Raw genomic sequence first — 115,343 nt, 5'->3', positions numbered from 1 at the left:
TGGTTCTCTTCCAATATATCAAGTAGACGATGAGGTTCCCCATTGGCAATCGGGATAATAATATCAGCCTCTACGTCAATCAAATCAATAAACTGTTCTGCACTCAATCGTTTTTCCACGTCGTTTTTTCACTCCTATAAAAGTCCGCCTATTCAATTAGTATACAGCAGACTGAGCGCTTGCTCAACTTGATGATTGACTAGTAAGAACGCTATAATCGATCTATGACAAACTTAACCACGGACCAGCTCAGACAACTGAATATGTACAGCATTTATGTAGATTCGCCCGAACGGAATTTATTCACATTGAAAATGCTACTCGATAGTCAAAAAACGGAAGATATACTAAATGTCGTCCAAGCAGTGAGCGGAAGCCCCAACCGAACTGTAGCAGCATCGTATTTCATGCGCCGTTTCGGTATGTTTACCGCGATGCAATTTTATAACCTGGCGGCATACGATGAAGTATGGGATGGAAACAATGAACAACTTCATTTTGGTGCAAAAGAAGAATACGGAAAACTGGCTGTTAGTACGTTTGCATCCGCGAAGGATTGGCGATATGTAGAAGACGCGGAACGGCGAGATGTCATTAAGCGGATTCTGCAGGATGAATGCGGAGCTGTCATCCGACAAATCCGCACCGTCACATCTATTTCTCCATTGACGTTATGGGAAAATATCTTTGGTTTTCTCCTTTGGCAGTACCATGTTCTTTTGGAAAATCCAGGTACCTCCGTAGAAGCACGCGCGGACCTCAACATATTGAAAGACGACACGCTGTGGGAAGGAATCGCACCTCGTTCTTTATTTGCCACCTACTTAAAAGGATGCGAGCCGTCCGCACTTTTGAATACAGAAGTCCGTACCACATGTTGTTTCTCAAAAGATGTACCCGGTCTCATGCAGTGTGGATTTTGTCCATTGAAATAACATGATTCAGTTACTTTTTGCGATAGCTATTGTACCAGACCTTCATCGAATATATAGTTCCACTGACCGCTCCACCATAGAAAAAACCCATGAAGATACCCGCGGGTAAGTTACCTGGATGACTGATGAAAATAGACAAGATAAGTCCAATAATTGTTGCCGCGGTTGAAAACCAACTTTCAGGGAGTTTAAATAAAAGTTTCAACAGGAATATTCCTAGAAGAATAGCGGGTATTGCCCAAAAAGCATCCCAGACGTTTGTATGGATAATCGGGAACTCATTCCACATAAAATCAATCCTTTTTCACATTAGCCTTCCCACAACACTTATAATTCAATACACTTTTTGAAGATGAAGGGCAGGAATTGAACATGCAAATCAAAGGCCATACAGTTCGAGGAAAAGTTCTTGATGAAGAAACTCGGTGTGCACATTATCATTCCGAAATCGACCGGATTGCGATAAAGTTTTATTGTTGTGGCACCTACTATCCCTGCTATGAATGTCATGAAGAAGACGGTTGTGGCAATCCTGACGTTTGGCCCACTGAGATGTTTGGTGAAAAAGCAGTTCTTTGTGGAGCATGTGGTTATGAACTAACTGTTTCGGAGTATTTGACCTGTGGATCGAAGTGCCTTACTTGTTCAGCACTGTTTAATCCCGGATGTAGTTTACATAAAAATCTTTATTTCCAAACTTAAAACAGGAAAAAAGCAGCATTTGCAACATGCTGCTTTTGTTATATTTGATAACCTATTTAGGCTTTTTCATTCTATTAACGCCAAAATAAATCCCTATACCTACGAGTAGTAGAAGTAGAAGTACTGGTAAGTTTCCGATGAAAAAGACAATCAGGCCCGAACCCGTCGCAAAGATAAAATTTGTACTTGTAGCAAGTTGTTTTTTAGTTTTATCCCACGTGTCTAAATTTTTACCGTCTAGTCCTGGAACAATAACACTATTTTCATACATTGTTATTTCAATAGTAGAAAATGACGTCTGATTTTCTAGATACTTCATCTTTCCTACAATTAATTCGATATCCTCTTGGACTTTGGATAAATCAGACGATATTTTCAATAAATCCTCTGTTTTTTCTGCCTTCCCCATAAACTCGAGTAGCCTTTCCTCTACTGTTCGTTTTGATTTCACCCTGGACTCTAGATCAATATATTGTTCGGTTACATCTTCCCCCGTCACATTACGATTCAAAACTTCAGCCGCTTCCCCTTCGGCATCCGTTAAAAACTTTTGAAAGTGCTGCTCTGGGATTCGAACAGTGAGCCGAGCACTTATACTTTCCTCGCTTTCCCGATGCACATTCGATTCAACGATATAACCTCCATAGTCACTCACCTTTTTCTCTATTATAAGCTGAGTATTTTCAAGTTTTTTCACATTGAGCTGTAATTCCGCCCTGTGGATGATTTTCCTATTCGTTGGGATCACTTTAGATTGTTCGTTGGCTAACTCTTCTGTTTCAGCTCTATTCTCTTGCTCTGTAGTTGCCATATCTTGCGATGTTGATGAGCTCTCCATCTGAATGTCTTTCTTTGATTCGCTTGAACTGCAGGACGCCATAAATACAAGTAAGCCTGATAATAGTAGAGCCAAAACCACATTTCGCTTCATAGAATCCCCCTATCTATTTAATCAATCAGACGGAGTAATCCAAAAAAAGGTTACATCTTCCAATTAAACGGTATGAAAAAACGCTAGATTTTATCTAGCGTTTTTTTAGTCTTCTATTTCTTTTTTAAACAGTCTTCGTCGCAGCGCTTTTGATTTCCTTCCGCCTTGCATAAATATTCTTAACGATCGCTTTACCAACTGCATACGCCGGAACAGCAACGATGATACCGAGAAAACCTGCAATATTACCTGCTGCCAATATAACAGTAATGACTGTAAGTGGATGAATATCCAGTGATTTCCCCATTACATTTGGTGTAATAAGATTACTTTCAACTTGCTGGGCGATCACCATTACGACTGCAGCTAAAATACCAATCTTCGGATCCTGTATAAAACCGATAATGATTGCAGGAACAGCTGAAATCCATGGGCCAATGAAAGGAATGAGGTTCATGAACAATCCAAAAATGGCTAATAACAGTGCATACTCCAGTCCAATAATCATATAACCTGCAAACAACAGAATTGCTAATAGAAAACTGATTAACAACTGCCCTTGGATATAAGAACGGAGTACAGTATCGATATCATGTAAGGTCTTTTTGATCCATTCCCGACGTTTTCCCGAAAAGAAATTGTATATGAACGGAGCAAACTTTTCATGATCTTTCAGGATGAAAATGAAGAAAAACGGGACTAATATAAGCAGGAACATTGCTTGAAAGAAGGATTGTAAAAATTGAACAACCCATTTCCCAAAATTAACCGCTATGGATTGAAGTGATTCAACCGCACTATCAATTGAATCTTCAAGTTTTGGTGGTAAATCACTTTTTTGTTGAAGTAATGTGTATGTCAAATCATTTATTTCTTGGGCGATAGTAGGCGTATTTTCGACTAATTTATTAATTTGATTCGTTACTGGAGGAGCAATAATTGCTACGAATATCCAAACGACTGCTACGAGAATCGCTATAACCGAAAGAATGCTTCCCCACCTTGGTACTTTACGTTTTTCCAGAAAACGTTGAACCGGTTCCGTAATATAATATAGAACTCCGCCAAGTAATAATGGTATGAATATTGCCTTTGCTATGATTACTAAAGGCGAAAAAATCCCTTGAATCTCTATAAAGTATTTAATAATTAGCATAGCAAGCAGTATTCCGACACCTACTTGAAACCATAACTTTTTCGTCACATATCCCACTTCCTTTTCAATTATGTATTGTTATTTTAAGTATACGTTGTTATACGCTTGGCGTCGAAGAAAGTTTCAACTTTTCCTTACGAAATGATAAACATATGGTCCTTCAAAAAAAGTCCAAGCTTTTAAACCAGTACCGCCACTTATACTTCCATACTACAATTTGGATACTATCTGTTTCACCTATACCCAAAGACCCAGAAGTGAAAAAAGACTGCCCAATTCGGACAGCCCATTTACACACTGCTGATAGAAAAAATCACCCAACTCTAAGATTAATTTGAATACCGGAAGGATCTACCGTTACAAATCCACTACCATTCAATTCCACTTTTCCATCTAATGCTTCCACTTTCGTAATCGCTTCTTTCAATGTAGCCTCATTCGGATAAATAAGCGTGTACGATTGAAGTCCAACATTTCCCACAGTTGGACGTGATACACCTTCGCCATTCCATGTATTCAAGCCAATATGATGATGATACTTCCCGTTAGACATGAATAATGCTTGCGGATAGTCCGTAACGACTTCGAAGCCGAGTGCATTGTAGAATATTTCCGATTCAGGCAAATTGGCTACATGTAAATGTACATGGCCCATAACCGTTCCGACAGGAAGACCATCCCACGTCTGCTCCCCACTTTCTGCAATAATACTTTCTCCGTCAAGCGCATCTGTACTCATTGCAACTTTTCCATTGTCCCAACTCCAAACAGCAGGATCACGATCTATATAAATTTCAATTCCGTTGCCATCCGGATCTGACAAATAGAGCGCCTCGCTCACAAGGTGATCCGCAGCCCCAATTCGTACATTCTGTTGGATGAAATGTTTAATAATTGCCCCTAAATCGGCTCTCCTCGGCAACAATAATGCAAAATGATACAATCCAGATTTATGCGCCTCTTTCGGCATAACATTTTCCGGTTGTTCAATAATCAGTAAAGGCGTCTTGCCATCTGCTGTCAGGACAACTTTAGCCGCGGCTTCTTCAAGTACTTTAAATCCAATTACCTCTTTATAAAATTGGACAGCTCTATTTATGTCCAAAACGTTGAGATGTACTTCCCCTGTATACGTATGCGGTGCTGTATGAAAATTCATTTTTATTCCCCCTTATCGATAACAGTAAGTTAATTACTTTATGTAACTAACTTTATATGTTATAATGACAGTTGTCAACACATTATGTTCGGCGAAAGGAGCTTCAATGATATGAATGAATTTGAACTTTGCCCGCGTTTCGAGAAGGCCGTATCTATTCTAAGCCAACGCTGGACCGCCCTTATTTTGTATCAATTAATGGCAGGACCACAGCGCTTTTGCACAATGACTGACAAACTTGGTGTCAGTGGAAAAACACTTTCAGAACGTTTAAAAGATCTTGATCAGCAAGGCTTTGTCATCCGCCACGTTTACCCTGAAACACCAGTGCGAATTGAGTATTCATTAACTGAAAAAGGAATGTCTCTTACGCCTATTATGAAAGAAATTGAGAATTGGTCACAGAAGTGGATTGAGCGTGAAGCAGTTTCTCCTAATGAAAAAGCATAAGAATTCACATGTTTTTCACACTCATCCGACTATCGTATTCCTAAACCCCTCGATTATAGAAAGAGTAGTTTCAACTAATTGAAAATGTATACTCTATAAATAGATGTTCTATTGTACTAGAAGGAGTGGGAGTTATGAGGACGCTGCTAATCGACAACTACGATTCATATACATTCAATCTTTATCAACTCATTGCCTCTATAAACGAAGAACTACCCATAGTAGTTCGGAATGATCAATATTCATGGAACGAATTACAATCCATTTCGTTTGATAATGTGATTATTTCTCCAGGACCAGGAACACCAACGAAAGAAAAAGATTTTGGTGTTTGTCGAGATGTTTTACGCCTATCAGAAGTGCCAATTTTAGGGGTCTGCTTAGGTCATCAGGGATTCGCCCATACTTTTGGCGCAAAAGTTGTGAAAGCACCTATGCCAATGCATGGAAGAATAAGTAAAGTCTTTCATAACGATTCTGAGTTATTTAAGGGAGTACCCCAAGAATTCAAAGTAGTTCGCTATCATTCACTTATTGTCGAGGATGATTTACCTACTTGTTTACAAAAAACAGCATGGACTGCTGATGGAATTATAATGGGCTTGCAGCATACTGAAAAACCAATATGCGGTGTGCAGTTCCACCCTGAATCCATTTGCACTGAGTTCGGACATCAAATACTAGAAAATTTTTCGTTAATGAATAAAAAAACTACTATTTATGGATAAATCAGTATTTCCAAGGAGATGTTCTTGTTGACAAATATCCCAGAGATTTCGATAGTCCCACGGGGCATGTCTCGTGAAATGTCTACTGCATTACCCACTGTAAAGGTTTTGAGTAGAAAACTATTAAATTTTGTAGAACCAGAAGAAGTTTTTCAGCATTTTTTTGCTGAAGAAGCATATGCTTTTTGGCTTGATAGTAGTCGTGTCGAATCTGACCTATCTCGTTTTTCTTTTATGGGAGCAACTAATGGGCCATTAAGTAAAGTGATTAAGTACGACTCAAAAACACAGCTTGTTCAAATTAGTGACGCACAGGGACAAACTGAGCTTACAGAAGATATTTTCAACTATATTGATTCTGAGATCCATAAAATGCAACAACATTCTAATGAATTACCGTTTGATTTTAATGGCGGATTTGTAGGTTATTTTGGATATGAATTGAAAGCTGAATGCGGCGCCAATGAACACCATGTATCCTCAAATCCTGATGCCTTGTTTATTCTAGCCGACCGATTAATTGCCTTTGACCACAATGAGCGCTGCATATATTTAGTTAGTATTGTTCCATATAATGCCCCTACATCCGCTTCTGAATGGTTTGACGCTACGGAACAGCAACTACAAAACGTTCCATCTATAGCACCCGTGGAAGTAACAATCAATGATACCCGCACACCACTTAACTTTGAATTAAGTCAATCGTACGCTCAGTATGTAAAAAAGATAGAAGAATGTAAAAAGTATATTACTGAAGGTGAAACTTATGAGGTTTGCTTAACGAATAGAATTAATATTAATGAACATTTCAATCCATTAGTTACATATCGTATTCTTAGAAATATTAATCCAGCTCCATACTCGTCCTTTCTTAAGTTCGGGGAATTGAGTGTTCTATGTTCTTCTCCTGAACGTTTCCTAAAAATTGATCAAGATCGAGTGGTCGAAGCTAAACCAATTAAAGGGACGATTGCTCGTGGGAAAAATATCGAGGACGATCTCAGATTGGCTGAAATATTGCGTACTAGTGAAAAGGATAGAGCAGAAAACTTGATGATTGTTGATCTTCTTCGAAATGACTTGGGTTTAGTTTGTGATATTGGAAGTGTTCACGTACCGAAATTGATGGCTATTGAATCTTATCAAACAGTGCATCAACTCGTTTCAACAATTAAAGGGACGTTAAGAGCGGAATTAACAGCAATTGATTGTATACGATCAGCATTTCCTGGAGGATCGATGACCGGAGCTCCCAAAATACGAACCATGGATTATATTGATAAATTAGAGACGAATGCTCGTGGCATTTACTCGGGAGCAATTGGATTTTTGAGCTTAAATGGTACTACAGATTTAAATATTGTCATTCGAACGATTATAATGACTCCCGAACAGGCTACTGTAGGTGTGGGTGGAGCAATCACAATTTTATCTGATCCTGAACGAGAATTTGAAGAAACTCTTTTGAAAGGTCGCGCTTTAGTCAAAGCACTTACGATTTCTCAGTTTGGAAAATTCGATAAAAAATTATATACATTTAATGATCCCCATATGGATAGTTTGTTTAATAAGCTATTATAGTGAAACAGTTCGTATACAAATTCCCAAAGTTTCTAACCTTAATCAATTTCATAACTCTGAGCTGTTTATAACACGAGGGTTTTTGAACGTTAAGAAAAGCGCAGGCGCCCTCTAAGATGCGACAGACATAAGACGGGACAGTGGAGCGACGTTCCTTTGCCCCAGAAGGATACAGTTCATTCTTTCCTAGCTAGATCGACTTTTGACTCCGAGCACCTGACGCCCGGAGCTAGACATTGTTCCGGGTCGAAAACTTATACTTTCTTATTTGTTGTTTCACTTTTTTATATACGTTTTTAAAAACCCTTCAATCTGCGCAGGTGTTTTCAAATAATGTACGTTCTTCCCTTCACCTGCATAGCGTTGTATTCGCTCTAGCATTTTCCTTTTTCGTGCCCCATATGTTGTGAGGATGAATTTCAGAAACGCCTTATCAATCTTCTCTTTACAACCTTCACCAATATCATTCCTCGTTTTCCCATGGAATTGTACTCTTCGCTTTAATACACGGTACAAACAGACACGGAGAGGGAGCTCCAAATAAATAACGGTATCTGCATATGGCTCTCGTATATCGAATGTCCCTGAATAATTCCCCTCAACTATCCATTGCTCATTTTGGACAACTTGTTGTTGAGCTAATGAAAACTCTTCAGGCGGGGCTTCCACCCAATTTGGTTTCCAATACAAACAATCTAAATGTGTTACTTCGATTCCGGTCAATTCGCCTAATCGACGTGCAAATGTTGATTTTCCAGCACCCGCTGACACCCCGATGACCATAATTTTATTCATTCCGTAACTCCTCCTCATTGTCTGGGACTTGGTGAATTCCCTCCTACATATAAACTACCATCTCCATGACCAAATAACCCAAAATATGTATTTAAACCTCTCGAAATCATTATACAGTATATATAGCTGAACTATTCCAAATTTATACCGATCCGAAAAAGACGAACGATTGGTATTGAATTTTACCTAATGATAGGATATATTCTAACTAACGCAATAAAATCATATAAAATATAATGAAATATTTATTTTTATTCGCAAAAACCGAACAATGAACTTGATTCACTTTGGTTATCATAACGATTTAATAATACTATTATTAAATTGTGTCCATATTTCGAATCATTATATCCATTCCCATATTTCAAGATTTTCGACATCATTAGGGATTATCTTTGTTTTACTTATGGTAAACGACTACTCAAGTGGTTGAAATATTGATACTACCTACTAGTCACGCAATTGGCAATCATTTTAAAATAGAAAAATCACGGTTTTCTTCTTCACCCCATCGCTCTACTATGCTAAAGTAGTAAAACACTAAATTTTGATAGACGAGATAAAACTCTCACGAAAGCTGCTTTCTATTTTGAGGAGGAAGATCATGACCACAAGCTATCAAGGTACGAATAAAATGATTACAGGAATCGTGTTTGGTGTCATAACGTTTTGGCTTTTCGCGCAATCCATGGTCAATGTTGTTCCCGCAATCCAATCGGATCTAGGAATTTCACTGGGTGTACTTAATATTGCAATCAGTTTGACCGCTTTATTCTCAGGTATTTTCGTCGTGGCAGCAGGCGGGCTTGCTGATAAATTTGGTCGCAAGAAAATGACCTATTTTGGGCTCATATTAAGTATCATTGGCTCACTTTGCCTCGTATTTACGAATGGTGCCGCGCTGTTAATTATCGGACGGATCATCCAAGGATTATCGGCTGCTTGTATTATGCCAGCAACGATTGCCTTGATGAGAACGTACTATGAAGGTGCTGAAAGGCAACGTGCACTTAGTTATTGGTCCATCGGGTCTTGGGGTGGTTCGGGTGTTTGTTCATTTGCAGGAGGAGCTATCGCAACTTCTATGGGTTGGAGATGGATCTTTGTTTTCTCAATTATTTTTGCCATCTTGGCTATGATTTTGATCAAAGATACCCCCGAAAGCAAAGTTGAACAGCAAGGCTCTTCCCGTTTCGACTTTACCGGCTTAGTTGCATTTGTTTTAACGATGATTGCATTAAACGTGGTTATTACGCGCGGTGCAGATTTCGGATGGACAAGCCCGCTCACATTAAGTTTAATTGTCGCTACGCTAGTTGGAATGCTATTCTTCATCAAAATAGAAATAGGTAAATTACATGCTTTGATTGATTTTAAATTATTTAAAAACAAACCGTATACGGGTGCTACCATCTCCAACTTCTTATTAAACGCGGTTGCTGGTACGCTCGTTGTAGCAAATACATATGTGCAAGTCGGAAGAGGCTTCACGGCGTTTCAATCAGGTATGCTATCAATTGGCTATTTAGTGGCAGTCCTTGTCATGATCCGTGTCGGTGAAAAAGTACTGCAACGAACCGGTGCTAGATTACCAATGATGGCAGGCTCTATCCTGGCGGCAATTGGCATCGGGTTAATGGCTTTGACATTTTTACCGGACACAGCTTATATCATCGTTGTCTTTTTCGGATTTATCCTGTTCGGTGTAGGACTTGGGCTGTATGCAACACCGTCCACTGACACAGCTGTATCAAGTGCCCCTGAAGATAAAGTCGGTTCAGCGTCAGGTATTTACAAAATGGCGAGTTCTCTCGGCAGCTCCTTTGGCGTTGCCATATCTGCCACCGTGTACGGTACAATGACGATGACGGGCAATATTGAAAAGGCAGCCTCTGCCGGAATTATTACCAACGTTATATTCGCAGTACTTGCGTTAATAGCGATCATGTTTTTGGTTCCTAAAGCGAGACAAGATGCTACAAAACAAGTAGTCAGCAGACAAAATGAAAAATTTACAAATCCCGTTAATAATAGCGGTAGAATAGGATAGTATTTATATTAATACGCATAAAACAACCTTAAATCATAATCGATTTAAGGTTGTTTTATAAATTACTGTGTTTATTTCATAATTGTCTTGGTGACCGTCATCCACTAAAATTCAAACCTCCTGCTTTGCAGGTTTGTGCTGAATTGCCACTTGAAAGGTAGTCAGTTGTGAACTTATGATTGGATTATCCGCTGATTTTTGTTCATTTTTCTTATCATGCGTTTTTTGAGATGCTCTGCTACCCAACCATTCATCAAAAAACTTTCTTTCTTCCCATGTAGTGCAGATTTTCAACTCATCATATTCCGGACTATTTTCTTTTTTCAATACTTCCATTAAAACAAATCCCTCAAATGTATGAACAGATTTTGGTGTTTGAAAACGTGCAAGAACCTCTTCTACGTTTCCTTTTTTGATACGGATTGTATTTACTGCTTTCATCATAATTCAACTTCCTCCCTCAGTGTTAAAGACTCTAGATACTGGTATACAGTCCGTGCAGGTTCTCCACCCATTTGCGCATGTCGAAGCAATGCAATACCATGCGGACCTGGAGCCGCAATGACATTAGGCTGTATAGCAACTATTGCTTTTACGATACTTAGTTCGCCAAGCATCGCTGCCGCGAAGATATCCATTCGTGCACCACGTTCGAGTAGCCATTCTGCAATTGCACGATTACCTGTATGGGCTGCTGCCCCAAGCCCACTTTCCCAATCGTCACCTCCCCAGTTCGTAATGGAATGAAGAAGCGCCGGCTCTTGCTTTACTAACCTCTTTACCTCTTCAAAATCTCCATGTGCAGCAATAATAAACGCCCTTACCAACTCATTGCTAAGTGGCCCTTTTCTCATGTAATTTCTTCCTTTCGTAACCTTATTGGTGTGAAAAATGGTTTTCCGTTGTCCTTATAGATATCTGCATCTATTTCAAAAATAGATTGAAACATCTCCCTACATAACACGCATTGCGGAATACCATCGTACTGAACCTTCCCATCCTTTAAAACGACAAGGCGGTCACTATAACGTGCTGCTTGGTTGATGTCATGCAAGACCATTACAACAGTCATGCCAAACTTTGTATTTAACTCTTCGACAAGCTCCATCACTTCTAATTGGTGTGATATATCAAGAAATGTTGTTGGTTCATCTAACAGTAAAATCTTTGGCCGCTGGGCAACAGCCAGTGCAATCCATGCCCGTTGCCTTTCTCCACCAGAAAGTGATTGTAACGTCCGGTTTTTAAATCGAGTTAACCTCGTAACCTCCATCGCCCATTGAACGATTTCATCATCTTCTTTAGTCAACTTGCCGTAAGCCCCCCGATGTGGATACCTTCCAAATTCGATGAGTTCGCCTACCGTCAAATCGAGTTGATGATCTTGCATTTGTGGTAGCATGGCAAGTTTTTTTGCGACATCTAGACTTTTCATTGAACCAATCATTTGTCCATCTAGGATTACTTCACCACTTTTCGGAGTTATAAGACGTGAAACAAGTCGGAGCAATGTCGATTTACCAGACCCATTTGGACCTATTAAGCTGACGATTTCACCTTCCTTTACGTGTAAGTCAATCGCTTGTAACTGAAAGGAAGGTGAATGTTCGAATGCGACATCTTTAGTTAGAAGCAAATGAGTCCCTCCTTCTCTGAATCATATATAAGAAAAATGGGCCGCCTAAGAATGCCAACAAAATCCCAACTGGCAACTCGATTGGATTAAAAGCACTCCGTGCAACTGTATCAGCCAATACAACGAGCAACCCTCCGCCAAGTGCGGATGCAGGCAGTAAATAGCGATAATCTCCACCAATCATAATTCTTAATATATGTGGCACAACAAGCCCAACAAAACCTATTAAACCGGCAACACTTACAGCTATTCCCGCAAGAAGTGTACTAAGAACAATCAGGAAAAAACGACTTTTTTCAACATTGTGGCCAAGCAGTTTTGCAACTTCATCACCAAGTCTTAAAATGCGAATATGCCTGATTGCAAACAAAGATAATACAAGCGCTCCAACCGCGTAATAAATAATCATTTCAAATTGAATCCACCCCACGCCCCCAATGCCACCGGCTAGCCATGGAAGAACTGATTGCACACGGTCGCTATATAACAGCATGAGTGCACTCATGAACGCACCAATTACGGCATTAATGGCTACACCGACTAATATAATACGTACGGGTGAAGTGCCGCCTTTCCAAGAGAACGCATAAATAATGAGCGCAGTGATGAGAGCCCCTATAAAAGCTGCTAAAGGCAAGAATAGGATATACGCCGGGAAGATAATCATAATAGTCGTTGCGGCGAGACCAGCTCCAGACGACACCCCTATAATTCCCGGATCTGCTAGTGGATTTTTCATTACGCCTTGTAAAATAGCACCAGATACCGCGAGACACATTCCGACAATCATTCCGATTAAAACCCGTGGGAAACGTAACTCCCATATAATTCGTCTAGCCAATGAATCATCTGAGTGAAAAAGACCACTCCAAACTTCACTGAATGTAAATGAAACAGGCCCAATCATTAAACTTACCGTACACGCAACTACAAGAAGGATACTAAAAGAGATAACTACAATTGTTCGTTTTTTTGCGAGTGGATGAACATTTTTAGATACTTGAACTTCTACCGCTTCCATTTTATTTAACCGCCGCTAGATTTTCCTTCATCACCTCAAGTGCTTCTACTACTTTTGTACCTGGGTTTGAACCAAATAAATGTGAAGGTAAAATAAATACATTGCCATTTTTTACTGCATCAAGATTTTTCCAAGCTGCATTCTTTTCCATTTCACTTTCAAAAGCCGCTTTTACCCCTTCTGGATCGCCATGTGTAATCAGCATCACAACTTTTGGATTTCTTTCGATAATCTTTTCAACACTTAAACTCGCATACTGCGGATAATTCTCTTCTTGTGGAAAATCGGATGCAATATTTTCTCCACCCGCTTTTTCCAATAAATCACCTGTAAGAGAGTTTGGAAGAGCCGCTAGATACGTACCTGGTGCACCATATACCAATAGTGTTTTCACTGGATCAGAATTGGTTTTTCCGCTATTTTCTACTTCTTCCGTAATCGTTTTATTCATACTTTCAGCTTCTGTTTCTTTTTGAAATAGTTGTCCATATAGACGAATCGTTTCTTGAATATCAGCGATTGAATTTGCTTTAGTGTAAATAACCTTCGTTCCTTGTCGTTCTATATTCTCAGCATGTTGCTTGAAACTCATTGCTGCGGCTAAAACAGTTGGATGAACTTCCGCTAATTTCTCAAAGTTTGGCTGATGTGGATTACCGATTTCCGTAATACTTTCTACTTCTTTTGAAACAGGTCCACTTGCCGTTGGACGGCCAGTCACATTAGCACCTAATGCTAGTAAAATATCTAAGTCTCCTGAATTTAAAACTGCAATAGATTCTGGAGCACTTTCAAACGTTATATTTTCACCCGATGCATCTGTCACTTCAATAGCTGACGTGACCTCTTCTTTTTTCTCCTTATCTTTTGGATCCTCTTCTTTCACTGCTGCTTTACCATTCTCCGTACCACATGCTGCTAAAACGAGTAACAACAGTACAGATAATAAAAGTAATGATACCTTCTTCATTTTCCACACTCCCAATTAATAATGATAATCATTCTCAGTGGTTTCCATTCTACTGATAACAATTCTCACTGTCAATGAATTATTTGAAAATGAAAAAACCAATCTAAGAGTTTCCCCCTAAATTGGCTCATTCATCATATTGAGTTTGATGGTTCTTTTAATTTAACTTTAATATTAAATTTCCCATATTTATTTAGGTGAATTTCACGGCTTTGATTAAAGTGAATAAAAACAGCCTTAAATCGATAACCGATTTAAGGCTTCTTTATTAATTTTCGAACCAATAATAATCATCGTACTTGTTACAAACAGTTATCTTGATAACTGTCACCTATACAAGTGATCCGCCTTGTTTTAGGAACTTTTGAATTCCTTCTGCCGCTCTATATGATAGAGCGCCAAGTGTACCAGTTGGATTGAAAGAACTGTTATGAGGGAATGCAGAAGCACCCGCCACAAAAACGTTCTCGGCATCCCACATTTGCAAGTACGAGTTAACGGCTGAAGTTTCACGGTCAGCACCCATAATTACGCCGCCTGTATTATGCGTATTTGTATCTTTGTTTACATTGAATTCACCTTGTTCATCAGCGGTATCAATGATGTCAGCCCCCATTGCTTCTGCTACTGAACGTGTCACTTTCGACATATATTTCACCAATTCGCGATCTTGTTCTGTGTAATCATATGTCATGCGAAGTAACGGCATACCGTATGCATCTTTATAATCAGGGTCAAGATCAAGGTAGTTATTTTGATGAGGCATACTCGCACCTTGTGAAGCAACCTTCAAGTAACTGTTCGCATATTTGATCGATTGTTTCTTGAATTCAGGCCCCCAAGTAGGCGTGCCGCTCGGTACAACATTGTTTGCAATTGGACGTGCACCATATTGGAACATACGGATTCCAGCACCATGAATAAAGTTCTCGTTCGAATGGTCAAAGTTATCGCCAACGAATTCAGGAATCTCCATGCCTAATGCCCCTGCACCTGCATACAGATTGAATTCTTTATCTTCAAAGAATGCCATTGAAGAACCAGTACTTACTTGATAGCAATAGTTTTTCCCGATTGAACCTTTTCCAGTTTTCGGATTATAAGGTTGTCCGAGACCAGAATTGAGCAAAAGTCGTGCATTGTTAAATACATAACTTGCAACAACTACAACATCTGCCGGTTGTTCAAACTCTTCCCCAGTAATCGTATCCACGTAAACAACGCCTGTTGCTTTTTTTCCATCTTTTAAAATACGTACTACATTTGAGTGTGTGCGTAGGTCAAGTTTTCCTGTCTCTCTTGCAACTGGAATAACCGTTACGGCTGGATCCGCTTTCGCACCATACTCACAACCGAAGTTCTCACAATAAGCACAATATTGACAGGCCGCACGTGAAATACCATCTGGATTTTCGTAGAACTCCGACAAATTCCCAGAAGGAACCATATAAGGTGTATAGCCTAACTTTTTCGTTGCCTCCTCGAAGACTTTTAAAACAGGAGTTTTCAACATTGGACCTGTCGGATATGGATTCGAACGTTTTCCGTAAGCTTCCACTGTTTCGCCGGAAATACCCGCCATTTTTTCAAATGTATCGTAATAAGGCTCTATTTCGTCATATGTTATACCCCAGTCTTGGATGGGCATATCCGATTTAATTTTCCCTTTACCGTACCTTTTCTCTGTTAAAGTTTTGATTTCAAAGTCATATGGAAGGAAACGATACGTTTGACCATTCCAGTGACTTCCCGCTCCACCAACTCCATCACCAACGATGAATGATCCATAATAACGCATTGGAAGTGCACGCATCTCAAGATTATTACGATGTGTAATCGTTTCTTTCGATAAGTCTTGCATTAGCTCCGTCCGATGTTGATAACGCAGTTCATCATGCCCCATTAAGTAATCGGCAGTTGATCGATCTTTTCCACGTTCTAGTCCCACGACTTGAATTCCTGCTTTTGTTAGTTCGGCTGCAATAATACCGCCAGCCCAGCCCATACCTACGATAACGACAGGTACTTTAGGTAATTTTGTACTCATTGTTGTCATTCATTCCTTCCTATAATCAATGTCCCATGTGGCTGTTTAAGCCTTGCGGTTCTAGTACGACGAAGTTTTCACTTTGAATTTCTTGGAGGTAAGTCATCCGTGAGCCAGGATATTTCCTCATTTTCCAACCAAGCATCTCTTTGTTACCGCCATATAATGGATCGGCATACACACCTTCCATCGTTAATGAACGTAATAAGTTAAAGAACTCAGTGGAAGAAACACCTTTATAAACAGTCGTTTTCCCTTCACTAAAATCGGTTAATACAGCATCTTGTTCCGCTATTTCCAATTCAGTAAATTTCTTTTCAAATTGTTTAACACTGTAGGTATTCAATGCTAGTAAACCTGCCGGGAACAAGTCTTTACGAAGCATTTTTGTTTGTCCGCCTTGTGTTGGTTCCGGTGTATGGAATGCCCCTAAGCGATAATCCTTCACGTTTAATCCCCATGGGCTCGCAAGTTGATGGTCAATATAGATGGCAGCATTTAATTCTTTTGCTCCTGGACCATTTTCATCTTCTGGGAAAATTCGTTCGCTTGCTGCTTGTGTTAATTGATATTGTTCGGTTGTAAAGAATATTAATGCAATGTTCGGATTTGCAGTAGGAGTATGTGCTTGTTTTACCGGTGCAGGTGTTTTAGGATCGTTCCCTAACAAACTCCCCAGTGCGCCACCCAGTACTACACCGCCTACCGTCAATCCTGAATTTTTTAAAAACGTACGCCTTGAAGAACGTTTATCTACAAATGAATTCTTCTCTTGCTTCGACATGATAAAACCTCCAAATTCTAACTGTATTAATATACTCTAATTATTTATCTAGCTAAGTATCAGACAATAACAAAAACATTCTAGTTGTAAAGGCTAGAAAGAGCAGAATAGATAATTGCGCACATCAACAGGGATGTTATGAAAATTGCATACTTTTTTTCTGTCCATGAAACTATAATAATAGATAAGCCAATTGCGGCACCGATGAATGTATACCAAGGATAACCATCATTAAAAACGATAAGAAACGTAGCCAATCCACCGATTAACAAGATTGGTAAAAATACCTGGCTGATGATTTTAAACTCTTCAATGTAATACTGAGACACCTTCATTCTCCTTTCTTTCGATTCCGTGAATAAACGTCCTATTATTTAGTAAATCGATTTAGTAACGGATTGTATGTTGTGGTCCAAATCAACGCGTTCTTAATTCTACTACTTTTTTTTCCTTATTGATATGGATTAGAAATATCTTTCCCTTCATCCGAGAAAGTTATTATTTTCCGAATTTACTCTTCTTAATTATTGAGCGTCCTATTATTTACAATTCATTTTTGATGTGTATAATGTGTAGGGTAGTTAGATTACCTTTCTTAATTCTACTACATTTTTTCAATTTAGTATGAATTAAAGCTATTATTTTTGGTAAACAAGAAAGTTTATATTTTCTGAATTTACTTTTTAGCATTATAAGATGGTGGGTGGTAAGAAGCATGAAACTAGAACAAGAATATACTTTTGTCGAACATCTAACGGAGCTCAGAAAACGGCTAATTATTGTAGCCGTGACTTTTATAATATCGCTGGCAATAGGTTTCGGTATTGCACCTAAAATATTAACGTTCATCAAAATGCAACCTACAGCCCGTCATGTCGAATGGAACGTATTCGGCTATACGGATGGGCTTATGATTTATGTAAAATGTGCTTTACTGTTGGCTATTCTGATTACATTACCCATTGCATTGTACCAGACGTGGTTATTTGTAAAACCGGGAATGTCCAGAGACGAATCAAAAGGAACAGTCATGTTTATTCCGGCCTCTTTTTTATTGTTTTTGGCGGGGGTCAGTTTTAGTTATTTTCTCCTCTTCCCTTTAATGTTGAACTTTATGTCAAATATCAATGAATCGATTGGTGCAGTTGAAACATATGGGATGAAGCAATACTTTACGTTCATGTTTAACTTAATCATTCCAATAGGTATTGTGTTCGAATTGCCGGTCGTCATCCTGTTTTTAACGAAGTTAGGTATTGTAACACCAGAAAAGTTGAGAAAAATGAGAAAGATCGCTTACTTCATGCTTGTAGTAGTCGGAGTTTCAATAACACCACCTGATTTCATTTCCGACTTTCTGATCATTATTCCTTTATTACTACTATTTGAGATCAGCATTCTGGTATCAAGCTGGTCACTGAAAAAAAAGCGTGCAAATGAAGTAAGACGAGAGAAGATGTTGAAGGATTAAGATCGAAGCATTCTTGTAATCAGGAATGTTATACTGATTCAAGTAGCTGTAAGCATGTACAATTCCCAAATAAATGTACATGAATTCAAAGGAGGAACAAATCATGCCATCAAGTATCGGTGTACCCGGTTTAATTATAATTCTAGTGATTGCTTTAATCATATTCGGACCATCCAAGTTGCCTCAATTAGGCAAAGCTGTTGGACAAACACTGAAAGAATTTAAGAATTCAACGAAAGACATCATGGACGATGTCACAGATGAGTTTAAATCAGACGATAAAGAATCAACAGAGAAAAAGAAAATTTAATAGGTAACTCAAAAAAGCCTGCATTAAATACAACTCTCAATTTAGAATTGTATTTGATGCTGGCTTTTTTTATTAAAATATAATACGATTCAATGTAATCTCGATACTCCGATATTAATCTGGCCAGTAATATTAGCAGTCTACTCACTTTCCCACCAATCATATGAAACATACAAATTACAAGGTAGTAAGTGTTTCATTTATGAATAGTAACAGTGGTTCCAATCGAGACCATAGACGCTAATTCTAGAACATCTTCATTATGCATTCGGATACATCCATGTGACACGCTTTTCCCAATAGATGAAGGATTATTTGTGCCATGTATCCCATAATGAGGTTTTGATAACCCCATCCAAAAAGCCCCGAAAGGTCCACCAGGATTGCTTTGTTTGTTTATAATTCTGTATGTCCCCATTGGCGTCGCTGTGACCATTTTCCCTACCGCAATCGGATATATTTTCATTAAGTGATGACCATCGTAAAGTTTTAATCGGTGTTTCCTTGTGGATATATCGATCCATAGGTTGATAAGATCACCTCCATACAAAAGTGAGCGTTCATTTATTGTATGAGGATGGTTCCTAGTTAACTGGGTCCAAAATTATCTATATATGTTGAACAAATGGATACAGCGTATGCGCTTTACAATGACTTTTGGGAGGCCGACGAAAAGTCCTAATACTTGGAACGAATTGGAGTTCCCGCTAATACCGCTTCGACGCTTTGTGGATGCCTCCCGCGATAAGCCAGAAAGGAGTCCGCTTTCAGTCTTATCGCTCCGGCTACCACGAAGTCGCGCCTTCGCTGGATGGCCTATGTGAGAAAGAGCATTTCATTATTAGTGGTGAAATCTGCAACCTGGATTGCGTCTTTCTTGACTATAATTATATATGTTGAATCCGGTATATATACTGAGCGAAGGCGCCTTAACAGGGGTAGCCAACCGAACAACGAAGAGTTCGGTTTGTATAATTTCTGCGTTCTTCGCAGAAATTATACAGTTAATGCCAAGAGGTTATTCCAGATAGGTTAAAGAATACCTCATCTGGCTTATGGTGAGAGGCATACCCTAGCGCCGTAGCGGTTCAATGGAATTCTTTATTTCAATTTATATAGTGTCAAATAGGAATCACCTTACAATCTCGCCATATACATCTCAAAATCACATTTCTCTCGATAATGTATACCCTAGCGCAGGCGCGGCAAAGGGGTCGCCGAAGCCGTAAGACTGGGTGCGAAGTGCTAATCCAGGCTTACGGTGAGAGGCATCCTCAAAGCGCCAAGCGTTCTACAATCCACACCCTGAAATAAAACTCTCTCCTTATTTGAGCGCCACAGTAAATTCAATGAGATTCTTTAATTCAACATATATAGCCCGTATTATCAGTCCTAAATAACAAAATTTCTCCTTATTTTATTAGCAGACAAGATGGAATGTTCTATTTACAATTCATCCTAAGAGTGCTATTATCTATAAAAATCAAATGCGTTGAAGAGAAGAGTAGCTAACGTTCATTCTTTGCAGAAAGCTCCGGTTGCTGAAAAGGAGTAAGAATACGTTATCGAAACAAGTCTCTGAGCATCACTCCGGAACCAGCAATGGGGATAGAGTGACAGGAGCTCCTGTTATAGAGCCAGGGTATACGCATCTATTTGCCGTACCTGATAAGGTTACGATGGCAACATCGTAATAAACTGGGGTGGCACCACGATTGATACAATCTCGTCCTCAAGACTTAAGGTCTTGGGGGTGGGATTTTTTTATTGTCAAAAAATGAATGATAGAGGAGGAAAACCAAATGAGGCTTGGGAACGTAGTTGAATCTTGGAAATATCCTTTGATGTTGTTAGCTGGAATTGGCATTTCTAATGTGGGCGCCTGGATTTATTTAATTGCGCTTAATTTGATTATCCTTGAGAAAACAGGTTCTCCGCTTGCAGTGGCTGTCCTTTATATTCTTAAACCTCTGGCTACGTTATGCACAAATTTTTGGTCAGGTAGCGTCATAGACCGGTTAAATAAACGTAATTTAATGGTCACTCTTAACTTGGTTAGTGCGGTATTTATCGCTACCTTATCTTTTCTTTCTTCTCTTTGGTCGATCTATCTAGTCGTTTTTTTGATCAATATAGCACGCTCTATGTTTGACCCGACATCTATGACTTATATTACAAAACTAATTCCCCCTAAGGATAGAAAACGGTTTAATTCATTACGCAGTTTAATCGATTCTGGAGGCTTTCTAATTGGGCCAGCTATAGCGGGATTGTTATTTATCATTGGCACACCCATTTTTGCCATTTACATGAACGCCATTGCTTTATTATTATCAGGATTAGTCACTATGATGATGCCCAATCTCGAAAAACACATACAGTTTAATAGTACAAATGAAAAAATATCTTTTGAAGTAGTGAAGCAAGATTGGACTGTTGTGTTGAATTTTAGTCGTCGCTACGCCTATATCATGTTCATTTACTTTCTTTTTGGCTGTGTAATGGTCATGGCTACAGCCATTGACTCACTTGAAGTGGCATTTGCTAAAGAGGTCCTTTCTTTATCGGATAGTGAATATAGTTTTTTAGTCAGCATAGCGGGAGCGGGGATCGTAATAGGTGCGATGATTAATGCGATGATTACCACTAAATCATCGACTTCTTTGTTAATTGGTTTAGGCTCCCTATTCGTTTCTGTCGGCTATATTGTTTACGCTTTTTCCACTATCTTTTTCATGGCAGCTATTGGGTTTTTTATTCTTTCCTTTTCTCTCGCCTTTGCGAATACGGGCTTCCATACCTTTTACCAAAACAATATCCCCGTCGATGTGATGGGGAGAGTTGGAAGTATTTACGGATTAATTGAAGCTGTTTTAATCATACTTGCAACGACCATAGCTGGCGTGGCAGCTCAACTCATTTCTATTCAGTATGTTGTCATTGTAGGGACATTTGTGATGTTGGTGATTTCCATTACACTGTTTCTTTTTAACATCCGTCCTTCAAAGGCAAAACTATACTCGACTGCATCTGTAGATTAAATATTAGATCCTTTGGTTACAACGCCACTGGACGTTCCTATCTCATCGTTTAAGATCGATTGCATAACCTTTCATTTCTTTACAAATTATTAACACAAATTTACATGTCCTTCATGCTAGATTAACAACTTCACTTTATAGTTAAATGTGATAGTAGACTAAATAGGAGGTTTTACATTGATGAAAAAGCAATTCTTTAAAAAGGTTATCCCCATCGCAGTTCTTTCTACTGTTTTGGTCGCAAGTTGGAGCGGTGCAATCACTAATCCAAGCGTCCAAGCAAATGAAGCAGAACTAAACAACAATGCAGAAATCAAAAATGTGATTTTCCTCATTGGTGATGGAATGGGCGTATCCTATACTTCCGCTTATCGTTACTTGAAAGATGATCCTACTACACCTATTGTTGAGAAGACAGCATTTGACAACTACCTCGTTGGTCAGCAAATGACTTACCCAGAAGATCCTGAACAAACAATAACAGATTCTGCTTCCGCTGCAACTGCAATGTCTGCAGGTGTAAAAACATATAACGCCGCAATTGCTGTGGATAACGACAAATCTAACGTAAAAACTGTTTTAGAGGCTGCAAAAGAAACAGGCAAATCGACTGGACTTATTGCTACCTCAGAAATTACTCATGCAACGCCTGCTGCATTCGGTGCTCACAATGAAAACCGTAAAAATATGGATGCAATTGCCGATGATTATTACAATGAATTAATCAATGGTGAGCATAAAATTGATGTCCTCCTAGGCGGTGGGAAATCAAATTTTGAGCGCTCAGATGTGAATCTGACAGAATCCTTTAAAAAAGATGGATTTAGTTATGTAACCACTAAAGATGAACTGTTAAAAGATACTAATGATCAAATACTTGGGTTATTTGCTACTGGCGGTCTTCCCAAAATGATTGATCGTCCAGATGATATCCCTTCACTTGAAGAAATGACTACTACAGCAATCGATCGCTTAAGTAAAAATGACAATGGTTTCTTCCTTATGATTGAAGGTAGCCAAATTGACTGGGCTGGCCACGATAATGACATTGTTGGTGCAATGAGCGAAATGGAAGACTTTGAAAAAGCATTTAATGCAGCTATTGAATTTGCAAAAAAAGATAAGCATACGCTAGTCGTAGCAACTGCTGACCATTCTACAGGTGGATTTTCTATAGGTGCAGACGGTAATTATAACTGGCTCACTGATACAATCAAAGCCGCAAAACGGACACCGTCCTTCATGGCAGATGAAATTGCTAATGGTGCTGATGTCGAGAAAACCTTAAAAAGCTATATTGATCAAGAGTTATTACCACTGACAGAAGTTGAAATCGAATCTGTTAAAACTGCTGGTGAAAAAGCGAGTGATATCAATAACGCAATCAAATCAATTTTTGACAAGCGTTCTTATACAGGTTGGACAACAGGTGGACATACTGGTGAAGACGTACCTGTGTATGCTTTCGGTCCATCTAAAGATCGTTTTGCCGGGTTACTCGATAATACAGACCATGCACAAATCATATTCAACATTTTAGATACGGATAAAAGTAAGTAATACTAGTTAGAACCCGTTGCTTCAATAGAAGCAACGGGTTTATTTTTTCATACAAAAAAAGCCCGAGTGATCTATTCTCGAACCCTTCTTTAGTAAAATGAAATTACACCGTCCCCCCCTTTTTATCCTCTCCTAAATTCCGCTCCAAAAAGTCTTACCGAATACGGATGTGTAAAATCGAATCTACCTTCCACTTTCACACTTTCATCGACAATCTCCCCGTTATTCATCACATATAGCCGGTCACACATATACGCAACAGCTTGCAAATCATGCGCTATGAAAAGTAAGGCCATGCCGGTTTCACGGTTAAGTTCTATTAGTAAATCAATAATTTCTTTTTGAATCAATCGATCCAGACTGGAAATGATTTCATCACATACGAGTAGTTTAGGTTCCACGAGAATTGATCTGAGCAAGTTAACACGTTGCCTTTCTCCACCACTCAGTTCGGAAGGACGTCTATGTAAATGAGCTTCCGTTAACTTTACCTTGCCGAGCATGCGTCGAATATGAGCATCCCGGTCCCCTTTCTTATTACGAAGCGGTTCCATCAAGATTTCACGTACAGTCCATAATGGATTGAGGGCAGCCGATGCGTTTTGAAAGATGAGTTGGCACCCTTTGTAAAATGCTTTTCGGGACTGCCTCGTGACGAGCGAACCATTGAATAAAATTGTTCCGTCATCAGGCGCTTCAAGTTGCATAATTACACGTGTCAGCGTACTTTTCCCGCTTCCACTTTCCCCGACAAGCCCAACGATTTCACCTTCTCCAACTGTGAGATTGATTGCACGAAGGACTTCTTTCGCTTTAGTTCCACTACCATACCTTTTTGATACACTTTCCATCACTAACACCGTCACACCTCCATTCCTTTAAAACCTACTATCCAACAAAAGCTTCGTGTAAGGATGCTTAGGACAATCAAATACCTCCACCACACTGCCAGTTTCAATAACTTCACCATGACGCATAACAACCATGTCATGTGCCGCCTCTGCAACGATATCCAAGTCGTGCGTTATAAGAAGAATTGTTGTTCCATGCCGCTCGTTCAATCGCTTTAGCAGCCCAATGAATTCCTTTTGTAGCACCATATCGAGTGCGGAAGTGGGTTCATCTGCAATTAAAAGGGCCGGTTCCATATACAGTGCACACGCAATCATACATCGTTGCAACATACCGCCCGATAATTCGAATGGATACTGTTCCATGATTTCCGATGCAAGGCCAAGATCATCCAAAATGCCCTCCATCTTCACTCGAAATTCTTCAATCGTATCGCCCGTTTTCCTTCCCGAAAACTCAAAAAGTTGATGCCTCATCTTTACAGAGGGATTAAAGCTGTTCGCCGCATCTTGGAAAATCGTAAATAGGTGTTTTTTTCTAATTTCCATCATTTCTCTATCCGAAATCGTAATCAAGTTTTTATCGTTAAATATAGCCTGTCCAGTTACCTTCGCTCCCGTTGGCACTATTCCGAGCAGTGCGGAAACCGTCATACTTTTCCCACTGCCGCTTTCACCAATAATGGAAGTAATCTTTCCGAGTGGAACAGAAAACGAACTATTACGCACAATCGATTTACCATCGATATCAATCGACAATTGATGTACCCTAAGCATTTAAACGCCTCCGTTCCGGATCTTTCAACGCTTCACCGATAAAGTTAATCGCAAGTATTGTAATGAAAATCATTATGCCTGGGAACAATCCAATCCACCAAGCCCCAATTAGGATATCATTTTGCGCATAGTACAACATATTACCCCATGATGGAATCGCTGGTGGTACACCAATCCCCAGAAAACTAAGCGACACTTCAATGAATATAGCTCCTGCAAAGTTAAACAATGTAACAACGAATATAGCCGGAATACTATTGCGAAGCATATGACTAAAGATAATTTTCCACATCGGTGTTCCGAACATTATCGCCATTTTCACAAATTCCGCATCCTTCAATCGAATAAATTCAGAGCGGACGATACGTGCAGTAACTAACCAACCTGTAACGCCAATAATGAGAGCCATACTCCACATTCCGCCTTGCATGAATGCTTGAAACGCTAAGATGATAATAAGCGAAGGAATCGTTATGAGCGCTTCTAAAAATCGCATCATAACAGTATCGACGAATCCACCAATATAACCGCTAATCCCGCCGTATAGAACGCCAATAACAAGCGATACTAGTACAGAAATACTTGCAACAGTTAACGTTACTTTTCCGCCCTCCAAAAGACGTGAAAAGACATCGCGCCCGAGATGATCCGTCCCTAACAGATGGCCTTCACCGGGAGAGACATATACTTCATCGAGATTCATATCATTTGGTTCATACGACGATAGGAAGCCTGCAAAAGTAGTTAGGATAATAATAAAACCGAGGACAGCGCACCAAAAAATCAATGCTTTTCGTGACTTCATTTATCGCACATCCCCTTTCCGTAGCCTCGGATTCAATAAATACGTAATGAGGTCAATAACGAAAAGGCTTATGACAACGATTAAACCCGTTAGTAAAATACCACCCATCAACAATGGGAAATCTTTCGTAACCACCGCTTTTACGGTTAGTTGACCAAGTCCCGACCATGAAAAGAGCGATTCTACGATAATCGACCCGCCAACAAATGAAGGAATGGTCATCCCGATATAATTTAAATAAGGAATAGATGCATTGCGCAAAATCCCTTTTCGAATGACTTGCTCCGCTACACCATTGGCACGTGCTACCGTTACATAATAGTTACGGCTTTCTACTTTGATGCTTTCTTGGAGAAAGCGTGCATAAATCCCAACGTGAGTCAAAATGATAACAGTTGCAGGCATGAGTAGATAACGCAATTTATCCCAAAATCCACCTTCACCGCCGATATCTCCTGTTCCAGATGACGGAAGGATGCCGAGTTTGACTGCAAAAAATGAAATAAATAAAATACCAAGCCAAAACGCTGGAATCGAAGAAGTCACAATACTGACTGTCGATAATCCTTTATCCCACACCGATCCCGCCTTCATGCCCGCTGTCGTTCCAAGCCAGATTGAACCTATACTAATAAAAAATAGCGTCACGCCGAAAAGAAGTAATGTATTTGGCAGCCGTTCCATAAGAATTGTCGATACGGGCCGCCCTTCTTTATACGAAACACCTAAATTCCCTTTCACTGTTTCCGCTAACCACGTACCATACTGCGCAATGACAGGTCGGTCAAGCGAAAAAACACGGCTGATTCGTTCTTTTTCAGCCGCGTTCAATGTTTGTGCATTCCCTCCGTAAAAAGCCGCTGCCGGATCACCGGGAGCTGCATGCATGATGAAAAAAGAGAGGAAGCTCACGATGAGGAGGACAATTATCCCCATCATCATTCGCTTCCCAATCCATTTAACGGTCATTCCACGTCCACTCCTCAACATTCCAGAGGAAACCAGATCCATGATGGCCAAGTATTCGTTCTTTCACACCACTTAGATTTTTATTAATCCCGTAAACCGCGTCTTCGTACGCGATATAAGCAAATGCAGGGTCCTTCGCAAGCTCAGCTTGGAACTCCATATAAATTGCTTTGCGTTCTTCAGCATCTGTCGAAAAACGGCCTTTTTCAAGTAGCTCATCTACTTTTGCATTCGAATAGCTACCGTAGTTATAACCAGAGCTCGTCAAAACCGACTGATCCGTATGGAACAAAATATGTGTATGATGATCCGCATCGTACGGACTACCCCAACCGACCATGAATGCTTCTGCATCTTCGATTGTAATGGCACTCCAGTCAAGCGCATCTACTTTCACATCAGCGCCAATTTTCTTAAATCCTTCGGCAGCATAGTTCGCCATATTTACACGTACTGTATCCGATACAGGTGCCGTAATCGTAAACGCCAATTTTTCATCATTTTTATAACGGAAACCATCTTTTTCTTCTTTCCAGCCTGCTCCGTCTAGAAGCTCTTTTGCTTTTTCAATGTCGTATGCATACTTCTCTACATTTTCATTGTTAAATGCATGTTTTTGAAGTGGTGAATACGCTTCTGTCCCGTACCCTTTCAGAATACCTTTAACAATTTGAGCGCGATCGATTGCATAGCTAAATGCGCGCCTCACGTCGACATCTTTCCACAAGTCAATGGTCGTATTGAAAAGGATACCGCGGTAATCCGCAGATTCGATATCGTAAATTTTAATATTCTTTTCTTTTTCCAACTCTTCAACCTGTACCGGGTCAAGTAGTGCAATATCGACTTCTCCAGACTTGAGTTGCAATGCACGGACATTACTATCCGGAATGAATTTAAAAATCACTTTTTCAATAGAAGGCTTTGTTCCATGAAAATTATTATAGGCTTTTAACGTTAAACTGTTGCCACGGTCCCACTTATCAAACATATATGGACCCGCGCCGATTGGATGACTATTGAATTCAGCTGTCCTCATCTCAACGCCTTCAAAAGCATGCTTGGGCAAAATTGGAGCCGTTAACTTATCAAGCATCGGCGTGAATGGGCGTTTTAGTTTCAACTCAAGTTTGTAGTCGTCAATTTTTGTCACCGAATCCACTTCCGTGAAATCCGACTTCAAAAACGAAGCATTATTATCGTCTAGTATGCTCTCAATTGTGAAAATCACATCGTCAGCAGTAAGTGGTTCGCCGTCGTGAAACGTAATGCCTTCTTTCAATTTAAACGTATACGTTAGCTTATCAGGTGATAGTTCATATGATTCAGCGATATCCATTGTTGGCTCATTGTTCTCATCGAACCGTATCAGACCGCGGAATAATAGCGCATCCAGGTTCGTTTCTTCCAGTAGCGGATTAAGCCCTTCAAATTCAGTTTCCGACGCATAGACAAGTCGGTTTTCTTTTGTTTTCGAAGTTTCTTTCTCCTTGTTTCCACAACCCGCAATAACGAGTAAAATAGCAATAAAAATAATATATGCATTTGTTTTCCTTCTAAACATAGTAACCTCCAAAAAAATGTAATTCTATACTTCCTAATTATAAAGAGCAGGATGTTCAATGTCTAACCTAACGCAGTTTGGAACAATCTTCTTGCAGACTTTCCGACTAAAATCCTGTAACTCGGGCATATTATCATGAACAAAAAAATAAGGAGGGTGATTATATGATGAACAAGATGGCCGTGACAGCACTTGGACTTGGCGCAGCATATTTAATGAGAAATAAAGATGCTAGGAACAAGCTGATGAAACAGGTTGAATCGTTCACAGGTACACTTTCCAAGAAAAGCGAATCGCAAAGTAATTCGTAAAATTGTTTTATAAACGATTATGCGAAAAAACTTTTGCACAAAAACGGCAACCCTTAAATAGGTTGCCGTTTTTGTTGTGAAAATGTCGAATATAGCATTAGTTTACAACAGCATTTCGACGCTCCGTATATAAGACAATAAAGATACTCGCTTCGTAAAGCAACGCCATTGGAATCAGTACAATGAGTTGGCTCACAAAATCCGGCGGTGTAATCAAAGCCGAAATAATTGCGATGGCAAGATACGACCACTTACGCACTTTTTTCATTGATTCCGCTGTAAGTAACCCGATTGCCGCCAAAAACATCGCAACAATTGGTAACTCGAATAATATCCCGATTGGCATAGTCGTCATTAGCAAGAAACTGATGTATTCTTGCGCCGACACCATTACATTAAAATTCACGGCTCCCAATGAGACAAGAAACTTATAGCTAAGCGGATTGACGATAAAATAACCAAATGATACACCTATAAGGAAAAGCAGTAACATTACAGGCGAATACATGCTTAGAAACCGGCTTTCCCGTTCGTTAAGTCCCGGTTTAACAAATTGCCAGAGAAAATGACAGAGAAAAGGGATTGATAAACCCAATGCAAGTGCTGTGGAAATCGACATGTAAAACTTCACAACTTCGAGTGGTCCAAGAATGATTAGCTCATGGCCGCGGGTAATATACGGGAACCATAAATTAATACTCGAAAACACTGTGATTAGAAAAAAAAGGAAAACGGCTGCACTTTTGACGAGCTGTTTTCTTAGGTCTGTGAGATGGTCAACAAGAGACGGAGCAGCTTCAAAATTGCTTTCCACGACCTTGTTATCCCGAGTAATGTCAGATTCTATTTCCGCTTTAACGGGTATAACAATCTTCGTCTTTTCAACTTGGACTTTATCAAGCGGACTTAAAATTTTACGACCGTGATCTCCGTATGGATCCATACTTTCACCTGCTTATAGTTGGTCCGTTTTCTTTATTTCCTTTGGGGCTACTGGTTCTTCATCCTCCATAATATCTTTCGCTGACCTTTTAAATTCAGCAAGTGTTTTCCCTACCGCGGCTCCCACTTCGGGTAACTTTTTCGGCCCGAACAAGATGAGAACAATAACAAGAATGATGATTAAACCCGGTACGCCAATACTCGCTAAACTCATTGCCTAAGTCTCCCTTCATTTTCAAACAAGTGACCCACCAGCTTTACTGTATTTAACAATTCCTTCTGCTGCGCGATAAGCGAGCGCGCCAACTGTTCCCGTTGGATTGTAGCCGCCGTTATGCGGGAAGTTTCCAGCTCCAAGAACAAATAGATTTTCTGCATCCCAGTGTTGTAATTGTGTATTGACGACACTATCATCCGGGCTTGCTCCCATAATTGTTCCGCCGGTATTATGCGTCGTCTGGTATGGCACAATATCATAGTTGGTAATTGGATTTCCAGCCATCACTGTCTTCGCACCCATCTCTTTCATTATGACGGCCGTCTTTTCAGTTAAGTACTTGTGCAAGTTCTTATCTTGTTCAGTAAAATTGTATGTCAATTGAAGCAATGGGACTCCATATGCATCCTTATAATTTGGGTCAAGTGACAAGAAATTCTCCTTATGCGGAAGTGAGGCACCCTGCCCGCCAATATTTAGCGTGCGCGTGTAATTATAAATCGATGATTTTTTGAAATCTTCACCCCACACAGGTGTATCTGGCGGAAGAGGATTGGTCGCAATCGGCCTCACACCCGTCTGTGTTATGGATAGGCTTGCCCCGTGAATGAAATCTAGATCCCCATGATCAAAATTGTCACCATTGAAATCATCAATTGACATCCCAAGCGACCCCGCCCCCATGAAGACATTCATTTGTTCATCAAAAAAGCCTGTTGCCCCCGGCAAAACCTGGTACGCATAGTTTTTACCAAGCGTTCCTTTTCCAGTATCCGGATCGTACATTTCTCCAATTCCCGATACCATAAGAAGCTTCGCATTATTCATCATATAGCTTGTAAGTACAACGACTTCGGCTGGTTGGATGAATTCTTCACCGGTTTGTGTATCGATATATCTAACTCCGGTCACTTTATTGCCTTTCTTCAACACTTCGACGACATTTGCATAGAAACGGACATCGTAGTTCCCCGTTTTTCTTGCAGTCGGAATGACAGTAATCTCCGGAGATGTTTTCGCACCGTATTCACAGCCAAACCGCTCGCAAAAACCGCAATATTGACACGCCATGATTGATTCTCCATCTGGATTTTCATACGACTCGGACAAATTTGCAGATGGTAACATGAAAGGACTATACCCAAGTTTGCTTGCTGCCTTTTCAAACTTTTTTAGAATCGGTGTCCGCTTCATAGGAGGCGTCGGAAACTCTGAGGAGCGTTTCCCCGCAAATGGATTTTTATTCTCTCCAGAGATGCCGGCTGTCTTTTCAAATTTATCGAAATAAGGCTCTAGCTCGTCATATGTAACGCCCCAATCTTGAATCAGATAGTCGCTTGAGAGTTTATCTTTTCCATATTTCTTATCCGTCATCGATTTAATCTCAAAATCATACGGAAGAAATCGCCAAGTATGCCCGTTCCAATGCGTCCCCGAACCGCCGAGACCTTCCGCAAGAAGAAACGATCCCATCTGCCTCATAGGAAGTGCCCGCATCTTCCGGGAATTCCTAAACGTAATCGTTTCCTTTGAGAGATCCTGCATTAAATCGTAACGAATCGCGTAGCGAAACTCATCATGTACTAATGAGTAGTCTTTTGTACTTCTTTCCTTACCACGCTCTAGTCCAAGTACTTTCAAACCAGCTTTTGCACACTCTGCGCCAATGATACCACCAGCCCATCCAACACCAACTGTAATAACATCTACTTTCTCCAACGTTGTTGCCATACGCTATTTCCCCCCTTAATGTTCCATACTCGTAAGTGATACTGGTTCGTACTTCACAAATTTTTCATTTTCAATTTCGGCGATATAGGTCATTTGATTGCCCGGAAATTCCTTCATACGCCAAGCATCCATGTTCACGTTGCCGTTATAAATTGGATCCGCGTAGACACCTTCTAATGTTGCCTGTCGAAGAAGCTTGAAGAAAAATTCTGACGATACGCCCTTCATATCAATTTCATTTTTTTGGAATGCAGTAATGATTTCATCCATTTGGGCACCCTCGAGGTCGACAAACCCTTGTTTGAACCGCTTGTTTGCTTGCTCATCCATTATTGCGATACCTTGTCTAAAGATTTCTGCACGTGTCAACTTACTTTGGTAGCCTTGAGTCGCTTCACCCGCAAAAAACGGTCCTTGCATATATTCCTTCACATTGCTTCCATAATTGCCTGCAAGCTGATTATCGATGAAATACGGAGCACCAAGTGCAATTGCTCCAGGTCCTAGGTCATCTTCAGGGAATATCCGTTCAACTGCTTGAGACAATACATTGAATTCAGCCATATTTGTAAAGTACATTAAGCCCCGATTGCTAACAGCTGTCGGTTCGCCGCCAGCTCCTTTATGGTCACCCGTGCCGGCAACTTGACCTTCCTTGTTGACGTTGTAACCGACAAGTCCCCCAATGAGCCCCCCTCCCACGAGAGCCCCTGTTGCAATTCCCGTTGTCTTCAGAAAGTCTCGTCTCGATAAGCCTTTTTTTTCCACTGCCATCCTTTATCCTCCTCAGTATGACTGTCGTCTATATAATGATTCCTAGCACAAAGCATGGCAGTCCTATCCATTTTTTATACAATACATGGATTTTTTTGATCAACTTAATTTTTACTCACACGCATAACGGGATATACTGAAAAAAACGAAATACGAAAGGAGTTTTCCAATGAAACGCCTTTTCCTCTTCTGTTTTCTATTAATATTAGCTGGTTGCACCGATCAAGCACGTCCTTCACCCCATGCGAATCCTAATCTCGCAGAAAAAGTTACGGTAAATCTCATCGCACCATGGTCCATTGATTTCGATGGAGAACATTTTTTCATCTCTGAGAAAGAAGGGTCAGTTGTTAAGGTATGGGGAAACGGTCAAACTTTACGCGAGGATGTCTTTCTTTCGGAGTCCTTAGCAAATGTAGCTGAATCTGGTCTGCTTGGTTTCGTGTTGAAAAAGGATTTTCTGAAATCGCATGAAGCATATGCCTACTACACATATGATTTAGAAGGTACTCCTGTAAATCGAATCGTAACATTACACTACGACGGAACTTCGTGGCATGAAAAAGACATACTCTTGGACGGAATCGTATCAGGTCCAGTCCATCATGGCGGGCGTCTTGCACTCTCTCCGAATGGTGTTTTATATGCAACAATTGGCGATGGGGCAAATCCTGATTCAGCACAAGACACTGATTTATTCAACGGGAAAATAATCCGGTTAACTGATGGCAACACATTTGAATTGGTGAGCATCGGACATCGAAATTCACAAGGGCTTGCGTGGGATGAAAGCGGAGTATTATATGCATCAGAACACGGTCAATCTGCAAATGATGAAATTAATAAAATTGAAGCCGGGAACAATTATGGATGGCCAATCATCGAGGGAACGGAATTAGCAGAAGGCATGGAAACACCACTTCTCACCTCTGGTACTGGAGAAACATGGGCGCCATCAGGCATTACTTTTCACAAGGGATTGTTGTACGTTGCTGCACTCCGCGGTGAGGCGATTCTTGTCATTGACCCATTGGCTGGCAAACTCCTTGAGAAAATAGAAGGCTATGGCCGCATCCGAGACGTGTTTTCGGATGGCGAGTCATTATTTTTCATAACAAATAATACCGATGGTAGAGGGAACCCTGCCGAAGATGATGATGTGCTATATCGCTTGAAATAGGTGTTAGAAAAACCGACCAAAAGTGCCAGCGCCTGGTCAGAGGCGCTGGAGTCTAGAAGTGAAATAGCTTCTTTTGAAGGTTATTCAAAGTACGAGATTTTATAGTTTCCTATGAAATGAAAAAGAGGCTCCCCGATACAGGCAGCCTCATTCTATTTACTTCATAATCGCTTTCACCAATGCCTTACATCTTTCAAATCGCTCTTCATAATCCCCACTTACAATGTCATAGTCAACGCCAGCATCATCAAACATTTTCTTTAACTTACGGTTATTTTCTTCTCGAATGGACTGATCTCCGTGAACACGTATACCATCGTTCACCCACGCCACATCGGGCTCCAAATAAATATGTAAATCATACTCTTGTAACTTTGCCACTTCAGTTAGGATATCTAGCCTTTTCCCGACATATAACTCCGAATAATACTGGGTAACAATCGCTTCAGTGTCGATAAAAAGCACTTTATTTGCCGTCCTTGTTTGCATACGTTCATGATATTTATGCTCAAACGCAATTTCATGGTAATCACTTTCTAGCGTAATCGACATAGAATCTTTGAATTTGTCATAATATGTACGACCGTATTCCTCAACATATGACGTATTATACACGCGTGCTAGATTTCGAACGAGCGTTGACTTCCCACTACTCTCCGTCCCAATGACAGCAACCTTTTTCACAAAATAGGGACGGACTTCTTGGGGAATCATATGCCAATGAACGTAAGGCCCTTCATCCCTAATCTTTGTTGCCGAAATGTCAAATAGCTCACGATCATTATCAAGCACGATATGTTCAGCGTCTGGATATAACTCATTAAAGTATTCATTATAACTACTCTCAGAACTGAAGACCGTATCGATTGTTTTCCCTATACACGCTTTAATCGCTTTCGCACCTGCCGTCCAGTCTTCAAATTTCCCTGTTTGCTTTTCTTCAACACTATGTACAAATACATGATCCAAATCAGCCGTAATTTCGCTCCACCAACGAAGTCGTTGAACCGCTGAAATTGGTTTCATTCCTGTCCCTTCGAAAACTTCTTCCTCATATTCTTCATCATATGAAACAACGACATGTAATTCGTCGACGATTGTTGAAGCCATTACCATCGCATTCACATGGCCTAAATGTACCGGTAAAAATTTCCCGCCGTACATCCCAATTCTACCTTTCGCTGTCATCTTTCCTGCCCCCCAGAATACTTTCTTATGAGTCCAATACTACAAGGTTTTGCACTAATAAGAAAAGCGCAAGCCCCTTGGTAGCCCCGACACTTGCTGGCCGACTTCCTGTCGCAACGAAGAGTGATCTAGTTTAGCCCCTCTCCACTGCATGGCCTACTTCATGTGGGACCAGGGGCTATGCGCTCGAGTCTAGACACTGCTCCAGATGAAAAACTTATAGTTTTGTATCTTTAAAGAAAACCACCTAGTGGTAGGCGGTATCTGAACAACTTCCGGTTCATTGTTCTTCCCATTCTCTTAAACGTTCTTTCACTTCAGCTTCCAGATCTTCAAGCTTCATTAAATGATTTTCCTGGTCAGGCTGCATTTGAAACCAGTTCACTTCCTCGTCTTTATAATGTCCTTGGTATTCTTTTCCGTCCAACGTCAACTCGAAATGTAACGTTTCGTATTGTGTATCTTCAAATATTTCTTTCCGCACATTAAAATTTCCGATCATAACATCGCCTCCATTTAGTTAATTCTTTTTACAGTTTGCCATTCCTATCATGCACATTTATCAGCGATTTCTTACTTGAATCATGAAATTCATTTCACATCGTAGCATTTGTCAGCTTTGCGATTGTCTTCGAAGATAACTTGACCCCTATCGAAACCTGTAGTCCGAAAATCGATAGCTAATAAAATGATGCTTCTTACCAAACTTGCTATAACGTTTACTATATTCGTTGTCAGGTATATAGTTGTATAATTAACCAAATGGGGGTTTTATTATGAGCAACAGTTTTTCCGACAAATTCAAAGGCGCTGTAAACAAAGTAAAAGGCGAAGTGAAAGACAAATTCGATACGGCAATGGATAACGACAAGGTCGATAAGTTTAAAGGGCAAGCACAGGATAAATTTGGCGAAGTGAAAAACAAAATCGGAACCGCAATGGACAATGACAAGGTTGACAAATTTAAAGGGCAAGCGCAGGACAAATTTGGCGAAGTGAAAAACAAAATCGGAACCGCAATGGACAGCGATAAGGTCGACAAGTTTAAAGGGCAAGCACAAGATAAGTTCGGTGAACTGAAAGACAAGTTTACTAATAAAAAGTAACATTGGAAGATCCACACTAAAAGTACGTTATCTAACTCAAAAAACTGATTCGTAAAAAGCAGTGCCTTTGTTCCCGTTACATGAAGTAAGGTACTTCTTTTTCGATCAATTTTTATCAGATAAGAAAAGCCCTAGAGTCTAGACACTACTTCAAGTGAAAAACGTATAATTTCTTATCTTTTCCCCAAAATCATTAATCCTTCAGCCGTTAAAACCATAATAGGTAATCATGTGCACTGTCATTTCAGCGTACACGATTACCTTTTTATGTGTGCAAACCTTCAAAGCCACGTATCGGAATTCGATCTTCCTCTAATCGGATCTCGTCTAACGAAACTTCAATTATATATTCAAACTTCCCGTAAGCTTGCACGTCGACCTTCTCTTTGACAAAAGAATTATTTGTCACAAGCGCAACTTTACCAGTCTTTTCATTGTATCCTTCTAAAGAAAATCGATAGCCTGCGATCATCGCATACGGAACGATTTCATACGCATCCTCCAATTCCCTAATGGAAACTGGTTTAATGAAAATCTGTTTTTCCCCATTTTTCCTTACGAACCCATTCTCCATGTCTAAAGGATTTTCCGATTGTAAGTAGTATTGTCGTTGATAGGAAATTAGTTCAAACTCTTTGTTTCCCCATACAGCAAAACGTCCTTTTCTTATCACTTCATCTCCCCCACTAGTTATATTATATATCCATTATACATAATAGATTGAAAATTGTGTATACATTTTTCGTCATATTTCCACAAAAAAAACTGGTAGAATTACACATAAAAAAGCTGTTTTTTTACTATATATGTTGAATTAAAGAATTCCATTGGATTTACTGTGGCGCTTAATAAGGGGAGTGTTTTAATTCGTGGTGTGAATTGTAGAACGTTTGGTGCTTTGGGGATGCCTTTGCCGCGCCTGCGCTAGGGTGTTCATTATCGAGAGAAATGTCATTTTGAGATGTATATGCTGAGATTATAAGGTGATTACTAGTTGATACTAATTATATTCAAGAAAGATGCACTCCAGCTTGCAGATTTCATCACAGCTAATGAAATGCGCTTTCTCACATAGACCATCCAGCGAAGGCGCGTCTTCATGGTAGCCGGAGCGATAAGACTAAAAGGGGTCTTCTTTTGGGGTAGATGATTTGAATTCTACGCTACTTGCAATTGTTTCAGTCTTTCCACCAATTAATGAGAAATTTAAGTTTGTATTTTAAAGATGGAAAATTGAGAAGGGGTGTTGTGTATGTTGAATACATTACGAAGAACAAAGATGAAAGGCTGGTAATCGGACTCTCCTTGAGCTCTGAACATTGATCTTCATTGTATTTAGGATAAAATTTAAAATCGTCTTCAAGAGAAATGAATCCCTTGAAGACGATTTTTTTGCGCCTTTTTGTTTCTTAACAATAAAAACTAGTTACTCAAACCTATTATACTTTTAAGTAGTTGTGTGCACACTTATTGGTAAGGCCTCATTCTCAACTGATGTTAAATTTGACCATTGAAATCATGTATAAATCGCTAGTATGCCACGATAAGAATCCAAAGGAACTTTTATCTAGATATTAATCGATCACAATTTTCCCATCTTTATCTAGTAACGGTGTCATTCCACTCAATCCCAAACCACTTGTCATGAGATAATTTACACCTGTTTCGGTATCTACTACAATTTTAATAATGCCTCCACTTAAGTGTTCTTTTAATTTAGCTTTAAACCTTTTTTTCATTTTTGAATTCCCCTTAAATTATTATCATCAATTATATATAACTTTTATAATTGACATTTTACCTGAAGTTATAAATAGGTACCATTTGAGAGGGAGTCCTTTTTGTGTTCGATTCGTGGCGAGTTCAATGATTGCAAGACGGAGTATCATACAATAATCATGAAAACGGTGTCTAAATATGAGTACTAAACTCGAAAAAGAGAGAGGAAATATGTTAACTAAACTATCGGGAACTTTTATCCGACCCCTTTGTATCATTAAAGTTTCCAAGCAAAAAATATCCCCACAGAAAAACAATAAATAGAATCAAAATCTGCATCCATTTCGACTCAATTCCTAAAATCACATGAAATACTACGACAAAAATCATCAAAGCTATTATGATTCCTAACAATACTTTCTTCTTTGCATTCATTTTAAGCACCTCCGACAATTTTCAATTATATAATTTCTCTTTCTAGAATAGAACATAATAATTAAAAGGGAGTTATGAGGGAGTTTGCTTGAGCAAATAACCCGAATGTTTTTAGACTGTACTTTTGTGAAGATAAAATAGAGTTCTTGTTGTGTTTATAGATTTAAAGACTTACTTTTAAAAAAGAGAGCTACTTTTTTAATTGGGAGCTCTCTACATATTCGACTATATTATAAGAAAACCAATACGAACCCCCTAGCTATAATTTCGGCAAAAGTCGAGTTAAAACCTGCACTAGTAACTAGAAAGTCTGTTAATGCATCACCAATTGTTGTACTTGAATTTGATAGTAAGTAAATCAGCTTATTCATTGATGTCCAATGCAACATTACCAATTTAACACCATGGTCCTTTTCAATACTCTTGAGCATACTATCCCATGATTTTTGTCCGATTTTGTTCATTGATCGCGGGAGGCATCCACAAAGCGTCGAAGCGGTATTGGTGGGTTTCTATTTCGTTCCAAGTATTAGAATTTTTCAGCGGACTCCCAAAATCCCTTGTAAAGTGCATACGCCGTATTCACTTGTTCAACATATATAGTTTTTCATCGCACTGATTATTCCACTTTCATTCTAACGCTGTGAATTGGATTCGGAGTATCTATGAATAGCGCAATCCCTCAAACTTTTATCCCATCATAATAAACCCGTGATTACTGTTCTGAGAATGCCATACGAGTACAAGCAGCAAGAATCAGTTCTTCACCATTCAAAAATAACTTAAAATGAAAACATCAACAAAGAAACAACTGCCTATTACAGAAAACGCTATATCGAGCAAAGTAAATTCCCTCAATCCCTAAAAAAAGCAGTGTCCATTCACTTATTGTGAATGGGCACTGCTTTTTAATCTATTTTCATCAGATCCAGCGGTGTAATAATTCCAAGTAGTTTCTCTTCCGGTCTTCCACTTTCCGTAATGAGAAGTGCCTCAAGACGTTTTCCTTCAGCAACAGACTTTTTAAAATATTCCTCCGCTTCATAAACAGAAAGATCCATTCTTATAAATCGATACGTGTTTTTTTGTTTTTCATGGGAATAAATGTCGAGAAGTGTCGGCATTTCCCGGGAAATTATTTCATCTGTCATATTATCTGCAAGCCAATACGTAATGCCTGTCGCAGTAACAAGCCCAATGAATTTATTGCTCTGATAAATTGGTATCTGATTGAACTTTTTTTCCCGGATTAGTCTCAATCCGTAGGCAAGTGTATCAGTAGCTTGTAATATATGGACTTTTCGTAAAAACATATCACCGACTGTAACAGGTTTCGAAAGTTCTCGGTCAATATATTCAATTAGTTCCACAATATCATCATGTGGTTCTGCAATTGCATATTCAATATCAGTCCGATTATGGACAATTGCATTGCGTAAATCACCACATTCCCGCAAATCCCGCTCAAATTTCCGAATAACCGCATTCAAATGCTTGGATTTATCAATCAATCGCTGGAAAGACATATAGTTGCTTAAGCCACTTATTTTTTCCAAAGATTTTTCAATACGGTTAAATGCGAATATGAAGCGATCTGAATTGCGTGTAGTCATCTAGAACCCCTCCCTTTCAGAATAATTCGTCTTTATACGAATTATACCACAAAGGGTTATTTACACTGTTGTTTTTGCCGCATTCCGTTTCGACATAAATACTCCGAATACGATTAAGATGACGATTAGTATCACTGTCAGACCCGAACTCATCCATAAATCCGACAGTTCAGAGTTCGAATCGAACCAATAGGATGCATACATCGACAATTTCCATGGTGATACTGTCCAATAGGTACCGATAAGCGAATCTATAATTTGGTAGACAAGTGTAATTAGAATCGCTAGGCCCGCCGCCCCACCTGTCGGAAGCCATGCGCTTAGCGCTAAAATAACAGTGACAACGAAGACGAGCCATAAACTATACGTCGCAACAAAAGCAAATATTGCCCCTGCATCTACATGGTTAAAAAGGATTTCAATATAATACCAGGCAGCCATAAAGCCGAGCCAGACGCTTCCAAGTACAATCCCATTAACGACCAGCCACTTACTTAAAAAGTAATTTCGAAATGACATTGGGCGAACATATAGTAATGTGGCCGTTCCATTTTTCCGCTCTCCTGAAATCGTCCCCATGAAAGCAAGAATTATAACGAGAATACCGATCATTTGATATTGCCCCAGCAATGACTGGAAGATATCCTCTCCTTTGAACTCTGGCCATAAGAATTCAGCTTCTTCTGGCATATTACCTACACTTCTCATAATTTCAGGCAAAAAATGATTCGTTACGGGCTCCAAAATACCGAATATAATAAAGACGAGAGGAATCCATAACATTTTGAAATTCCGTGTATGTTCACGCCATTCTTTCTGCAATAACACACTAAATCCATTCATTAGACCACCGCCACTTTCATGAAGATATCTTCAAGGCTCGCCGTCTGCAGTTCCACTTTTCTCACTAAGAACTTGCCTGCGGTTAACATGGATAGGACCGATGACATTTCAGCTTCTTCCAACCGAACGTCAATCGAAACAACCAACCCTTTTGATGTCACTTGCCATGCAGTTGCTTCCATAAAGCGCTGCAACTCTTGCATCCCTTCGAATTCAATGACGATTCTCGGTTCCGCATAGCGCGCACGTACTTCATCAAGTGAACCGTGTTCGACAAGTTTCCCATGCCGTAAGAACAGCAACTGGTCTGTCATTTCTTCAGCGTCATTTAAAATATGAGTTGAATATAAAATCGTCGTTTTTCTTTGCAAGTCTTTCAACAAATCCATCACTTGACGGCGCCCAACTGGATCAAGTGCAGATACCGGCTCATCGAGTAAAAGTAGTTTTGGTTTATGGACAATTGCCTGCGCAAGCCCCAGACGCTGTTTCATTCCTCCGGAAAAAGTGCCCGTCTTTTTGTTCATCGCTTCGCCTAGGCCTACAAATTCCAAGGTCTTTTTCGCTTCTATTCTTGCTTGTTTTGTTTCCACCCCACTTAGTCGTGCAGCCATTTCAGTAAATTCAAGTGCAGATAGCCAAGGAAAGAACTTTGGATATTGTGGAAGAAATCCGATAATCGAACGGATATCCTGCTTTGCAGCACCCTGGAACTGTATTGATCCGCTTGTTGGCGAGACTAACCCTGCAAGCATAGACAGTGTCGTAGTTTTTCCAGCTCCATTTGGCCCTATCAAAGCCGTTGCTGTATGTTCTTCAAGTTCGAACGAGACAGCATCCACTACATGATTATTGATATATTTCTTCGTCAAATTATCTACTTGAAGTAAATTTGTCATACTTGCCGCCTCCCAAAGATAAAGTACAGTATTGATCCAATCAAACTGCCAAGAACAATGATGAAAATCCACATGATAAATGGACCGTTCGTCCGTCTATGGCGAATAACATCAACGAGTGCAACAATCATCAAAATGAATTGAAGTACAATCAATGGCATAAGTAGATTCCAAGGAATACTCGCGAGCTCAGACATAAACTTCACACCCTTTCTAACTATTAATGGTAAATTCAGTATACCACGACTGTTATACGTTGTATATAACAGGAGTACCGAAATAGTTATGATGCTAAAGAAGCTTATCAGTGCCACTCGAAACAACTCACTTGACGGTATATAAAAAAACTACCCAGTCACTAGGTAGTTTTCAATCAAATCTTGATTTAATTTAATCTTCTTTCCACTCTTTAATACGTTTTTTCACTTCAACTTCTAAATCTTCAAGCTTCATCTCATGATTTTCTTGATCAGGCTGCATTTGAAACCAGCTCACTTCATTCTCTTTATAATGACCTTGATATTCCTTACTGTCCAACGTCAACTCGAAGTGTAATGTTTCATTTGGCGTATCTTCAAATATTTCTTTCCTCACATTAAATTTCTCAATCATCTCTTCATCTCCTCCATTTCGCTCATGTAGAACTTCTTCCTCCCCGCCCTAAGCACTTTCAGGCTTATATTCCCTCAAAGAAAAGGGGGGAATTTCATGCCACTGTATTTGGAGATGTTGATTGTTTTGCTACAGCTTTTCTGTTTGCTGGAGATAAAACACGTTCCAGCCATCCCATAAAGAGGTCTGCGATGACCGCCATTAATGCGGTTGGAATTGCTCCGGCCAAAATAATGGATGCTCCATCTGTCACATTCGTCCCTCGAATGATAATGGAGCCGAGTCCTCCACCACCTATGAAAGCTCCAATTGTTGCCACACCAATTGCAATAACAAGAGCGGTCCGCAAACCTGCCATGATAACTGATAACGATAGCGGAAGTTCTACCATGAAGAGCATCTGCGTCCGTGTCATCCCCATTGCACGACCAGCTTCTAAAATAGGTTTTTCTACACTTTTTATACCTGTATACGTATTTTTTATAATAGGTAGCAAAGAGTACAAAAATAAACTCATAACAACTGTGTTCGGCCCAAGACCCATCGCAAGCATTAGAACAGCAAGCATTGCAAGGGCTGGAATAGTTTGAATAATATTCGTTACCGATAACACCCATCCACTCAATTTACCGTATCGGGCAATAAGAATACCCACTGGAATCCCAACAAGCGCCGCGAACAGGACTCCGTATGCAGACATAAGGAAATGCCTGACAAACTGATCCCACACATACGTGCCATTCACTGTGTAGTATGACCAAAGTTCTTGTAACGTTTCCATTCATTCACCCCCCGTGATTCAGTTGAAGTAATTGTTTTCTTCCAAAAATTCTTGTGCCACGATTGCAGGTTCTTTTTTATTAACATCTGCCTCGTAATTTAAACGTGTCATTGTTTCTCCGTCGATTTTACCTGCAAGTTTCTTCAGGATTATATCAATTTCTGGGTGCTGTTCGATTACATCTTTTCGCGTCACAGGTGAACATTCATAAGGCGGAAAAAACTTCTTGTCGTCTTCAAGCGTCTTCAAATTAAATGCTTTCAAACGTCCGTCAGTACTATAGGCCAAAACGACATCCATCTTACCACTATTCACCGCTTGGTAGACGAGCCCCAGAGACATGGGCAATGCTTCTCCGAATGTAAATCCATATGTATCAACGAATCCTTCATAGCCATCTCCTGCCCTGTTCAACCATGAGTTGTCTACACCCAGCGTTAAATCATCAGCTATCTTTTCTATATCCGAGACAGTTTCAAGTCCTTCTTTTTCAGCAAGGGCGGCTGTTACCGTGAGCGCATACGTATTTTGGAACCCGTATGAATCGTACCAAACCTGGTCAAATCGTTTATCAAACTCTTCCTGGACCAGCGTCATTGCCTCTTCTGGATCTGCTAGGGGCTCTACTTCTAAAATACTCGACATATCAGTACCCGTGTAGCGTGCAGCTGTAATATCTACTTGCCCGCTCGTCAACGCCTGGTGCTGAATGATTGAAGTTCCTAAATTTTCCACCATTTCAACATTCAAATCTGTTTCTTTTTCAATCATAAGTCGAATCATATGACCCAGTGTCGATGTTTCCGTACTTGTAAGTGTTGCAATTCGAATTGTGTCATTACCTCCTCCGAGGCCTGGAAGTGAACAACCCCCAATCAGCAGGCTGGCGGCCAATAATGGAAGTACTATTCTTTTCATACTTTTTCTGAACACTCTTTTTCCCTCCTTAAGAAACCACTTTTCTGCTTTCTTTAAGTCCTTTTGGCGTAGCGAAGGATTCAAAACGACCGAGCAGGAAATCGACTAGTAGCGCAAGCAACGTAACTGGTATCGCACCACCAATAATCAAGTCTGTCCTAAATAGATTCAGACCATCAAAGATAAAGTCCCCAAGCCCACCTCCACCAATGAATGATGCAAGTGTTGCCCATCCAATAAGGTAGACTGCAGACAGCCTTACACCAGCCATAATAACAGGAATTGCCAGAGGAAGTTCAACGTTCATCGTACGTTCAAACGCCGTCATTCCCATTCCCCTACCTGCCTCCACGAGATCCTGATTGACCTCTTTCACACCGATAAACGTATTTCTAAGGATTGGCAACATCGAATAAAGGAATAAAGCAACAATTGCGGGTGTTTTCCCGATTCCCAGAAGTGGTATGAAGAACGCAAGAATCGCAAGACTAGGAAATGTCTGGATAACTCCAACTACCCCCAATACAAAACCAGCTATCTTCGGCACTTTTGTAAGCATTATTCCAATTGGTACTGCAACAAGGATTCCAAGAAAAAGTGCAATAAATGATATGTACAAATGTTCCCAAGTCTTCGTTGCCAACTGGCTTCCATACTCCGAGAAAAAATCAATAAATCCGTTCATTCAAAAACCTCCTTTACACCTGACCAAGTGTCTGCTCTTCGCTTTCTCCCCAAATGGAGTCATAGACGATATCCACAAGGTTCGTTCTTGTAATCAAGCCGACCAAACGCCGATCTTCATCGACAACAGCTACGTATTTTAATCCACGTATAAGAATATTTCGCGTTGCTTCACGAAGAAGCGTATCTTCCTGAACGACGGTCAATTCCGTAGACATGACTTCCTTGACCTGCGTTTCCATATTGCGGCCTCTGTCTATCATCTCGACATTGAGCAAACCTTTCAGTACATTGTTTTCATCAACGACAAGAAGCGAATCCACACGGCGCTCTCGCATAAGCTGAACTGCTTGAGACAGTGTCCCTTCCGTTTTGAAGGAGACAGGGTTCGGGTTCATAATTTGTCCCACCGTCTGTATACGTTGTTGAGCTTGCAAAAGACGGTCTTTACCGATGAAATCCTCTACGAATTCATTGGCCGGATCTCTTAAAATTTCGTCTGGAGTTCCCATTTGCACAATTTTGCCATCTTTCATAATTACAATGCGATCTGCGAGCTTAATTGCTTCATCCATATCGTGCGTGACAAAAATAATTGTTTTACCAAGTGTCCTTTGAAGATGTTTGAATTCTGCCTGTAACGAATCGCGGGTAATCGGATCTAGCGCACCAAAAGGCTCGTCCATAAGGATAAGGGGAGGATCAGCTGCTAATGCACGAAGTACACCGATACGCTGTTGCTGACCTCCACTTAGTTCATGGGGGTAGCGATCAAGGAATTCTTTCGGCATATTGACAAGTTCGATTAACTCATCAGCCTTATTGTTTCGCTCCTCAACCGACTTCTTCATAAGCCGCGGGACAAGTGCAATATTTTCTCGAATGGTCATGTGGGGGAAAAGACCAATTTGTTGAATGACATAGCCAATTGAACGTCGCAATTGCACGATGTTCTTTTCCATAATATTTTCTCCATTGATCAATATTTTACCCTCTGTGGGTTTAACTAATCGATTGATCATCTTCATAGTTGTCGTCTTTCCACAACCACTCGGACCGATAAAGACGATAAATTCACCTGCATTGATATGTAAATCTAAGTTATCTACAGCTTTTTTACCTCCAGCATAAATCTTTGACACATTTTTAAATTCAAGCACACATTTCGCCCCCTATGATTAAACTGTTCAACCATCTTTATACGTATTCTGAGCAGATACCTATTTCTATGGGCTACCCTTTTTCATCACTTTTCAAACATGATTATGACGGTTTGTTAATATCTCTCAATTATCACCGATATAACATGTAAAGAGGAGGTTGTGCCATGCTTGGAATATGGCAGGCGACAGGAATGAATGTCATCCGCAATATGACTATGCAAAACAATCAAGTAATGCGGTCGATGGAGCGATTGTCTTCAGGTATGCGCATAAACAGAGCTGCAGATGATCCAGCAGGCCTTGCAATTTCAGAGAAAATGCGTGCGCAAATCCGAGGTCTATCGATGGCGGGACGCAACATCCAAGACGGTATTTCCCTATTCCAAACAGCTGAAGGTGCTTTAAATGAAACACACGCCATACTGCAACGGATGCGTGAACTAAGCGTACAGGCTGCCAATGGAACAGTGACAGATTCCGATCGTGAAGCCCTCTCTCTAGAATTTGTAGAACTAAAAAAGGAAATCACTCGTATTTCAAAAGATACAGAGTTCAATACATTGCCACTGTTAGACGGTTCACGCTCTTCCTTGAAGATTCAAGCCGGGGCGAATGCCGGCCAATCAATTGAATTTTTCATTGGTGATATGAGTGCAGAGACAATCGGTTTGTCTGACGCATCGATTTCAACCCAATCCAAGGCCAATGATGCAATTGGATTACTCGACAATGCAATTAAAAACGTATCCTCAGAACGCTCTAGAATAGGTGCCTATACAAACCGGCTTGAACATGCTTACAACAATACACTCGTCATGGAAGAAAACTTAATCGCAGCCGAATCCCGCATAAGAGATGTCGACATCGCCAAGGAAATGATGGCACTCACGAAAGCAAACATTCTACTTCAGGCCGGTCAATACGTACTCGCTATGCACATGCAACAAGCCCAGTCCGTACTACAGCTATTAAAACAATAAAAAGGCAATCGTGTTGTCTTATCGACATGCACAATTGCCTTTTTATGTGTATAAACCATCAAATCCAAGTATAGGAACCCGATCTTCCTCAATTACAATATCTTCAAGAAGTATTTCTATTATGTATTGAAATTCCCCATAAGGACGCACTTCGATCCGTTCTTTGACAAATGGATTGTTTGTTACCAATGCAACTTTCCCAGTCTTATCATCATATCCTTCTACTGCAAAACGGTAGCCTTCAATCATCCCATATGGAATGACTTCATACGCATCCTCTAATTCCTCGACGGAAATAGTCTTAATATAAACATGGTTAGATCCATTCTTCTTCACGAACCCATTCCTTAAGTCTAAAGGATCCGCCGATTGCAAATAGTATTGTCGTTGATAAGAAGCCAATTCAAACTCCCTTTTATCCCATAAAGCAAATCGACCTTTTCTAATCATCCCATCTCCTCCCACTATTTTGTATCTACCTATATTATATGTAATATATCGAAGGTTGGGTACATAAGTTTAGTCACCTTTTTATACAATAAATTAGACCTTTTGAACCTATTCTGAACAAATACCATTGAGTATTATTTTTTTCTCCCATGTTTAATGTTTTTTCATGCAGGGTATCTATTATCTAACAAGAATAAAAAGGAGGCTTTACAATGACAAACGGTAGTTTCTCAGACAAAGTCAAAGGGACAGTAAACAAAGTGAAAGGTGAAACAAAGGATCAGATAGGCAATGCCACAAATGATCCTTCACTACAAGCTGAAGGTAAGTTTGATAAGTTAAAAGGCGAAGCGCAAAAGAAAATCGGAGAACTAAAAGATAAAATTTCCGATAATAACAATCGATAATCTTTAAAAAGTAAGTCATCTATCAAACAGTGATAGCTATAAGTCCATACCTGTTAAGAAATAGGAATAAGTGTATCAATATGCATCATTCTTTTGATTATATGACTGTATGTCCCCCTTTTTTAGACGGAGGGGGCTTTTTAATTTGTTGAGGTAGTGTGAAATTATTAAGGCGTGAATGTAAATTTTGCGAAACTAATAGGGTAACCGTAATAACAACTATTTTAGTTGAAATAAAGATCCCCTTGTAGGGCGCCTCCGCTTAGTTTATTTAGGTATTCATTTGTTCAACATATATATAAAATAGTACGGCTGTTTGCAATGGGTAAACAGCCGTCTTCTGCCACTCATAAGTTTCTTGTATTGAGGCGTGGGACCGTACCGTCATTATCAATCATTTGTTGGTTTCCATCCTGACCATCCAATAGTTCTCCGCTCAGGCCACGTTCTGTACTACTATCCATCTCATCCAGTGCCTTACTTTTAACGAATAGAGCAACGCCACCATTTTTAACCTCATTGTAATAGCCCCTTGATTGCTGTTCTGAAAACCCCATGCGTGAAAAAGCATTCAGAATGGGTTCTTCACCGCCCAAAAATAGTTTAAAACGATCTAACCAATTATCATCTGCTGTACCGAGGAGTTCGGCACCGGTCTGTCCCCGAAGCATTGAAATATTATCTTCTTCATTGGTAACAACATACATATCACTTTCATCATAGCCTTGCGCTTTCAATTCTGTAATTTTATATAAAACTGTATCAATGGAATGAAATGTACCGATATACTTCTTGTTTTCCATTTTACAAATATCCTCCTTTTCGATGATATTGCCTTTGTTTCTTATTGTACCCGTCCAAACCATTAAGAAACGCACTGCTCCATCAAATCGGATGTTTAGTTTCTGTAAAAGAGTGAATAACATAAGGACAAGAGAATATTCCACGGCAAACTCGAAGATGAAAGGAGTCTGTTTTTGATGACTAACAAAAAAGTATTTACTGAACGTGACCGAAAGGATGCTGAAGGACCATACATGGATAATCCCGAAAACCTCCGAACTGATAAGGAAAGCATTTACGATATGCATGAAGATATGAAAACTGTCGACTCTATTCCTCTGGAAGATTTAAAATTGGAAGAACGGGAAGAGAAACATCATCACGATTCCAAAAGTAATTCATCCAGCGAAGAGAAATTCCGCGGCTCTAGACTTAAAAAACAGTAAAAAACTGTACCCCATTCATATAATGTGATTGGGGTACAGTTTTGGTTTATGGACAATCGCCTACGTAATAATAGTTGTTTCATTCCCCCGGAAAAGTATCCGTCTTTTCGTTCATCGCTTCTCCTAGACCGACAAATTCCTATGTCTTTTTTGCTTGCCTTATGACACCTGCTTAGCCACGCAAGTATTTCTGTATATTCAAATGCAGATAGCCGAGGAATACTTGAGAGTTCAACCATTAATTTCACAATTTTTCTATTTGTTAATGGTAAATATAGTATAGGAATTTCACACGTGTGTTGATTAACCAGTAAAGTACTGCTTATTTTTGTGATGAAACACTAAGCACTTTATGTACAGGTGCTTTTGAATTACTTTGGATTGAAAGTTCAACGCAAAAAAACGGCAACAAAAATCGTTACCGTCGATGTACTTCAAAGTTATTAATGTCCTAGATAAGCCTTTTTTATCGTATCATCTTGCAGCAGCTCTTTCGCGTTACCACTCGCGACCACTTTACCTGTCTCAAGCACATAGCCATAGTCCGCAACTTTTAAAGCCTGACGTGCATTTTGTTCAACCAGCAAAACAGTCGTTCCTGCTTCATTAATCTCTTTAATTATTTTAAAGATATCTGCAACGATTAATGGGGCCAGTCCCATCGATGGTTCATCAAGTAAAAGTAACTTGGGCTTAGACATTATTACTCGCGCAATCGCCAGCATTTGTTGTTGGCCGCCTGAAAGTGTACCTCCTAGCTGAGATTTTCTTTCCCTCAGTATTGGAAATCGATCCATCGCCTTTTCAAGATCAGCATTCACTTCAGCGTCATTTCGATGATACGCTCCCATTTCCAAGTTTTCTAAAACAGTCATAGAAGCCAAAATACCTCGTCCTTCTGGAACTAAAGCTAACCCTTTTCTTAAAAGCTGATCAGGTCGTTGTCCAGTTACATCCTTACCCAAATAATGAATACTACCTTCTTTCGGTTTCAATAAACCTGCAATCGTATTCATCATCGTTGTTTTCCCCGCTCCGTTTGCACCGAGGATGGTTACTATCGTCCCCTCCTCAACCGTTACATCAACGCTTTTCAATGCCTGAATCTTATCGTAAAAAGTACTGACATTCTGTAGTTTAAGCAAGCTCATCTTCCTCCTCAACCCCGAGGTAGGCTTCAATTACTTCTTTATTGTTTTGAATACTGCTCGGTGTACCTTCTGCAATTTTCTTTCCAAAGTTCAATACCACAATACGGCTACAAATCCGCATAACAAGTGGCATATCATGTTCAATTAATAAAATAGTTATATTTAGCGCTTGAATTTTCTTGATCAAATCAAACAAATCATTTGTCTCTTTTTCATTCATTCCCGCAGCTGGCTCGTCAAGAAGCAATAATTTAGGTCGACTTGCCAAAGCTCTTGCAATTTCTAATCTACGTTGTTGACCGTAAGCAAGGTTTTTCGCAATCGTTTGACTGTATTCTGACAATCCAACAATTTCTAGAATCTCATCCGAGCTTTTCAGAACATTTTCCTCTTCTTGCTTTTGATATTTCGTCCGAAACACACTTTGCAAAACACCAGTAGTGAGACGACAGTGATTTCCTACCATTACATTTTCGCGAACAGTTAACTCTGAAAAGAGTCTGATGTTTTGGAATGTACGACAAATGCCCTGTTTCGTAATTTCATGCGGTTTCAAACCTGCAAGCGACTGTCCTGTAAATTCTATCTCACCAGAACTAGGAGGAAACATGGCGGTAATCATATTAAACATTGTTGTTTTCCCAGCACCATTTGGCCCTATCAAGCCAAGCACTTCTCCTTGTTCTATTGAAAAAGAAACATCTGTCAATGCTTGAATCCCACCAAAGTTTTTACTTATCTTTTTTATTTCCAGTACCATGTTTTCCCTCCTTCTTCTTTAATCTTGGACGTTTAATCCAATTGACGACATTCATATCAATGAGCCCCTGTGGCCGGAACGCCATCATCAATACAAGGAGTGCACCGTAAATCATGAAACGATACTCGCTGATAACACGTAAAAACTCTGGCATTGTTGAAAGGAAAATAGCACCGAATATCGGTCCCCAAATGACTTCACTTCCTCCAAATATAGCAAAGATCAGAATTTCAACAGCACGATGATAATCGAAATCTGATGGACTAATATAAGCCGTTAAATGTGCATATAATGCACCTGCAAATCCAGCAAGTAGCGCTCCTTGACCGAATGCTAGAATCTTATAGTATGTAATGTTAATACCCATTGCTTCCGATGCCTCTTCATCCATTTTAATAGAAGCAAATGCACGCCCAATTCTAGAATTACTTTGTCTAATAAAGAACCAAATAACGCCAATGCTAATCATCAGTAATACAAGAAAAACTGCTAAACTTATAAATTGGTTATTTTTCAATCCAATCATTTCCGGACTAAAACCTAAACTGTTACTAAAACTCAAAATCTCTCGCCCAAGATGAGGGATACCCCGAATCCCAATAGCACCATTTGTTAAACCTTCCCAATTGATAAACAGTACTCGAATGACCTCCCCAAACCCAAGCGTCGCAATCGCAAGATATACGCCTTGTAACCTTAGGGCAGGAAAACCAATTAACACGCCAATAAAACCTGTAAATACAGCTGCAATAATAATACCGAGTATTAGAGGTACATTATAATTAAGCGTTAAAATAGCCGACGTGTATGCACCTATACTCATGAATCCTGCATGCCCCAGTGACAATTGCCCTGTTCCAAGTGTTATGTAAATACTAACACCAAGGATAATATTCAATAAAATAAAAGTTGCAACTTGCAAATAATATGGGTTTATTAATTCGCTTAACATATAATCACCCCCTTGATTTCGATGTTGCCGTACCGAAAAGTCCTTGTGGTCTCACAATTAAAATAATGATAATAGCTAAAAACGCTATCGCATCACGATAGCCTGAATTTCCATAAGCTACTAAAAACGTTTCAGAAAGCCCTAATATTAACCCGCCCGCCATCGCACCACGAACGTTTCCTAAACCACCAAGAATGATAATAGCTAAACCTTTTAATCCGAATGATAAACCCATTTGTGGATTAACTGAGTTGAATGCAATCCCAACTAGAATTCCAGCAATTCCACCCATTGCAGATGCAATAATAACTGTTTGTGTAATCATCCTTTTCGTATTAACACCTAGTAGGCTTGCAACAGCTAAATTTTCCGCACTTGCACGTAATGCCTTGCCCGCCTTTGTTTTCGATAGCCAAAATGTGAGTCCAAACATTAATAGAATCGCAATAATGAAGATAAGAATTTGGACATAATAGACGGTTGTTGAACCAATCGTAATGTTCAACTCTGAAAAACTTGTCCGAAATGGATGATTTCCAGCTCCAAAAAAGTGATGAGCAGCATTTTCAAGAAAAATAGATACCCCAATCGTACTGATAAGCGGAGCAAGATGGGACACGCCCTCTTTACCTCTCAGTGGTCTTAATGCAAAACGCTCAAGGAAATAACCTAATATACCTGTAACAATAATTGCGACCAAAAAGGCCACATATAATGGTAAACCTAAACTATTCGTTACAATAACGCCCATAAATGCACCAAACATAAAAATTTCCCCATGCCCCATATTGACAATGTTAAGGACACCAAACACCAACGTATAACCGAGGGCAACAACAACATAAATACTACCCAATGTAAGACCATTTATTAATTGTTCGATTAGCAATGTGCACCCTCCTTATCCATTCTCAGCTTTTTTAAATAGTTAAAATAGAAATGTAATCAGGCTGCAAACATCTCAACCTGATTGCCAATCATTTATTCGAACACTACATACTCATTACCTTCAATAATTAATACAGTTGGTTCCATGACAATATCTCCGTCTTCATCAAATGACATTGTGCCCAATACACCTTTAAAATCCTTGAGTGTTGCTAACGCATCGCGAATTTCATCGCGGTCAGCTACACCTGCATTTTTAACCGCTTCAGCCATTAGATACAATCCATCATAAGCTTGTGCAGCAAACTGATCTGGTTCAACTCCATATGCTTCTGTATAGTTTTTAACAAAGTTCTTTACTTTTTCGTCATCCTTTTGAGCAAACCACGGTGTCGCAACGATTAAACCATTGGATGCATCTCCAGCAATTTTGATAACTTCCGGTGAGTTGAATCCATTCCCACCCACAAATGGAACATCAAGCCCCATTTTTCTAGCTTGGTCTAAAATTACCGCACCTTCATTATACAAAGCAGATGCAAGAATCAAATCCGGGTTCAAGTTCTTTATTTTCGTCAATTGTGCTTTATAATCGGATTGACCTAACTGGAATGTTTCTGTCGTAACGACCTCCAGATTTAAGTCTTCTGCTACTTTTTTCATTACATCGTAACCCGCTTTTGTAAATACATCGTCATTTCCATATAAAATCGCTACTTTTTTAACATCATATTTTTCAATTGCTTTTTGTACTGACGCTGGAATCGCTAGTGTCTCAGGAATTGAGTTTCTAAATACATAATCCCCAAGTTGAGGAATCCCCTCAGCCGTATTTGAAGTCCCCATGATTGGAACACCATTTAAATCTGCTTCAGGTCCAACAACAAACATTTCTGTACTAAGCGTAGGCCCAATAATTGCATCGACATTATCTGAGTTCATCAATTTCTGTGCAGCTGATAATGCTTCTTCTTGTTTACCAGCTGAGTCTTCAATCTTTAATTCCAGGTCAACTTCCCCTGCTTCTTTAAGTTCTTTATTGGCCAGTTTCAAGCCATTCGTAATTGCTTCTCCATAGCCAGCTCCTGGTCCAGTTAAATAAGAAATGACACCTATTTTAGCCTTTACCGGGCCATCTGCTCCTGTTTCTTTGTCGCCCGCATCCTTCGTATCGGTTCCACAAGCTGTCAGCACAACTAGCGTGAACATCATCAAGACTGAAAATAGCAGTTTTATTCTCTTATTCATTTAATCCCATCCCCTTTAATAGTTAAAAATAGTGATAATTCTAAATATACACCACTATTTAGTTAATTGGAATATCAAATAAAAAATCCTCCCTATAAAAAAGGGAGGATTCCATTATTCATCTATTTCTTCAAGCCGAGGCATTGCCGACAATGCGCCCGATTTTGTTGCACAGAGTGCACCGAGTTTATTGCCAAAGGAAATATAGTCAATCCACTCATCGCGGGTTTTTGGTTTCCCTTTCAATTGGATTTGGCGAAGAATTCCTGCAATGAATGCATCGCCTGCTCCCGTCGTATCGACAGCTATGATGGGTTCAACGCCTACATGTGTCATGCTGCCGTCAATGACAGCAAACGTACCGAGCTCACCCGCGGTGACGAGTATTACAGGAATCCGATAAGGTGCTAACTTGAGGATTCCATCTTTCAACGTATCTGTCTCCGTTAGGAAAAAAAGCTCCTCTTCGGTCAGTTTCAGCAGATTGGTGTTCTCAACAAATGACATGATTGTCTCACGGCAATGCGCTTCACTCTTCCACCTTAGCGGGCGGATATTTGCGTCTAATGACAAAGGCACTCCAAACTTATTAGCTAGACGTACCGCTTCCCGCGTCGTTTGTAGAGCTGTTAAATGAAACATTGTGCCCGAACAAATATGCAATACGGAAGCATCTTGAAATGCCTCTATAGACAAATCAGTAGTTTCTACCTGGATATCAGGCGTCTCATCTATATATGTATGAAAAATACGGTCGTTGTCATCCGTCAAATGGACATACACGCCACTCACCCGTTTGTCATTCTCCAGTTTAGCAAACGTCAAGTCGACGCCTTCTTTCCTCAATTCATTCCGAACAAATTCGGAAGTTTCGTCATCTCCTGTCACGGTGATGAATGCGGACGAAGCGCCAAGCCTAGAAATACCCGCTGCCACATTGACCGTTGCTCCGCCAAGAAACGTCGTGAATGTTGAATTGGACTGGTCTTCCGCTATATAATCGACGAATGCATCGCCGTAAATTAAAACATGTTTTTTATTCGCATCAATCATGAATGTACACCCTATCACTTTATTTTTCCCAATCGTATCATGGAACACGATTTACAGGAAGAGTACGGAAATATATCGCTTTAAAAGTTGAAATAAAGAATTTCTTCCAATCCCCTTCGGCGCTTTCGGAACACGCCTGTTGATTAACCAAAAGTAACTAGTGAATAACATGATCACCTACTGGGCGCTACGTATATAATTTACTTTGGATTGAATGACTTCTATACGATTACCGAGATGTCTGGATATGTAGGGATGCGACAGGCAACTATTCGCAATAGGATTACTGAAAAGAGTGTCGTGATAATTTCGCCGAAAGCGAACCGGAAATGATCCAGTGAAAACGGATTTTTCCAAGCCCTACTCACCAGTATTTTATACAAACAAATAGTTATTCAACAGACGTGACTTTATAATCGAATCATTACACCCCACAATTTAAATTCATGTTAGTTGTCTGACCTCTGACCTGTAATTCTTTCCCTAATCGTGGTATACTGTTTGGATGGAACGGGAGGATTTTCTTATGAAACAATGGATTTATCCACTACTTATCGTCTTTGCAGCAAGCTGTTATGGTATTCTTTCAACAATTATTAAACTCGCGATTCAAGATGGTTACACTGCTGCTGAAGCAGTAACGAGCCAATACTTTGTCGGTTTTTTCATAGCTCTACTTATCTTCGTCTTTGTACGACGTAAAGTCCCAAAGTTTGGCGGTGGTGTGACACTCCTTCTTGCAGGGTTATTTACTGCAACGACTGGTACGGTATACGGCCAAGCCATTGAATACATGCCTGCTTCTCTTGCGGTTGTTATGCTATTCCAATTCACTTGGGTAGGAATGCTGTTCGACTGTATCGCGAAACGACGCCTTCCAAAACGGATTGAAGTCATTTCACTTCTTTTCCTTTTCGGCGGTACAATTCTTGCAGCCGGTATTATCGATGCAGATCTTAGCGGAATTCCTTGGCAAGGTTGGGCATGGGGAATGGCTTCAGCTGTCAGCTTTGCATCATTCGTTATGATTAATTCACGACAAGTTGAAGGAATGGATACGGAAACGCGTCTACTGTTCACATCGTTTTTCGCAGCAATTGCAATCTTCTTTTTCCAATCGCCCGAAATCGTCTGGAACGGTACGTTGTTTAACGAAAATTTATGGGTATACGGTTTGATCCTAGGATTGTTCGGGATTGTCATTCCGATTTACCTCTTCTCAATTGCAGTACCGAAAGTTGGGACTGCGATGACATCGATTTTAAGCGCAGCAGAACTTCCCGTTGCTGTCACCGCGTCCGTTATTTTATTGAGCGAAGCGCTGACAATTTTCCAAGTAATTGGTATTATTATTATCGTAATTGGTATGACGTTACCGACCATTGCGCAGAGAAGATTGAAATACAACTGATAGTTTCAACAGCCCACTGCACTTGCAGGTGGGTTGTTTTCTTTACAACAGTTAGTATTTGATATAATAGAGGATGTAGAAGGAGGTTTTTAATAATGGACATAACAATTCGACAAGCACAACCGACTGATGCCGAACAGGCTGCACCGCTTATTATCGACGCAATCGGTGATATCGCTAAAAGAATGACAGGCGAAACAGAATGGGACAAGGTAGAGCAGGAACTATGCGTACTTTTCAAGCGTGAGGATAACCGACACTCCCATCTCTATACATATATTGCCGAGCTGGATGGAAAAGTAGCAGGTATTATGGTGTTGTATGCAGGCGCAGATGCCCCTGAACTCGATCGGAATTTAAGTGAGTGGCTTGCTAAAAAAGGTGCTACTAACTCTGAAGTCGAAGCGGAATCGTTAGCTGACGAACTTTACATCGATACAGTTTGTATTGATCCTGCATTTCGCGGTAAAGGAATCGGTACGGAGTTGTTTGAGTACGCAGAAGAAGTCGCGAAACAAAAATACAGTGCAAAGCTTTCTTTAAACGTCGAAACACAAAAAGAACCAGCTATTCGTCTATACAAACGGCTGGGTTATGAAATCGTCTCACCCTGGACAATCATTGGTGAACCTTTTCATCATATGGTGAAAATTGTTTAACTAAGAACAGCGCTGGAGTCTAGACACCACTCCAGATAAAAACTTATATTTTCTTTTACATGTGTTGATTAACCAAAAACAACCAGTAAATAACTAAATCCAACACTAGGCGCTTCGTGTACAATTACTTTGGATCGCTTTGGATTGAACGACCTCTATACGATTAACGAGATATCTTGATGTGTAGGAATACGACTTCGTCGCATCCCTACACATTTTTTTCGGTAATCGTATGGTGCTTATTCATCCGTCGCTCTCCAAATGTATACGTACACGAAGTGCTAAAACTTTTTGGGACGAAAGAATAGCGGGGCTTCTTAGCTGGATAATAGCCACCAAAGATTCAATTTTGGCGGCTGAAGCCTTCTCCATAGTCTTGTCTTTTTTAGTTAAGAAAGAGTCACTTTCTTATAGTCCATCGCATGATAAGGTGCATACTCTTTACTAATAGTAAGCAAGGAACACCTTGTACAAAGTACTAAAGTGCCCGAAATTGTATCTTCGGGCACTTACAACCTTTCTAAAGAGTCATCTAATCTTTTTTTCAAAAGTAGCTGTATTTTTCACTTAAACGTTGTAGGAACGCGACAGGCAACTAATCGTAACAGAATTACTGAAAAGAGTGTGGCTAGGAATGACGAAGTCATTTCTAGCCACACTCTCCCCTCGGTAAAGTTGTCATGACTATTTCGCTGAAAGCGGACCGGAAATGATCAAGTGAAAATGGTGTTTTTCAAGCCTTTCTTACCTGCTCTTAATGCAAGAAAGTGGTTAATCAACAGACGTGACTTTCTTTCACTATACAAACCGCCCTTTCGTTTTCTATCCATTAGAAATCAAAAAGGCGGTTTTCTTTATTTACTTTCTTGCTCTTTTACGAAAGTAACAAACTTATCAACGACTAAATCCAAAAACTTGAGTGTGCCTTCGTCTGTCAGATAACCATCTTGGAACTTTTGTCCGGCTGAGCCAATGAATATTTCATTTCCCGCAGGAGGCAGTGTAGTTGCTTGGATACTCCCTAATACTTGTCGCAAGTGCAATTGTGCTCTAACCGTCCCTAACACTCCTTGAGAAACTCCCATCGGCAATACCGGTTTACCTGCTATCGGCTTGTCCACTCTGGATAGCCATTCCAATGCATTTTTCAAAACGCCCGACATGGACCAGTTGAATTCAGGTGTGCTAATGAGTACAGCATCCGCATCAGCAACCATTTTCTTGTAGTTTTGTACTTTCTCAGAAGGTGACTTTTCCTCATCCTCATTGTAGAACGGCAAATTTCCGATATCCGCAATTTCTATTTCGAAAAGGTGACTGTATCTCTTTTCAACCGTTTTTACTAACTGCATGTTGAATGAATCTTTTCGTAAACTCCCGACAATCGCTACAATTTTCATCAAGTTCTCTCCTCTTTTTTACATATTCCATTCTTTAACATGTATTCTACACGATACCCACGATTCACATCTATCATTCGACTCAACTTTGCAAATTAAATTTCTTCCCTGAAAACTTTTTAGTGTTTCTAAGGGTAAGTATAGTAAGAGCAACAAAATACCGTTGTTTTGGAAGGAGTGAAACCCGAGTGGAGATAGAAAAATTGATACGAAACATACAGACCGGTGACAAAGACTCGTTTCGCGAATTTTACGAAGCATATGCAGACTACGCAATTCGAACGGCTTCTGCTATTACGCGCAACCGTGAAATGGCCAAAGATGCGGTACAAGAAACGTTCATCCGCGTCTATCGGCAAATCGGTAGCTACAACCCTGAATTGCCCTTTGACCCGTGGTTTTACCGGATTTTAATGAATGAATGTCTTCGTTACCTAAAGAAAGAGTCCCCTCTTTCAAAATTTGAACATCCCGACTTGGAAAATGACCCATCTCTTGCCGAAGAATCTTTCAATCAGCTATCCGATTTATACGATACGATTCAATCGCTTGATGACATACACCGAATTCCAATCATATTAAAGTATGTGAAGGGCTTTACCGAAAAAGAAATTGCGGACATTCTAGGGTTAAATCACAATACAGTAAAGTCACGGTTGTTTAAAGGTAGAAAACGACTAAAAGAACAGTTAGACCCGACGAATAAGGAGGAGGGATCACAATGAGTAACTTCGACGAACGAGCAAAAGAGGCTCTCGATAAACGGACTGAACAAGAAACGCTTGGTCTAAAAGATGAAATATGGAACGGTCTAGAAAAAGAACTATTCAGCGAAGAGAACGTTAACAGAGGAGATGTGAAGAAAATGAAAAAGAAAAATCGTGTAATTCCAATTATCATTACAACTGCCGCCGCCCTTGTCATCGCATTCAGTTTACAAACGGATACAGGAATGGCATTCATGAAAGGTATTAAAGACATGTTCGTCCCAGAAAAGGAAATTACTCAAAGCATTGAAGGACAGGACGAAAAAACCGACGTTAATTTAAATGAAGGTGGAAACTCCGAGTACATCATCTATGTCGATGAAACACGCTATAAAATGATCAACGGCAATAAAGCAGACGTCATTACAACAATTGAACCCCTTCCAGAAAAGTACCCGGAAGTGACAATGGAAATTAAACAAGTAGCTGATCAGAAACCCGAAGATCTCGTTAAAAAGTTTGAAGCCGAGTTAAAGAAAGACTTCCCGGAGCTAAGAGCAGTCGAAACAGTGACAGAACCAGTTGAAGGTTATTTATTACACGGATTGAACGGTAGCGATTGGGATGCTAAAGTTGTTCATGCCTATGTCATCAGCAACGGCAAAGACGGTAGCTACGTCATTACAGAAAACTATTTCCTCGAAGCTGCGGAAGGCCACGGAGCAAGGTTCCACCATATGTTGGAGAGCTTTGAAATCGTAGAATAATACCTTTTTTTGAGCGGGCCGTCAAGAGACGGTCTTTTTTTTTTGAGCGCTTGCATATATTTCACCATACCGTTTTGTCGGTAGGCCCCCTCTGAATTCCGAAATAGATATTGCATCAATATATTTTTCATGCTAAGCTAACTATCAAATCGTAATGATTACGATTTGATAAGAGGATCTGCAACACAAAAACTAAAGGGAGACTATGCTTTGAAAAACAAAAAAAGTTATTCTATATTCCTAATCATACTTACTGTAATTTTACTCTCGGCTTGCTTCGATAAAAAGGACGGAAATGTCCCGACCTCCAAAGCTAAGTCTACTAATGACCTTGTCTTTGCAAGTACAAAAGATATTCGAGACATTAACCCGCATCTCTATGCGGGTGAAATGCCAGCCCAAAACATTGTATTTGAATCTCTGGTAGTTAATACGGATGAAGGGATAAAACCTGCCTTAGCTGAAAACTGGGATATTTCGGAGGATGGTTTAACATATACTTTCTATCTAAGGCAAGGAGTTGTCTTTACAGATGGTGAGCCCTTTAATGCGGAAGTTGTAAAGATGAATGTAGATGCTGTAGTAGAAAACATTGAAAAAAATGCATGGCTGAATCTTGTGGCTGAAATCCAAGAAACAAAAGCTTTGGATAGGTATACATTCCAGTTAACACTGAAGAATCCCTATTATCCTACACTAGAAGAACTCGGCCTGACTCGCCCCTTTCGGTTTATTTCACCCAAAAGTTTTATCGCCGGAACAACAGCTAATGGAGTTAGTAGCTATGCAGGAACAGGTCCTTATGCGTTGACAGAGCATAAAAAAAATCAATATGCCGTATTTATGGAGAATGACAACTACTGGGGCGATAAGCCAAAAATCAAATCTATTAAATGGAAAGTGATGCCCGATCATCAAACCATACTTCTAGCTCTGGAAAAGGTGAAATCGATCTACTATTCGGTTCCGATGGAGATATGGTAGATAACGATTCTTTCAAGGCTCTTTCTGAGCAAGACAAATACAGCACCGCTGTTAGCCGTCCAGTCGGTTCTCGAGCAATTGTCTTAAATTCACAAAAACCGATTACAAAAGATCCAATAGTTCGCGAAGCATTCCAATCTGCGATTAACAAACAAATGATTGCAGAGGGAATTCTAAATGGGGCGGAGCAAGTAGCTGATACCCTCCTTGCACCATCTGTCCCCTATGCAGATGTGAACTTAATAAAACAAGAATATAGTGAAGACAGAGCAAATGAATTGCTAACAAAAGCCGGCTGGAAAATAGGTAAAGATGGGTATCGATATAAAGATGGAAATAAACTTGAGATTACAATTTACTATAACTCCGATAACGCTCAGGAACGGACAATCAGTGAATCAATGCAGAATGATTTAAAACAAGTTGGTGCCAGTCTTAAAATCATTGGAGAAGAGAAACAAGCCTATTTTGACCGACAAAAAACAGGAGATTTCGATTTAATGTATTCTCTATCATGGGGACTGCCTTATGATCCACAAACTTATGTATCGTCTTGGCGAGTGCCTTCTCATGCCGATTATCAAGCACAAGTAGGGCTTGAGAAAAAGGAATGGCTGGATCAAGTCATCACTGATCTTATGAGTGAACAAAGCGAAGATAATCGTAAGCAAATGTATAAGGATATCTTAACGTATATTCACTCCGAAAATATTTATATACCATTAACCTATTCCGTAACAAAGGCCGTTCATAGTAAGGCGCTAAAAGGAGTTGATTTTAATGTCTCACAGTACGAAATTCCTTTTGAAAAAATGTACTTCGAAGAATAAAATCAAACGATCCTTTGATAGATAAATGTATTGAAATAAAGTATCCCATTTAATCCGCCTTCGCTCAGTTTATATAGATATAGAATTCTCACCGTTTATGCTTTTATAGTTAGAGGATTGGTCGGGGATTTTACTTGATAAAATATCTTGTTAGGAGAAATATCCTTGAAAATATATCTATTAAAACGTGTGCTAGCTATCATTCCAATTATCCTTGGCATTTCGTTTTTAGCATTTGTACTGATTAACTTACGGACTAGTGATCCGGCAGAAATTGCAATGCGAGTAAACCAAGTTACACCGACAGATGAAATGATAGAGGCAATGAGAATTGAACTGGGTCTTGATAAACCCTATTTAGTCCGGTATTTTTCATGGCTCGGAAATAACCTTCAAGGGGACTTTGGTAACAGTTATGTAACGCATGAGCCAGTTGCTGATCAACTGGCAACTGCACTGCCGGCAACTCTCCAGCTCGCGTTCATTGCGTTAGTTATTATTCTTTCCTTCAGTATTATAATCGGCATGCTGTGCGCGATTTACGAAGGAAGCATCGGTGATAAAGTGATGCGCGCATTGATTTTCATCTCCACAGCCATGCCAAGTTTTTGGATAGGAATTCTTCTTATCTGGCTCTTTTCTGTCAAGCTGAATTGGTTCGACACTAGCGGTATGGAAAGGCCAAGTTCTGTTATTCTCCCGGCTGTCACGCTGTCTTTAGGATTTATTTCAACTTATGTCCGCCTGATTCGAAACAATATGATTAAAAACAAAAGTGAAAACTTTGTACTTTATGCTAGGGTTCGTGGCTTAAAGGAAAGTACAATCACCAGAAATGTCTTTAAAAACTCTCTTCAAATTTCCATGACCGCCATAGGAATGTCGATTCCTAAGCTGATTGCTGGAACGGTTATTGTCGAAAATGTTTTTGCTTGGCCAGGTATTGGACGATTATGCGTTACTGCAATCTTTAATTCGGATTTCCCAATTATCCAAGCTTACATATTAATTATGGGCATGCTGTTCGTTATATGTAATCTTCTAGTTGATATTCTTAATACAATGCTTGATCCACGCATGAGAAAGGAATTATAGTATGAATGTTTGGAGACGTTTAAAGACTGATAAATTGGCCATTCTTTGTTTATCATTGTTACTTTTGGTTATTACTGCCGGTATTTTCGCTCCCATTCTTGCACCTCATAATCCGTTAGAAATGAATATCCTTCAGAAATATGCAGGAGTCAGCCAAACCTACCCATTAGGAACAGACCAATTAGGACGATGCATTTTATCCAGACTTTTATTTGGAATTCGTACAACCGTCTTTTTCGCTTTGGTTACAATGTGTATTACGATTACGATCGGAACATTGCTTGGAATTATTTCAGGGTTCTTCCGTGGGAAAGTAGACGAAATTATTATGAGGTTTTGTGATATTATGCTATCTTTCCCATCAGAAGTCATGATTTTAGCGATTGTAGGGGTCCTTGGGCCAGGCTTGTTAAATGTGGTAATTGCCAACATCCTTGCCAAATGGGCTTGGTATACACGTATGATCCGATCAGTGGTTATTCAATATATAGACAAAGATTATATTCGCTTCGCTAAAGTATCCGGTTGTAGCACAGGACATATTATGAGAAAACATTTACTTCCTGGTGTATCAGGCGAAGTAGCGGTATTTGCGACCCTTGATACGGGATGGGTTGTTTTAAATATCTCAGCACTCTCCTTCCTAGGTTTAGGAGTACAGGCACCGACACCAGAATGGGGCATGATGTTAAATGAAGCGAGAAACGTAATGATTACCCACCCAGCACACATGCTTGCTCCAGGACTTGCAATTGTAATCGTCGTTGCTGCGTTCAACTTCCTTGGCGACAGCTTACATTCAGCCATAAATCCTAAACACTTTCAGATGAAAAAGAAAAGGAGTCGCTTGAATGTCTTTACTAGAAGTAAAAAAGCTATCCGTTATTGACACGAGAAGTGGGCAGCAGATTGTACAAGATTTAAATTTCACTCTTAACGAGAACAGCTGCCTCGGAATTGTAGGTGAAAGCGGAAGTGGAAAATCAATAACCGCAAGAGCAATCCTCGGTTTAACTTCCCCATGGTTAGATGTTACGGGTGAAGCCATTTTTAATGGAATGAACTTAATCGGACAATCAAACGGGGTGATGAGAAAAATCCGGGGACAACAAGTCTGTATGATTCTTCAAGATGCAATGACAGCTTTTAATCCACTCAATACTATCGGCAGACAAATGAGTGACACATTTCGCGAAAACTTAGGGGTTAAAAAGAAGCTCGCTATAGACATGGCAAAAGTTGCGTTGCATCGTGTACATATCCATCATCCTGAGCAAGTTTTGAAGATGTATCCACATCAGCTCTCGGGAGGGATGCTACAGAGAGTAATGATTTCTATTGTGATTATGATGGAGCCGGACATCATAATCGCTGATGAGCCCACAACAGCAATCGACTCCATAAATCAACGTGATATTGTAGAGCAATTCAAGTTGCTACGCGAACTCACAGGCACTTCGATTATCTTCATTTCCCACGATTTAGGGGTTGTTCAATATTTGTCCGATGAATTGCTAGTCATGCAAAATGGAAATTGTCTAGAATACGGAAAGACTAAGGAAGTCTTTTCCTCCCCGAAGCATGATTTCACGAAGTACTTAATCAATACCCGATTGAGCCTAACAGAGCCGTTTCAGCAATCTATGACGCCGGGATTATTATCATGTTTGTAAACGTTGAGAACGTATCAAAAAGCTATAATAAAGACGGCGGTCTTTTTATAAAGTCTAAAATCAAGGTTTTGAGCGATATTAGCCTTCAGATTAAAAAAGGCGAATGTCTAGGGTTAATTGGTGAAAGTGGAAGCGGTAAGAGTACGCTGAGCAAAATCATTCTTGGTCTAGAGAAACCAGGTCGGGGCAGAGTAATGTTTGAGGGAGAACCTTTTTCTAGATGGATTAAGAAGAATAAAGGGAAAATGAGTGTAGTATTTCAAGATTACACCTCGTCTGTAAATCCACAATACACAACCCGAAGTATAATTGCAGAACCACTAATTGCTCTAGGAGATAATAAAAATCTAGATGAACGGATCGCTGAGCTCCTATCTAGAGTCGGGCTCCCACATACAATGATCCATAAATATCCGCATGAGTTGAGCGGAGGACAACTTCAGCGTGTTTGTATTGCACGTGCCATTGCAACTAAGCCTAAATTTATTGTTCTTGATGAGGCCATCAGTTCCCTGGATGTTTCGAGTCAGGCGGAAATTCTTCAGCTACTACGTGATATTAAGGATGACATGAATATGACTTACCTCTTTATAACTCATGATCTTCAGGTCGTCGCTAATATTTGCGATAGAATTCTTTTTCTATATCAAGGAGAAATTGTTGAGGAATTAGAAAGCTCCAATCTACTACTTGCAAAAAATGATTATGCGAAGAGGTTACTAAATTCAGTAATGCTATTTAATGTTCCGTGATTGCATCGCTTAAAAAGCCTGGGGTAATAGAATAACGACAGCGTAACGGGGATGGGTGATACACCATCCTCTTTTTTATGTTCATTGCAAAGAAATAGCGTGTTTCGATGCATAATCGCAGGGTTCAAAGGGTATAGTTTAACTATATAGCCTTTTCTAAGAGGGTCATTCTATAGGTGGTTTTGATAAGGGGGTTGAAACGAGATGGACTTATTCTTAGTCGTAATAGACGTACTCGTCGTTATGTCCTATATCTTACTGATTGCTTTAATTTCCCCGACTATGATGCGATTTATCAAGAAACGAAACTACGACATATTTTTTCAATTGTTACCTGTTGTATCAATAGTTTTTGCGAGTAGCATTATCATTTGCATTGGTTATGGTGGTTTTAAAGAAACTCTTTTTTTCCAGTTAACAAGCATCATCTCTCTTCTATCTTTGTTATCCCTGCTGTTCTTGACGTTGATAATGAAAAAACTATGGAAAGAGAACTATGAAAGATTAATAACTTGGTTAGTCTCTATTCGTATAAAAGAGATACGTTTTCTGAAAGCCAAGTAAGGCAAAGGAGTAAGTAGTCTATTATCGCTTTCGAATTGTAATCAGATAAAATAAGTATACGTTTGTCTACAACCTTAGATACGACTATTAATTAGTCGTATCTTTTTTTATATTTTTGTCTCTTACTATACTCATTCTCAAGTGTATGAATCACAAAATCTTTTCTGCAAAAAGTATTGCTTAAACCCTTTTGGATGATCTTCAATTACACCGAAAACTTCATAGCCATTTTTTTGATAAAATTCAGGAGCTTGAAAACTAAATGTATCTAAGTGAATAAGCCTACATCCTTTTGCCTTTGCGAGACTTTCAATTTTTTCCAATAAGATACTCCCATAACCTTCTTTCCTAACACTTTCATCAACCCACAAAAAGTCAATATGCATATGATGCCAAAATATATCTCCAGTAATTCCACCCATTACTTCTCCTTTGTCATCCTTTATAACGAAGCTAATACTTTCCCTTGAGGTTTTAAGTTCGTTTGGGAGCTGTTCCATATTATATTCTATGACCTTACTTCTTATATAGTCGCTATCGTCTTGATTCCATTGTTCAATTATCTTCATACTTTTTATTCCCCCTTTTTTTAGTAACTCTTGCTCAGGTTAATTCAATAATTTTTGGATTTCGGAACTTGTTTCTACTGTTTTCGTACCTCATTCCGTAAAAAGTGTTGCCAATCAAGTTAACTTAATCATTGTTGATGAAAGAAATGAATTATTTATCCACCTAAATGTTTCGTACAATTATAAATAGTGCAATCCCACTTGTTCTCAACGTTTTTAAGAATAGTTATTGACGCATTTTCGATGTATGTACTTGGAAATTTTTCTGGCAGCAAGCATTGTAACGTCAGACCTATTAAAGCCCCGTGGCTCACTACCAACACTCGCTTATCTGTATATGTAGTCAATGTTTCTTCTAAAAATTCGCATCCCCTATTCGATACATCTTCAAATTTCTCCATACCGAGGTCCAATTCTCTCCAATTATTCCCCCATTTATTAATTTAATCCACTATATACCCTACTTTTTGCAAGATTTTTAACGTTGTATAGTTCAAACTTGGTAAAGAATTTAAAGGGAAATACGATAGCTCTATGCTTTCCTCGTCTTTTGTTAGTGTTCCAGTAACTTCTGTTGCTTTGTAAACAGCAGTTGCATTATATATCTCGTCACCATGTGGAAATTTAAAATATAATTCTTTGCCAGAAACCACTCCCAAAAGTTCTAGTTGATTTGCTACAAGACCAGTTTCTTCAAATAACTCCCTTTTAGCGGTCTCTTCAAATGTATCCCCCATCTCCATACCACCACCAGGAATACCCCAATCTTTTGTATCTGAACGTAATTGTAGTAATAATTCATTTTCCATATTCATTATGATTATTGCTGATCCCGGGGCAATAATAGGTTTTGTTCCTATGAATCCCCTTAAATACTTTATGTAGTTCATGACATTCTCCCTTTTACATAAACTCCGGATCTATATATGTGAAATAAAGAACCCCATTTAATTCGCTAGGGCGCCTTCACACAGTTTAAATAGTCTTTCATTTGTTTAACATATCTAAGTCAATTTCATGTTTATTTATTTTTAATTAGAATGATCAATCTTCAAAATGATCCCCCTATATTATTTACTTTTTCATTCAAAAGTCGGCAAAAATGTTTCGCTTAATTCTCTCCGAACACGCGTAATATGCTCTTCCATTAGTTTCTTCGCTTCCTGAGCATTGCCCGATGCGATTGCTATATAAATCTCCTTATGTTCCTCGAATGTATCCTCATAGCGATCCTCATCTAAAAACCGGTGTTTCCGTGTCGCACGAATTGTATCCTCCATTCGTTCAGTCAGCGTTTGGACCAAATTAATAAGTAGTTTATTCTGCGTAGCATAGACAATTTGCAAATGAAAATGCAGATCAGCCTGTACCCCCGCTTCTGCATCTTGCCCGGATACAGCCATTTGTTCTAGTGACTGACGAATCTTTTCCAAGTCTGCTGAAGTTGCTCGTTGTGCGGCAAGAGATACCGATTCAACTTCCAACGCACGACGCAGCTCCAACATTTCATAGACCAAATTGTTTTCGGCTTGAATAATTGTAGTTGAAAGTGCATCACTTACTAACTGAACTTCAGACGTTTTGATGAAACTCCCCCCGCCTTGTCTGATTTCAATAGCACCGCTAATCTCTAATGCCTGAAGTGCCTCTCTCACAGACGTCCTACTCACACCAAACCGACTTGCCAATTCTCTTTCCGGCGGCAATTTATCACCCGATTTTAGTTTTCCATTTAAAAAGAACTTTTCTATCTTTTCAACAATAACTTCGTAGGTCTTTTTCTTCTGCAGATTCAACGATTTCCCCCCTTACATCGAACCTCTTTCGTGACTTTAACGATATCAATTAAATTTGGAATAATCAATATCCCGAAATAATCGTTGCACTGTTCAGATTATTAGGTATAATGAAAAGTGGTTGGACCAAAATTCAAAATTTCTAATTACATAAAATATTGGTATGACAAATTAGTTGATTAAGGAGAGAAAATATAATGAAAACTTCTACAGTAAATATAGTTGAAGCGTTAACAAAAGTACTTAAGGACGAGCAGGTAACCATCAATGAAACCGTAAGAGAGCTTCATGGCAGGGATGAATCGTATCACGCGGCAGGACTTCCTGACATTGTTGTTTTCCCAGAATCGACTGAAGATGTTAGTAAAGTAATGATAGTATCGAAAGAATACCAGGTTCCGGTCATTCCATTCGGTCTCGGTTCAAGCCTGGAAGGACATGTAATCCCTTCAAAAGGAGGAATCACGATTGACTTCTCGCTGATGAACAAGATCATCGAAGTTCGAGAGAATGACTTTCTCGTTAAAGTACAGCCTGGTGTAACCCGTACACAGTTAAATAAAGAACTGAAAAAGCACGGGCTGTTTTTCACTGTCGATCCGGGAGCGGATGCAACACTAGGTGGTATGGCGGCAACAAATGCAAGTGGAACAACGACCGTCAAATACGGCGTCATGCGTGATCAAGTCCGTGATTTGGAAGTTGTGATGGCCGATGGAACCATCATTCATACTGGAAATATGGCCGCGAAGTCTGCATCTGGCCTTCATCTTAACGGTCTGTTCGTAGGATCTGAGGGCACGCTTGGTTGCTTTACGGAATTAACACTACGCGTATACGGAATTCCAGAACACGTCACAGCGGCCCGAGCTTCCTTCGCTACTGTCAATGACGCGGTCGAAGCTGTTGTGTCCATTCTACAGGCTGGTATTCCGATTGCACGGGTTGAATTAGTCGATGAACCATCTATAAAACAGGCGAATCTTTACAGTGAAACCAACTATAAAGAAAAACCAACACTATTCTTAGAATTTCATGGGAATGAAGCAGGATTAAAACAAGACGTTGACTTCACAAAAGAAATTGTTAAAGACCATCATTGTGAAGACATCGAATTTGAAACGGACAACGCGGGACGCAACAGACTATGGGAGGCGCGGCATAATTTAGCCTATGCCTTCATCCACGGCTATCCGGGGAAAAAGATGATGGTAACGGATGTTTGTCTCCCGATTTCAGAGTTAGCAGGTGCCGTTGAACATGCACGCGAAACGGTCGAGTCGCTAGAATTGACCGGAGGAATTGTCGGTCACGTAGGCGATGGTAACTTCCATGTACTGCTGATGATGAACATGAACGATGCAGAAGAAGTTGCGAAAGCCGATGAGTTGAATGAACGAATCGTCATGTATGCGCTTGAGCGTGGTGGCACTTGTACTGGAGAACACGGGGTTGGGATTGGTAAACAGAAATACCAGGAACGGGAGCACGGTGCTGCACTTCTCGTTATGGAAAAAATAAAAAAAGCACTTGACCCAGACAATTTATTGAATCCAAATAAAATCGTGAAGATGGACTAGGGAGGATATCTACTATGAAAATACTTGAAACACTTAGCACAATTGCAGGGAAATATTTTGCCTTTTGGGTTATCGCAATTGCCGTCATTGCCTTTATGGTTCCAACACCTTTTTTAGGCTTAGGTGGCTATATTACGATTTTACTAGGTGTCGTCATGTTCGGAATGGGACTGACGTTAAAGCCCGTTGATTTCAAAATTGTCCTGACAAAACCGCTACCCGTGATTGTCGGTGTTTGCGCTCAGTTCATCATCATGCCCCTAGTTGCATTCGCATTAGCTCACTTGCTCAAATTGCCCCCTGAATTGGCGGCGGGCTTAGTGCTTCTCGGGTGTGTTCCAGGCGGTACGGCTTCCAATGTTATGGTCTATCTTGCGAAAGGAAATCTTGCGTTGTCAGTTGCAATGACTTCCCTTTCCACTTTATTGGCTCCAGTCGTCACACCACTTTTATTGCTTTTACTTGCGGGACAATGGCTACCCGTTGATCCAGTTTCGATGTTCAAGTCAATCGTCCAAGTGATCATCATCCCAATTATATTAGGGTTTGCCGTCCAAAAGCTTTTCCCGAAAGCTGTCGAAAAAAGCATTTCGATTGTACCACTCATTTCAGTAGCGGCGATTTTAATCATCGTATCAGCCGTCACTGCCGCCAATGCGGATAATGTTGCAAGTTCAGGATTCGTTGTTTTCATCGCCGTTTTCCTTCATAACGGATTCGGTCTACTACTTGGCTATTTGACAGCAGTAATGCTCGGCCTGAACGAAAATGATCGACGGGCCATTTCCATTGAAGTAGGCATGCAAAACTCTGGATTAGGCGTGGCTTTGGCGACTGCTCACTTTAGCCCGCTTGCAGCACTGCCGAGCGTTTGGGGCGCGATCTGGCATAACATTTCAGGTCCAATCCTCGCCACGATCTGGTCAAAGAAACCGATTGTTGAAGAGAAAGATGAACCCGATGATACACCGGAAGTTACGGTTTTAACTCCTTCCGAGAAATTGTAAGAATGAACATAGGACTTGTTTTGACTTAGTATCTTTATTATAAGGGTGCAATGACTTGTTATCACCGGCTCCATGGTTGTTATCACCGCTATAGGATAAGTTATCACCGTCTTGGAGCAGTTTATCACCGCTACGAACGGGGTTATCACCGCCATAGTCAAAAAACACCGCAAGAAAAGGGGTTTTCTCAAAAGTCGAGTTTTCGACCAACGAGAAACCCCCTTCTTTTCTGTATAATGTTAATATATACAAAACAAAGAGTGGGAGTCGATTGTCTATGTTAAAAGAACGTGTGTATTATGCAGATCCATATTGTAAATCGTTTACGGCTCAGATTATAAAAGCGGCACAAGATGCAGAAGGAAATCACTATGTCGTGTTGGATAATACAGCGTTTTATCCGACAGGCGGCGGTCAAACGCATGATACGGGGACATTAAATGGTATTCAAGTACTTAATGTAGAGGAAGTAGAAGATGAAATTCGCCATACTTTGGCTGAAAGTCTCGGTTCTGCAACCGAAGTAGAGGGCGCTATCGATTGGCAGCGGCGCTTTGATCATATGCAACAACATGCAGGACAGCATATTTTATCAGCCGCGTTTGTTGAACTGTTCGAGTTTCCAACAGTAAGTTTCCATTTAGGTAAAGAAATTGTGTCGATTGATTTGGAGATGGAGGATGTATCTCCAGAGCAATTGGAGGCGGTGGAAAAATTAGCGAATGACATTATTTCAGAAAATAGACTGATTGAAATAAAATGGATAACTGAAGATGAGCTTCATCACTATCCCCTTCGTAAGCAACTAGCAGTGACAGACGAAATTCGACTTGTCATTATCCCTGATTTTGACTATAACGGTTGTGGTGGTACACATCCAAGTACAACGGGACAAGTAAGCGCACTGAAGATTTTATCGACAGAGAAGCATCGAGGTAAAGTACGCGTGTATTTCGTTTGCGGCGGACGTGTATTACAACAATTGCAACGAAAAAATCAGGTGTTAGCGGAAACGTCCAGATTATTAAGTGCGCCGGAAGATGGTATTGCGGATGCAGTACAAAAGTTATTAGAAACGAATCATTCACTTGAAAAATCGTTGTCAGATACGCAAGAAGCACTTTTAGCATTTGAAGCGCAAGCATTATTGAAGCAACAGGAAAATGGCGTTGTGAAAGCACTCTTTACAGATAGAACTGTCCAGCAATTACAGAAACTTGCCCGACTTCTTGTGACTAAAGCAGATGAAGTAATTGTACTTCTCGTTGCTGAAAGTGATAATCGATTACAGTTTGTCGCGGCTCGAGGAGCTTCTGTAGAAACAAGCATGAAACAAATCGCATCTGCTACACTTCCCCTGATTAACGGAAAAGGCGGCGGGAATGATGCGTTTGTCCAAGGTGGCGGTGAACGATTGGTATCCGCAGAGGAGTTACTGACTGTAATGGAAGACTCATGTGACGAAAACTAAGGTATATGAAACTTTGGTGAAATCGAAACGTAAATAGAGAAAGGGGTGATTATTTTGAAAAAGTATCTGATCTTTATCATTAGTTTTGCAGCGTTGTATACGCTATTCCAACTTTCATCAGGAGCAATTCTTACAGCTTTCTATAAGCCGGATATATCTTTAATGCAATCTACATTGAATCAAGAGGTCGTATTTGGAGGGACTTCTACTATTCCCTTATTATTCATCCTCCTATCCTCCACAATTGCCTACTTCCTTTCGCAGAAACTAGGTAGAACTTCAAAAGCTTCTGATGAACTTGTAAATCCTTGAGTTGGTGCCAATCTACAATGAATCATTCTTGATTCTTTTTAGTACAAGCACTAAACTATGAAAGCATCACTATTAATAAAGTTAATCTTCAATCAGAGGGATGTCTTGATCCCCCACTTATTCTTCTTGTGTCCTTGAAGACTTGAAGTGGGGTCTTACTGCCCGTTAATGCGGGATAAACAATTCCATAGAAATAACAGGAGGTACTATTAATGCATAAAACAGAAGAAATTTTAGAAGCTAAAAATTACATTCTTAGTAAAACAAAAGAAGTTCCCGAAATCGGAATTATCCTAGGTTCTGGATTGGGCGGCCTTGCCGATGAGATAGAAAACGGAGTTGTCATTCCATACGAGGATATTCCTTTTTTCTCGAAATCAGCTGCAGTTGGTCACGCAAATGAATTAGTTATCGGGCGTTTAGAAGGTAAAACAGTCGTGGCTATGAAAGGACGTTATCACTTCTACGAAGGCTATTCTTTAGACGAAGTTACCTTCCCTGTCAGAGTGATGAAAGCATTAGGTATAGAAAAACTAATTATCACGAATGCGTGTGGAGCGGTAAATACTGACTTTAATCCGGGCGAGTTAATGCTAATTACAGATCATCTTAATTTAGTTGGCATTAATCCATTGATTGGTAAAAACAACGATGATTTAGGAACGCGCTTCCCAGACGTTTCTGAGGTTTATAATCGCGAAATGAGAGAAATAGCGTTAAAAGTAGCGCGTGAGAATGACATTACATTAAGAGAAGGCGTCTATGGTTGGTGGAGTGGTCCTATTTACGAAACACCTGCTGAAATCCGTATGATTCGCATTTTAGGTGGAGATGCAATTGGCATGTCAACAGTGCCTGAAGCAGTTGTTGCGATTCATTCAGGGCTGAAGGTATTAGGAATATCTTGCTTAACGAATATGGCATGTGGGATTCTAGATGAACCATTAAGTCATGAGGATGTCATAAAAGTTGCTGCTCAATCTCGAAGTGCATTTGTACATTTAATTAAAAACGTCTTGCAAGAGATTTAAAGAAATTAATAAATACGAAAAGCCTTCTGAGAAACACTCCCAGAAGGCTTTTCACATACTTATTAATAGACTTCAAAGTTCTGACCAGTTTGTAGGCCAAAGACACTTTTTTCAAAAGCAAGAACTACACGCCTTACAGGTACTGCATCAAACCCTTGGAAGAGGGTGCCGAATTTGTGTATCGACTCTTGTAACACATTTGGACTTACGCTATTAATGCGAATTCCTCTTGGCATTTCAATAGCCGCAGCTTTAACGAATGCCCTGACGCCGCCGTTTGCCAGAGCCGCTGATGCTCCTTTCGTGATTGGATCATCCATCATAATCCCCGTCGTTAACGTGTAACTCCCACCATCGTTCATATTATCAAAACCTAAAAGCACTAGATTGACTTGCCCTTTCAGTTTGCTATCAATCCCGACGTCATTCAACTCGGGTGTCATATCCGTAACTGCGTCGAAATGAGCACGACCTGCTGCATTAATCACCGCATCAACTTTGCCAACCTGTTCATACATCTTTTTAATGCTCTCTACTGACGTAATATCAACAGATACATCGGCACCATTTCGTCCCGCACGAATGACCTCGTGATTTTTCTCCAGTTCTTTAGTAATCGCATTACCAATCGTTCCACTTGCACCTACGACAAGTATTTTAATATGTAGCCCCCCTTTTTAAAGTATCTAGCTTCAATTAGTTATTGTTCCATCATACTTATCAAATGCTCTACTTATGAAAAATACCCCAAATGAATTTTCTTTGTTCTTAAAAGTGCCTCACCCAAAATACTTCACACCAATCTGTATTATTAGGAGTACGGTTACGATACGTAGTAGTGGTTTAACATGCTCTGTTTTCAATTTACGTGCGAGTCGAACACCAAGTTGTGCACCACTTATCGAACCAAGCATTAATGCAATTGTGAGTGGCCATATTATTTTCCCTGTCGAAATATAACTGATTGAGGCACCGAAACAGCTTGAAAAAATCATGATACGAGACAAGCCGACTGCCCTCAAGTAAGAAACTTTCAATCGAGCATATAAATACAATGCTAACGTTCCGCTACCCGGACCAAAAACGCCGTCGTAAATGCCAATTCCATACAATGAAATGGCACTTTTTTTAGTGGCACGAAAGGATTCATTACCGTCAAAATCCGCTTTTCCAAGAAATGATGAGATGAATGCGAACGTTAATAGTATAATCGCGATAACAATCATCCATTCTTCTTTCAAAAAGGAAGCGATAACTCCGCCTGTAATTCCTCCAGCAAGACTGATTGGAACAACCGTAAATGCTTCTTTGACCGTTACTTCTTTATTTTTATAAATCACAAGAAAACTTGAAAATGAGCTCACTGTGTTTGATACTTTATTGGCCCCAATTGCTGAGTGAACTGGCAATCCCATCAGCAGCATGGCCGGCAAACTGATAAGTCCTCCACCTCCTGCTAATGTGCCAAGTGTTGTTGCAGCAAATCCGATGAAATAAAGCAAGATGTATTCCATATAGCATCCTTCTTTCAGTGAAAACCTCTATATGACTAGCATATTCAACCTAGGTCCATAAGTAAATTCAATTGTATGAATGAAAGTACATTCGAAAAACGAATGAGCTAATATATATGTTGAACAAATGAATACGGCGTATAAGCTTTACAAGCGCTTTCGAGAAGCCACTGAAAAAATCCCAATAATTGGAATGAAATAGAAATCCTACGAATACCGCTTCGACGCTTTGTGGATGCCTCCCGCGATAAGCGAGAAAGAGCTTTTCATTATCTGCGATGAAATCTTCAACCTGGAGTGTGTCTTTCTTGAATATAATTAGTAGCAAAAAGTAATCACATTATATACACCCCAAATCACATTTCTCTCGATAATGAACAACCTAGCGCAGGCGCGGCAAAGGCATCCCCAAAGCGCAAAGCGTTCTACAATCCACACCCCGAATTACGACTCTCTCATTATTGAGCACTACAGCAGATTCAATGGGATTCTTTAATTCAACATATATAGTTCTCAAAATACACGCTGGGGCTGTTGCTCCGTAACAACAATGAATGTACATGGAATGAAAAATGCTCCTTCCGATTTATTCGGGGGAGCATTTTTCATTCCAGTTAGTTAATCAATAAGCGCGACTGAACCACACAGTATATTTTGCTGCTGTTCTACAATTGATGCATGTTGACTTTGTAGCGGGTGGATTGAATGGGATATTACGCGTCGTGAATTTTGTTTTTTCTTTCACTTGTTTTTCACAGGCGTCATCTCCACACCAGCCCGCAAGGATCCAACCTGGGATTTCTCCATTTTCTGTCGAGTCAGCAATATGTTGCGTTAATTGCTCGAGTGAATCGACATGCGTATGGGAATGCTTTTCACGGAAAGCACGTGCTTTGTCCAATAAGCGAGTTTGCATCGTGTTAAGTGCACCTTCAATGCAGTCAGCTATAGTTGGAAGATCAACAGCTATTTTTTCTTCTTCATCGCGCGCTTTTATTATCGCTTGGTTATTTTCCAAGTCACGTGGCCCTAATTCAACTCGAACCGGCACACCTTTCAGTTCCCATTCATTAAATTTATAACCCGGTGATTGATCAGAATCATCCAAACGTACGCGAATCCCTTTGGCTTTTAATGCCGCATAAATCGTATCAAGTCTTTCTATAATTTCAGGATTTTTCTTCCATGGCCCTACTGGAATTAATACAACCTGCGTCGGTGCGACACGTGGCGGCAATACAAGCCCTTGTTCATCGCCATGCACCATAATAACAGAACCTATCAATCGGGTAGAAGTCCCCCAAGATGTCGTATGGACAAATTCATGCTTATTTTCTTTATTTAAATACTTAATATCAAATGCTTGCGCGAATTTTGTTCCTAAATAATGTGAAGTTCCTGCTTGAACTGCTTTTCCATCCTTCATCATTGCTTCAATGGAATACGTATCCACGGCTCCTGCAAAACGCTCGGAAGGTGTCTTTTGACCATCATATACTGGAATCGCCAGCAACTCTTCGACAACTTCTTTATAAATGTTGAGCATTTGCATCGTTTCAGCACGTGCTTCTTCTTCATCCACGTGAGCAGTATGCCCTTCCTGCCATAAAAATTCAGACGTCCGAATGAACGGTAGTGTTTTCTTTTCCCAACGGAAGACGTTCGCCCATTGGTTAATTAACACAGGAAGATCTCGATAGCTTTTAATCCAATCCGAATAAAGATGCCCAACCATCGTTTCAGACGTTGGTCGAAGCGCTAAACGCTCTTCTAGCTTTTCACCTGCAGCTTCGGTAACCCAAGGGAGTTCTGGTGAGAACCCTTCGATATGATCCTTCTCTTTTTCAAAAAACGACTCTGGAATAAGCATTGGAAAATAGGCATTTCGATGCCCCGTTTCTTTAAAACGTCTATCCATCTCGGCTTGGATATGCTCCCAAATTTCATAGCCATCCGGTTTGAATGCAATGCACCCGCGAACTGGCGTGTAGTCCATTAAATCCGCCTTTTGAATCGTGTCGATATACCAGCTTGTAAAATCATTTTTCTGTTGATTGGTCATTAATTTCCCCTCCTAAAATAATAAAGAAATCCTTCGGTTGCCTGAAATCTAGACATCAAAAAAGCACAAAGTTGCCCTTATAATAAGGACGTCTTTGTGCTGAATGGACGTGGTACCACCTTAGTTTAGCCTAAATCAATTGCGCCCCGGTGTAATTGCGTCCAGATTTCGAATTGCATGTGCGCAATTCAAAATCTGTGACATCCGCCGGAGGCTTTAACTTAATTCAGCTGAATTAAGTTAAATTCAAGCCCTCTAAAACGTTTGGTAACGAAAACGACTCGGTTATGTTGTCATAACATCTCAGTGGTAGGTTTCGACAAGAAGCGGTGATATAGCTCTCAGTAAGTCGCTATACTTTCTGGTTCACAATTCTTGTCTACTTGGTCACGTCAAAGATTTCATATTACTTTTAATATATCAAATACTCACGGTTCATACAACTTCAATGAATGTCGACAGGCACGGGAAAATTATTTGGGCAAATTCGGTCGTAAATTTTGCATATGATACCCATCGAGTTGCCTCTCACAATGTAGATGAACTCTGTTTTGATTTAAGATTAGATTTATTGAGCTATTATTACTTGTCATGCTATACTAAATGGGTATTTAATTGAGAATGATTTTCATTTGAAGTTCAAAAACTTCATATACTATCTAAACATAAAGGGGATTATCAGATGAGTCAGCAAGAAGGGAAAAATGTGGTTGAACAAAACATTATAGACCGAAGAACAATCAAATCTTTTAAAAAAGATCCGATTAGTGCTGAAGTAATCATCGAGCTGCTAAATGTCGCGAAATGGGCACCGAACCACAAGTTGACGGAACCGTGGCGCTTTCAATTGTACGTGGATGAAGGAAAAGAACAATTTGTTCAGGCCTACATTGATTCGCAGCCGAAAGTAGATGGCGAAGTTTCAGAAAAAGTGAATAGAAAAGCACAATACTTCCGGGATATACCCGTTCATCTTGTAGTCGTTATGCCTGAAGATCCCCGCCAAAGAAGATGGGATGAGGATTACGGGGCAGTTTCCTCACTAATTCAAAACTTCCAACTTGCGGCATGGGAAAGGGAAATTGGCATGATTTGGCGTACTAACGATTGGGTATACGATCCGGCATTCAGGGAGGCCATCGATGTCCTACCTGGCGAAAAAGTAGTAGCGACGTTGATGATCGGCTATCCTAAACATATACCAGAAGCTCAACCACGCACGGATATTCGCGAGCTTATTACGATCATTAATAAGTAATTTTTCGAATTAGAGACTATATATGTTGAATTAAAGAATTCCATTGAATGGCTTCAGCTACCCCTGTTAAGGCGCCTTCGCTCAGTATATATACCGGATTCAACATGTATAATTATATTCAAGAAATCAGCAATCTAGGTTGCTGATTTCATCACAGCTAATGATATGCTCTTTCTCACATAGACCATCCAGCGAAGGCGCGACTTCGTGGTAGCCGGAGCGATAAGACTGAAAGCGGTCTTCTTTCTGGCTTATCGCGGGAGGCATCCACAAAGCGCCAAAGCGGTATTGGTAGGAGTTCTATTTCATCCTTTTCAGTTGCCTTCTAAAAGCCCTTGTAAAGCGCATACGCCATATTCATTTGTTCAACATATATAAGTAGTGCTTGTAAGCGGTTATCCGAATTAATTTATACATCTACTCATGAACTCCTATCATTAGCCATATAGTTAGGCTATATAAGTTGATATATGGAGGAGGATATCATGCAGACGAAAGAAGTACGCTTACGTCGAATCCAGCAACTAGCTCATGAAATCATGCATGAAATGAATAGAGGGAATGAGCAAAGACAGTTTGAGACGCTAAATCTCGCGGTTGATAATCTATCTCGGGCACTTGGAGACTTAGCAGATCCATCCGGTAACTATTCACTCGACTATATAGAAGAAAAATTAGGAAAAGCCCATTATCTATTATTTAAAAACGAAAAAAAGATAAAGCTTCATTCTTAATAAGTGACAGTCACTACTAGCCAAAATCCCCGCAATCTCGTCGTAAACTTCTACGAGATTGTGGGGATTTTTGTAACGCCCTAGATTTTCACTTTAAGCAGTACTACCTTTTTTCTTTCTAAGTTTCCTGCTCACAATGTGGACTACTGCTATGAACTAGTTAAAAACCATATTCCTCATCTTTCGCTTTTCGAATCCCTACATGAGCATCGACAAGAAGCACGGTATCTTCCACTAAGCGCTCCAGACGGAAGAGAACATCATCATTAACGATTTCTTTGCGATGGAAATCCTTTTCTTCTATAAACACATAAGTAGGTACAATATGTGCCTTCATATACGCTAAAATTGGCTTTAACTGTTGTTCCGCCATCAAATAATGCTTAGCTGTACCTGCTGTTACGAGCATACTCACTACTTTATCCCGGAACGCATTGACTGGTAATAAATCAAATATATTTTTGAGCGTAGCCGGAATAGAAGCTTGGAACGTTGGCGATCCAATAATGATTGCATCCGCGGCCATAAGCGTTTCTGTAACATACTTGGTGTCACCCTCGTAGTCCCAATAATTACGCCCGTCACTAAAAACCATTTCAAATTCAGCCAGATCCAGTAATGTAATCTCTGCATCCGGGTATTTTTCATGCGCTATTTTGACTGTATAATCCATCGCTGTTCTTGTTTTAGACCCTACATTGGAGCCCGATAGTAAGACGATTTTCATGCTAGCATCTCCTTATTTTCCAGCAGTATATTTCTTAACTGCTGGTAGTATTTCTGTCGCAATTAATTCGATATTTTTCATAATTTTATCAAACGGAACGCCACCAAAGTCAATTTGTGCCATGAACCGCTGTTGACCGAATAATTCATACTGATAGAGCATTTTTTCAATAATTTGCTGTGGACTACCAATCATTAATGCATCGCGCGTATCCGTTGATTGTGCAAATTGTTGTTTCGGATAGCCGCCGCCTCTTAACGCCTGCATACCTGCATTAGCATGTGGATAATATTCACGAAGCGCATCCTGTGAAGTTTCTGCTGTATAGAATAGGCTCGTTGTTGCAATTGGTAACGCTGCTGGATCAAAACCACTACGCTGCGCCGCCTCACGGTAGGCATCCACCGACGCCTTAAAGTTAATCGCTGGTCCACCAAGAGTTGTCAGCATCATCGGTACTCCTGCATACCCAGCCTTAATCGCACTCGCGGGTGGGCCTCCTACTGCACGCCATATTGGCAGATGACCATTTTGTGGTTGCGGTAAAATAGTAGCGTTTTCCAATGGTGCCCGGAATTGCCCCTGCCATGTTACGGTTTCCTCATCGTTTATCTTTAGCAGAAGCTCTAATTTTTCTTCAAATAACTCTTCGTAGTCATGAACATCATACCCAAGTAAACTATAGGCCCCAATCCGTGAACCACGTCCTGCAACAATTTCAGCCCGCCCTTTTGAGATCAAATCAATCGTGGCAAAATCCTCATAGATACGAACAGGATCAGATACACTTAACACTGTTGCAGAACTCGCAATTTTAATGTTTTTTGTTGCCTGTGCGATAGCGCCTAAAATGACCGTATGCGCTTGTGTTGTAAAATGCGTTTGATGACTCTCCCCTACTGCAAAAACATCTAGTCCCGCCTCATCAGCCAACTTACTTGCTTCAATCAATTCGTGAATACGCTGCTCTGCGCTAATACGACTTCCTGTTAACGGATTTAGTAAATGATCCCCAATCGAATATAAACCAAATTCAAGTCCTTTAGTTGTGTCAATACGGTATTTCTCCATTTAAATTCTCCCCTTTTTAATCGATTGGTTGTAGTTTCGCTTCAATTTCTGCACGTTTTGATTCTAAAAATGGTGGTAAATCTAATTCTTTTCCTAAATCTTTAACTGCTGAATCAACTGTAAATCCAGGTCCATCTGTGGCAATTTCGAATAGAATGCCTTTCGAATCTCGGAAGTATAAGCTTTGGAAATAAAAACGATCGATAACACCAGATGAATCGAAGCCACGTTCTTTCACGACTCCGTCCCAATAGCGCAGCTCTTCCTCGTTCTTCACACGAATCGCTAAATGATGAATACTTCCTCGTCCCGGTTTTTCACTCGGTCCCTCCAACTGCTTCAAAACAATTTCACCAAATGCTTGCCCAGCAACCGACTGATAAATAACTTCTTTCTCAGAATGAGCTACTTCCACATAGCCAAACATCTCTTGCAACATTTTAGCCGTCCGTTCCAAATAACGTACTGTTATTTCCGTAGTTCCCATTCCTAAAATACGATGCTCTTGCTCCACAACTGAATCTTCCCAAGGCGACCAAAATTCAGGTATCGCTTCGCCATTATTATTAAGCAAGATCATTCGTAACCCCTCTGTATCCTCAAATGGCAGCGCTGCTCGACCTGCATACGTTGTAATGTCTCCGTGCTCTACATCCAATTGCTCAAAGCGCTTTTTCCAATACGTTAAACTTTCAAGTGATGGCACGAGTAAGCCGATTTGTGTTATGGCATTTGTTCCACGGACGGTTTTTCCAGCGTTCGTCATTTCAAAAAAGGATAACTCCGTTCCTGCACTTCCCGTTAAATCCCCATAAAACAAGTGATACATGGATGGGCTATCTTGGTTAACCGTCTTTTTCACACGGCGCAAGCCTAGTACATCTCGGTAAAAATGATTAGTCGCTTGAGCGCTTTTTGTAATCATTGAAATATGGTGATGTCCTAGTATTTTATACATGTTAGTTCCTCCTTAGTTTTTAAATTGATTAGTCAAGTGATAGTGCAAAAAAAATCACTCCAGCGGCAATTCTTTTTTTTGACTATGTTTATGGATGCGTGTCATTAATTTGTAAAGTGTTTTCTCTTCTTCCTCGTTTAATACATCAGCAAAAAATGACGTTTGAAACGCCAGTTGAGCTGGCATCGCCTCTTCTAAAATCGCTTCAGCCTTGTCAGTTAAGCTAATCATTTTCGTTTTCCAGTCTTGCTTACGTACAATATAGTCTTCTTTTTCAAGTCGTGCGAGCATGCGGGAAATACCGCCTTGCGTAACGGTCACTTTTTCAGCTAATTCACTTTGTGTGAGTGGCTGGTATATCTGAATTTGTACAAGTACATCAAATTGGGCAGTTGTTAACTCAAAACGCTTTAAAAACTCATTCGACAGTTGGTTACTTTGGTTTGTAAAACGCATTAAACGTAACCAAATCAACGAGCCAATCGTATTATTACGCATCTTGTTTCGCCTCCTCATCACTAACTTTAATATCACTTTACCACACAAGTGATGGAGAATCAAGTTATAAACCTCGAATTCAAGATAAAATTGTTTAAATTTTCACTTTCCAAATATGTAACAGGAAACCAAAATTAAAAACTCCCGCCACGCCCATTGATTATTACTAGTTTGTTCATTTTTACTTATTGCACTATTAATAAAACTGTACTTTATCGGAATCGCTGTTGTACCGATTAAAATGACAAAGGGAACAACCCCATTAAGAGTTGTTCCCTTTGTTTTGCTTATTTTAGGAGTTCAATTGTAAAACTAGATGTTCTAAACAGTTCAGGCAATCGGTCTTGAGATGCAAAAGCTTGGTTCCCAGCAACTCCACTGAAGATTACAACAAGTATAAGTATAGATAATAGCTTTTTCATTATAAATCCTCCCATGTCTTTATTTTTCTATAAATATAATCATATCTAATTGCTTCTTGATAACAAATAGATGATAATTTATATTTTCTATTATTGTAATACCATTCGGCTAGTGCAATCGAATATTTACGGACATACTGATAGTTCTGTTTTTCTTTAAAATATTCGATCGCTTCTTTAGTAATTCTTTCAGATAAACCTTGTTCACTATGAAGTGATTTGAAAATATTAAAATGATGGTAATACGATGTGAAATTATTATCTTTTAACTGTAAAAGTAATGAAATCCCCTTATCACACCAATCATTAACAAGCCTCTGGTTATTCATTTTTGAATACTCTATCACTAAACAAAATATCGAAATTAGGCCGCTATCTTCATCTTTTTCAAATTCAATACTTTCTTTATAGTAACGAATTGCTTCCTCACTATTGCCCATTATACTAGATAACGAACCAAGGTTATGGTAAACGATCCCTTTTTTGTGAGGCAAGTTAAACTCATCACATATTTGCATTGCTTTTAAATAGGATTCAAACGCATCTTGAAATTGTTCACTTTTCTTGCGAGTAATCCCAATAAGTATGTAGCAATCTAACACTCTCTTCATTAAAAAATTTTCTCTGTAATAACCAAGAGCACTTCTTATATAATCAATAGTAGTAAAGATTCGGCTATCTGCTGTGTAAACTACACCTATCATATAATTCAATTCCGCTTTTTCCCAAGCTTCTAATGCAATGTCATCGACTAATAATAACACATCTTCTAAATATTCAATCGATTTATTGCGTTTTTCTGTTGAATAATAGTAAAATGCCTTATTTACTTTATATAAATAGGTTTGCCGTGGGTTAAAATCTTTGCTCAATTCTTCAAGATCTTTTATTTCCTTTTTTATTTCATCCATTTTCCCGCCTGAAATAATGCGGAACCTTAATACAATCAGCAGATAAGTGTAGTAGAGCGTTCGGTTTTCAAATAAGGGACTATGTTGTTCTAAATACCCCAGTTTTTGTTTAGTAAAATTCACATTTTGATTTGTAATTACTTCCTTGTAAGTAGCCTCTAGCATTTTTTCGAAATCAATTTCAGTTTGCTGATTATTCTTCTGTAACTTCGATGGATCTATTCCTAAACGATTAAATAATAATGTGACTATGTCTTCACTTGGAAATATTAAATTCCGTTCAATTTTAGATAAATAAGATGGCGTACAGATTCCTTTTGCTAATACTAATTGTTTCATTTCTTGCCTAATTCGTTCTGTCTTTATTAAATGACCAACTTTCATTAGCGAATCCCTCTCTTTTACAGCATAATACATACTTAACATTAATCATACCATTTTAATGTGAGAAATTAATTACTGAAAGTCTCAAATAATGCATAATTCCAAATAAAATGTCCCAACCTAATTGAGTATTACTTTAGACTTATGAGTGGTATGTTTAACTTAGCAAGAAATAAGGGGTAGTACGCATGCGAATTGAAGACATTTATCCCCATAAAACCGTTAAGGTAATTAAAATAGATAAAGGCACTAGTCAATGTATAGATAATAAAATAGGGGTTCCGGATTCTAAAGCAATTTCCAATATGTTAAATCTAGTGGATAAATTCATACCATTCTTTCGAAGGGAGTGAGATTATGCCTACGGAAACGACAAACGAGCAATTTGATGGTGAATATAAAGATCTGCAATTATATCAAATGAAAATTGAACTGATTGAGTTTTTGGATAAGATGAAGTCTAATGGATTCTTAGAATCAGTAGAATTTCGCGATATTTCAAATGAAATCAAACAGATTTAACTCAAGGAGTTATTCAGTCGATTCTATCATTTAAATTTTTTATTATAATTTTAGGTGAACCTAAACATGTGCTAATCCAGTTCCAAGTGAGTTTGCTTGATAGTTAGAAATCACTAAACCACTAGAGGGTAGTAAACAATACCATAATACAGCCCACGCTAGTACCAATAAAATCATATACAACAAAAAACTCAGTCTAATTGTTAATGACTGAGTTTTTTTATGCAATTGTAGTTTGCTGGCATAGATAGAAATCATTTGCTCCAAACCACTAACATAAAACAATAACTTTATTGGGTGTAGTTTGGGCTGGGATACTTCTAGTAGTAGCACCATAGGTAACAATTAGATTTCGATTTGCAATACTTCCGGTAAAGGCTTGCCCGTTTTCCAATAAGATTTGGGTATGCGAAGATATATTTAATCTTAATGCGCCGTCGCTACTCTCTAATTGGCTGTTAAAAAAGGATACTTTCACATTTTGATAGGGAGTGTCTTTGGCAATTACAAGCGCTCGAAATTGTGGTGGGTATATGAGAGGGACTAGCGCGTTCGCATCATAAAACCCAGTTATCTTATCTCCTACTGCCACCATTACATGATCTACAAAGTAAGTAGTGGGTGCCACTACGAAATTGACTAACGTCCCGTTCCCATTTTCCACGGCTATTAATTTATAGCAACCGGCTTCGTTATTTTGCCCTATCGAAAAATCATCAATCGTCGTTACCGTACCATTAAAAGCTTTAAAGTTTATCATCCCTTAACCTCCGTTGCTAATCGAACTTATATCTATATAGATTATGCTATCTTAATTTCGATTGTTCGCTAGACACGGAAGTTTGTGTAGGCAAATGTAAAGCTAGAAATAATATAGATCTCTGGCTTTAGTGCTTCTATTGAAAGTTGATGCACTATTAATCAAAAAACTGTTATAATGCATAAAAAAACATCTTTATCTACTAGATTTCATTGTAGACAAAGATGTTTTTTTCTATTTATATGATGTGCCCTCTAACAGAAGTAACCGATTAGTTACTCATCTCTCAAAGTAGCTCATTAAAATTACCCAAAAAGATTTTCTGTTTTTCTTTTTCATGCTCATGCAGCGACGTGCTAATTCATGAGCTCTTGCTTCTTTCTGTAATTCACGCATCCGTTCACGGACGTATTCTATATCATGTTCAAACATTCTATTACTCCCTTAGGAGCACTTCCAAGTTTATTGTAAAGGTATGGCAAACACCATTCTTGTTATATATTTACCACCTAAATATACTGTTGGTGACTCCAATTTATTTTCTCCGAATCGCTTATTCAATCTGTTATTTACAATTTTGTTGATCATCTTTTATTCTCCTCCTCAATCTTATTTTTAATTAACTCTTAAAGTATTAAAATCTTTCACTATCCGCTCTCTGTAGATTCCTTCCTCAATACTTTTCTTTGCTGAATTACGTAAAACATAGTCAACACTCCTTTTCTACTTATTTATGCAACACGCAATGCGTGGAAACACCAATTTGTATTTAAATTGAACTCAAAAAGGCACACGCCTATTAAAATAAGCGTGTGCTCATTATAAAGAACGGCAGAATATATGCCATTCCGATACTAATTAGTTAAAAGAAAGATTGTTTACGCACGGAATGACTATAAAGTTATAGGTAGAATATACACGTTTAATCATTTTTTCCGTGCCTCCCTCTTTTTTTGTAAGTCTAACTACTTTAGGATACCATTTCCATTTTATAATTGTCAATACATTTAGATAATAAAGTTTCTTCGCATTCTAACTGCTTATGGATACCTTATACAGTTATTCGATGCATTGTTTTCCCTTTGCTACAGAAAAAGTTCTTTAGCTGATTTCAATCAATAGACTTTATTCTTCAAATTTTTCGTTCACTACTATAACTGACATCCAAAAACGGAGGCTATTATTATCGCCTTCGACATCGTTTAATCCCCATAAAAACCCTAAAAAAGTACCTTTTTCTGAAATTCAGAACTAGGTACCTTTTTTCATATCTATTCATTAATACAAGATTTCATGCCTTTACAATTATACGACCAAACACCTTTACATTGACAATAATTTTCGTCGTCCAATGGGCCAGGACATATAAAACAATAAATACAACGACAAGTGGCTTAAATAAAATCCAGGCCACAATCCAAAGTAGGAATGCATATATCGGTTTTACTCTTGTTAATAGTTTAGACGGCACCAAGAATAATCGGTACACTTTATATTGCTTTTGTAAAATTTCCAGGTACTCTTCTCTTAATTGGCGATTATCAGGTTTTAATCGGACCGCATTTTCCAAGTAATGCAATGACTTTAAATGATCTCCCCTTTGATCAGCTGCCCAAGCTAAATACATAAAGACAGTTGAATTTTCTGGCTCTAGTTCCAATGCTTGTTCTTCCGCCTGAAGAGCAAGATCTTGATTCCCCAAAATACTTTCAACATAACTGTAATTTGCAAGATAGAGTGCATTAGAAGTCTCAAATTTTAAAGCAACGAGAAAGCTTTCTTTCGCTTTTTTATAATTACCACGCTGATTATAAATATTCCCTTTCAAAAAATAATAATGGCCTTCTTCGGGGTAAATGGTTAAAGCTTCTTTAATCGCGGTCATCGCTTCATCATATTTACCTTCTGTGTAAAGCGTCGATACCCTAACCTCCCACGCGACCTCATTTTCTGGTTCTTTCTTTAATGCTTCTTGTGACCAATGCCAAGATTTTTCAAAGTCATCTAACATTAAATAGACTTTACTGAGCAGCGCATAACCATCCGCATCTTCGGGGTATTGTTGAATGTAGTTTTCCGTCTCTTTAATGGCATCTTTAAAACGACTCCACTCACACAATTGTTCAATCCGCATGAGTTGTGCATATTGTTTTTCTTCGTCCATCGCAACTCACAACCTATCTAATTCTATTCTCTTTTATATAATCAAGCACATGTTGATAATCCTTATTCACATCACTGAAGGTGGCGTAATTTTTAGCCGTGGAAAACCACTCCAAAGTCGTCGGCTTCCTTTGCTTCAATGCTCCACTTAAATCATCATTCGTTAACGGTTGTAGTTCACCCGTTTCCAACGAACGGTGTAATGCAGACTCGATTGCATCCCCGACAAGTTGGCCAAGATCAGCCCCAGAGAAATGTTCAGTTTTACTAGCAATTTTTTTGTGATTAAGCGAAGACTGAGGTTTGTCTTTCAGTTTTAATTCTAGGATGACTTCTCTTTCCGTTTCACTAGGTGGTGGGATGAATAGCAACTGATTGAAACGGCCAGGTCTCCGTAATGCAGAATCCAAATACCACGGCGTATTCGTTGCGCCAATAACATAGATACCATGATTATGAGAATTTAGACCATCCAACTCAAGGAGCAACTGATTGACAAGCATCCTCTCATGATGTTGTCTCATGTTTTGCCGATTTCCACCAATTGCATCCAACTCATCAATAAATAAGACGCATGGTTTATTTTCTCGCGCTGCTTCAAATACATCATGGAGATTATGCTCGCTTTCCCCTACGTACATCGACAAAATTGCTTGTAATTCCAAATGTAGAAAACTGGCATTTATTTCACCCGCAATCGCTTTTGCCAAAAATGTTTTTCCACAACCCGGTGGTCCGTATAACAGTAAACTTCCCCCAGCTTCTTTGCCATACGCTTTAAAAAACTCTGGATTCTTAAGTGGAAGGATGAAGTTCATCTGAATTTTCTTTTTAACATCCTCCAAACCGCCAACATCCGCAAACGTCTCTTTCGGCTCTGTCTTTTCAATTAGCGTATTTTTCGCTTTGTCAAATTGAATCACTTTTAGTTGTTTTCGTTTTCCTTCATAGTCATTCGTCATAATAGGCCCCTTTGCACAAATTCATCCTAGTTACTGAAATGCAAATACTCAAATATTTCCATATGTTAATTTTAGAATAAAGTGTAAAAAACGTCTATGAGTACAAAGCACAAGGGTATAAAGTTTTGTTACAGTAAAAATTGCCTGTCAATCAAATTCCAAACTAGAATCCAGAAAACCCGACTCGATTTGTACCAAACGTAAATACAGACAGCCGAGATGAATGTCTTTGTAATGCTTTATTTTGCGGCTTCCTCTTCACCCTACTGATGTGCACAACCGATAAAACAGCAGCCTCCTCCAATTTATCATTCTTATAAAGTTATAAGTTGCGAGGTTTTATTGGGAATTCTTTTGCAATCCGGTGTTAAACTTCAAACGAGTTTGCTATTTCTCTCTATGATAAAGTCAATAAAATATCTACTTGCTATCGGCAATACCTTTTTATCCTTGTATGCCAAACTGATTGTACGAAAAACAGCTGGAGAGATCGTTTTCGTCACAATGTTATACGGGCACCTATTTAAGACAAGCTTAGGTAAAATAGTAAGCCCAAGCCCTTGTTCAACCATGGCCATAATCGAATAATCATCATGCACCCGGTATTGTATATTGGGTTCTAAGTTATTTTGTTTAAAAATGGTTAACGGTTCGCTTAGTTCGCCCTCATCCAAAAGAATATAGGGTTCATTCGTTAATTCTTTCAAGGAAACATTGCGGTGCGTAGCTAAAGGATGGTCCATTGGCAATACAGCAAGCATTTCATCTTCTTGCAGCGGAATGGTTGTCAGATTCGTGACAGCAGTTGGATTGACAAAGCCAAAGTCAACGCTTCCCTCTTTAATCCAATTGGAGATATTCGTATATTCGCCTTGATGTAATTCAAAATGAACAGCTGGATACTGTTCCTTGAAATCCTTCATCAGTCCTGGCAACCAATTGCATGAAACACTCGAAAACGTTCCAATTCTGATAAGCCCACTATGCAGTCCTTGCATCTCGTTATGCTTTTCTATTAATTCCTGATGTGAATTTCGTATATTCTTAATATAAGGTAAAAACTCCTCGCCATCTGGCGTCAAGGTAATTCCTTTGCGGGAGCGTAAAATCAGCGTGGTCGAAAGCTCCTTCTCTAATGAATGGACCATTTGGCTAATGGCAGATTGCGTATAGCGAAGCTCTTCAGCTGCTTTGGTAAAACTGCCGGTTTCAATGATTTTGACAAAAGCATCATACGGATTCATCTTCTCTCACTCCCTTACATTAGCTAATCTAATAGTTCCATTATAAATATTCATGATATTAATACAAGTACCGGTGATACGATATAGATAAACAGATGGAAGGGGGTGAATTCCGAGCATGACACAGCGTCAAGCAAACTTAATTTTAGCTACGGTTTCATTGGCTTGGGGAGCATCATATATTTTCATGAAAATCACTGTGGATGTAATTCCTCCAATAACGATTGTCGCTTTACGATTCGGCATTGCATTTATCGTTATGGTACTGATATTCTTTAAAAAAATAATCCGTGTAGACGCTAAAACGTTAAAGTATAGTGCGATTGTAGGCGCTCTGCTATGTGGGATTTTCATTGCATTAATGTACGGCGTAAAAAACACGACTGCTTCTACAGCCGGTTTTCTGACGAGTACAACAGTTATCCTCGTTCCCGTTTTACAAATATTCATTACACGTAAACTCCCCAGTAGAAAAATTGTATGCGGCGTTCTAATTGTCTCTACCGGTTTAGCACTACTACTGATTGGAGATGATTTTACTATTGCATCCGGCGCATACTATTGTTTAGTAGCTGCCCTCCTTTATGCAGTCCATATTATCGTGACAAACCGCTTTGTGCGCGAGGTTGATGCCTTGCAGCTAGGTATTTACCAACTGGGATTTGCTACCTTTTTTGCAACCGTTGGAACCTTTCTATTTGAGACACCAGTTTTACCAGCTAGTGCGATTCATTGGTTTGCGATACTCGGTTTAGCACTCATCTGCTCTGCTTATGGCTTTGTTATGCAGCCAATTGCTCAAAAGTACACAACACCTGAAAGCACCGGTTTTCTCTTTTCGCTTGAACCCATTTTTTCAGCTATATTTGCATTCATCTTCATAAATGAAAATATGGGGCTACAAGGCTATTTTGCTGCGATGCTCATTTTAACTGGTGTACTGATAGCAAACTCTACATCTAAAAAACAACTGGAAATCGACTTTTAATGAATATGGGATTTTTCACCTTCGTGAATAATGTATTTAAACTATAGGAGCTGAGATCATGAATATATTAATTATTTACGCACATCCAGAACCAAAATCATTCAATAGTGCTTTAAAAGACCTTGCCGTTTCAGAATTAACATCTCTAGGTCATCAAGTCAAAGTGTCAGATTTATATGCTATGAATTTCAAAGCTGTCGCTGACCGTGATGACTTTCAATCACTTCAAAACGAGAACTTTTTAAAATATGCAGTCGAACAAAAACATGCAACGAAGACGAGTAGTTTCTCTCCAGATATTCAAGAAGAACAAGATAAACTTCTTTGGGCGAATTTTGTCATTTTCCAATTTCCTATATGGTGGTATTCTGTTCCTGCCATTTTAAAAGGGTGGTTTGATCGAGTATTTGCTTCTGGTTTTATTTATTCGAGAGGTAATAGATATGATACTGGCGGTCTCAAAGGTAGAAAAGCAATGTTGTCCGCTACAACAGGCTCTCCTAAAGGTGCGTATACGCCGTATGGAATGGACGGTGATATGAATGAGAAGATACTTTATCCTATTAATCACGGAATGCTTTACTTTGCTGGCTTTGAACCCGTCGAACCATTCATCTCTTGGACTCCATCACATGATGAAGAAGACCGAAAACAATACCTAGATGAATATAAAAAGCGTTTACACAATCTCGAGGAAATTCCATCTATCCCATATCACCCTACTTCTCATTATGATGAAAATCATCAATTAAAGATGGAGTATAGATAACTCTTACTAACCCGATTACCGTTATAATCAGACCATATATAAAAAGGTCAACCAGGAATATCTGGTTGACCTTTTATTACGAATGGGTACTTTAATTGAATATCATTGCAGCAATTACGACGTGAACACTTTTCCGTAAAATACTAACATATGTGATCAACAACAATAAAGTCATTTAAATCCAAAGGGTCTCCCTGCAATTGTACCCGCCTGCGGATTTCTTTATACCTGTATGGCTTCACACTATGAACAAAAATTCACTTGATATTTTTATAAGACTTTGCCGAACAATGATGCTAAGACTTGTAGTAATAGAATGCCGAATACAACAGGCATTGCAAATTTTGCAGGGAAACATTTGATCATGGATTAGTAATTCAATTAAAAGATTGTCCATGTCTATATAGTTCCACGAGTGGGTGCCTAAAAAATTAATAAGTTGTTAAAAACTTTAATTTTCCAATGGTTTCAGACTTGCCTCATCTGTTTCTTTAACTTTTTCAGATCTTTTGCTCCACTATGTTGCGAGTAGTGAGCCGGAAATATTATGCCCTACACTAAAGATGGCACTCGGCACAGCTGCAAGTGGTGAGAAGTGTGCTGCTGCCAATGCGGCACCGAGCCCAGATCTCTGCATTCCCACCTCAATGGAAATAGCTTTCCGGTCAGCATAATCCACTTTTCATTTTCTACGATAAAGTTTATCGTATTTCTTGAAATAACACATATCGTTGCTACTATTGTAACAATCTGGATGGGGTCATCGCCTAGACTTTCCTGAATAACAGAGGATTGTGGCAAAGAAGGAGAACTGATTTATCTCCCGGGACCCGCTTCCTCTTTTCGAATAAAGAGTGAACGAAACAGCAAATATCCAGTAGAAATGCTAAAATAGCTAGAACTCAAGTAAAGTTTTTTTGTATTCGTGCTATCATTCAATTGGCGATAAGTAGATGCACAAACAAGAACGTTCCCAAAGTAAGTGAACAGCTTTATTTGAGAGTAAATGCATTCTATTTATTGAAAAAGGATATGAAAATGCGAAGGCAAAGAAGATTACATCGCATGGTATTTCTACCGGACGTCACCATTCAATTGCAAGAGAGAAGCTAAAGTAAAAGCCTACTATAGAACATCTTAGTCATAGTGAGCGTAAAGAAAAGAGGAATTTATTTTGAAACTGACAAATGAACTAGACTATAGCCGATTGAATCATCTAAAAAAAGAAATGACGAGATTCATGCTAGCCTATAAATTTGCGTTAGACGAAGTGAGCACCAAAATCAATATCTTGGAAGAAGAATTTCAATTAATACATGAATACAACCCCATCGAACATATTAATACCCGCTTGAAAACACCAGAAAGCATTATTAAAAAGGCTCATCGTAAAAATGTTGAACTGTCCCTGTCTTCCATAAAGGAAAATATGCGGGATATCGCAGGCATTCGTATTAACTGCTCCTTTAACTCCGACATTTATAAACTAAGTGAAATGATTCAAAAGCAAAGAGATATTGAAGTGATTGAGTACAAAGATTACATACAAAATCCCAAACCCAATGGTTATCGGAGTCTTCATTTGATATTAAAAATTCCTGTGTTTATGACAGATCGGGTAGAGCACGTCTTTGTGGAAATGCAAATCAGGACAATTGCTATGGATTTTTGGGCAAGTCTGGAACATAAAATCTTTTATAAATTCAACAAATCTGTCCCTGAAAAAATTACGAAAGAGTTGAAAGAAGCCGCGGAATCTGCCAACGAATTGGATCAAAAGATGGAGAATCTTCAAAAAGAAGTTAATGAAATTAAACGAATGGATGAAGAGTTTACTACACCTCTTTTTAATGAAAAGAATGACTTCAATATTCCGCTTAAATTCTTAGAAATGATGAATGAAAGTAGCAAAACTAGCCTGACTGAAGTATAACTGGTATTTCGGTTCTCAATTAATTCGCAAACCATTCATTTTCAACCTGGAAAGGGAAATGGGTTTGAAAGAGAACTGTTGTAAGATGCTGTTTGTTCCTAAGTATGGGACAAACAGCTTTTTCTATTTATGCATGGATTAAAAAGCTTTCCCCAAGTGAATTTGAAGATGGATCTTCTGAGACTCCAGATACTAGGAATCGAAGCTAGAAATAGCAGAGTTATGGTTTAACTTTTTAAGAAGTAATAAGTATTTATAGGTTGTATTGCACTCGTTATTTTACTGAATGTTCCAACACTGATATGCTAGTTTTAGCTAAAACCACAGCTGATAAGCAGAAACTTGGGAATGTGATTAATGCAATATTGAGCGTCTTAGACTGACCTTTTTAGAATGACCGTTCTAAAAAGGATTTTACTTTTATAAGGATGGTGGCAAACCGATGAATTTTTTAGAAGTATTACAGAAGGTTGCTAAGGGCGAATTGCCTGAATCACCTGCTGCTGATTTAATTGGATTTAGAGTGACCAAAGCGGAGGATGCAAAGGTGATCATTGAACTCAACGTGACGGAAAAACTACACAATCCGATGGGAACACTTCATGGTGGAATAATATGTGATATCGCAGATGCCGCAATGGGCTATGCGTTTGCGACCACACTCAAGAAAGACGAACTGTTTTCAACGGTAGAAATAAAAACGAATTTCCTCAAACCAGTTTTCAGAGGTAAGTTACGTGCTGAGGGGAAGTTAATGAAAAAAGGCTCTTCAATAGGTTTATTAACGTGTAATATCTTTGATGAAAAGGATGAGCTAGTCGCCTATTCGACAAGCACATGTATGGTGTTAAAAGGGCAGTCTAATCAGAAGCGAATTCAGGTAGAGTGAGCCATGGATAAATAAGTAGTTGCACAAGTTATAAATTGAATAGTTTAAAGTTATGGAGCATTTCCCTGTAATGAGAAATGCTTTTTATCTTTGCCTAAAATTAAAAAGATGTTTTTATAAAATAAGGTACAACTAAAAACGATAAACATTTATTGCGAATCGATAAAAAACGTGCTAAAATGAAATTACTAATAAATAAGTGAGGTGCTTTTTTTGAAACGAGGTTCAACAAACTTTTTAAAAATAGCCGTTATTCTTCTTGGAATTCCTATTGTTGCTTTATGTATATTTGGATTGCCCCTGCTAGCTAAAGATGCAGCAGAAAGTAATTCGGAGTTTGCTTATGTACTATACGGCATTGTAATAATTATGTATATTTCGGCGATACCATTTTTCGTTGCATTGTATCAGGCTTTTAAACTTTTAAATTATATTGATAAGAGCAAAGCGTTCTCGGAAATATCTGTAAAAGCTTTGAAAAATATAAAACATTGCGCAATCTCAATCAGTGGCTTATATGTGGTTGGTATGCCCTTCTTCTTTATCTTTGCGGAGTTAGACGACGCCCCGGGTGTCATATTGGTTGGAATGCTCTTTATTTTTGCTCCAATGGTAATCGCAGTCTTTGCTGCCGTTCTCCAAAAACTTTTGCAAGAAGCTATTAATATAAAATCAGAAAATGATTTAACAGTCTGAGGTGAAAACAATGGGAATAATAATCAATATTGATGTGATGTTGGCTAAAAGGAAAATGAGCGTGACAGAACTCTCAGAGAGGGTTGGAATAACAATGGCTAACATTTCTATATTGAAAAATGGAAAGGCAAAAGCGATTCGATTATCAACTTTAGAAGCGATTTGTAAAGCTTTGGACTGTCAGCCTGGAGATATTTTGGAATACCGAAGTGATGAAGACAACCAAGGTTAACAAAGTGGAGGTATTTAACATTGAAAGAAAAAGGACATCTTTTTACATTATTTCATAAAAAGGGAGTTACTCATGAATTTAACCATCCAAAAATGGAGACACAAATCATGAGAGCATCAAAACAACTCGTTCGTTTTGGCCGGGAGCAGGCCCTATCATGTTTGTTTCCTGTCGTCATTTTCGCCTCTTTGGCTTTTACACAATTCATCCCACTTCCGTTCCTACCACGTTATGACTGGCTGCTCATTATCTTCCTTCTGATGCAATGGTGGATGGTGCGTTCTGGGCTTGAAACACGGGATGAACTAAAGGTTATCACATTGTTCCACCTTATTGGACTTGCTCTTGAAATTTTCAAAGTACATATGGGCTCCTGGGCTTATCCAGAGGATGGCTATTTCAAAATCTTTGGAGTGCCTTTATATAGTGGATTCATGTACGCGAGTGTAGCGAGTTATCTTTGCCAGGCATGGAGGAGGTTAAAGGTTGAACTGGTTAAGTGGCCACCGTTTTTGATAGTTGTGCCTCTTGCAGCTGCAATTTATTTAAACTTTTTCACTCACCATTATTGGATCGATGTTCGGTGGTGGCTATCTGGACTTGTAATTATCGTCTTTTGGCAATCATGGGTCACATACGAGGTTGATGGAACTCGTTACCGCATGCCACTCGCACTTTCTTTTGTGCTCATCGGATTTTTTATATGGATAGCTGAAAATATTGCAACGTTCTTTGGTGCATGGAAATACCCAAACCAAACCGATGCATGGAGTCTCGTTCATCTAGGAAAGGTAAGTTCATGGCTCTTATTAGTAATTGTCAGCTTTCTTATAGTAGCGACGTTAAAACAGGTTAAGGGGAAAAATTCCACTAAGATAGATGCTAGTCAATTATAATGACAGTTAAGAATACGTAAGACGACTAGTGTTTTAACACAAAGTTAAGCAGTCATTTACTGGTTTCCTTTGGTTAATCAACACATGTGTAATTCCTCATTTCTATGTCCAATAGATATAACGCAAATGAACTTTAAATTACCAAAAGGTCATCCTCAAACTTATCCCTTTTTGACGCTATAAAAAAACGTGCCAAGTACCAACACAATTAAAAGTTGTGGAGTGGCACTTGGCACAAAATCGTTAATTTATCGTACAGTTTTCAATGCACCGCTCCAAGAAAGGACTTGGTCGAGCATGGTGTTCGCATTGGCTGCGTGGTAGTCAGCAGGTTTGAACACGCTCATGTTTTCAAAGTCAGACATAAGTGAGAACGTAACTGCCGTACGTACGTCAGCAACTTGTAGTTCGCCCAAAATCAGGCGTAGGTTTTCATGTGCACGCGTACCGCCCAAGCTACCATATCCAACAAAACCAGCTGCTTTATTGTTCAATTCTGGGTTTAAAAAGTCAAGTGCATTTTTTAGCGCTCCACCGATTGCATGGTTATATTCAGGTGTGATGAAAATATAACCATCGAAAGAAGCCATTTTTTCTGACCAAGCTTTTATTTGTCCTTCAGCACCAGGTTGTGCATTCGCTGAACCCAAGAATGGAAGATTGTAATTTGCAAGATCTACGATTTCATACTCCGCGTCATTACGTTTTTCCGCAAAATCAACCATCCATTTTGCTACAGCATCACCGTTTCGCCCTTCACGTACACTACCTTGAACAATACCTATTTTCAATTTTTCGTTTGTCATTGTTTTTTCCTCCTCATTATATCTACCTAATAGTCTATCTAAAAACCCCATATAATAACCACCTATACGATTTATTTATCTCCGCTTCAATACTCTACTTTTATAAATCGCTGCCTTAAATTCCTAGATAAATACGATTCCCAGAAGGATCATAGGAAACAAAAGAACCGTTTTCTTCTGTCACAGCTACACCAATATTCTTCAACTGGGCGATAACATTATTCCTTGCTACCTCATCTGCTAAAACTATAGTAAACGACTCCAGTCCAACACTATTTAAAGGTGGTGTTGGAGCCCCAACTCCAGCCCAAGTGTTTAAGGCAATTTGATGATGGTATTTACCAGTAGAGATGAAAAGCGCCTGATTACCATACCGGTTAACCACTTCAAAACCGAGGCCCTTAGTATAAAACTCTTCGGTCTTTTTCAATTCAGATACATGTAAATGAATATGACCCATGACTGTCCCAGCCGGTAAACCTTTCCATGGCTGCGGTCTCCCTTCGGATAGAAGGTCTTCAAAATTCAATGGATCCACTGTCATTGCCACTTCACCGTTACTCCAAGTCCATTCGGAAGGTTCGCGGTCTATATAAATTTCAATTCCATTTCCATCTGGGTCTGCTAAATATAAAGCTTCACTTACAAGATGATCTGATGATCCATACCGCAAACCGATTTCCATGAAATGATGCACGATTTCAGCTAAATCTGAACGTTTAGGTAGAAGAAGGGCAAAGTGATATAGACCCGTAGTTTTTTCATACTGTGGTACTACATTTTCTGGTTGTTCGATTGATAGTACACTCGTTTTACCATCCGTTGTTAGTTTAGCCGTTTTTTCAGTTTGTTCTAGAATTTGAAAACCAAGAATCTCCTGATAAAACGTAAGTGATCGATTTAAATCTTGTACCTTAATGTTTACATGACCTACAAAAGTGTTTGGTTTGCTATGAAACTCCATATTTATTACCTCCATTTTTTATTTTTGTCCTTCAGAATGAAAGATTTTATTACCTAATGAGAAACGAGAGCTGTTTGCAAAAACGAGAAAAATGGACATAGCGAGTAGTGCCAATTCCAATTCGTACCCCGCCATTTCATCATTGCCAAGAAATCCTGCAGAGAGTTTTACTGTAAAAATTGCCCCCAGCATAATAACAGCAAACAATACAGAAATAATTCGTGTTCCAATACCAAGTATCAGCAGAATACCGCCAATTAACTCTATAACTGCAACGGCATAAGCTAAAAATCCTGGAATACTAAGGCTATCGAAAAAACCAGCAGTGTTAGCTAAGCCCCCTTGAAACTTAGATACTCCATGAATGAAAAAAGTAAGACCAAAAACCAAACGCAAAATAACCGTACCCACATCATTTTTATTCATTTTCTCTATTCCCCTTTATAGTTAGTTACTTTATGTAATTAACTATATTATAGAGTGTTATAGTTGTCAAGTAAGTTAATTACTTACGAAATAAACCCATCATGTTATATACTGCATATAAAGGAGTGAAAGAAAAAATGAAGCAATCTATTATTTGTCCCCGATTTGAAAAAGCCATCTCGCTTTTAAGTCAGCGCTGGATGGCTTTGATTATCAATCAAATATTGTCGGGCTCAAACCGATTTAGTACAATTCAATCTTCTATCGGAATCAGTGGCAAAGTTTTATCAGAACGCTTAAAAGATTTAGAACAACAAGGGATTGTAAAGCGTGATGTTATACCTGAAACACCTGTTATTATTGAGTACTCCTTAACGGAAAAAGGGCTTTCATTAGAGCCGGTTTTGAAAGAAATAGAAAATTGGTCACAGTCATGGGTGGAAATTGAGAGTGAAGAAACATAAAATCATATCCTTACCTATCCACAAAAGGAAAATATGAAATTAACGAAATGATTTCTAAGAAAACGTCAACTAGGAATAATTACAGGTTTTTGAATCTTTCCGATTTGCGGGAAGGTGAATATATTCAATAATGGCATTCTCATGACCGTTCCTATTTTGGTACAGGCTGTGATAATGCCTTTTTCTTTATCTTAACGCTGTTATTTAGATTAATTAACCGTATTGAAAATATAGATTGTACTAGTTGTCTTCAAAAGTCTTCACAAAATTAATAATCACAAAACTCATTTTCATTCAATGACATGCATGTAGAGAAGCACTCCCTTGGTGCTTTTATTTTTTCTAACTTCTGAATAAACACGAAAAAAGATTAGACATCCGCGTACATGTCCAATCTTCATTTTATTATTGTTCAATTGTATTTTTTTGAGTAGTGTATTGTACATGTACTTAAACTTGATAAATTCATAATAAGGTTTGACCATTTTAGTGAAAGTTATCGAATTAACCCTTTGTCTGTGTCTTAATTTGTCGGACAACCCGTTCTCCCATTTCCGGCGATGCATTGTACAGATACGTCAAAACAATGCGTCGTGTCTCATCGGATATGCCGGCAAGATCAGCAGAAAGATTATTTACTAGGTGATTTTGTTGCTCAGGGGGAAGAGCATGATAATATTGCCCGGCCTGCGTAAAATCATCCGGTTTTGGCAAATCGGATCGTTCAAGATGCCCCTCCACAAATCTGCCGTTGCCGCTTGTCACTTGTGTTGCTGGTGTCCAGTCTTCCTGATGATTGATAGGTATTTTACGAAAATCTGGTCCAAGCCGCCGACGCTGGGAATCCGAGTAAATATTGGCGCGTCCCTGCAGCATCTTATCATCTGATAATTCGGCCCCTTCCAAAAGATTGGACGGTGAAAAGGCCAGTTTCTCCACTTGTTCCATATAGTTATCCGGGTTGCGGTTCAACGTCAAACGGCCAACCGGCATCAGAGGGTACTGCTGTTTATCCCAAACTTTTGTATCATCCAATGGATCATAAGGAAGAGTGGCTTCATCTTTCGGATTCATAAGCTGCACATAAAGCCCATATACAACAGGCTCTCCCTTTGCTAGGGTATCATACAAATCCTGACCTGCAATATCTGGGTTCTCGCCATTCCATCGGGCGGCTTCTTGAGCATCTATATACTGCTCCCCAGCATAAGGAACCCAGTGATATTTTACATAACTGCGTACCCCCTCCCCGTTCTTCCAAACGTAGGTATTCACACCATAACCCGGCATGTGGCGAAAGCTTTTTACTGTGCCTGCATCAGAGTAAAGCCGAACAACAAAATGGGTTGATTCTGGTGCTCTGGCTATGAAGCTCCAGAACCGTTCGGGATCCATCAAGTTATTTACGGGCGAGGGTAAAAAAGCTTGAATGGTCTCTGGAAAACGTATAGCATCTCGTACTAAAAATACAGGAATATGGTTGAAGACCAAATCAAAAATACCCTCTTCAGTATAAAACTTAGTAGAAAATCCACGCACATTTCGTGAGGTATCCGGAGTACCTTTATTACTTACAGCAAGCGAAAATCTCACAGTAACTGGAACTTGCTGCCCAGGATTTTGTAAAAAGCACAGCTTTGTGTATTTTGCCATAGAATACACAGTCTCAAAGTAACCAAAAGCACCAAAGCCTTTAACATGCACTGGTCTTTCTAAAATTGTTGAATGGACAAAGGTCTCCAATGTTTCATGTAAAATACTGTCCTGCTCCAGTACAGGACCTCTTTCACCTACAGTCTGTGAATGCATTTCCTCAGCCCTTACTTTTGATGCGTTTCTGTTAAAATGCGTGGAAGAGCCTGATTCCCCTCCATTGTTTTCTCTCATAATTATTCCTGCCTCCTGTACCCACAAGTTAATTCCCTAAGATACACTATTATTTATGTGAGGCCCCATACAATTATGAATAGAGCTAGCTAAATAACCATGCAAAAAGAACGGACATCCGCAGGACGCGGCGACCTTAGCCAGAGTTCCACTAATCAGCAGAGCAGGGAGTTTGTGCTGATTCAAGTTACTATAAATAAATCATCATTTGTTGCTTTTCACATGCATCTCTTCTATACTTTTAACCACTAATAGGAGGAGATTCAAAAATGTTAAAGACAATCGTATTCGAACATTTAAAGAATGCCATGAGGGAAAAGGATGTGCTCGCAAAAGGAGTACTAACATTAGTAAAAGCAGCACTCGATAGCGCTGAAAAGGAAAAAGGTGCAGTTCTTTCAACTGATGAGGAAGTTGCCATCGTCAACCGCGAAATCAAACAGACCAATCAAGCGCTGGAAGGCGCACAAAAAGCACAGCGTGAAGACTTAATTGCACAAGAAGAAGCAAAATTAGTTCTGCTCAAAAAATTCTTGCCTAAACAACTTAGCGAAGACGAAATTGTAACAATGTTGACAGAGGCAGGAATCACCAAAGGTATGAACATGGGTGATGCCATGAAAATCGCAAAACCATTACTTACTGGGAAAACAGACGGCGGAACAATGTCAAAAGTCGTGAAAAACTTAATCTGATATTAGTGTGGGGTTTCCGTGCAAGATAATTGTTGCACGGAAACCCCATATTCATTTGTAGATCGACAATCCCTTTATGTGGATGCTGGATACACTTCCCGTTAAGTAGTAATAGGTAAGAGCTGATACTATTCGAATAATATCAGCTTTTTTTCCTATTCACTCAAAAGAAATTGCGGTTGTAAAAGACCCATTTCACAAAAATCCACTTGTAGAAATGAAGATCCTACCTGTTAGCTATCCAATCTTATATGCAGGTTTGCGCATTGCATCCTATATATCAAGTAAGTAAATTGAATAAAAAATAAGACCTCCGATTTGATAGATCGGACGGTCAAATAGCTGTTCCCTCAAGGGGGCCGGCTAGATACTAATGCAATTCTTAAGAGTAGCCTGAACTTTCTTTACAGAAAGAGTTTCTACTCAAGCACTGATGTACTGCTTTTCGTTTGATAAGAGACGATATAAAATCCGTGAATTTTACAGGTTTTTTATTTACTTTATCGACCCTTTAGTAATTTCGGTAAGTTTAGAATTAATCGCAAAGATTTTTGCGTTGACAGCTGTGACTCCAAATCCGGCTAATCTTTTAGTGTGCATATCTAGATATTTTTCAGCTGTTTCTTTTGTTTCGAAAATGTAAATTCCACCGGCTTCATTTGTTTCTGGGCTTTCTGTCCAAACTTTCGACTTGAATCCCTCTTCTTCATTGATGCTTTTTGCTAAATCAGTAAACGCTTCCGCCATTTCATCTCCGAATGGTCCATCCATTTTAAAATCCACTTGTAGTAGGTACGCCATAGTCATTCTCCTCCGATTATTTAGTAGTTGTAAAATAAATTTTTCCTGCGCTTGATAATGTCTCGTGTAAGCTATTTTTCAATAAATGAGTTAATGACTGATTGTTCAACAATGTACATGACTTCAATTTCTTTATGAAATAGAAGTTTTTCTGTTTCACGCAAGCTAGAAAGGAAAAGTTGTTGTTTTGGTTGTAGTCCTTCCAGATTTAGAACTTATTTTCATCCTTCAAATAGTATTCATGGATGTCAATACCTTAATTATAAAGACTCTTATATTAATTAGCTAACTAGCCGCATTAGTTCATATGTATTATACCTAAAAGTTAAGAATGAGTTTTAAAAGCGTGGCCTTTTTGTATGATTTGATCTCCCTCGAAGACTCTCATGAATGGTTAAACATGTTGTTTCCTCCCCCTTTTCATTTTCACCCTGTAATATTTAAACCTGTCAATCATAATATGTAATTAACAGCTACAGTATCGCCTGCTATCATTTTCTTCCACAAGTCCAATCGGGATCGAGTATTTCCATTTGGATTCAGTGTACGATTTTCGTCAGTTTGTCCAGTTTGGTAGTTACGTTAAAATAATATGTATTATTTCGAATGGGCTGTAACCCATTAGAAAATTGTAATACAAGAAGAGACTTACTTAGATGGACTGCATCATTTTAACCAATCCCCTGCTGTCCAATATAACTTTGGAAAGAATTCTCACCATCATAGATGCTTTTTTGTATACCTCTTCTTTCTCCCAATACGCAGTATATATCCCATAAAATTATATATACACGACTAGTTAATCTCCTCTTATTTACATACTATAAAAGCTCACACAAAAAATCAGCTGCAATGTTCAAAGAATGATAGAAACGAACTCATTTGCGAATAATCCTTGATGATCCCTGTTAAAGCTAACACTTTTGTAGATTTAAAATTAGGTTCGACTTTTCAAAGGAGTTAGACTATTCCCAAAAAACATTGCTGATTTATACTCGTTCGGATATGATTGTCGAAAGGGGAGGAGAACATTCAATGACTAATAATAATGAAGATTTATTTGATAAGGAAAAACAAAACGCCCCAAAAATGAAAATAAAAAGAAAAGATGGAGAACCAACTCCGGTTTTCAAAGGAGCTTCATGGGCAGCACTGGTAATAGGAGTATCAGCTTATCTCTTAGGCTTGTATAATGCAGCTATGGAACTGAATGAACAAGGATATTACTTTGCAATTTTAGTATTCGGACTCTATTCATCTGTCTCGTTACAAAAAGCTGTAAGAGATAAAGAAGAAGGAATACCAGTCACGAACATTTATTATGGTATTAGTTGGTTAGCACTTATTATATCTATTTTATTAATGGCCATCGGTTTATACAACGCAGGAAGTATTGTCTTAAGTGAAAAAGGGTTCTATGGTATGGCTTTCGTTCTTAGTATATTTGCAGCGATAACCGTTCAGAAAAATGTTAGGGATACACAGAGAGCAAGAGAAGTAGATTGAGATACTTTCCGTTAATTTGACAGTCTGGACTTATTCAACAAGTAGAATATAACTAAGCGAGTCAGCCCTTTTTCTTATCGGAGTGTGACTCGCTTTTTTTTTTGAATAAACGACACTACATTTAGGATGTCAGTCACCCACATAATCTATCCTGTTAAACCCAATCCCACTGGTACCATCTTTCAATTGCTTCGCCTGAAGATTGTACTCATCCGTAGCGAGTCTAAAGGAAGGGTCGCTCTGACTGTCACCTTAGATTCAATTAACAATCAAAAAAAGAACCCTTATACATCAAGAGTTCAAACCGCATTTCATTTTATGGTGCATACCGGGTGCGAAACGTCGACCTTCATGCCGTCAGCGTGACGCTCTCCCAACTCGGGTTATTACACTATCCCAATTTCAAATCAGAATCTCAATTTATTAAGTCCATCAGTCGATTTTATATAGCCTTTAATCAATATGAATGAAAAGTTATGCACGATATACCTTAGTATTTACTATTGTTAACATCATCGCTTTCAATGATGTCAACTTCAGTTTCAACTCATCCTGACTACCATCAAACTAAGCCTGGTATGGAGGAAGTTCCATCATTTTCAGCTTGCCATCGACTCGTTTAACTGTGTAAGTAAACTTTTCGGTGATCGTGTCAAACTCCCTCGTATGGAACAAGGTTCCGTCTTCCAACTTTAACGTAATCACGAATTTATATTCGTCCTTGGTAACTACGGTCTGTTCAAGAATTTCATTCAGTGAGCTCCTTGGCAGTAGCTTCAGATACTGATCAATTAATTTCAACTTGTCATTAGTGTCTGTTTCGGGAAATTAGTTAATGAGTCCTTGGTAACTACCGCCGTATAACTCGACACACTTTGCAGATCCTGATTAGCAACAGCCTGCATATATTGCTCTAACGTATCTGGTATGTCAACACTAAATCAAACGATATTATTAAGGGCTAATTTTTTATAAGCAACCGGACTTAGGTAGCCTAATGTACTGTGCGAACGGATATTATTGTACCAATTGACATAATCGAAAAGCTCAAGGGACAACTGGTTAAGGGTTTGATAGTGCGCTCCGTTGATTAATTCTGTTTTTAAAATCTTAAATGTTGCCTCTGCCACCGCATTGTCATAAGGATTCCCTTTATGGCTAAGTGATCTTTTAATTTTATATCCACTTAATAATTCATCGATACCAACGTTTTTAAATTCAGAACCGCGATCTGTATGAAACAAGTTCACATTTCCCAATGGGTATTTAACAGAATCGAAGGCACGTTGAACTAGAGCAGCGTCTTTTTGTGCTCCTACGCTCCACCCGACAATTTCACGATTGTATAGATCGATTAAGAAACAAACGTAACTCCAGCGATATCCTACTTTCACGTATGTTAAGTCGCTTACTAACACGGACATCTCTTTGTCCACTTCAAATTCTCGATTTAATACGTTTCGAACGGATTCTTCATTTGGTCTTGTCGCCATTGGTTTATAGGAAGGTTTGGCGTATTTTGATTGAAGTCCAAGTTCGCTCATCAATCTTCCAATTCGGCGTCTCGAGATTGTAAGGCCTTCTGTCTCTTTATCTAGTTCTATTTTTAGCTTCCGAGTACCATAAACATGTCGGTTTTCATTGAAAACCTTAGCGATCTTTTCTTTTAATACGCGTTCTTCTTCACGCTTATCTTGTTCTTTTTGAGCGGATACTTCAGTGTCATAATAGAAGGTGCTACGCGCTATTTTTAGGACTTTACACATTGCTGATACCGAATATTTGTGACGATTTTGTTGAATCACATCTATTTTCGTCCCATGATCAGCGCTGCTTGCTTTAAAATATCTACTTCCATTTCTAGTTGCTTATTTCTCTTCCGTAAGGCAATCAATTCCTGTTCTTCCGTAGATTGATTTTCTTTTTCTTTGAAAGAACCTGACTGCCTGAATTGTGTAATCCACCTATCAAGAGCAGATGCGGTTAATTCATATTCTTTGACAATATCTTGTCGGCTTTTTCCGTTTTCATATAGGGCTACCACTTGTTTTTTGAAATCTGTGGAAAACGTTCTTCTTTTTACGGACATAGTAGATCTCCTCGCTTCTTGTGTATTATTCTACTAGCCCCTAATTTAATAGTCCAACTAAGTGTAACCTATCCATAGCCTTACAGGGAATACCTTGTGTTCTGATTAATGAAATAGAGAATGATTGTCGAATTAAAGTGGATCAGGACCATATGCAAAGGGTGGTTAGTAATTTAGTCAATAACGCTACCAGGTATGCAATGAATACATTTGAAATGAAAGGCTGGAATAATCATCAAACGATTTACATTTCGGTTGCAAATGATGGACATCACTTGCAACCGGAAGAGTTATCTAAACTATTTGATAGATATTATTCTGGTGAATATAGAAATGGAAACCCTAAAGGACATCTAGGGATTGGGTTGAGTATATCAAAGAATCTAGTTCATTTAATGCAAGGTGAAATAAAAGCTTCTATAAATAAGAATAGATTTATCATAACGATTGAATTGCCGATTTATGATGAAGGAATTTAAAAAGAATTACAACTCTTTATATATCATATTGCTGAAGAAAATAATTACAGTATCTTGTCTTTATAAAGTACCTTGTTCACATCATGTCTTACTGTTTTATGACCGGCTGTAGTTCCTTTACCAATCGCTATAAGCAAAACGTCTAAATACCTTTCAGATATATTTAAAGTCGCCTTTAATTGTTTAGAATCATAACCTGACATAGTGATTGTTTCAAAACCAGCTTCATTTACTAATAAAATTAAGGACATTGAAGCAAGACTTACATCTCTAGTTAATTCTAACTTTAAATCTTCAGCTGATTTATTTGCATAGTAATTAATTGCAGCATTCGCTAGGTGGTCCCTTAATGATTCATCAAAATAGCCTGCTTGAAAGCCCTCCTCATGTCTCTTAATGATACTATCCTTATCAAAAGCTTGATAATCACCAAGAATGACAATACGGTATCAACAATATTAATTCTACTTGTCACTTCTCAACTATTTGTTGAGTATTGTCTTTTCTACTTGAAAACCAAATAAACTTCCACATAGCTTAGCACTAATTTTCACCCTAACTATTGATTAGAAAACCTTCTCAATCTATGAGATAATAGGAGAACTAACGTTTTTTCCTTATCAGTGAAAGAGGTCTTGTCATGAAACCAGTAATTTTAGCCGAAAAGCCAAGCCAAGCGAAGGCATACGCAGACGCTTTTTCTGTACGGCGACATGAAGGCTATTTAGAGTTATTGCCCTCCCCTATTTTTTCTGAAGGTGCATATATTACATGGGGAATCGGCCATCTTGTCGAACTAAAAGAACCTAAAGAGTACGATCCGAAATGGGCCAAGTGGTCGCTTGCCAGTTTGCCAATATTGCCGGAACGCTATGAGTTTCAGGTCGCAAAGGATAAAACCAAGCAGTTCGCCATTGTAAAAAAGCTGATTAAAGCTACTGATACTGTCATTAATGCTTGTGATGTGGACCGTGAAGGATCGAATATCTTCTATAGTATTTATTATCAAACAGGCGCCAAAAACCAAACGATAAAGCGGCTTTGGATTAATTCGCTGGAAGTCGATGAAGTACGCAAAGGATTCGCGAATTTACAAGACAATCGCAAAGATCTTCTGATGTATGAGGAGGCGAAAGCCCGACAAATTAGTGACTGGCTTGTCGGGATGAATGGTTCTCGTCTCTATTCCCTTCTGTTGCAAGCACGTGGCATTCGAGATGTGTTTTCAATCGGACGTGTGCAATCGCCGACTGTTTACCTTATTTATCAGCGGCAAATAGAAATTGAAGCATTCGTTTCTGAACCATTTTATGAAATCGAAGCGACGTTTACTGCCGCAAACGGGACATATAAAGGGAAGGCCAAAGCAAAGGATTCGAAAAGAGAAATTATCCGGGACCTTCTCGCAAAACATAATATCCACCCGAAATCACCTGGTGTCGTTACTTCGGTGGAAACGGTAGATAAACGAACGCCGCCTCCACAGCTACATGCACTGTCTACACTACAGGCAACGGCAAACCGCCTATGGAAAATAAGTCCTGCGAATGTATTGAAGACAATGCAAGGGCTCTATGAAAAGAAACTCGTGACGTATCCAAGGACGGATTCCCGATATATCACACCAAGTGAATTCACCTATCTCGCTGGACAAGTAACCGAGTATCAGCAGCTTATCGGTCATACTTTCCCTGTCGCATCACTCGCTCCGAAAAAGCGCTATGTCGACAGTTCAAAAGTACAGGAGCATTATGCAATCATTCCAACGAAGAAAATTCCGTCACAAGGGGTACTTGCTGGGCTCTCGACTATCGAGCGTAACTTATATGAAGAAGTTGTCCGCACCACACTCGCTATGTTCCATACTGATTACCTGTACACTGAAACGAAAGTGACGACAGAAGTCAACAAGCTCCCATTCTTCACAATCGGGAAGACGGAACGCGATAAGGGCTGGAAAGCATTGTTCATCCGTTCGGCGAAAGAAAATGACAAAGACAAGGACGAGCCAACGCTACCGCCACTTGTGATGCACGAACCTGTGGAAAGTGATATCGGCATTAAAGAAGGCAAAACGATGCCGCCGAAACCGTATACAGAAGGCCAACTTATCGCGATGATGAAAACATGCGGAAAACTTGTCGAGGATAAAAAAGAGACCGATATTTTAAAAGAAATTGAAGGACTTGGTACAGAAGCTACCCGAAGTGGAATTATCGAAACGATCAAACGGCATGCTTATATCGACGTAACAAAAAACATCGTTTCCATTACGGATAAAGGGCGCATTCTCTGCCAAGCAATCGAAGGGAATCTTCTCGCAAGCCCGTCCATGACTGCTAAATGGGAAGCGTATTTACGAAAGATCGGCAATGGTGAAGGAACACAGGAACGTTTTCTCGGCAGCATTGCGAAGTTCATCAACAGCTTATTGGAAGAAGTACCGGGCCAATTAAACGCCAAGCCCATTGATGCAAAACTAGCCGCCAATGTAGTGAGCAAGATGCCTCAACGGACCTCCTATCAACAAGTCGAAGTCGCTCCATGCCCTGCTTGTAAAGAAGGTATGATTATTGCACGCAAAGAATTCTACGGTTGCAGTGCCTATGCAAGTGGCTGCAAGCAGACTTTTCCTGCGGTCTTCTTAAAAAAGAAACTCACACCCACTCAAGTTAAGCTTCTCTGTACGAAAGGGAAAACGAATGTTATTAAGGGTTTCGTCTCCAATTCTGATAAGAAGTTTGATGCGAGCTTAACGCTCGTTAACGGGAAAATAAATATTGAGTTTTAATTCAACACAAAAAAGTCACCTCCTTTTCAAATCAAGGAAGTGACTTTTTGTGTTGAATTAATCTATCATATTGTAAATACTGTAATCACTTATCGTTTACTTTCTTTTTCAGTTAAAAATGTAATAATAACAAACAATGCAAAGCTAATGAGTAAAATTGTTCCACCAACGATGTACAGAATAAGTGACAGTGTTTCATTCACCCCAAACGGTCGCATGAATTGTAGCCACATACCTGACGTCAGACCGATTGCTCCGATAATCCCCGTCCATCCATGAATCGCAATCAGTTTTTTGGCTCGGACTTTGTAAATTCGATAGAAGACGCCCCAGGCAAATAGAGACAACCAACCAACTAATAGAATGTGCGCGTGAATTGGACGGAATGCAGGTGATCCTGCTCCGGCCATATGTGAACCTAATACTGTCCCGATCAAACCAAAAATTGCTGCTATACGAATCAATCGTAGACTCCATTTTGCTTCCATATTAAATTCCTCCTGTAATGTTAATGTTATACCCTTACTTTAAACATCTTATATGAACGCAAGATGAACAGGACATTACAACTTCGGAAACATCACAGTAAAAGTCGTACCCTGCCCTTTACGACTAACAGCGTTAATTGTTCCACCATGCAGTTTAACAACCTGCATGACGATCGATAAGCCAAGTCCTGTTCCGCCTGTTTCCTGTGTTCTCGAGTCATCTGCCCGGTAAAAACGGTCAAAAATGCGCTCAAGTCCCTCTTCATCAATGCCAATTCCATTGTCTTGGATAAGAACTGTAACATAATCCGGCTGTTCGGTTAACACGACTTCAATCGCACCACCAATCTCTGTATACTTTAGTGCATTCGATAGCAGGTTTTCCCAAACTTTCTCAAGAAATGCAGGGTCTCCGGTGAAACGAACTTCTTCAAGATCCATTTCTAACGTCATTTCTTTCTCTTCAAGCAACCATCTAAACTTGCGGACTGTCTCCTTCAACTGCATGTCCAAGTCAAAGATCTTCTTTTCGAGTGGGGATGATAACTGATCGAGTGATGTGAGAAGCAGCAACTGTTTCGTCAATGAAGACAATCGTTCCGTTTCGGATTGGATAACGTTAGCATAACTTTTCCGTGAATCTTCCGTGAGTTTATCGTCCAACAACAGCTCGGCATATCCTTTTATATTAAGCAACGGTGACTGGAAATCATGCGACACATCGCTTATGAATTCTTTGCGTATCCGATCATTTTCACTAAGTTTCCTCGTCATCAGCTGAAAGCTTTTCGCCAATTGCCCAATTTCATCTTTTCGATTAATATCGAGCGTTCCAGAGAACTGTTCTTCGCCAACCTTTTTCGTCGCAGCAGTTAACTCTGTAATGGGATCAATCAACATTTTAGCCACAATCAGCATCGCCAGCAAACTGATAATTGCCATGATCAGCACCATCCCACCAAGGATATAGTGCACTTCCGTGAAGAGCATCTTAATGTCTGGGCGTAGAAAAAGGGCATACGTTTCCCCACTATATTCAAAGGGTACCCCCACGGTGTTTGCTAATTCATTCGAGAAAAATCCGGTTACGAACGTTTCGCCTGGGAGATCTCTCATCCCGTGATACACGTCACCATTCAATACCTGTTCTACAACGTTGTTTGAAAGATTTTCTACCCGAAATGCTTCCCCATACATCGTGGCTTCTTGGTTTTCATTGACAACGTAGAGCTTATACCCGACCGCAGACTGCGTTTCAAGGTAATTTACCAGATCTAATTCCTTATCCGATTCAATGAATGACGCAATGCTTTTCGCAATGCTCATATTCTTCTCGTCGTTTTGCCCTTTCAACTGTTGATGGTAATATGTATTGACCGCTAGAAAAGCAATCAGCGCACTTGCTATCATGATAACGGTTGTCATCGCGATAAATTTTCCGTACAGTGATCTCATGAGGATGACACTTCAAGCTTATACCCAACACCACGCACTGTTGAGATGGTTACTTCCCCTGTCAGCTTTGTCAATTTGTCTCGAATTCGCTTGATATGAACGTTTAACGTCTGTTCATCGCCCTCATAGTCATAACCCCATACCCGTTCAATTAGTATTTCCCTAGTAAATACATGATTTGACCGTGATGCCAAAACTGAAAGTAATTCAAACTCCTTTAACGGAAGAAGAAGCACTTTCTTGCCAACAGAGACTTCATAGCTCTGCCGATTTATTTTCATCGGTCCAGCTTGAATGAACACATCAACTGCTTTATCGTATCTGCGCAAAATTGCATTTATCCTAAATAACAATTCCCTTGGCTCGAAAGGTTTTACAACATAATCATCGGAACCCGCAAGGAACCCTTTTTCCTTATCTTCTAGCTCCCCTTTGGCCGTCAGCAATAAAACCGGTATATCCGCCTCTGCCCTAAGCTTCTTCGTCAACTTATAGCCGTCCATTCTTGGCATCATCACGTCCACGACTGCCAAATCAGGTAAGTCCTTTTCCAATAACTCCAGCGCCTCAAAACCATCCGCTGCTTTCATAACTGTATACCCGGCCTGTGTCAACTGAATGCTCACAAGCTCCAAAATATTAGGATCATCGTCTACCACCAATATCTTCATCATGTTACGCGCCTCCTCTTTCTACCGGATGACCTCCGCCATTCCGCATTTAACAAACCTGACAGCAAAATAATAACCGCCGTCAAATAAAACCAAATAACAAGTAGGATAATACCCGACAATTGTCCATATAAGCGAGTATAGTCAACGTTCGAAACATAACTCCCAAACACAAGTGAAAATAACTGCCAACCAATAGCAGAAAAGAGTGCGCCCGGAAGTGCTTCTTTAAACTTCATCTTACCTGTTGGCACCACTTTATAAAACAATAAGAAGAATAGAAACAGAAATAACGTTCCCAAACCCCATTTAACATTCGGCCAAATATAAAACCAACCTTGCCATTCCTCAATCGTATCGTAATAAGTCACAACTCTATATAAAGCCTTTTCGATAATTGGAAGAAACAATGATAACGGAATGACTAACATAAAAAGAAGCGTTACTCCAAGATCACGTATCAGTACTTTCCAATATGCATAGCGACGTACATAGCCATTCGCCAGGTCAAGTGAACGCGCAAGCGACTGTACAGCCATGGAAGTAATCCAGAACGCTGCTACAAGGCTTGCATATAGCACCTTCCCATGCCCTTTATTGAGAACCGCACGAACATTTTCCTCTATTACAGTAAACGCTTCATCAGGCGTGAAAGGCCTGAGAAATGTCAAAAGCATCTCTTCATCAACGGGAAACAAACTAAGTAAGGAAAGGATGAAAAGAAAAAATGGAAACATGGACAATAAAAGATAGTATGCAGTCTGTGCTGCCTGATCAAAAAAGCGTTCATTAAAAAAACGAACCACTACATTTTTAATAATTGTCATTTGCAACCCCCTCTACTTCAATATACCCTATTCTAAAGAATGCCATAGGATAACTATAAAGGGATATAGAATATATATATAGAGGTGAATTGTATTAAGTTATTGGTTGAGAGTAGGTGCCTCGGACCGATCAGATAATCATGGCAACGATCAGATCCCCTTGCTAACCGATCATATAATCATGGCAACGATCATATCCCATTGCTAATCGATCAAATAATCATGGTAACGATCATACGCCATTGCTAACCGATCTGATAACACTGGTAACGATCATACGCCATTGCTAACCGATCAGATAACACTGGTAACGATCATATCCCATTGCTAACCGATCAGATAACACTGGTAACGATCATATCCCATTGCTAACCGATCAGATAATCATGGCAACGATCATATCCCATTGCTAACCGATCACATAACACTGGTAACGATCATATCCCATTGCTAACCGATCATATAATCCTGGTAACGATCATATCCCATTGCTAATCAATCACATATCTCATCCCTAACCAATTATATAACCAGTGGGATTAATTCCAAATGCAGATTTCCGACAATAAAGAACCATTCCTTTTTCCGACCACATACCCATAAATTCTCCAAAAAGTTAACATTATAAATAAACACAAAAAAAGCCACTACCTATAAGGTAATGACTTTTCAATGAGACCGGCGACGTCCTACTCTCGCAGGGGGAAACCCCCAACTACCATCGGCGCTGAAGAGCTTAACTTCCGTGTTCGGGATGGGAACGGGTGTGACCTCTTCGCAATCGTCACCAGACTCTTTGAGCTTGTTCGCTCAAAACTGAATAAAACAGACATTGTGCTACACGAATCAGGGTAATCAAGCCCTTTTCAAAATTGGTTAAGTCCTCGATCGATTAGTATCCGTCAGCTCCACACGTCGCCGTGCTTCCACCCCAGACCTATCAACCTCATCTTCTTTGAGGGATCTTACTTACTTGCGTAATGGGAAATCTCATCTCGAGGGGGGCTTCATGCTTAGATGCTTTCAGCATTTATCCCGTCCATACATAGCTACCCAGCGATGCCTTTGGCAAGACAACTGGTACACCAGAGGTATGTCCATCCCGGTCCTCTCGTACTAAGGACAGCTCCTCTCAAATTTCCTGCGCCCGCGACGGATAGGGACCGAACTGTCTCACGACGTTCTGAACCCAGCTCGCGTACCGCTTTAATGGGCGAACAGCCCAACCCTTGGGACCGACTACAGCCCCAGGATGCGATGAGCCGACATCGAGGTGCCAAACCTCCCCGTCGATGTGGACTCTTGGGGGAGATAAGCCTGTTATCCCCGGGGTAGCTTTTATCCGTTGAGCGATGGCCCTTCCATGCGGAACCACCGGATCACTAAGCCCGTCTTTCGACCCTGCTCGACTTGTAGGTCTCGCAGTCAAGCTCCCTTATGCCTTTGCACTCTACGAATGATGTCCAACCATTCTGAGGGAACCTTTGGGCGCCTCCGTTACTCTTTAGGAGGCGACCGCCCCAGTCAAACTGCCCGCCTGACACTGTCTCCTGCCCCGATAAGGGGCATGGGTTAGAAGTCCAATACAGCCAGGGTAGTATCCCACCAACGCCTCATCCGAAGCTAGCGCTCCGGAATCCAAGGCTCCTACCTATCCTGTACAGGCTGCACCGGAATTCAATATCAGGTTACAGTAAAGCTCCACGGGGTCTTTCCGTCCTGTCGCGGGTAACCTGCATCTTCACAGGTATTATAATTTCACCGAGTCTCTCGTTGAGACAGTGCCCAGATCGTTACGCCTTTCGTGCGGGTCGGAACTTACCCGACAAGGAATTTCGCTACCTTAGGACCGTTATAGTTACGGCCGCCGTTTACTGGGGCTTCAATTCGAAGCTTCGCTTGCGCTGACCTCTCCTCTTAACCTTCCAGCACCGGGCAGGCGTCAGCCCCTATACTTCACCTTGCGGTTTTGCAGAGACCTGTGTTTTTGCTAAACAGTCGCCTGGGCCTATTCACTGCGGCTCTCTCGGGCTTTAACACCCTACCAGAGCACCCCTTCTCCCGAAGTTACGGGGTCATTTTGCCGAGTTCCTTAACGAGAGTTCTCTCGATCACCTTAGGATTCTCTCCTCGCCTACCTGTGTCGGTTTGCGGTACAGGCACCTCCCGCCTCGCTAGAGGCTTTTCTTGGCAGCGTGAAATCAGGGACTCAGGGATAAATCCCCTTGCTGTAACAGCTCAATGTTATAGGAACGGGATTTGCCTCATTCCACACCTCACTGCTTAGACGCGCATAACCAACAGCGCGCTCACCCTATCCTACTGCGTCACCCCATTGCTCAAACGGCGGGGAGGTGGTACAGGAATATCAACCTGTTGTCCATCGTCTACGCCTTTCGGCCTCAACTTAGGTCCTGACTAACCCTGAGCGGACGAGCCTTCCTCAGGAAACCTTGGGCATTCGGTGGAAGGGATTCTCACCCTTCTTTCGCTACTCATACCGGCATTCTCACTTCCAAGCGCTCCACCAGTCCTTACGGTCTAGCTTCGACGCCCTTGGAACGCTCTCCTACCACTGACATCTAAGATGTCAATCCACAGTTTCGGTGATTCGTTTAGCCCCGGTACATTTTCGGCGCAGCGCCACTCGACCAGTGAGCTATTACGCACTCTTTAAATGATGGCTGCTTCTAAGCCAACATCCTGGTTGTCTGGGCAACGCCACATCCTTTTCCACTTAACGAATACTTGGGGACCTTAACTGGTGGTCTGGGCTGTTTCCCTCTCGACTACGGATCTTATCACCCGCAGTCTGACTCCCAAACATAAATCATCGGCATTCGGAGTTTGTCTGAATTCGGTAACCCGGGATGGGCCCCTAGTCCAAACAGTGCTCTACCTCCGAGATTCTTAAGTTTGAGGCTAGCCCTAAAGCTATTTCGGAGAGAACCAGCTATCTCCAGGTTCGATTGGAATTTCACCGCTACCCACACCTCATCCCCGCACTTTTCAACGTACGTGGGTTCGGGCCTCCAGTAAGTGTTACCTTACCTTCACCCTGGACATGGGTAGATCACCTGGTTTCGGGTCTACGACCCCATACTCTATCGCCCTATTCAGACTCGCTTTCGCTGCGGCTCCGCATTCACTGCTTAACCTTGCATGGAATCGTAACTCGCCGGTTCATTCTACAAAAGGCACGCCATCACCCATTAACGGGCTCTGACAACTTGTAGGCACATGGTTTCAGGATCTATTTCACTCCC

General features: G+C 39.6%; 123 protein-coding genes, 2 rRNA genes, 1 pseudogene and 1 other annotated feature (2 of these 127 only partly in view). Of the genes and pseudogenes, 47 read left to right on the top strand and 79 right to left on the bottom strand.

Annotated elements, in window-relative coordinates:
• On the bottom strand, positions 1–119 hold the 5' end (the start) of the coding sequence (locus MKZ26_RS15885; protein WP_340766749.1) for an acetyl-CoA hydrolase/transferase family protein. The gene continues 1,153 nt to the left of window position 1, outside the view; only the first 119 of its 1,272 coding nucleotides appear in the window; its start codon is at positions 117–119; the stop codon falls past the left edge of the window.
• A 105-nt stretch (positions 120–224) separates the two neighbouring features.
• Between MKZ26_RS15885 and MKZ26_RS15880 the strand changes: the two genes are divergently transcribed.
• A complete protein-coding gene (locus MKZ26_RS15880) occupies positions 225–935 on the top strand; it encodes a hypothetical protein (protein WP_340766748.1) in 711 nt (236 codons plus the stop codon).
• A gap of 10 nt (positions 936–945) precedes the next feature.
• On the opposite strand, the gene MKZ26_RS15875 is transcribed toward MKZ26_RS15880, so the two are convergent.
• A complete protein-coding gene (locus MKZ26_RS15875; RefSeq protein ID WP_340766746.1) occupies positions 946–1,224 on the bottom strand; it encodes a hypothetical protein in 279 nt (92 codons plus the stop codon).
• Positions 1,225–1,307: 83 nt separating this feature from the next.
• Between MKZ26_RS15875 and MKZ26_RS15870 the strand changes: the two genes are divergently transcribed.
• Positions 1,308–1,637, top strand: a complete 330-nt coding sequence (locus MKZ26_RS15870; protein WP_082786858.1) for a CHY zinc finger protein — start codon at positions 1,308–1,310, stop codon at positions 1,635–1,637.
• 52 nt (positions 1,638–1,689) lie between these two features.
• On the opposite strand, the gene MKZ26_RS15865 is transcribed toward MKZ26_RS15870, so the two are convergent.
• The 3 genes from MKZ26_RS15865 to MKZ26_RS15855 form a co-directional block, all read right to left on the bottom strand.
• The gene (locus MKZ26_RS15865; protein WP_340766745.1) at positions 1,690–2,568 is read right to left on the bottom strand and encodes a DUF4349 domain-containing protein; all 879 of its coding nucleotides are present in this window, start codon (positions 2,566–2,568) and stop codon (positions 1,690–1,692) included.
• Positions 2,569–2,692: 124 nt separating this feature from the next.
• On the bottom strand, positions 2,693–3,772 hold the full coding sequence (locus MKZ26_RS15860) for an AI-2E family transporter (RefSeq protein WP_067213603.1): 1,080 nt from the start codon (positions 3,770–3,772) through the stop codon (positions 2,693–2,695).
• 265 nt (positions 3,773–4,037) lie between these two features.
• The gene (locus MKZ26_RS15855; RefSeq protein WP_340766744.1) at positions 4,038–4,883 is read right to left on the bottom strand and encodes a VOC family protein; all 846 of its coding nucleotides are present in this window, start codon (positions 4,881–4,883) and stop codon (positions 4,038–4,040) included.
• A gap of 111 nt (positions 4,884–4,994) precedes the next feature.
• Between MKZ26_RS15855 and MKZ26_RS15850 the strand changes: the two genes are divergently transcribed.
• From MKZ26_RS15850 to pabB, 3 genes are all read left to right on the top strand, one after another.
• Entirely contained in the window at positions 4,995–5,333 is a 339-nt protein-coding gene (locus MKZ26_RS15850) for a winged helix-turn-helix transcriptional regulator (protein ID WP_067213605.1), read from the top strand.
• Positions 5,334–5,467: 134 nt separating this feature from the next.
• Positions 5,468–6,061, top strand: coding sequence for an anthranilate synthase component II (locus tag MKZ26_RS15845; RefSeq protein ID WP_340766743.1), 594 nt, complete (start codon positions 5,468–5,470; stop codon positions 6,059–6,061).
• A gap of 27 nt (positions 6,062–6,088) precedes the next feature.
• The gene (gene pabB / locus MKZ26_RS15840) at positions 6,089–7,642 is read left to right on the top strand and encodes an aminodeoxychorismate synthase component I (protein ID WP_340766742.1); all 1,554 of its coding nucleotides are present in this window, start codon (positions 6,089–6,091) and stop codon (positions 7,640–7,642) included.
• A gap of 276 nt (positions 7,643–7,918) precedes the next feature.
• Here the strand turns inward: pabB and MKZ26_RS15835 are convergent, their stop codons facing one another.
• On the bottom strand, positions 7,919–8,437 hold the full coding sequence (locus MKZ26_RS15835) for a topology modulation protein (RefSeq protein WP_187046157.1): 519 nt from the start codon (positions 8,435–8,437) through the stop codon (positions 7,919–7,921).
• Positions 8,438–9,041: 604 nt separating this feature from the next.
• On the opposite strand from MKZ26_RS15835, the gene MKZ26_RS15830 reads away from it, so the two are divergent.
• A complete protein-coding gene (locus tag MKZ26_RS15830) occupies positions 9,042–10,487 on the top strand; it encodes an MFS transporter (RefSeq protein ID WP_445683429.1) in 1,446 nt (481 codons plus the stop codon).
• A gap of 111 nt (positions 10,488–10,598) precedes the next feature.
• On the opposite strand, the gene MKZ26_RS15825 is transcribed toward MKZ26_RS15830, so the two are convergent.
• The 8 genes from MKZ26_RS15825 to MKZ26_RS15790 all read right to left on the bottom strand — a co-directional run bounded on the left by MKZ26_RS15825 (position 10,599) and on the right by MKZ26_RS15790 (position 17,274).
• Positions 10,599–10,931, bottom strand: coding sequence for an antibiotic biosynthesis monooxygenase (locus MKZ26_RS15825; RefSeq protein WP_067213608.1), 333 nt, complete (start codon positions 10,929–10,931; stop codon positions 10,599–10,601).
• Entirely contained in the window at positions 10,928–11,341 is a 414-nt protein-coding gene (locus MKZ26_RS15820) for an ankyrin repeat domain-containing protein (RefSeq protein ID WP_187046159.1), read from the bottom strand. Before MKZ26_RS15820 ends, MKZ26_RS15825 begins: the two co-directional genes overlap by 4 nt.
• Complete coding sequence (locus MKZ26_RS15815) at positions 11,338–12,123, bottom strand: ABC transporter ATP-binding protein (RefSeq protein WP_340766741.1); 786 nt, start codon at positions 12,121–12,123, stop codon at positions 11,338–11,340. Before MKZ26_RS15815 ends, MKZ26_RS15820 begins: the two co-directional genes overlap by 4 nt.
• A complete protein-coding gene (locus MKZ26_RS15810) occupies positions 12,110–13,144 on the bottom strand; it encodes a FecCD family ABC transporter permease (protein WP_340766740.1) in 1,035 nt (344 codons plus the stop codon). The genes MKZ26_RS15815 and MKZ26_RS15810 overlap by 14 nt, the downstream gene beginning before the upstream one ends.
• 1 nt (position 13,145) lies before the next feature.
• Positions 13,146–14,114 (bottom strand): ABC transporter substrate-binding protein, encoded by a 969-nt coding sequence (locus tag MKZ26_RS15805; RefSeq protein WP_340766739.1) that lies wholly within the window; start codon positions 14,112–14,114, stop codon positions 13,146–13,148.
• Positions 14,115–14,445: 331 nt separating this feature from the next.
• Positions 14,446–16,161 (bottom strand): GMC family oxidoreductase, encoded by a 1,716-nt coding sequence (locus MKZ26_RS15800; protein ID WP_067214101.1) that lies wholly within the window; start codon positions 16,159–16,161, stop codon positions 14,446–14,448.
• A 25-nt stretch (positions 16,162–16,186) separates the two neighbouring features.
• Positions 16,187–16,945, bottom strand: a complete 759-nt coding sequence (locus MKZ26_RS15795; protein ID WP_340766738.1) for a gluconate 2-dehydrogenase subunit 3 family protein — start codon at positions 16,943–16,945, stop codon at positions 16,187–16,189.
• Between the two features lie 80 nt (positions 16,946–17,025).
• The gene (locus MKZ26_RS15790; protein WP_067213614.1) at positions 17,026–17,274 is read right to left on the bottom strand and encodes a hypothetical protein; all 249 of its coding nucleotides are present in this window, start codon (positions 17,272–17,274) and stop codon (positions 17,026–17,028) included.
• A 386-nt stretch (positions 17,275–17,660) separates the two neighbouring features.
• Here MKZ26_RS15790 and tatC (MKZ26_RS15785) point away from each other — a divergent pair, with 386 nt between their 5' ends.
• Both tatC (MKZ26_RS15785) and tatA (MKZ26_RS15780) read left to right on the top strand, forming a co-directional pair.
• Positions 17,661–18,416: a twin-arginine translocase subunit TatC gene (gene tatC / locus MKZ26_RS15785; protein ID WP_340766737.1), complete on the top strand. Its 756-nt coding sequence runs from the start codon at positions 17,661–17,663 to the stop codon at positions 18,414–18,416.
• A 103-nt stretch (positions 18,417–18,519) separates the two neighbouring features.
• Positions 18,520–18,726, top strand: coding sequence for a twin-arginine translocase TatA/TatE family subunit (gene tatA / locus MKZ26_RS15780; RefSeq protein WP_067213616.1), 207 nt, complete (start codon positions 18,520–18,522; stop codon positions 18,724–18,726).
• 196 nt (positions 18,727–18,922) lie between these two features.
• Here tatA (MKZ26_RS15780) and MKZ26_RS15775 read toward each other — a convergent pair whose 3' ends face one another.
• Positions 18,923–19,258, bottom strand: coding sequence for a L,D-transpeptidase (locus MKZ26_RS15775; protein ID WP_067214102.1), 336 nt, complete (start codon positions 19,256–19,258; stop codon positions 18,923–18,925).
• Between the two features lie 951 nt (positions 19,259–20,209).
• Positions 20,210–20,463 (top strand) — a binding site (T-box leader).
• A gap of 65 nt (positions 20,464–20,528) precedes the next feature.
• Between MKZ26_RS15775 and MKZ26_RS15770 the strand changes: the two genes are divergently transcribed.
• A complete protein-coding gene (locus MKZ26_RS15770) occupies positions 20,529–21,767 on the top strand; it encodes an MFS transporter (RefSeq protein WP_340766736.1) in 1,239 nt (412 codons plus the stop codon).
• A gap of 180 nt (positions 21,768–21,947) precedes the next feature.
• Complete coding sequence (locus tag MKZ26_RS15765; RefSeq protein ID WP_340767669.1) at positions 21,948–23,327, top strand: alkaline phosphatase; 1,380 nt, start codon at positions 21,948–21,950, stop codon at positions 23,325–23,327.
• A 122-nt stretch (positions 23,328–23,449) separates the two neighbouring features.
• Here the strand turns inward: MKZ26_RS15765 and MKZ26_RS15760 are convergent, their stop codons facing one another.
• Genes MKZ26_RS15760 through MKZ26_RS15740 form a run of 5 tightly spaced genes read right to left on the bottom strand, consistent with a single transcriptional unit; the run spans position 23,450 to position 28,293 of the window.
• Positions 23,450–24,178: an ABC transporter ATP-binding protein gene (locus tag MKZ26_RS15760; RefSeq protein WP_067214103.1), complete on the bottom strand. Its 729-nt coding sequence runs from the start codon at positions 24,176–24,178 to the stop codon at positions 23,450–23,452.
• A 27-nt stretch (positions 24,179–24,205) separates the two neighbouring features.
• Positions 24,206–24,955, bottom strand: coding sequence for an ABC transporter ATP-binding protein (locus tag MKZ26_RS15755; protein ID WP_340766735.1), 750 nt, complete (start codon positions 24,953–24,955; stop codon positions 24,206–24,208).
• Entirely contained in the window at positions 24,948–25,760 is an 813-nt protein-coding gene (locus tag MKZ26_RS15750; RefSeq protein WP_338654654.1) for an ABC transporter permease, read from the bottom strand. Before MKZ26_RS15750 ends, MKZ26_RS15755 begins: the two co-directional genes overlap by 8 nt.
• Positions 25,761–26,729 (bottom strand): ABC transporter permease, encoded by a 969-nt coding sequence (locus MKZ26_RS15745; RefSeq protein WP_340766734.1) that lies wholly within the window; start codon positions 26,727–26,729, stop codon positions 25,761–25,763.
• Positions 26,719–28,293: an ABC transporter substrate-binding protein gene (locus MKZ26_RS15740; RefSeq protein ID WP_340766733.1), complete on the bottom strand. Its 1,575-nt coding sequence runs from the start codon at positions 28,291–28,293 to the stop codon at positions 26,719–26,721. The genes MKZ26_RS15745 and MKZ26_RS15740 overlap by 11 nt, the downstream gene beginning before the upstream one ends.
• Positions 28,294–28,457: 164 nt before the next feature.
• Between MKZ26_RS15740 and MKZ26_RS15735 the strand changes: the two genes are divergently transcribed.
• The gene (locus MKZ26_RS15735; protein ID WP_187046168.1) at positions 28,458–28,604 is read left to right on the top strand and encodes a hypothetical protein; all 147 of its coding nucleotides are present in this window, start codon (positions 28,458–28,460) and stop codon (positions 28,602–28,604) included.
• A gap of 97 nt (positions 28,605–28,701) precedes the next feature.
• Here MKZ26_RS15735 and tatC (MKZ26_RS15730) read toward each other — a convergent pair whose 3' ends face one another.
• From tatC (MKZ26_RS15730) to MKZ26_RS15715, 4 genes are read right to left on the bottom strand one after another with little or no spacing between them, the layout of a single operon-like run.
• On the bottom strand, positions 28,702–29,547 hold the full coding sequence (gene tatC, locus MKZ26_RS15730) for a twin-arginine translocase subunit TatC (RefSeq protein ID WP_340766732.1): 846 nt from the start codon (positions 29,545–29,547) through the stop codon (positions 28,702–28,704).
• A 12-nt stretch (positions 29,548–29,559) separates the two neighbouring features.
• A complete protein-coding gene (tatA, locus tag MKZ26_RS15725; protein WP_067213625.1) occupies positions 29,560–29,760 on the bottom strand; it encodes a twin-arginine translocase TatA/TatE family subunit in 201 nt (66 codons plus the stop codon).
• Between the two features lie 21 nt (positions 29,761–29,781).
• Positions 29,782–31,494 (bottom strand): GMC family oxidoreductase, encoded by a 1,713-nt coding sequence (locus MKZ26_RS15720; protein ID WP_340766731.1) that lies wholly within the window; start codon positions 31,492–31,494, stop codon positions 29,782–29,784.
• Between the two features lie 15 nt (positions 31,495–31,509).
• Positions 31,510–32,268, bottom strand: coding sequence for a gluconate 2-dehydrogenase subunit 3 family protein (locus MKZ26_RS15715; RefSeq protein ID WP_067213627.1), 759 nt, complete (start codon positions 32,266–32,268; stop codon positions 31,510–31,512).
• A 169-nt stretch (positions 32,269–32,437) separates the two neighbouring features.
• Here MKZ26_RS15715 and MKZ26_RS15710 point away from each other — a divergent pair, with 169 nt between their 5' ends.
• Complete coding sequence (locus MKZ26_RS15710) at positions 32,438–33,448, top strand: PQQ-dependent sugar dehydrogenase (protein WP_340766730.1); 1,011 nt, start codon at positions 32,438–32,440, stop codon at positions 33,446–33,448.
• A gap of 156 nt (positions 33,449–33,604) precedes the next feature.
• On the opposite strand, the gene nadR is transcribed toward MKZ26_RS15710, so the two are convergent.
• Positions 33,605–34,636, bottom strand: a complete 1,032-nt coding sequence (gene nadR, locus MKZ26_RS15705; protein WP_340766729.1) for a multifunctional transcriptional regulator/nicotinamide-nucleotide adenylyltransferase/ribosylnicotinamide kinase NadR — start codon at positions 34,634–34,636, stop codon at positions 33,605–33,607.
• A 280-nt stretch (positions 34,637–34,916) separates the two neighbouring features.
• Positions 34,917–35,138: a hypothetical protein gene (locus tag MKZ26_RS15700; RefSeq protein ID WP_340766728.1), complete on the bottom strand. Its 222-nt coding sequence runs from the start codon at positions 35,136–35,138 to the stop codon at positions 34,917–34,919.
• Between the two features lie 274 nt (positions 35,139–35,412).
• On the opposite strand from MKZ26_RS15700, the gene MKZ26_RS15695 reads away from it, so the two are divergent.
• Positions 35,413–35,742 (top strand): hypothetical protein, encoded by a 330-nt coding sequence (locus tag MKZ26_RS15695; protein WP_067213631.1) that lies wholly within the window; start codon positions 35,413–35,415, stop codon positions 35,740–35,742.
• 265 nt (positions 35,743–36,007) lie between these two features.
• Here MKZ26_RS15695 and MKZ26_RS15690 read toward each other — a convergent pair whose 3' ends face one another.
• The 11 genes from MKZ26_RS15690 to MKZ26_RS15640 all read right to left on the bottom strand — a co-directional run bounded on the left by MKZ26_RS15690 (position 36,008) and on the right by MKZ26_RS15640 (position 45,406).
• On the bottom strand, positions 36,008–36,415 hold the full coding sequence (locus MKZ26_RS15690; protein ID WP_067213632.1) for a hypothetical protein: 408 nt from the start codon (positions 36,413–36,415) through the stop codon (positions 36,008–36,010).
• 901 nt (positions 36,416–37,316) lie between these two features.
• Positions 37,317–37,481: a DUF6440 family protein gene (locus MKZ26_RS15685; protein ID WP_340766727.1), complete on the bottom strand. Its 165-nt coding sequence runs from the start codon at positions 37,479–37,481 to the stop codon at positions 37,317–37,319.
• 1,323 nt (positions 37,482–38,804) lie between these two features.
• A complete protein-coding gene (locus MKZ26_RS15680; protein WP_340766726.1) occupies positions 38,805–39,509 on the bottom strand; it encodes a CBS domain-containing protein in 705 nt (234 codons plus the stop codon).
• Between the two features lie 60 nt (positions 39,510–39,569).
• Positions 39,570–40,352, bottom strand: a complete 783-nt coding sequence (locus tag MKZ26_RS15675; protein WP_340766725.1) for an ABC transporter permease — start codon at positions 40,350–40,352, stop codon at positions 39,570–39,572.
• Positions 40,352–41,251 carry an ABC transporter ATP-binding protein gene (locus MKZ26_RS15670; protein WP_067213635.1) on the bottom strand — a complete coding sequence of 300 codons (900 nt, stop codon included), beginning with the start codon at positions 41,249–41,251 and terminating at the stop codon, positions 40,352–40,354. Before MKZ26_RS15670 ends, MKZ26_RS15675 begins: the two co-directional genes overlap by 1 nt.
• The gene (locus MKZ26_RS15665; protein WP_340766724.1) at positions 41,248–41,448 is read right to left on the bottom strand and encodes a PLDc N-terminal domain-containing protein; all 201 of its coding nucleotides are present in this window, start codon (positions 41,446–41,448) and stop codon (positions 41,248–41,250) included. The genes MKZ26_RS15670 and MKZ26_RS15665 overlap by 4 nt, the downstream gene beginning before the upstream one ends.
• Before the next feature lie 193 nt (positions 41,449–41,641).
• A complete protein-coding gene (locus MKZ26_RS15660) occupies positions 41,642–41,863 on the bottom strand; it encodes a hypothetical protein (RefSeq protein ID WP_340766723.1) in 222 nt (73 codons plus the stop codon).
• A gap of 94 nt (positions 41,864–41,957) precedes the next feature.
• Positions 41,958–42,644: an ABC transporter permease gene (locus MKZ26_RS15655; RefSeq protein WP_340766722.1), complete on the bottom strand. Its 687-nt coding sequence runs from the start codon at positions 42,642–42,644 to the stop codon at positions 41,958–41,960.
• Between the two features lie 18 nt (positions 42,645–42,662).
• Positions 42,663–43,562: an osmoprotectant ABC transporter substrate-binding protein gene (locus MKZ26_RS15650; RefSeq protein WP_340767668.1), complete on the bottom strand. Its 900-nt coding sequence runs from the start codon at positions 43,560–43,562 to the stop codon at positions 42,663–42,665.
• A 28-nt stretch (positions 43,563–43,590) separates the two neighbouring features.
• Positions 43,591–44,247 carry an ABC transporter permease gene (locus MKZ26_RS15645; RefSeq protein ID WP_067213639.1) on the bottom strand — a complete coding sequence of 219 codons (657 nt, stop codon included), beginning with the start codon at positions 44,245–44,247 and terminating at the stop codon, positions 43,591–43,593.
• Between the two features lie 13 nt (positions 44,248–44,260).
• Complete coding sequence (locus tag MKZ26_RS15640) at positions 44,261–45,406, bottom strand: betaine/proline/choline family ABC transporter ATP-binding protein (protein ID WP_340766721.1); 1,146 nt, start codon at positions 45,404–45,406, stop codon at positions 44,261–44,263.
• A 167-nt stretch (positions 45,407–45,573) separates the two neighbouring features.
• On the opposite strand from MKZ26_RS15640, the gene MKZ26_RS15635 reads away from it, so the two are divergent.
• Entirely contained in the window at positions 45,574–46,389 is an 816-nt protein-coding gene (locus MKZ26_RS15635) for a flagellin N-terminal helical domain-containing protein (RefSeq protein ID WP_067213641.1), read from the top strand.
• A 42-nt stretch (positions 46,390–46,431) separates the two neighbouring features.
• On the opposite strand, the gene MKZ26_RS15630 is transcribed toward MKZ26_RS15635, so the two are convergent.
• A complete protein-coding gene (locus tag MKZ26_RS15630) occupies positions 46,432–46,839 on the bottom strand; it encodes a hypothetical protein (RefSeq protein ID WP_340766720.1) in 408 nt (135 codons plus the stop codon).
• A gap of 212 nt (positions 46,840–47,051) precedes the next feature.
• Between MKZ26_RS15630 and MKZ26_RS15625 the strand changes: the two genes are divergently transcribed.
• The gene (locus MKZ26_RS15625) at positions 47,052–47,246 is read left to right on the top strand and encodes a CsbD family protein (protein ID WP_340766719.1); all 195 of its coding nucleotides are present in this window, start codon (positions 47,052–47,054) and stop codon (positions 47,244–47,246) included.
• Between the two features lie 347 nt (positions 47,247–47,593).
• On the opposite strand, the gene MKZ26_RS15620 is transcribed toward MKZ26_RS15625, so the two are convergent.
• On the bottom strand, positions 47,594–48,049 hold the full coding sequence (locus tag MKZ26_RS15620; RefSeq protein WP_340766718.1) for a general stress protein: 456 nt from the start codon (positions 48,047–48,049) through the stop codon (positions 47,594–47,596).
• 177 nt (positions 48,050–48,226) lie between these two features.
• Between MKZ26_RS15620 and MKZ26_RS15615 the strand changes: the two genes are divergently transcribed.
• Entirely contained in the window at positions 48,227–48,475 is a 249-nt protein-coding gene (locus MKZ26_RS15615; RefSeq protein ID WP_340766717.1) for a hypothetical protein, read from the top strand.
• 443 nt (positions 48,476–48,918) lie between these two features.
• Here MKZ26_RS15615 and MKZ26_RS15610 read toward each other — a convergent pair whose 3' ends face one another.
• The 6 genes from MKZ26_RS15610 to MKZ26_RS15585 all read right to left on the bottom strand — a co-directional run bounded on the left by MKZ26_RS15610 (position 48,919) and on the right by MKZ26_RS15585 (position 54,527).
• Positions 48,919–49,620 carry an ABC transporter ATP-binding protein gene (locus MKZ26_RS15610; RefSeq protein ID WP_340766716.1) on the bottom strand — a complete coding sequence of 234 codons (702 nt, stop codon included), beginning with the start codon at positions 49,618–49,620 and terminating at the stop codon, positions 48,919–48,921.
• Positions 49,613–50,386: an ABC transporter ATP-binding protein gene (locus MKZ26_RS15605; RefSeq protein ID WP_067213647.1), complete on the bottom strand. Its 774-nt coding sequence runs from the start codon at positions 50,384–50,386 to the stop codon at positions 49,613–49,615. Before MKZ26_RS15605 ends, MKZ26_RS15610 begins: the two co-directional genes overlap by 8 nt.
• Positions 50,358–51,338: a branched-chain amino acid ABC transporter permease gene (locus tag MKZ26_RS15600; protein WP_340766715.1), complete on the bottom strand. Its 981-nt coding sequence runs from the start codon at positions 51,336–51,338 to the stop codon at positions 50,358–50,360. Before MKZ26_RS15600 ends, MKZ26_RS15605 begins: the two co-directional genes overlap by 29 nt.
• 4 nt (positions 51,339–51,342) lie before the next feature.
• Positions 51,343–52,227 carry a branched-chain amino acid ABC transporter permease gene (locus MKZ26_RS15595; protein WP_067213649.1) on the bottom strand — a complete coding sequence of 295 codons (885 nt, stop codon included), beginning with the start codon at positions 52,225–52,227 and terminating at the stop codon, positions 51,343–51,345.
• A 92-nt stretch (positions 52,228–52,319) separates the two neighbouring features.
• The gene (locus MKZ26_RS15590) at positions 52,320–53,474 is read right to left on the bottom strand and encodes an ABC transporter substrate-binding protein (RefSeq protein WP_067213650.1); all 1,155 of its coding nucleotides are present in this window, start codon (positions 53,472–53,474) and stop codon (positions 52,320–52,322) included.
• A 114-nt stretch (positions 53,475–53,588) separates the two neighbouring features.
• Positions 53,589–54,527, bottom strand: coding sequence for a carbohydrate kinase family protein (locus tag MKZ26_RS15585; RefSeq protein ID WP_340766714.1), 939 nt, complete (start codon positions 54,525–54,527; stop codon positions 53,589–53,591).
• A 526-nt stretch (positions 54,528–55,053) separates the two neighbouring features.
• Here MKZ26_RS15585 and MKZ26_RS15580 point away from each other — a divergent pair.
• Both MKZ26_RS15580 and MKZ26_RS15575 read left to right on the top strand, forming a co-directional pair.
• The gene (locus MKZ26_RS15580) at positions 55,054–55,938 is read left to right on the top strand and encodes an EamA family transporter (RefSeq protein ID WP_067213652.1); all 885 of its coding nucleotides are present in this window, start codon (positions 55,054–55,056) and stop codon (positions 55,936–55,938) included.
• A 95-nt stretch (positions 55,939–56,033) separates the two neighbouring features.
• Entirely contained in the window at positions 56,034–56,597 is a 564-nt protein-coding gene (locus MKZ26_RS15575) for a GNAT family N-acetyltransferase (protein WP_338654613.1), read from the top strand.
• Positions 56,598–57,451: 854 nt separating this feature from the next.
• Here MKZ26_RS15575 and MKZ26_RS15570 read toward each other — a convergent pair.
• Positions 57,452–57,997 carry an NADPH-dependent FMN reductase gene (locus MKZ26_RS15570; RefSeq protein ID WP_067213654.1) on the bottom strand — a complete coding sequence of 182 codons (546 nt, stop codon included), beginning with the start codon at positions 57,995–57,997 and terminating at the stop codon, positions 57,452–57,454.
• A gap of 188 nt (positions 57,998–58,185) precedes the next feature.
• Here MKZ26_RS15570 and MKZ26_RS15565 point away from each other — a divergent pair, with 188 nt between their 5' ends.
• The 9 genes from MKZ26_RS15565 (at position 58,186) to MKZ26_RS15525 (ending at position 65,369) form a co-directional block, all read left to right on the top strand.
• Positions 58,186–58,722, top strand: a complete 537-nt coding sequence (locus tag MKZ26_RS15565) for an RNA polymerase sigma factor (RefSeq protein ID WP_231885741.1) — start codon at positions 58,186–58,188, stop codon at positions 58,720–58,722.
• Positions 58,719–59,471 carry a hypothetical protein gene (locus MKZ26_RS15560; protein ID WP_340766713.1) on the top strand — a complete coding sequence of 251 codons (753 nt, stop codon included), beginning with the start codon at positions 58,719–58,721 and terminating at the stop codon, positions 59,469–59,471. Before MKZ26_RS15565 ends, MKZ26_RS15560 begins: the two co-directional genes overlap by 4 nt.
• A 210-nt stretch (positions 59,472–59,681) precedes the next feature.
• Positions 59,682–60,455, top strand: a complete 774-nt coding sequence (locus MKZ26_RS15555) for an ABC transporter substrate-binding protein (RefSeq protein ID WP_340766712.1) — start codon at positions 59,682–59,684, stop codon at positions 60,453–60,455.
• A complete protein-coding gene (locus tag MKZ26_RS15550) occupies positions 60,449–61,285 on the top strand; it encodes an ABC transporter substrate-binding protein (RefSeq protein ID WP_340766711.1) in 837 nt (278 codons plus the stop codon). The genes MKZ26_RS15555 and MKZ26_RS15550 overlap by 7 nt, the downstream gene beginning before the upstream one ends.
• A gap of 165 nt (positions 61,286–61,450) precedes the next feature.
• Complete coding sequence (gene opp1B, locus MKZ26_RS15545; protein ID WP_340766710.1) at positions 61,451–62,380, top strand: nickel/cobalt ABC transporter permease; 930 nt, start codon at positions 61,451–61,453, stop codon at positions 62,378–62,380.
• A 1-nt stretch (position 62,381) separates the two neighbouring features.
• Positions 62,382–63,269: a nickel/cobalt ABC transporter permease gene (gene opp1C, locus MKZ26_RS15540; RefSeq protein WP_067213657.1), complete on the top strand. Its 888-nt coding sequence runs from the start codon at positions 62,382–62,384 to the stop codon at positions 63,267–63,269.
• On the top strand, positions 63,232–64,053 hold the full coding sequence (locus MKZ26_RS15535) for an ABC transporter ATP-binding protein (protein WP_340766709.1): 822 nt from the start codon (positions 63,232–63,234) through the stop codon (positions 64,051–64,053). The genes opp1C and MKZ26_RS15535 overlap by 38 nt, the downstream gene beginning before the upstream one ends.
• Positions 64,044–64,805 (top strand): ABC transporter ATP-binding protein, encoded by a 762-nt coding sequence (locus MKZ26_RS15530; protein ID WP_340766708.1) that lies wholly within the window; start codon positions 64,044–64,046, stop codon positions 64,803–64,805. Before MKZ26_RS15535 ends, MKZ26_RS15530 begins: the two co-directional genes overlap by 10 nt.
• 204 nt (positions 64,806–65,009) lie before the next feature.
• Entirely contained in the window at positions 65,010–65,369 is a 360-nt protein-coding gene (locus MKZ26_RS15525; protein ID WP_340766707.1) for a hypothetical protein, read from the top strand.
• Positions 65,370–65,506: 137 nt separating this feature from the next.
• On the opposite strand, the gene MKZ26_RS15520 is transcribed toward MKZ26_RS15525, so the two are convergent.
• The 4 genes from MKZ26_RS15520 to MKZ26_RS15510 all read right to left on the bottom strand — a co-directional run bounded on the left by MKZ26_RS15520 (position 65,507) and on the right by MKZ26_RS15510 (position 67,734).
• A complete protein-coding gene (locus MKZ26_RS15520) occupies positions 65,507–65,938 on the bottom strand; it encodes a GNAT family N-acetyltransferase (protein WP_340766706.1) in 432 nt (143 codons plus the stop codon).
• A gap of 155 nt (positions 65,939–66,093) precedes the next feature.
• Positions 66,094–66,381 (bottom strand): histidine phosphatase family protein, encoded by a 288-nt coding sequence (locus MKZ26_RS22375; protein ID WP_445683460.1) that lies wholly within the window; start codon positions 66,379–66,381, stop codon positions 66,094–66,096.
• The gene (locus MKZ26_RS15515; RefSeq protein WP_340766705.1) at positions 66,382–66,828 is read right to left on the bottom strand and encodes an NUDIX hydrolase; all 447 of its coding nucleotides are present in this window, start codon (positions 66,826–66,828) and stop codon (positions 66,382–66,384) included.
• A gap of 192 nt (positions 66,829–67,020) precedes the next feature.
• Complete coding sequence (locus MKZ26_RS15510; protein ID WP_340766704.1) at positions 67,021–67,734, bottom strand: FadR/GntR family transcriptional regulator; 714 nt, start codon at positions 67,732–67,734, stop codon at positions 67,021–67,023.
• A 197-nt stretch (positions 67,735–67,931) separates the two neighbouring features.
• Here MKZ26_RS15510 and MKZ26_RS15505 point away from each other — a divergent pair, with 197 nt between their 5' ends.
• Positions 67,932–69,314 carry an FAD-binding oxidoreductase gene (locus tag MKZ26_RS15505; protein ID WP_340766703.1) on the top strand — a complete coding sequence of 461 codons (1,383 nt, stop codon included), beginning with the start codon at positions 67,932–67,934 and terminating at the stop codon, positions 69,312–69,314.
• 14 nt (positions 69,315–69,328) lie between these two features.
• Positions 69,329–70,321 (top strand): bile acid:sodium symporter family protein, encoded by a 993-nt coding sequence (locus tag MKZ26_RS15500; protein WP_340766702.1) that lies wholly within the window; start codon positions 69,329–69,331, stop codon positions 70,319–70,321.
• Here MKZ26_RS15500 and MKZ26_RS15495 read toward each other — a convergent pair.
• Positions 70,298–70,531, bottom strand: a complete 234-nt coding sequence (locus tag MKZ26_RS15495; protein WP_340766701.1) for a hypothetical protein — start codon at positions 70,529–70,531, stop codon at positions 70,298–70,300. The genes MKZ26_RS15500 and MKZ26_RS15495 overlap by 24 nt on opposite strands.
• Before the next feature lie 67 nt (positions 70,532–70,598).
• On the opposite strand from MKZ26_RS15495, the gene MKZ26_RS15490 reads away from it, so the two are divergent.
• From MKZ26_RS15490 to MKZ26_RS15480, 3 genes are all read left to right on the top strand, one after another.
• Positions 70,599–71,792, top strand: coding sequence for an alanyl-tRNA editing protein (locus MKZ26_RS15490; RefSeq protein WP_340766700.1), 1,194 nt, complete (start codon positions 70,599–70,601; stop codon positions 71,790–71,792).
• A gap of 54 nt (positions 71,793–71,846) precedes the next feature.
• Positions 71,847–72,104: a hypothetical protein gene (locus MKZ26_RS15485; protein WP_340766699.1), complete on the top strand. Its 258-nt coding sequence runs from the start codon at positions 71,847–71,849 to the stop codon at positions 72,102–72,104.
• Positions 72,105–72,316: 212 nt separating this feature from the next.
• The gene (locus MKZ26_RS15480) at positions 72,317–73,135 is read left to right on the top strand and encodes a purine-nucleoside phosphorylase (RefSeq protein WP_067213671.1); all 819 of its coding nucleotides are present in this window, start codon (positions 72,317–72,319) and stop codon (positions 73,133–73,135) included.
• 62 nt (positions 73,136–73,197) lie between these two features.
• Here MKZ26_RS15480 and MKZ26_RS15475 read toward each other — a convergent pair whose 3' ends face one another.
• The 3 genes from MKZ26_RS15475 to proS form a co-directional block, all read right to left on the bottom strand.
• Positions 73,198–73,797: a short chain dehydrogenase gene (locus MKZ26_RS15475; RefSeq protein WP_340767667.1), complete on the bottom strand. Its 600-nt coding sequence runs from the start codon at positions 73,795–73,797 to the stop codon at positions 73,198–73,200.
• A 117-nt stretch (positions 73,798–73,914) separates the two neighbouring features.
• The gene (locus MKZ26_RS15470; protein WP_340766698.1) at positions 73,915–74,649 is read right to left on the bottom strand and encodes a sulfite exporter TauE/SafE family protein; all 735 of its coding nucleotides are present in this window, start codon (positions 74,647–74,649) and stop codon (positions 73,915–73,917) included.
• Positions 74,650–75,271: 622 nt separating this feature from the next.
• Positions 75,272–76,711, bottom strand: coding sequence for a proline--tRNA ligase (gene proS / locus MKZ26_RS15465; protein ID WP_340766697.1), 1,440 nt, complete (start codon positions 76,709–76,711; stop codon positions 75,272–75,274).
• A 682-nt stretch (positions 76,712–77,393) separates the two neighbouring features.
• On the opposite strand from proS, the gene MKZ26_RS15460 reads away from it, so the two are divergent.
• Complete coding sequence (locus MKZ26_RS15460; protein WP_340766696.1) at positions 77,394–77,969, top strand: nitroreductase family protein; 576 nt, start codon at positions 77,394–77,396, stop codon at positions 77,967–77,969.
• 485 nt (positions 77,970–78,454) lie between these two features.
• Positions 78,455–78,703 (top strand): hypothetical protein, encoded by a 249-nt coding sequence (locus MKZ26_RS15455; protein WP_340741092.1) that lies wholly within the window; start codon positions 78,455–78,457, stop codon positions 78,701–78,703.
• 160 nt (positions 78,704–78,863) lie between these two features.
• On the opposite strand, the gene MKZ26_RS15450 is transcribed toward MKZ26_RS15455, so the two are convergent.
• The 6 genes from MKZ26_RS15450 to MKZ26_RS15425 form a co-directional block, all read right to left on the bottom strand.
• On the bottom strand, positions 78,864–79,430 hold the full coding sequence (locus MKZ26_RS15450) for an NADPH-dependent FMN reductase (RefSeq protein ID WP_340766695.1): 567 nt from the start codon (positions 79,428–79,430) through the stop codon (positions 78,864–78,866).
• Between the two features lie 12 nt (positions 79,431–79,442).
• A complete protein-coding gene (locus tag MKZ26_RS15445) occupies positions 79,443–80,501 on the bottom strand; it encodes an LLM class flavin-dependent oxidoreductase (protein WP_340766694.1) in 1,059 nt (352 codons plus the stop codon).
• A gap of 16 nt (positions 80,502–80,517) precedes the next feature.
• Positions 80,518–81,459, bottom strand: coding sequence for a ring-cleaving dioxygenase (locus tag MKZ26_RS15440; RefSeq protein WP_340766693.1), 942 nt, complete (start codon positions 81,457–81,459; stop codon positions 80,518–80,520).
• A gap of 54 nt (positions 81,460–81,513) precedes the next feature.
• Complete coding sequence (locus tag MKZ26_RS15435; RefSeq protein ID WP_340741095.1) at positions 81,514–81,957, bottom strand: MarR family winged helix-turn-helix transcriptional regulator; 444 nt, start codon at positions 81,955–81,957, stop codon at positions 81,514–81,516.
• 287 nt (positions 81,958–82,244) lie between these two features.
• On the bottom strand, positions 82,245–82,379 hold the full coding sequence (locus MKZ26_RS15430; protein ID WP_340766692.1) for a hypothetical protein: 135 nt from the start codon (positions 82,377–82,379) through the stop codon (positions 82,245–82,247).
• Positions 82,379–83,674 carry a tetratricopeptide repeat protein gene (locus MKZ26_RS15425; RefSeq protein ID WP_340766691.1) on the bottom strand — a complete coding sequence of 432 codons (1,296 nt, stop codon included), beginning with the start codon at positions 83,672–83,674 and terminating at the stop codon, positions 82,379–82,381. The genes MKZ26_RS15430 and MKZ26_RS15425 overlap by 1 nt, the downstream gene beginning before the upstream one ends.
• A gap of 357 nt (positions 83,675–84,031) precedes the next feature.
• Here MKZ26_RS15425 and MKZ26_RS15420 point away from each other — a divergent pair, with 357 nt between their 5' ends.
• Positions 84,032–84,196 (top strand): hypothetical protein, encoded by a 165-nt coding sequence (locus MKZ26_RS15420; RefSeq protein ID WP_156476125.1) that lies wholly within the window; start codon positions 84,032–84,034, stop codon positions 84,194–84,196.
• Between the two features lie 271 nt (positions 84,197–84,467).
• Here MKZ26_RS15420 and MKZ26_RS15415 read toward each other — a convergent pair whose 3' ends face one another.
• From MKZ26_RS15415 to MKZ26_RS15395, 5 genes are all read right to left on the bottom strand, one after another.
• The gene (locus tag MKZ26_RS15415) at positions 84,468–84,956 is read right to left on the bottom strand and encodes a hypothetical protein (protein ID WP_067213682.1); all 489 of its coding nucleotides are present in this window, start codon (positions 84,954–84,956) and stop codon (positions 84,468–84,470) included.
• 279 nt (positions 84,957–85,235) lie between these two features.
• Entirely contained in the window at positions 85,236–85,388 is a 153-nt protein-coding gene (locus MKZ26_RS15410; RefSeq protein WP_338654559.1) for a hypothetical protein, read from the bottom strand.
• Between the two features lie 859 nt (positions 85,389–86,247).
• Positions 86,248–87,120: a tetratricopeptide repeat protein gene (locus MKZ26_RS15405; RefSeq protein WP_340766690.1), complete on the bottom strand. Its 873-nt coding sequence runs from the start codon at positions 87,118–87,120 to the stop codon at positions 86,248–86,250.
• A 13-nt stretch (positions 87,121–87,133) separates the two neighbouring features.
• Complete coding sequence (locus MKZ26_RS15400; protein WP_067213684.1) at positions 87,134–88,081, bottom strand: ATP-binding protein; 948 nt, start codon at positions 88,079–88,081, stop codon at positions 87,134–87,136.
• Positions 88,082–88,455: 374 nt separating this feature from the next.
• Positions 88,456–89,325 (bottom strand): LysR family transcriptional regulator, encoded by an 870-nt coding sequence (locus tag MKZ26_RS15395; RefSeq protein ID WP_340766689.1) that lies wholly within the window; start codon positions 89,323–89,325, stop codon positions 88,456–88,458.
• Positions 89,326–89,443: 118 nt separating this feature from the next.
• On the opposite strand from MKZ26_RS15395, the gene MKZ26_RS15390 reads away from it, so the two are divergent.
• Together MKZ26_RS15390 and MKZ26_RS15385 are read left to right on the top strand one after the other, a co-directional pair.
• Positions 89,444–90,313 carry a DMT family transporter gene (locus MKZ26_RS15390; RefSeq protein WP_340766688.1) on the top strand — a complete coding sequence of 290 codons (870 nt, stop codon included), beginning with the start codon at positions 89,444–89,446 and terminating at the stop codon, positions 90,311–90,313.
• A gap of 58 nt (positions 90,314–90,371) precedes the next feature.
• Positions 90,372–91,082, top strand: coding sequence for an NAD(P)H-dependent oxidoreductase (locus MKZ26_RS15385; protein ID WP_340766687.1), 711 nt, complete (start codon positions 90,372–90,374; stop codon positions 91,080–91,082).
• A 451-nt stretch (positions 91,083–91,533) separates the two neighbouring features.
• Here MKZ26_RS15385 and MKZ26_RS15380 read toward each other — a convergent pair.
• Positions 91,534–91,764 (bottom strand): annotated as a pseudogene (locus MKZ26_RS15380) (bile acid:sodium symporter family protein); the annotation flags it as partial.
• A 558-nt stretch (positions 91,765–92,322) separates the two neighbouring features.
• On the opposite strand from MKZ26_RS15380, the gene MKZ26_RS15375 reads away from it, so the two are divergent.
• The 5 genes from MKZ26_RS15375 (at position 92,323) to MKZ26_RS15355 (ending at position 95,728) form a co-directional block, all read left to right on the top strand.
• The gene (locus tag MKZ26_RS15375) at positions 92,323–93,015 is read left to right on the top strand and encodes a GTP pyrophosphokinase (protein WP_445683459.1); all 693 of its coding nucleotides are present in this window, start codon (positions 92,323–92,325) and stop codon (positions 93,013–93,015) included.
• Positions 93,016–93,457: 442 nt separating this feature from the next.
• The gene (locus MKZ26_RS15370) at positions 93,458–93,904 is read left to right on the top strand and encodes a PaaI family thioesterase (protein ID WP_187046207.1); all 447 of its coding nucleotides are present in this window, start codon (positions 93,458–93,460) and stop codon (positions 93,902–93,904) included.
• Between the two features lie 213 nt (positions 93,905–94,117).
• Positions 94,118–94,600 (top strand): DUF2975 domain-containing protein, encoded by a 483-nt coding sequence (locus MKZ26_RS15365; RefSeq protein ID WP_340741103.1) that lies wholly within the window; start codon positions 94,118–94,120, stop codon positions 94,598–94,600.
• A gap of 10 nt (positions 94,601–94,610) precedes the next feature.
• Positions 94,611–94,832, top strand: a complete 222-nt coding sequence (locus MKZ26_RS15360) for a helix-turn-helix domain-containing protein (protein WP_067213691.1) — start codon at positions 94,611–94,613, stop codon at positions 94,830–94,832.
• A 107-nt stretch (positions 94,833–94,939) separates the two neighbouring features.
• Positions 94,940–95,728: a DUF817 domain-containing protein gene (locus MKZ26_RS15355; protein ID WP_340767666.1), complete on the top strand. Its 789-nt coding sequence runs from the start codon at positions 94,940–94,942 to the stop codon at positions 95,726–95,728.
• A 248-nt stretch (positions 95,729–95,976) separates the two neighbouring features.
• Here MKZ26_RS15355 and MKZ26_RS15350 read toward each other — a convergent pair whose 3' ends face one another.
• The 3 genes from MKZ26_RS15350 to MKZ26_RS15340 form a co-directional block, all read right to left on the bottom strand.
• A complete protein-coding gene (locus MKZ26_RS15350) occupies positions 95,977–96,534 on the bottom strand; it encodes an NADPH-dependent FMN reductase (protein WP_067213692.1) in 558 nt (185 codons plus the stop codon).
• 115 nt (positions 96,535–96,649) lie between these two features.
• Complete coding sequence (locus tag MKZ26_RS15345; RefSeq protein WP_340766685.1) at positions 96,650–97,498, bottom strand: VOC family protein; 849 nt, start codon at positions 97,496–97,498, stop codon at positions 96,650–96,652.
• Positions 97,499–97,516: 18 nt separating this feature from the next.
• Positions 97,517–97,924 (bottom strand): DoxX family protein, encoded by a 408-nt coding sequence (locus tag MKZ26_RS15340; protein ID WP_340741105.1) that lies wholly within the window; start codon positions 97,922–97,924, stop codon positions 97,517–97,519.
• Positions 97,925–98,061: 137 nt separating this feature from the next.
• Between MKZ26_RS15340 and MKZ26_RS15335 the strand changes: the two genes are divergently transcribed.
• Positions 98,062–98,388 carry a winged helix-turn-helix transcriptional regulator gene (locus tag MKZ26_RS15335; protein ID WP_187046210.1) on the top strand — a complete coding sequence of 109 codons (327 nt, stop codon included), beginning with the start codon at positions 98,062–98,064 and terminating at the stop codon, positions 98,386–98,388.
• Between the two features lie 504 nt (positions 98,389–98,892).
• Here the strand turns inward: MKZ26_RS15335 and MKZ26_RS15330 are convergent.
• Positions 98,893–100,275 (bottom strand): catalase, encoded by a 1,383-nt coding sequence (locus tag MKZ26_RS15330; protein WP_445683428.1) that lies wholly within the window; start codon positions 100,273–100,275, stop codon positions 98,893–98,895.
• Positions 100,276–100,544: 269 nt separating this feature from the next.
• Here MKZ26_RS15330 and MKZ26_RS15325 point away from each other — a divergent pair, with 269 nt between their 5' ends.
• Positions 100,545–100,970 (top strand): GatB/YqeY domain-containing protein, encoded by a 426-nt coding sequence (locus tag MKZ26_RS15325; protein ID WP_067213697.1) that lies wholly within the window; start codon positions 100,545–100,547, stop codon positions 100,968–100,970.
• Between the two features lie 495 nt (positions 100,971–101,465).
• Here the strand turns inward: MKZ26_RS15325 and MKZ26_RS15320 are convergent, their stop codons facing one another.
• Positions 101,466–101,771: a monooxygenase gene (locus MKZ26_RS15320; RefSeq protein ID WP_338656726.1), complete on the bottom strand. Its 306-nt coding sequence runs from the start codon at positions 101,769–101,771 to the stop codon at positions 101,466–101,468.
• Positions 101,772–102,806: 1,035 nt separating this feature from the next.
• On the opposite strand from MKZ26_RS15320, the gene yiaA reads away from it, so the two are divergent.
• Positions 102,807–103,277 (top strand): inner membrane protein YiaA, encoded by a 471-nt coding sequence (gene yiaA, locus MKZ26_RS15315; RefSeq protein WP_340766684.1) that lies wholly within the window; start codon positions 102,807–102,809, stop codon positions 103,275–103,277.
• Between the two features lie 567 nt (positions 103,278–103,844).
• Here yiaA and MKZ26_RS15310 read toward each other — a convergent pair.
• The gene (locus MKZ26_RS15310; RefSeq protein WP_340766683.1) at positions 103,845–103,982 is read right to left on the bottom strand and encodes a hypothetical protein; all 138 of its coding nucleotides are present in this window, start codon (positions 103,980–103,982) and stop codon (positions 103,845–103,847) included.
• A 236-nt stretch (positions 103,983–104,218) separates the two neighbouring features.
• Positions 104,219–105,366, bottom strand: a protein-coding gene (locus tag MKZ26_RS15305; RefSeq protein WP_340766682.1) for an IS3 family transposase whose coding sequence is annotated in 2 segments (ribosomal slippage) — positions 104,219–105,120 and positions 105,120–105,366 — 1,149 coding nt in all. Because the reading frame shifts where the segments join, the coding sequence is not laid out codon by codon here.
• Between the two features lie 152 nt (positions 105,367–105,518).
• Here MKZ26_RS15305 and MKZ26_RS15300 point away from each other — a divergent pair.
• Entirely contained in the window at positions 105,519–105,845 is a 327-nt protein-coding gene (locus MKZ26_RS15300; RefSeq protein WP_340766681.1) for a sensor histidine kinase, read from the top strand.
• A gap of 640 nt (positions 105,846–106,485) precedes the next feature.
• On the top strand, positions 106,486–108,636 hold the full coding sequence (gene topB / locus MKZ26_RS15295) for a type IA DNA topoisomerase (RefSeq protein WP_338654522.1): 2,151 nt from the start codon (positions 106,486–106,488) through the stop codon (positions 108,634–108,636).
• A gap of 89 nt (positions 108,637–108,725) precedes the next feature.
• Here topB and MKZ26_RS15290 read toward each other — a convergent pair whose 3' ends face one another.
• From MKZ26_RS15290 to MKZ26_RS15265, 6 genes are all read right to left on the bottom strand, one after another.
• Positions 108,726–109,124, bottom strand: a complete 399-nt coding sequence (locus MKZ26_RS15290; protein ID WP_067213709.1) for a hypothetical protein — start codon at positions 109,122–109,124, stop codon at positions 108,726–108,728.
• 75 nt (positions 109,125–109,199) lie between these two features.
• Positions 109,200–110,579 carry a HAMP domain-containing sensor histidine kinase gene (locus MKZ26_RS15285; protein ID WP_340766680.1) on the bottom strand — a complete coding sequence of 460 codons (1,380 nt, stop codon included), beginning with the start codon at positions 110,577–110,579 and terminating at the stop codon, positions 109,200–109,202.
• Entirely contained in the window at positions 110,576–111,250 is a 675-nt protein-coding gene (locus tag MKZ26_RS15280) for a response regulator transcription factor (RefSeq protein ID WP_340742560.1), read from the bottom strand. The genes MKZ26_RS15285 and MKZ26_RS15280 overlap by 4 nt, the downstream gene beginning before the upstream one ends.
• A complete protein-coding gene (locus MKZ26_RS15275; RefSeq protein WP_067213711.1) occupies positions 111,250–112,077 on the bottom strand; it encodes a YihY/virulence factor BrkB family protein in 828 nt (275 codons plus the stop codon). The genes MKZ26_RS15280 and MKZ26_RS15275 overlap by 1 nt, the downstream gene beginning before the upstream one ends.
• A 676-nt stretch (positions 112,078–112,753) precedes the next feature.
• Positions 112,754–112,869 (bottom strand): 5S ribosomal RNA (gene rrf / locus MKZ26_RS15270).
• A gap of 80 nt (positions 112,870–112,949) precedes the next feature.
• A 23S ribosomal RNA gene (locus MKZ26_RS15265) occupies positions 112,950–115,343 on the bottom strand (it continues 538 nt past the right edge of the window).

The organism is Sporosarcina sp. FSL K6-6792 (genome assembly GCF_038004885.1).
GTDB classification, from domain to species: domain Bacteria; phylum Bacillota; class Bacilli; order Bacillales_A; family Planococcaceae; genus Sporosarcina; species Sporosarcina psychrophila.
This window is presented reverse-complemented; position numbering and strand designations above follow the sequence as displayed.

Bases quoted from the DNA above. Each gene is read 5' to 3' on its own strand.
- opp1C (WP_067213657.1), top strand. From the start codon at position 62,382: ATGAATGTTTGGAGACGTTTAAAGACTGATAAATTGGCCATTCTTTGT.
- MKZ26_RS15390 (WP_340766688.1), top strand. From the start codon at position 89,444: ATGACACAGCGTCAAGCAAACTTAATTTTAGCTACGGTTTCATTGGCT.
- MKZ26_RS15745 (WP_340766734.1), bottom strand. From the start codon at position 26,729: ATGACCGTTAAATGGATTGGGAAGCGAATGATGATGGGGATAATTGTC.
- MKZ26_RS15455 (WP_340741092.1), top strand. From the start codon at position 78,455: ATGCAGACGAAAGAAGTACGCTTACGTCGAATCCAGCAACTAGCTCAT.
- MKZ26_RS15670 (WP_067213635.1), bottom strand. From the start codon at position 41,251: ATGACAAATTTACTTCAAGTAGATAATTTGACGAAGAAATATATCAAT.
- MKZ26_RS15650 (WP_340767668.1), bottom strand. From the start codon at position 43,562: ATGAAAAGAATAGTACTTCCATTATTGGCCGCCAGCCTGCTGATTGGG.
- MKZ26_RS15505 (WP_340766703.1), top strand. From the start codon at position 67,932: ATGAAAACTTCTACAGTAAATATAGTTGAAGCGTTAACAAAAGTACTT.
- MKZ26_RS15880 (WP_340766748.1), top strand. From the start codon at position 225: ATGACAAACTTAACCACGGACCAGCTCAGACAACTGAATATGTACAGC.
- MKZ26_RS15415 (WP_067213682.1), bottom strand. From the start codon at position 84,956: ATGATAAACTTTAAAGCTTTTAATGGTACGGTAACGACGATTGATGAT.
- MKZ26_RS15285 (WP_340766680.1), bottom strand. From the start codon at position 110,579: ATGAGATCACTGTACGGAAAATTTATCGCGATGACAACCGTTATCATG.
- MKZ26_RS15575 (WP_338654613.1), top strand. From the start codon at position 56,034: ATGGACATAACAATTCGACAAGCACAACCGACTGATGCCGAACAGGCT.
- MKZ26_RS15325 (WP_067213697.1), top strand. From the start codon at position 100,545: ATGTTAAAGACAATCGTATTCGAACATTTAAAGAATGCCATGAGGGAA.
- MKZ26_RS15410 (WP_338654559.1), bottom strand. From the start codon at position 85,388: ATGTTTGAACATGATATAGAATACGTCCGTGAACGGATGCGTGAATTA.
- topB (WP_338654522.1), top strand. From the start codon at position 106,486: ATGAAACCAGTAATTTTAGCCGAAAAGCCAAGCCAAGCGAAGGCATAC.
- MKZ26_RS15830 (WP_445683429.1), top strand. From the start codon at position 9,042: ATGACCACAAGCTATCAAGGTACGAATAAAATGATTACAGGAATCGTG.
- MKZ26_RS15435 (WP_340741095.1), bottom strand. From the start codon at position 81,957: ATGCGTAATAATACGATTGGCTCGTTGATTTGGTTACGTTTAATGCGT.
- MKZ26_RS15345 (WP_340766685.1), bottom strand. From the start codon at position 97,498: ATGGAGTTTCATAGCAAACCAAACACTTTTGTAGGTCATGTAAACATT.
- MKZ26_RS15480 (WP_067213671.1), top strand. From the start codon at position 72,317: ATGCATAAAACAGAAGAAATTTTAGAAGCTAAAAATTACATTCTTAGT.
- MKZ26_RS15355 (WP_340767666.1), top strand. From the start codon at position 94,940: ATGAGAGCATCAAAACAACTCGTTCGTTTTGGCCGGGAGCAGGCCCTA.
- MKZ26_RS15820 (WP_187046159.1), bottom strand. From the start codon at position 11,341: ATGAGAAAAGGGCCACTTAGCAATGAGTTGGTAAGGGCGTTTATTATT.
- MKZ26_RS15550 (WP_340766711.1), top strand. From the start codon at position 60,449: ATGGTAGATAACGATTCTTTCAAGGCTCTTTCTGAGCAAGACAAATAC.
- MKZ26_RS15750 (WP_338654654.1), bottom strand. From the start codon at position 25,760: ATGAAGTCACGAAAAGCATTGATTTTTTGGTGCGCTGTCCTCGGTTTT.
- MKZ26_RS15675 (WP_340766725.1), bottom strand. From the start codon at position 40,352: ATGAATGGATTTAGTGTGTTATTGCAGAAAGAATGGCGTGAACATACA.
- MKZ26_RS15635 (WP_067213641.1), top strand. From the start codon at position 45,574: ATGCTTGGAATATGGCAGGCGACAGGAATGAATGTCATCCGCAATATG.
- MKZ26_RS15450 (WP_340766695.1), bottom strand. From the start codon at position 79,430: ATGAAAATCGTCTTACTATCGGGCTCCAATGTAGGGTCTAAAACAAGA.
- MKZ26_RS15665 (WP_340766724.1), bottom strand. From the start codon at position 41,448: ATGTCTGAGCTCGCGAGTATTCCTTGGAATCTACTTATGCCATTGATT.
- MKZ26_RS15460 (WP_340766696.1), top strand. From the start codon at position 77,394: ATGAGTCAGCAAGAAGGGAAAAATGTGGTTGAACAAAACATTATAGAC.
- MKZ26_RS15375 (WP_445683459.1), top strand. From the start codon at position 92,323: ATGCTAGCCTATAAATTTGCGTTAGACGAAGTGAGCACCAAAATCAAT.
- MKZ26_RS15395 (WP_340766689.1), bottom strand. From the start codon at position 89,325: ATGAATCCGTATGATGCTTTTGTCAAAATCATTGAAACCGGCAGTTTT.
- MKZ26_RS15865 (WP_340766745.1), bottom strand. From the start codon at position 2,568: ATGAAGCGAAATGTGGTTTTGGCTCTACTATTATCAGGCTTACTTGTA.
- MKZ26_RS15805 (WP_340766739.1), bottom strand. From the start codon at position 14,114: ATGAAGAAGGTATCATTACTTTTATTATCTGTACTGTTGTTACTCGTT.
- proS (WP_340766697.1), bottom strand. From the start codon at position 76,711: ATGACCAATCAACAGAAAAATGATTTTACAAGCTGGTATATCGACACG.
- MKZ26_RS15300 (WP_340766681.1), top strand. From the start codon at position 105,519: ATGCAAAGGGTGGTTAGTAATTTAGTCAATAACGCTACCAGGTATGCA.
- MKZ26_RS15370 (WP_187046207.1), top strand. From the start codon at position 93,458: ATGAATTTTTTAGAAGTATTACAGAAGGTTGCTAAGGGCGAATTGCCT.
- MKZ26_RS15740 (WP_340766733.1), bottom strand. From the start codon at position 28,293: ATGTTTAGAAGGAAAACAAATGCATATATTATTTTTATTGCTATTTTA.
- tatA (WP_067213616.1), top strand. From the start codon at position 18,520: ATGCCATCAAGTATCGGTGTACCCGGTTTAATTATAATTCTAGTGATT.
- MKZ26_RS15420 (WP_156476125.1), top strand. From the start codon at position 84,032: ATGCCTACGGAAACGACAAACGAGCAATTTGATGGTGAATATAAAGAT.
- MKZ26_RS15335 (WP_187046210.1), top strand. From the start codon at position 98,062: ATGAAGCAATCTATTATTTGTCCCCGATTTGAAAAAGCCATCTCGCTT.
- MKZ26_RS15755 (WP_340766735.1), bottom strand. From the start codon at position 24,955: ATGCTTAGGGTACATCAATTGTCGATTGATATCGATGGTAAATCGATT.
- MKZ26_RS15835 (WP_187046157.1), bottom strand. From the start codon at position 8,437: ATGAATAAAATTATGGTCATCGGGGTGTCAGCGGGTGCTGGAAAATCA.
- MKZ26_RS15615 (WP_340766717.1), top strand. From the start codon at position 48,227: ATGACTAACAAAAAAGTATTTACTGAACGTGACCGAAAGGATGCTGAA.
- MKZ26_RS15825 (WP_067213608.1), bottom strand. From the start codon at position 10,931: ATGATGAAAGCAGTAAATACAATCCGTATCAAAAAAGGAAACGTAGAA.
- MKZ26_RS15855 (WP_340766744.1), bottom strand. From the start codon at position 4,883: ATGAATTTTCATACAGCACCGCATACGTATACAGGGGAAGTACATCTC.
- MKZ26_RS15470 (WP_340766698.1), bottom strand. From the start codon at position 74,649: ATGGAATACATCTTGCTTTATTTCATCGGATTTGCTGCAACAACACTT.
- MKZ26_RS15535 (WP_340766709.1), top strand. From the start codon at position 63,232: ATGTCTTTACTAGAAGTAAAAAAGCTATCCGTTATTGACACGAGAAGT.
- MKZ26_RS15655 (WP_340766722.1), bottom strand. From the start codon at position 42,644: ATGGAAACGTTACAAGAACTTTGGTCATACTACACAGTGAATGGCACG.
- MKZ26_RS15735 (WP_187046168.1), top strand. From the start codon at position 28,458: ATGATGAACAAGATGGCCGTGACAGCACTTGGACTTGGCGCAGCATAT.
- MKZ26_RS15585 (WP_340766714.1), bottom strand. From the start codon at position 54,527: ATGATTGATGCGAATAAAAAACATGTTTTAATTTACGGCGATGCATTC.
- MKZ26_RS15620 (WP_340766718.1), bottom strand. From the start codon at position 48,049: ATGGAAAACAAGAAGTATATCGGTACATTTCATTCCATTGATACAGTT.
- yiaA (WP_340766684.1), top strand. From the start codon at position 102,807: ATGACTAATAATAATGAAGATTTATTTGATAAGGAAAAACAAAACGCC.
- tatC (WP_340766732.1), bottom strand. From the start codon at position 29,547: ATGGATCCATACGGAGATCACGGTCGTAAAATTTTAAGTCCGCTTGAT.
- MKZ26_RS15795 (WP_340766738.1), bottom strand. From the start codon at position 16,945: ATGTCGAAGCAAGAGAAGAATTCATTTGTAGATAAACGTTCTTCAAGG.
- MKZ26_RS15760 (WP_067214103.1), bottom strand. From the start codon at position 24,178: ATGGAAAGTGTATCAAAAAGGTATGGTAGTGGAACTAAAGCGAAAGAA.
- MKZ26_RS15630 (WP_340766720.1), bottom strand. From the start codon at position 46,839: ATGATTAGAAAAGGTCGATTTGCTTTATGGGATAAAAGGGAGTTTGAA.
- MKZ26_RS15520 (WP_340766706.1), bottom strand. From the start codon at position 65,938: ATGAAGATAATTGAACAATGGAATCAAGACGATAGCGACTATATAAGA.
- MKZ26_RS15440 (WP_340766693.1), bottom strand. From the start codon at position 81,459: ATGTATAAAATACTAGGACATCACCATATTTCAATGATTACAAAAAGC.
- MKZ26_RS15720 (WP_340766731.1), bottom strand. From the start codon at position 31,494: ATGGCAACAACGTTGGAGAAAGTAGATGTTATTACAGTTGGTGTTGGA.
- MKZ26_RS15570 (WP_067213654.1), bottom strand. From the start codon at position 57,997: ATGAAAATTGTAGCGATTGTCGGGAGTTTACGAAAAGATTCATTCAAC.
- MKZ26_RS15715 (WP_067213627.1), bottom strand. From the start codon at position 32,268: ATGGCAGTGGAAAAAAAAGGCTTATCGAGACGAGACTTTCTGAAGACA.
- MKZ26_RS15685 (WP_340766727.1), bottom strand. From the start codon at position 37,481: ATGAAAAAAAGGTTTAAAGCTAAATTAAAAGAACACTTAAGTGGAGGC.
- MKZ26_RS15500 (WP_340766702.1), top strand. From the start codon at position 69,329: ATGAAAATACTTGAAACACTTAGCACAATTGCAGGGAAATATTTTGCC.
- MKZ26_RS15350 (WP_067213692.1), bottom strand. From the start codon at position 96,534: ATGACAAACGAAAAATTGAAAATAGGTATTGTTCAAGGTAGTGTACGT.
- MKZ26_RS15290 (WP_067213709.1), bottom strand. From the start codon at position 109,124: ATGGAAGCAAAATGGAGTCTACGATTGATTCGTATAGCAGCAATTTTT.
- MKZ26_RS15800 (WP_067214101.1), bottom strand. From the start codon at position 16,161: ATGAGTACAAAATTACCTAAAGTACCTGTCGTTATCGTAGGTATGGGC.
- MKZ26_RS15340 (WP_340741105.1), bottom strand. From the start codon at position 97,924: ATGAATAAAAATGATGTGGGTACGGTTATTTTGCGTTTGGTTTTTGGT.
- MKZ26_RS15425 (WP_340766691.1), bottom strand. From the start codon at position 83,674: ATGAAAGTTGGTCATTTAATAAAGACAGAACGAATTAGGCAAGAAATG.
- MKZ26_RS15590 (WP_067213650.1), bottom strand. From the start codon at position 53,474: ATGAATAAGAGAATAAAACTGCTATTTTCAGTCTTGATGATGTTCACG.
- MKZ26_RS15525 (WP_340766707.1), top strand. From the start codon at position 65,010: ATGGACTTATTCTTAGTCGTAATAGACGTACTCGTCGTTATGTCCTAT.
- MKZ26_RS15680 (WP_340766726.1), bottom strand. From the start codon at position 39,509: ATGACTACACGCAATTCAGATCGCTTCATATTCGCATTTAACCGTATT.
- MKZ26_RS15660 (WP_340766723.1), bottom strand. From the start codon at position 41,863: ATGATTGAGAAATTTAATGTGAGGAAAGAAATATTTGAAGATACGCCA.
- MKZ26_RS15845 (WP_340766743.1), top strand. From the start codon at position 5,468: ATGAGGACGCTGCTAATCGACAACTACGATTCATATACATTCAATCTT.
- MKZ26_RS15605 (WP_067213647.1), bottom strand. From the start codon at position 50,386: ATGGTACTGGAAATAAAAAAGATAAGTAAAAACTTTGGTGGGATTCAA.
- MKZ26_RS15625 (WP_340766719.1), top strand. From the start codon at position 47,052: ATGACAAACGGTAGTTTCTCAGACAAAGTCAAAGGGACAGTAAACAAA.
- MKZ26_RS15280 (WP_340742560.1), bottom strand. From the start codon at position 111,250: ATGAAGATATTGGTGGTAGACGATGATCCTAATATTTTGGAGCTTGTG.
- MKZ26_RS15875 (WP_340766746.1), bottom strand. From the start codon at position 1,224: ATGTGGAATGAGTTCCCGATTATCCATACAAACGTCTGGGATGCTTTT.
- MKZ26_RS15400 (WP_067213684.1), bottom strand. From the start codon at position 88,081: ATGACGAATGACTATGAAGGAAAACGAAAACAACTAAAAGTGATTCAA.
- MKZ26_RS15870 (WP_082786858.1), top strand. From the start codon at position 1,308: ATGCAAATCAAAGGCCATACAGTTCGAGGAAAAGTTCTTGATGAAGAA.
- tatA (WP_067213625.1), bottom strand. From the start codon at position 29,760: ATGAGTTTAGCGAGTATTGGCGTACCGGGTTTAATCATCATTCTTGTT.
- MKZ26_RS15490 (WP_340766700.1), top strand. From the start codon at position 70,599: ATGTTAAAAGAACGTGTGTATTATGCAGATCCATATTGTAAATCGTTT.
- MKZ26_RS15530 (WP_340766708.1), top strand. From the start codon at position 64,044: ATGTTTGTAAACGTTGAGAACGTATCAAAAAGCTATAATAAAGACGGC.
- MKZ26_RS15360 (WP_067213691.1), top strand. From the start codon at position 94,611: ATGGGAATAATAATCAATATTGATGTGATGTTGGCTAAAAGGAAAATG.
- MKZ26_RS15645 (WP_067213639.1), bottom strand. From the start codon at position 44,247: ATGAACGGATTTATTGATTTTTTCTCGGAGTATGGAAGCCAGTTGGCA.
- MKZ26_RS15710 (WP_340766730.1), top strand. From the start codon at position 32,438: ATGAAACGCCTTTTCCTCTTCTGTTTTCTATTAATATTAGCTGGTTGC.
- MKZ26_RS15810 (WP_340766740.1), bottom strand. From the start codon at position 13,144: ATGGAAGCGGTAGAAGTTCAAGTATCTAAAAATGTTCATCCACTCGCA.
- MKZ26_RS15330 (WP_445683428.1), bottom strand. From the start codon at position 100,275: ATGAGAGAAAACAATGGAGGGGAATCAGGCTCTTCCACGCATTTTAAC.
- MKZ26_RS15275 (WP_067213711.1), bottom strand. From the start codon at position 112,077: ATGACAATTATTAAAAATGTAGTGGTTCGTTTTTTTAATGAACGCTTT.
- MKZ26_RS15700 (WP_340766728.1), bottom strand. From the start codon at position 35,138: ATGATCGGAAATTTTAATGTGCGGAAAGAAATATTTGAAGATACACAA.
- MKZ26_RS15765 (WP_340767669.1), top strand. From the start codon at position 21,948: ATGAAAAAGCAATTCTTTAAAAAGGTTATCCCCATCGCAGTTCTTTCT.
- tatC (WP_340766737.1), top strand. From the start codon at position 17,661: ATGAAACTAGAACAAGAATATACTTTTGTCGAACATCTAACGGAGCTC.
- MKZ26_RS15580 (WP_067213652.1), top strand. From the start codon at position 55,054: ATGAAACAATGGATTTATCCACTACTTATCGTCTTTGCAGCAAGCTGT.
- MKZ26_RS15405 (WP_340766690.1), bottom strand. From the start codon at position 87,120: ATGGACGAAGAAAAACAATATGCACAACTCATGCGGATTGAACAATTG.
- MKZ26_RS15695 (WP_067213631.1), top strand. From the start codon at position 35,413: ATGAGCAACAGTTTTTCCGACAAATTCAAAGGCGCTGTAAACAAAGTA.
- MKZ26_RS15770 (WP_340766736.1), top strand. From the start codon at position 20,529: ATGAGGCTTGGGAACGTAGTTGAATCTTGGAAATATCCTTTGATGTTG.
- MKZ26_RS15430 (WP_340766692.1), bottom strand. From the start codon at position 82,379: ATGAAAAAGCTATTATCTATACTTATACTTGTTGTAATCTTCAGTGGA.
- MKZ26_RS15560 (WP_340766713.1), top strand. From the start codon at position 58,719: ATGAGTAACTTCGACGAACGAGCAAAAGAGGCTCTCGATAAACGGACT.
- nadR (WP_340766729.1), bottom strand. From the start codon at position 34,636: ATGACAGCGAAAGGTAGAATTGGGATGTACGGCGGGAAATTTTTACCG.
- MKZ26_RS15445 (WP_340766694.1), bottom strand. From the start codon at position 80,501: ATGGAGAAATACCGTATTGACACAACTAAAGGACTTGAATTTGGTTTA.
- MKZ26_RS15600 (WP_340766715.1), bottom strand. From the start codon at position 51,338: ATGTTAAGCGAATTAATAAACCCATATTATTTGCAAGTTGCAACTTTT.
- MKZ26_RS15515 (WP_340766705.1), bottom strand. From the start codon at position 66,828: ATGAACTACATAAAGTATTTAAGGGGATTCATAGGAACAAAACCTATT.
- MKZ26_RS15320 (WP_338656726.1), bottom strand. From the start codon at position 101,771: ATGGCGTACCTACTACAAGTGGATTTTAAAATGGATGGACCATTCGGA.
- MKZ26_RS15850 (WP_067213605.1), top strand. From the start codon at position 4,995: ATGAATGAATTTGAACTTTGCCCGCGTTTCGAGAAGGCCGTATCTATT.
- MKZ26_RS15385 (WP_340766687.1), top strand. From the start codon at position 90,372: ATGAATATATTAATTATTTACGCACATCCAGAACCAAAATCATTCAAT.